The following is a 113,197-nucleotide window of genomic DNA, read 5'->3' as shown; positions in this document are numbered from 1 at the left end:
CTTCCTGGTCCGCCTCGGCGACACCGGGGACCTCGCCGCACTGGCCCCGCGCGAGACTCCGGAGGCCGGTGGGACGGCCGAGGTGGGGGGCGGCGCGGGCGCGCCGTGATCCCCGCGCAGTAGGGTGGACTCGCCGTTGCAGTACGACAGTCGACAGTCAAGGGAGCCGGGAGAGTGTCCCGTCAGGTGTTCCTCTACGACCCGCCGGAGCGCTTCGTGGCCGGTACGGTCGGGCTGCCTGGCCGCCGCACGTTCTTCCTCCAGGCGTCCGCGGCCGGCCGGGTCACCAGCGTCGCCCTGGAGAAGACCCAGGTGGCCGCACTCGCCGAGCGCATCGACGAGCTTCTCGACGAGGTCCTGCGCCGCACCGGGGGCAACGCCCCGGTCCCGGCCGTGGCCCCCGCCGACATCGCCGACACCGCCCCTCTCGACACCCCCTTCGAGGAGGAGTTCCGGGTCGGCACCATGGCCCTCGCCTGGGACGGCGAGGAACAGCGCATGATCGTCGAGGCCCAGGCCCTGGTCGAGCTGGACGTGGACTCCGAGGAGGACCTCGCCGCGGCCGAGGAGCGGCTGCTCCAGGACGAGGAGAACGGCCCGCCGATGCTCCGGGTCCGCCTCAGCGGGGCCCAGGCCCGCGCCTTCGCCAAGCGGGCGCTCGACGTGGTCAACGCCGGCCGGCCGCCGTGCCCGCTGTGCAGCCTCCCGCTGGACCCCGAGGGCCACGTCTGCCCCCGCCAGAACGGATACCGCCGCGGAGCATGAGCAGCCCCGAGTTCCCGCCGGACACCGAGCTGCTCGCCCGAGGTGAGCTGACCGTCCGGGGCCAGGTCCGCGAGGCCTCCAACGCGGTGCTCTACTGCACCGTCGCCCACGAGGGCCGCGAGGCCGCCTGCGTCTACAAGCCGGTCGCGGGGGAGCGCCCCCTGTGGGACTTCCCCGACGGCACCCTCGCCGAGCGCGAGGTCGCCGCGTACGAGCTCTCCGAGGCCACCGGGTGGGGCCTGGTCCCCCCGACGGTGCTGCGGGACGGCCCGTACGGCGAGGGCATGGTCCAGCTCTGGGTCGAGGCCGACCCGGAGGCCCGGCTCCTGGCTCTCTCCGAGGACGAGGAGGCGGGCGAGGGCTGGAAGGCGATCGGCCCCGCCGAGGTGGGGGAGGGGCGCACCGCGCTCCTCGTCCACGCCGACACCCCCGAACTGCGCCGCCTCGCCGTCCTCGACGCGGTGATGAACAACGGCGACCGCAAGGGCGGCCATCTGCTCCCCGCCCCCGGCGGCCGGCTCTACGGCATCGACCACGGCGTCTCCTTCCACGTGGACGACAAGCTGCGCACCCTCCTGTGGGGCTGGGCCGGCCAGGAGCTGCCGGCCGAGGCCACCGAGGTCCTGACCGGCCTCGGCGGCGCGCTGGCCCCCGGGGCGCCCCTCGCCACCCGGCTGGGGGAACTGCTCACGGCCGCCGAGGTGTCCGCCGTACGGGAGCGGGTGGCGGCGATGCTGACCACCGGGCGCCACCCGGAGCCGTCCGGGCAGTGGCCGGCGATCCCCTGGCCGCCGGTCTAGGAACCGTACGGTTTCGGCCACATCGGATCCACCCCCGGAGGCCGCGCCGGACCTCCGTGGGGTGTGCACATACGCCGCTCACCCGCAAGAGTGCGTGATCGGACAAGATTCCGGATCCGGTTCGTATCCGGAAGAGCTGTCCGGTTACGCTCGGGTCATGCATGCCTGGCCCGCTTCCGAGGTCCCCGCCCTTCCCGGCAAGGGCCGCGACCTCCGGATCCACGACACCGCGACCGGCGGACGAGTGACCCTCGCCCCCGGTCCCGTCGCCCGTATCTACGTCTGCGGCATCACGCCCTATGACGCGACCCACATGGGTCACGCGGCGACCTACAACGCGTTCGACCTCGTGCAGCGCGTGTGGCTCGACACCAAGCGGCAGGTGCACTACGTCCAGAACGTCACGGACGTGGACGACCCGCTCCTGGAACGCGCACTGCGGGACGACATCGACTGGACCGAACTCGCCGAGCGCGAGACCTCCCTCTTCCGCGAGGACATGACCGCCCTGCGGATGCTGCCGCCCCGGCACTACGTCGGCGCGGTCGAGTCGATACCGTCGATCATCCCGCTGGTCGAGCGGCTCCGGGACAACGGCGCGGCCTACGAACTCGACGGCGACATCTACTTCTCCGTCGAGGCCGACCCGCACTTCGGCGAGGTGTCGCACTACGACACCGAGCTGATGCGCCACCTCTCCGCAGAGCGCGGCGGCGACCCCGAGCGGCCCGGAAAGAAGAACCCGCTCGACCCGATGCTGTGGATGGCCGCCCGCGAGGGCGAGCCCAGCTGGGACGGCGGCAGCCTCGGCCCCGGCCGCCCCGGCTGGCACATCGAGTGCGTCGCCATCGCCCTCGACCACCTCGGCATGGGCTTCGACGTGCAGGGCGGCGGCTCCGACCTGATCTTCCCGCACCACGAGATGGGCGCCTCGCACGCCCAGACCCTCACCGGCGAGTTCCCCATGGCCAAGGCGTACGTCCACGCCGGCATGGTCGCCCTGCACGGCGAGAAGATGTCCAAGTCCAAGGGCAACCTGGTCTTCGTCTCCGCGCTCCGCCGCGAGGGCGTCGACCCGGCGGCCATCCGGCTCGCCCTCCTCGCCCACCACTACCGCGCCGACTGGGAGTGGACCGACCAGGTCCTCGCCGACGCCGTCGCCCGCCTCGACCGCTGGCGCGCCGCCGTCTCCCGGCCCGACGGCCCGTCCGCCGACGCCCTCGTCGAGGAGGTCCGCGAGGCGCTCTCCGACGACCTCGACACCCCGGCCGCGCTCGCCGCGGTCGACCGCTGGGCCGCCCGCCAGGAGGCGGACGGCGGCACCGACGAGTCCGCCCCCGGCCTCGCCTCCCGCACGGTCGACGCGCTTCTCGGCGTCGCGCTCTAGGCAGGAGAGGAAACGGAAGAGGGGGACGGCCCTGGCCGTCCCCCTCTTCTCATTCCTCGTCGCCGTCCGCGTCGGGCCCCTCTGTCCGATCGGTCGGATCGCTCCGATCGGTCTGATCGGACCGATCGGGCTCCTCGGACTGTTCCGGCTTCGGCGGCCGGGTCCGGCCGCTGCCCGGATCCCGCAGGTACGAGGTGTCGCCGGCCTCCGTCGCCACCCCCGGACCACCGGGCCCAGGCCCCTGGCCGGGGTCGCGCCGCCGCAGATAGCGCTCGAACTCGCGGGCGATCGCCTCGCCCGACGCCTCCGGCAGCTCCGCGGTGTCCCGCGCCTCCTCCAGCGTCTGCACGTACTCGGCGACCTCGCTGTCCTCCGCCGCCAGCTGGTCCACCCCCAGCTGCCAGGCGCGCGCGTCCTCGGGCAGCTCGCCCAGCGGGATCCGCAGCCCGATCAGGTCCTCCAGGCGGTTGAGCAGCGCCAGCGTCGCCTTCGGGTTCGGCGGCTGCGACACGTAGTGCGGCACCGCCGCCCACAGGCTCACCGCCGGCACGCCCGCGTGGGTGCACGCCTCCTGGAGGATGCCGACGATGCCCGTCGGACCCTCGTACCGGGTCTCCTCCAGGTCCATCGTCCGGGCCAGGTCCGGGTCGGAGGTGACGCCGCTGACCGGCACCGGGCGGGTGTGCGGGGTGTCGCCGAGCAGCGCGCCCAGGATCACCACCATCTCCACGCCCAGCTCGTGGGCGAAGCCCAGCAGCTCGTTGCAGAAGGAGCGCCAGCGCATCGAGGGCTCGATGCCCCGGACCAGGACCAGGTCGCGCGGCTTCTCCCCGCCGATCCGGACCACGGAGAGCCGGGTGGTCGGCCAGGTGATCTTCCGTACGCCGTTCTCCAGGAAGACCGTCGGGCGGTTGACCTGGAAGTCGTAGTAGTCCTCGGCGTCGAGCGCCGCGAAGACCTCGCCCTTCCATTCCCGGTCCAGATGAGCGACCGCGGTGGAGGCGGCGTCGCCGGCGTCGTTCCAGCCCTCGAACGCGGCCACCATGACCGGGTCGATCAGCTCGGGTACCCCCTCGAGCTCGATCACCCAGCGCCTCCTTCTTCGAAGTTCGTGTCGTACGGACCAACCTTACGGCTTCCGGGTCGTCCGGCCGCAGCCCTCGGGCACGCCCGAAAACCCGTGCGGCCTTGATCGACTACCCAGGATCGGGGCCCCGCACACGGCGCGCGTGAGGGGCGGTCCACACCCTCCCCGGAGTGGACCGCCCCTCGGCTCGTGGCGCCGGTGACTACTCGGCGCGCAGCATCGCGTCGACCTCGGCGCGGATCTCGTCGGTGGCGAGGCCGCGGATGGTCAGGGTGGTGCGGCGTCGCAGCACGTCGTCGGCCGTCTCGGCCCACTCGTGGTCGCGGGCGTAGGCGACCTGCGCCCAGATCTCCGGGGCGTCCGGGTGGATCCGGCGGGCGAGCTCGGGGTTCTCGTTCGCCATCCGGGCGATGTCGAAGGAGAGCGAACCGTAGTGCGTGGCCAGGTGCTTGGCGGTGTCGGCGGCCATCCGCGGGCCGGGGGCCGGGCCGTCGACGAGCAGCCGGTGGGCGACCGCGTTCGGGTTGGCGATGCCGGGCAGCGGCAGCCGCTTCGGGAGGGTGGAGACGGACTCGTAGTCCTCGCCCAGCGGGTGGCCGGGGAGCGCCTCCAGCTTCTTCATGATGGTGCGGCCGATGTGGCGGAAGGTGGTCCACTTGCCGCCGGCGACCGACAGCATCCCGCCGCGGCCCTCGGTGACGACCGTCTCGCGCTTGGCCTTGGAGGTGTCGCCGGGGCCGCCGGGGAGCACCCGCAGGCCGGCGAAGGCGTAGGTGATGAGGGAGCGGTCGAGCTGCTGGTCGCGGATGGAGAAGGCGGCCTCGTCCAGGATCTGGGCGGTGTCCTTCTCGGTGACCGCGACCTCGCCCGGGTCGCCCTCGTACTCCTCGTCGGTGGTGCCGAGCAGGAGCATGTCCTCCCAGGGGAGGGCGAAGGTGATCCGGTACTTGTCGATCGGGGTGGCCAGCGCGGCCTTCCACGGGGCGGTCCGCTTGAGGACCAGGTGGGCGCCCTTGGAGAGGCGGATGGAGGGGGCCGCGTTGGGGTCCTCCATCCGGCGCAGGTGGTCGACCCAGGGGCCGGTGGCGTTGAGGACGAGCCGCGCGGTGACGCCGAACTCCTCGCCGGACATCCGGTCCCTGAGCTCGGCGCCGGTGACCCGGCCCTTGGTGAAGCGCAGCCCGGTGACCTCGGCGTGGTTGAGGACGACGGCGCCGGCGTCGACGGCCGCGCGGACCGTCATGAGCGCCATGCGGGCGTCGTTCATCTGGTCGTCGCCGTAGACGGCGACCGCCTTGAGGTTGTCGGTGCGCAGCTCGGGCACGTCCTGCGCCGCCTTGGCGGGGGAGAGGAGGTGGCCGACGCCGTCGCCGAAGGCGGAGAGCGCGGAGTACGCGAAGACGCCGGCGCCCAGCTTGGCGGCGCCGTGCGGGCCGCCCTTGTAGACGGGCAGGTAGAAGGTGAGCGGGTTGGACAGGTGGGGGGCGACCTGCCGGGAGACGGCGCGCCGCTCGAAGTGGTTCTCGGCGACGAGCTTCACCGCGCCGGTCTGCAGGTAGCGCAGGCCGCCGTGGAGGAGCTTGGAGGAGGCCGAGGAGGTGGCGCCGGCGAAGTCGCCGGCGTCCACCAGGGCCACCCGCAGACCGGACTGCGCGGCGTGCCAGGCGGTGGAGATGCCCAGGATGCCGCCGCCGATCACCAGCAGGTCGTACGTCGCCTTGGCAAGCTGCTCTCTGGTCTCGGCGCGGGTCGGAAGCGAGCCGGCGGCCGGGTGCGTTCCGAGGGCGGGAACGGTCTGCGGGGTGGTCATCTCGGTCTACTCCTCGTCACTTCTCTTCTTCGAGCCAGCCCATGGAGCGCTCCACGGCCTTGAGCCAGTTCTTGTACTCGCTGTCGCGCTTGTCGGCGTCCATGCGCGGGGTCCACTCCGCGGCACGGCGCCAGTTGGCGCGCAGCGCGTCGGTGTCCGGCCAGAAGCCGACGGCGAGACCGGCGGCGTAGGCGGCACCGAGGCAGGTGGTCTCGGCGACCATCGGGCGCACCACGGGGGCGTCCAGGAAGTCCGAGAGGGTCTGCATCAGCAGGTTGTTGGAGGTCATGCCGCCGTCGACCTTGAGCGCGGTCAGCTCGACGCCGGAGTCCTTGGTCATGGCGTCGGTGATCTCGCGGGTCTGCCAGGCGGTGGCCTCCAGGACGGCACGGGCGATGTGCGCCTTGGTGACGTACCGGGTGAGGCCGGCGATCACGCCGCGGGCGTCGGAGCGCCAGTACGGGGCGAAGAGGCCGGAGAACGCGGGCACGAAGTAGGCGCCGCCGTTGTCCTCGACGGAGGAGGCCAGGGTCTCGATCTCGGCGGCGGACTTGATCAGGCCCATCTGGTCGCGCATCCACTGGACGAGCGAGCCGGTGACGGCGATGGAGCCCTCCAGGGCGTAGACCGGCGCGGCGTCGCCGATCTGGTAGCCGACCGTGGTCAGCAGGCCGCTGTAGGAGTTGATGATCTTGTCACCGGTGTTCATCAGCATGAAGGTGCCGGTGCCGTACGTGGACTTGGCCTCGCCCTCGGCGAAACAGGTCTGGCCGAAGAGCGCGGCCTGCTGGTCGCCGAGCGCGGAGGCGACCGGGACGCCGTCGAGGATGCCGCCCTTGACCGTGCCGTAGACCTCGGCGGAGGAGCGGATCTCGGGGAGGACGGCGGCCGGGATGTCGATGGACTGGAGGATGCGCTCGTCCCAGGCCATCTCGTGGAGGTTCATCAGGAGGGTGCGGGAGGCGTTGGTGACGTCGGTGACGTGGACGCCGCCCTGGGTGCCGCCGGTGAGGTTCCAGATGACCCAGGAGTCCATGGTGCCGAAGAGGATGTCGCCGCGCTCGGCGCGCTCGCGCAGGCCCTCGACGTTGTCGAGCAGCCAGCGGACCTTCGGGCCGGAGAAGTAGGAGGCGAGCGGGAGGCCGGTCTCGCGGCGGAAGCGGTCCTGGCCGACGTTGCGGCCGAGCTCCTTGCAGAGGGCGTCGGTCCGGGTGTCCTGCCAGACGAGCGCGTTGTGGACGGGCTCGCCGGTGTTCCTGTCCCACATCAGCGTGGTCTCGCGCTGGTTGGTGATGCCGATGGCCTTGACGTCGGCGGCGGTGATGCCGGCCTTGACGATGGCGCCGGCGACGACCTCCTGGACGTTGGTCCAGATCTCGGTGGCGTCGTGCTCGACCCAGCCCGGCTTCGGGAAGATCTGCTCGTGCTCCTTCTGGTCGACCGAGACGATCCGGCCGTCCTTGTCGAAGACGATGCAGCGGGACGAGGTGGTGCCCTGGTCGATGGCGGCGATGAAGGGGCCGGCGGTGTGGGCGTCGGTCACGGTGTGCTCCATGGGAAGTCTGGGAAGGACGGCTCGGGGCTCTGTGGCTGTTCTCGTACGGATCAGGCGAACGCGAGCTTGTAGATACCCGCTGCGAGGGCTCCACCGACCAGCGGGCCGACGACGGGGATCCAGGCGTACCCCCAGTCGGAGCCGCCCTTGTTCGGGAGCGGCAGCAGCGCGTGCACGATGCGGGGGCCGAGGTCGCGCGCCGGGTTGATCGCGTACCCGGTCGGGCCGCCCAGCGAGAGGCCGATCGACACCACGACGAAGGCGGTGATCAGGGCGCCGAGGACGCCGAGGCCCTTGCCGCTGTCGTTGAGGCCCTGGGTGAGCACGGCGAGGACGAGCACGACGGTGCCGATGATCTCGGTGGCGAGGTTCTGCCAGGTGTTCCGGATCTCGGGGCCGGTGGAGAAGATGCCGAGCACCGGGCCGGGGCCCTCGACCGGCTTCTCGCCGACCGTCTCGGGGTCGGTGAGGTGGGCCTGGAACTGGCCGTGGTAGGCGACCCAGACCAGGGCGGCGCCGATCATCGCGCCGAGGAACTGGCCGGCGAAGTAGACCGGCACGTTGCCCCACTCGCCGCTGTTGACGGCGATGCCGACCGTGACGGCGGGGTTCAGATGGGCGCCGGAGAGGGAAGCCGTCATGTAGACGGCGGTCATGACCGCGAAGCCCCACCCGAAGGTGATCGCCAGCCAGCCCGCGCCGCGGGCCTTGGAGCTCTTGAGCGTCACGGCGGCGCACACGCCGCCGCCGAGAAGAATGAGTACGGCGGTACCGATGGTCTCGCCGAGGAAGATGTCGGAGCTGGACACCCGCGACTCCTTTGTCCTTCGTCCAGGGGGATGGCGAACCCGGTTCGCCCCGGTGGTCCGCGCCCTCGTGTGAGGGCGTCCACGGCCCTTGGCACTGCCACACTCTAGCGCGTATTGCCGGTAGGTGTTCGACAATGCCGACCGATGAACGGAAGTTTTGCCCTGGGGTTAACAGCACGTCAAGGGTCTGGGAAGCGAAAAACCCGCCGATAACGCGATCGTTACCGACGGGTTCACTTTCCGTGCGGACCGGCTCACCGGCCCCGCGGGCGCGGCCTCAGAAGCGGCCCGCCCCCAGGTCCCGGGAGACCGCCCGGGCGCAGTCCCGTACCGCCGCCACCAGCTCCGGGCGCAGCTCCCCGTCCGGGCAGACCCGCTCCACCGCCCCGGTCACCGCCACCGCGCCCACCGGCATCCGGCGCCGGTCGTGGATCGGCGCCGCCACCGAGGCCACGCCCTCCCAGGTCTCCTCCACGTCCGCGGCCCAGCCGCGCGCCCGGGTCATGTCGAGCAGCGACTCGAAGTCCTCCAGGCCCGTGACCGTCCGCGGCGTGAACGGCTCCCGCGTCACCTCCACGGCCTCGCTGTGCGCCACCGGGTCGTACGCCGAGAGCACCTTGCCCAGGGCCGTGGAGTGCAGCGGCTGCATGGCGCCCACCTCCAGGACCTGCCGGCTGTCGTCCGGCCGGAAGACGTGGTGCACGATCAGCACGCCCTGCTGGTGCAGCACCCCCAGGTGCACGCTCTCCCCGCTGGACCGCGCCAGGTCGTCCGTCCACACCAGGGCCCGCGCCCGCAGCTCGTGCACGTCCAGATAGCTGTTGCCGAGCCGCAGCAGCTCCGCGCCCAGCTGGTAGCGGCCCGAGGGGGCGTCCTGCTCCACGAAGCCCTCCGCCTGGAGGGTGCGCAGGATGCCGTGGGCCGTGCCCTTGGCCAGTCCCAGCGAGGAAGCGATGTCGGACAGGCCGAGCCGGCGCTCGCCGCCCGCGAGCAGTCGCAGCATGGCCGCCGCCCGTTCAAGCGACTGGATGTTCTTCGCCATCGCCCGGCCCTTCTCCTCACCTGTGCCACACATGATGCTGTTCGACAATGCTGAACACTATCGGTCGATGCCGACCTTGCCTCGCACTTGACAGTGTCCTCGAAGAAGGGGCCGCACCGGGAGTCCTCGGACACAGGATGCCGTCCGTCCTGCGGGACGCCGTGTCCACCCCGGCCGATCCGCGGTTACGCTGACCCCGTGCACCCTGTGCCCAGGGTGCAAAGCCGACAGCCGTCGCAGCCCAGGGAGCCCCCTTATGGCCTCGTTGCCGACCCCTTCCGCCGACAGCCGGAGCCGCGTCACCGCGCTCCGCGAAGCACTCGCCAGCCGTGTCGTCGTCGCCGACGGCGCGATGGGGACGATGCTCCAGGCCCAGGAGCCGACCCTCGCGGACTTCGAGAACCTCGAAGGCTGCAACGAGATCCTGAGCCTCACTCGGCCGGACATCGTCGCCTCGGTGCACCGCGAGTACTTCGCGGCCGGTGTCGACTGCGTCGAGACGAACACCTTCGGTGCCAACCACGCGGCCCTGGGGGAGTACGACATCGCCCACCGCGTCCACGAGCTGTCCGTGGCCGGCGCCCGCGTCGCCCGTGAGGTCGCCGACGAGTTCACGGCCGCCGACGGCCGGCAGCGCTGGGTCCTGGGCTCCATCGGCCCCGGCACGAAGCTGCCGACCCTCGGGCACGCCCCGTACACGGTGCTGCGCGACGCCTACCAGCAGAACGCCGAGGGTCTGCTCACCGGCGGCGCCGACGCGCTGATCGTGGAGACCACCCAGGACCTCCTCCAGACCAAGGCCTCCGTCATCGGCGCCCGCCGCGCCCTCGACGCCCTCGGCCACGACGTGCCGCTCATCGTCTCCGTCACCGTCGAGACCACCGGCACCATGCTGCTCGGCTCCGAGATCGGCGCCGCTCTCACGGCCCTGGAGCCGCTCGGCATCGACATGATCGGCCTGAACTGCGCCACCGGCCCGGCCGAGATGAGCGAGCACCTGCGCTACCTCGCCCGTCACTCCCGCATCCCGCTCTCGGTGATGCCCAACGCCGGCCTGCCCGTCCTCACCTCCGACGGCGCCCACTACCCGCTCTCCCCGGCCGAGCTGGCCGACGCGCAGGAGCAGTTCGTCCGCGACTACGGCCTCTCCCTCGTCGGCGGCTGCTGCGGCACGACCCCCGAGCACCTGCGCCAGGTCGTCGAGCGCGTCCGCGACCTCACGCCCGCCCCGCGCGACCCGCGCCCCGAGCCCGGTGCCGCCTCCCTCTACCAGACCGTGCCCTTCCGGCAGGACACGTCGTACCTCGCCATCGGCGAGCGGACGAACGCCAACGGGTCGAAGAAGTTCCGCGAGGCCATGCTCGACGGCCGGTGGGACGACTGCGTGGAGATGGCGCGGGACCAGATCCGCGAGGGCGCGCACATGCTCGACCTGTGCGTGGACTACGTCGGCCGCGACGGCGTCGCCGACATGGAGGAGCTGGCCGGCCGCTTCGCGACCGCCTCCACCCTGCCGATCGTGCTCGACTCCACCGAAGTCCCGGTGATCCGGGCCGGCCTGGAGAAGATCGGCGGCCGCGCGGTCATCAACTCCGTCAACTACGAGGACGGCGACGGCCCCGAGTCCCGCTTCGCGAAGGTCACCCGCCTCGCCCAGGAGCACGGCGCCGCCCTGATCGCCCTGACCATCGACGAGGAGGGCCAGGCCCGCACGGTCGAGAACAAGGTCGCCATCGCCGAGCGGATCATCGCCGACCTCACCGGCAACTGGGGCATCCACGAGTCCGACATCCTCATCGACACGCTGACCTTCACCATCTGCACGGGTCAGGAGGAGTCCCGGGGCGACGGCATCGCGACGATCGAGGCGATCCGGGAGCTGAAGCGGCGCCACCCGGAGGTGCAGACCACCCTCGGGCTGTCGAACATCTCCTTCGGTCTGAACCCGGCCGCCCGCATCCTGCTGAACTCGGTCTTCCTCGACGAGTGCGTGAAGGCCGGCCTGGACTCGGCGATCGTGCACGCCTCCAAGATCCTGCCGATCGCCCGCTTCGACGAGGAGCAGGTCACCACCGCGCTCGACCTGATCTACGACCGGCGCGCGGAGGGCTACGACCCGCTGCAGAAGCTGATGGCGCTCTTCGAGGGCGCCACCGCCAAGTCCCTCAAGGCCGGCAAGGCCGAGGAGCTGGCCGCGCTGCCGCTGGAGGAGCGCCTCAAGCGGCGGATCATCGACGGCGAGAAGAACGGCCTGGAAGCCGACCTCGACGAGGCCCTCACCACCACCCCGGCCCTCGACATCGTCAACAACACGCTGCTCGACGGCATGAAGGTCGTCGGCGAGCTCTTCGGCTCCGGCCAGATGCAGCTGCCGTTCGTGCTCCAGTCCGCCGAGGTCATGAAGACCGCGGTGGCCCACCTGGAGCCGCACATGGAGAAGTCCGACGCGGACGGCAAGGGCACCATCGTGCTCGCCACCGTGCGCGGCGACGTCCACGACATCGGCAAGAACCTCGTCGACATCATCCTCTCCAACAACGGCTACAACGTCGTCAACATCGGCATCAAGCAGCCGGTCTCCGCGATCCTCGAAGCCGCCGAGGAGCACAAGGCGGACGTCATCGGCATGTCCGGCCTCCTGGTGAAGTCCACCGTGATCATGAAGGAGAACCTGGAGGAGCTGAACCAGCGCGAGCTGGCCGCCAAGTACCCGGTGATCCTCGGCGGCGCCGCCCTGACCCGGGCGTACGTCGAGCAGGACCTCCACGAGATCTACCAGGGCGAGGTCCGCTACGCCCGCGACGCCTTCGAGGGCCTGCGCCTCATGGACGCCCTCGTCGCCGTCAAGCGCGGTGTCCCCGGAGCCGTACTCCCCGAGCTGAAGCAGCGCCGGGTCCCCAAGGGCACGGCCGCGCTCCAGGTCGACGAGCCCGAGCCCGGCGGCCGCTCCGACGTGGCCACCGACAACCCCGTCCCCACCCCGCCGTTCTGGGGCACCCGGGTCGTCAAGGGCATCCCGCTCAAGGACTACGCCTCCTGGCTCGACGAGGGCGCCCTCTTCAAGGGCCAGTGGGGCCTCAAGCAGAACCGGGCCGGCGACGGGCCGACGTACGAGGAGCTGGTGGAGACCGAGGGCCGGCCGCGGCTGCGCGGCTGGCTGGAGCGGCTGCACACCGAGAACCTCCTGGAGGCGGCCGTCGTCCACGGCTACTTCCCGTGCGTCTCCAAGGGCGACGACCTGATCATCCTCGACGAGGCCGGCCACGAGCGGACCCGCTTCACCTTCCCCCGCCAGCGCCGCGGCCGTCGCCTGTGCCTCGCGGACTTCTTCCGTCCCGAGGAGTCCGGCGAGACCGACGTCGTCGGCCTCCAGGTCGTCACCGTCGGCTCGAAGATCGGCGAGGCGACCGCCGAGCTCTTCGCCGCCGACTCCTACCGCGACTACCTGGAGCTGCACGGCCTCTCCGTGCAGCTGGCCGAGGCCCTCGCCGAGTACTGGCACGCGCGCGTGCGCGCCGAGCTCGGCTTCGGCGGCGAGGACCCCGCGAACGTCCAGGACATGTTCGACCTCAAGTACCGCGGCGCCCGCTTCTCGCTCGGCTACGGCGCCTGCCCCGACCTGGAGGACCGGGCGAAGATCGCCGACCTGCTCCGGCCGGAGCGGATCGGCGTGCACCTCTCCGAGGAGTTCCAGCTCCACCCGGAGCAGTCCACCGACGCCATCGTCCTCCACCACCCCGAGGCGAAGTACTTCAACGCCCGGTGACCGGCCGCTGACCGCCCGTCGACGGTCGCCCGTCGACGGTCGGCCGTCGGCGGGCGCCGGGTGGTAAATCACGGCGTCCGCGGTGATCGCGACGTACACTTGTCGGTCCAGTGCAGGCCGGTCCTCCTCCCCGTACCGGGAGTGGGGGCCGGCCTTTCCGTCCCTCCATGGAGGTGTGCCGGATGACCAGTACGGTCCCCGCGTCCCTGTTCCGCGCCAACGGAAGCTCCGCCCTGCAGGCGGTCTTCCTCGACATGGACGGGACCCTCGTCGACACCGAGGGCTTCTGGTGGGACGCGGAGGTCGAGGTCTTCGCCGACCTCGGGCACCGGCTCGACGAGGCCTGGAAGGACATCGTGGTCGGCGGCCCGATGACCCGCAGCGCCGGCTATCTGATCGACTCCACCGGCGCCGACATCACGCTCGACGAGCTGAGCGTGCTGCTCAACGAGAAGTTCGAGCAGCGCATCGAGCGCGGCGTCCCGCTCATGCCCGGCGCCGAGCGGCTCCTCGCCGAGCTGGCCCGGCACTCCATCCCCACCGCGCTCGTCTCCGCCTCCCACCGGCGGATCATCGACCGCGTCCTGGAGTCCCTCGGCCGCGACCGCTTCCACCTCACCGTCGCCGGCGACGAGGTCACCCGCACCAAGCCGCACCCGGAGCCCTACCTCACCGCCGCGCGGGGCGTCGGCGCCGACCCCGCCCTGTGCGCGGTCATCGAGGACACCGCGACCGGGGTCGCCGCCGCCGAGGCGGCCGGCTGCAGGGTCGTCGCCGTGCCCTCCGTCGCGCCGATCCAGGCCCTGCCCGGCCGGGTCGTGGTCCGCTCCCTGGAAGAGGTCGACGTGCCCTTCCTGCGCACCCTCGTCTCGGGAATCTGAGCTTTATCTGAGCTTTTCCCGCGCTACCCCGGGAGCCTCCAGGGCTTTCCCCCGGGGAATTGCTTCAGGCCATCCCTTGAATTGCGACCGCGTGACCTTGGTCACCCAGCGTGCTCGCCGAGGGGTGGCCTGAGGTCGTTCCGTGCCCGGAATGCGAACGTCCGCAGCCCCCTTGTGTCCCGTTTCGCTCACTCCCGTCCGCCTCGCGCATCGCATGGTTATCGAGGTTGACGCATTCATGCTCACCCTGCGATTACCCCCCACCGGCCACCCCGTCCGGCCGCGGCACCGCCGCCCACTAATCTTTCGCGGAGTACTTCGCCGCAATCACCGCGTGCACCGGCGCATACCCAAGTCGCCGAGAACACAGGACCGATCGCAACTTCCCGGCCCGATCGCTCCCGCCCCGAACGGGCGGCCGGCGGCGGAGTGTCGTCATGACCGCTGTACCCCAGGCCGGCTGAGGAGAACGTCCCTTGATGAACCGCAAGACCTTGGTGCTGCCGGCCGTGGCCGGACTGCTCGCCCCCCTCCTCGCCGCCTGCGGCACCGGGGAGGACGACAGAGCCATCGTCGTCGGAACCACCGACCAGTTCGTCGCCACCGAGGAGGCCCCCGCGCCCCTCGACCCGGCCTACGCCTACGACACCGGCGCCTGGAACATCCTCCGCCAGACCGTCCAGACCCTGGTCCGCGTCCCCCGCGGCGGCGGCCGCCCCGTCCCCGAGGCCGCCGAGACCTGCGCCTTCACCGACACCGCCAGCGAGAGCTACCGGTGCGTCCTGCGCTCCGGCCTCACCTTCGCCGACGGCACCCCCGTCACCGCCGAGGACGTCAAGTACTCCATCGACCGGGTCCGGAAGATCAAGTCCGACAACGGTGCCGCCGCCCTCCTGTCGACCGTCGACACCATCGAGACCAAGGGCGACCGCGAGGTCGTCTTCCACCTCAACGCCCCCGACGCCACCTTCCCGTACAAGCTCTCCACCCCCGTCGCCGGCATCCTCAGCAAGGACAAGTACGCCGCCGACAAGCTCCGCGAGGGCTTCGTGGTGGACGGCTCGGGGCCGTACACCCTCAAGACCGAGCAGGACGGCGACCAGGCCACCCGCTTCGTCTTCTCCCGCAACCCCCGCTACAAGGGCGACATCACGGCCCGCAACGAGCGGGTCGAGCTCCGGGCCTTCGCCGACGCCGGCTCCATGGGCAAGGCCCTGGAGAGCAAGGACATCGACATGATGGCCCGCTCCCTCTCCCAGGAGCAGGTCCGCGACCTCACCGAGAGCCCCGCCGCCGGCATCCGCGTCTCCGAGGTCCCCGGCCTGGAGATCCGCTACCTCGGCTTCAACACCAAGGCCCCCGCCGTCGAGGAGAAGGCCGTCCGCCAGGCCATGGCCGCCGTCATCGACCGCGGCGCCCTCGTCAACCGCGTGTACGGCCCCACCGCCGAGCCGCTCTACTCGCTGATCCCCTCCAGCATCAGCGGCCACGCCACCCCCTTCTACGAGGAGTACGGCGAGGGCGACCCCGGCCGCGCCGCCGCCATCCTGCGCAAGGCCGGCGTGCAGACCCCGGTCAAGCTCACCCTCAACTACACCACCGACCACTACGGCGAGGAGACCGCCCAGGAGTTCGCGACGCTGAAGAACCAGCTCGTCGCGAGCGAGCTCTTCGACGTCACCGTCAAGGGCACCGCCTGGTCCGAGTTCCGCCCCGCCCAGCGCCGCGGCGACTACGCCGTCTACGGCCTCGGCTGGTTCCCCGACTACCCGGACCCGGACAACTACGTCGCGCCCTTCCTCGACAGCGACAACTTCCTCGGCACCCCGTACGTCAACAAGACGGTCCGCGACCAGCTCATCCCGCAGTCCCGCCGCGAGGCCGACCGCACCGCCGCGACCCCCGTCTACCACCGGATCCAGAAGATCGTCGCCCAGGACGTGCCCGTCCTGCCGCTCTGGCAGGGCAAGCAGTACGTCGCCGCCCGCGACGACATCAACGGTGTCGAGTACGCCCTCAACACCTCTTCGGACCTGCTCCTGTGGGAGCTGAGCCGCGGCACCACCGCCTGACCCCTTCGTTGTACCGGCCGCGCAGCCACGCGCGGCCGGCCTGGCAAGAGATCACGAGGCAAGTTCTGTGAAGACGCACCACAAGTGGCTGACCGCCCCGCTCGCCGCGGGCCTCTCCGCCGCCCTCCTCGGCGGCTGCGGCACCGAGCAGGGCGCGGGCTCCGGCGCGGCCGGCGGCATCCGGGTCGGCATGTCCGACGAGATCCTGGCGACCGACCCCGCGGCCGGCTACGACCCCGGCTCCTGGCTGCTGTTCAACAACGTCTTCCAGTCCCTCCTCGCCTTCCCCAAGGGCGGCTCCGTGCCCGAGCCCGAGGCCGCCGACAAGTGCGGCTTCGGCGAGGGCAGCACCGTCTACACCTGCACGCTGCGCCCCGGCCTGAAGTTCTCCAACGGCAACCCGCTCACGTCCGAGGACGTCAAGTTCTCCTTCGAGCGCGCCCTGAAGATCGCCGACCCCTCCGGACCGGCGCCGCTGCTCTCCACCATCGACACCATCGAGACCCCCGACGAGCGGACCGTCGTCTTCCGCCTCAAGGTCCCGGACGCCACCTTCCCCAGCAAGATCGCCTCCGGCGCCGGCTCCATCGTCGACCACCGCGAGTACCCCGCCGACGCGCTCCGCGGCGACGGCAAGGCCGTCGGCTCCGGCCCGTACACGCTGGACTCCTTCGGCGACACCGAGGCCGTCTTCTCCGCCAACACCGGCTACCAGGGCACCGCCGAGCGCCGCAACGACAAGATCACCCTCAAGCTGTACCAGGGCGACCGCACCGCCCTCGCCAAGGCCTTCACCGACGGCGACGTCGACATCGCCTACCGAGGCCTCTCCGCCGCCGACATCTCCGCCCTGGAGAACGCCGGCGGCGACCACGACGTCCAGGTCGTCCAGGGCGGCAGCGCCGAGGTCCAGCACCTTGTCTTCAACATGCAGGACCCCGTCGCCGGCAAGCTCGCCGTCCGCAAGGCGATAGCCCACCTCGTCGACCGCGACGCCCTCGTCGAGGACGTCTACAAGTCGACCGCCACCCCGCTCTACTCGATCGTCCCGGCCGGCATCAACGGCCACAACACCGCCTTCTTCGACACCTACGGCGCCCCGGACCAGGCCAAGGCGAAGCAGGTGCTGCGCGCCGCCGGCATCAAGGACAAGATCGCCCTGACCCTCTGGTCGACCCCCAGCCGCTACGGCCCCTCCACGGACGCCGAGCTCAAGGCCATCGCCGCCCAGCTCAACGCCAGCGGCCTCTTCACCGCCGACGTCAAGTCCGTCCCCTTCGAGCAGTACGAGAAGGACATCGCCGACGGCAAGTACGGCGTCTACGTCAAGGGCTGGGTTCCCGACTACCCCGACGCCGACAACTTCACGTCCCCCTTCTTCGGCGAGGGCAACGTCCTCGGCAACCACTACGAGAACAAGGCCATCACCGGCACCCACCTGCCGAAGACCGCCGCCACCGCCGACCGCTCCGCCACCGACGAGGAGTACGGCGCCATCCAGGACGCCGTCGCCGAGCAGCTCCCGCTCCTCCCGCTCTGGCAGGGCAAGCAGTACGCCGTCACCCGCGACGGCGTCACCGGCCTCGAATGGACCCTCGACGCCTCGACCGTCTTCCGCTTCTGGGAGCTCCGCAAGAGCTGACCCCGGTCCGGACACGACGAAGGGCCCGGCGCGCACCCCGCGCGCCGGGCCCTTCCCCGTACCGCCGTCGCACCCGGCCCTACTGGCCGTTGCCCCCCGGGCGCACCAGACCGCTCTCGTACGCGTACACCGCCGCCTGCACCCGGTCGCGCAGGCCCAGCTTGGTCAGCACATGGCCCACGTGCGTCTTCACCGTCGTCTCGCTGACGAACAGGTCCGCCGCGATCTCCGCGTTCGACAGCCCCTTGGCGACCAGCTTCAGGACCTCCACCTCGCGGTCCGTCAGCGTGCCCAGCGTGTCCGGCACCCGCTCCTCGCCCGTCGGCAGATGCGCCGAGTACTTGTCGAGGAGCCGGCGCGTGATCGACGGGGCCAGCATCGCCTCGCCCGCCGCCACCACCCGGATCGCCTGCACCAGCTCGTTCGCCGGGGCGTCCTTGAGCAGGAAGCCGCTCGCGCCCGCGCGCAGCGCCTCCACCACGTACTCGTCCAGGTCGAAGGTGGTCAGCACCAGGACCTTCGCCGGCCCGTCCCGGCCGGGCCCGGTGATCTGCCGGGTCGCCTCCACCCCGTCCATCCGCGGCATCCGGATGTCCATCAGCACCACGTCGGGCTGCAGCGCCCGCACCTGGTCCAGCGCCTGCAGACCGTCACCGGCCTCGCCCACCACCGCCAGGTCCTGCTCCGCCTCCAGAATCATCCGGAAGCCGGTGCGCAGCAGCGGCTGGTCGTCGACCAACAGGACGCGAATCGTCACAGGGGCTCCTTCACGAGGCGGGCCGGTCCCCGCCCATTCTGCCCTGCGCCGATTCGCCCGACTCCGCCGGGCGCGCGGAGACGATCTCCAGCGGGTACACCGGGGGAGTCCCCCCGAACTCCGGACACACCGCCCGGTGGTCGCACCAGCCGCACAGCTTCGTCGGCCGCGGCCGCCAGTCGCCCGTCTCCGTCGCCGTCCGGATCGCGTCCCACAGCGCGTGCAGCTTCCGCTCCACCCGCCGCAGGTCCGCCTCCACCGGGTCGTACGTCAGCACGTCCCCGCTGCCCAGGTACACCAGCTGCAGACGGCGCGGGATCACGCCCTTCAGCCGCCACACCACCAGCGCGTAGAACGTCATCTGGAACAGCGCGCCCTCGCTGTACTCCGGCCGCGGCGCCTTGCCCGTCTTGTAGTCGACGATCCGCACCTCGCCCGTCGGCGCCACGTCCACCCGGTCGATCACCCCGCGAAGCCGCAGCCCCGACTCCAGCTCCGTCTCCACGAACAGCTCGCGCTCGGCCGGCTCCAGACGCGCCGGATCCTCCAGCGTGAACCACCGCTCCACCAGCGCCTCGGCCTCCGCCAGCCACTGCCCGAGCCGCTCGCCCGCCGGATCGTCCGCGAACAGCTCGCCCAGCTCCGGCTTCGACTCCAGGAGCCGGTCCCACTGCCCCGGCACCATCGCCTTCGCCCGCGGCACCGTCCGCTCCGCCGCCGGATCGTCGAAGAGCCGCTCCAGGACCGCGTGGACCAGCGTCCCGCGCGTCGCCGCCGCGCTCGGCTTCTCCGGCAGCCGGTCGATCACCCGAAACCGGTACAACAGAGGACACTGCATGAAGTCGCTCGCCCGCGAGGGCGACAGCGACATGGGCGCCCGGGGCCCCTCCGGGAGCCGCTCGCTCGTACTCATGACACAGACCCTACGGCCCGCCACCGACAGCGAGCCGCATACCATCGACGCATGACCCGTCGCGCTGCATGATCGACCCGTGACGCGGCGGCGCGGTCACACCCGGCGACGAGAGGAACCCGTGAACCAGGACGAGCCCAAGCCGCAGCGGACCGAGGAACCCGGCGGCGGGATCCTGATGGGCCGCCCCTTCGGCGTGCCCGTCTACGTCGCGCCCAGCTGGTTCCTCGTCGCCGCCCTCATCACCTGGGTCTTCGGCGACCAGATCGAACGGGTCCTGCCCGAACTCGGCGCCGCGCGCTACCTCGTCTCCCTCTTCTTCGCCGTCGCCTTCTACGCCTCCGTCCTCGTCCACGAGCTCGCCCACACCATCGCCGCCCTCCGCTTCAAGCTCCCGGTGCGGCGCATCCAGCTCCAGTTCTTCGGCGGCGTCTCCGAGATCGAGAAGGAGTCCGAAACCCCCGGCCGCGAATTCGTCCTCGCCTTCGTCGGCCCCCTCCTCTCCCTCGTCCTCGCCGGCGTCTTCTACCTCGCCATGTACGCCGTCGACCCCGGCACCGTGCCCGGCGTCCTCCTCGCCGGCCTGATGATCTCCAACCTCATCGTGGCGATCTTCAACCTCCTGCCCGGCCTGCCCCTCGACGGCGGCCGGATGCTCCGGGCGGTCGTCTGGAAGCTCACCGGCAAGCCCATGACCGGCACCATCGCCGCCGCCTGGGTCGGCCGCGCCCTCGCCGTCACCGTCCTCATCGGCCTCCCCCTCCTCACCCGCACCGGCTGGCTCGGCAACTCCACCGCCGACATCGACGGCTTCACCACCGTCACCGACGCCCTCCTCGCCGCCATCCTGGCCGCCATCATCTGGACCGGCGCCGGCAACAGCCTCCGCATGGCCCGGCTGCGCGAACACCTCCCCGAGCTCCGTGCCCGCGCCCTCACCCGCCGGGCCATCCCCGTCGAACCCGACACCCCCCTCTCCGAGGCCCTCCGCCGCGCCAACGAGGCGGGCGCCCGCGCCCTCGTCGTCGTCGACCCCACCGGCGACCCCACCGGCATCGTCCGCGAGGCCGCCATCGCCGCCGTCCCCCAGCACCGCCGCCCCTGGGTCGCCGTCACCACCCTCGCCCAGGACCTCAACGACGGCATGCGGGTCCCCGCCGAGCTCACCGGCCAGCCCCTCCTCGACCACCTCCGCGCCACCCCCGCCACCGAGTACCTCGTCGTCGAGGAGACCGGCGAGATCTACGGCGTCCTCGCCACCACCGACGTCGAGCGGGCCTTCGTGAAGGCCATGGCACGACCGTCCTCGTAGGCCCGGTACTCTTGTTCCCATGTCCGAACCGACCGGTGCCGCCCGCCGACGCGGGCCCTTCAAGGTCGGGGACCAGGTTCAGCTGACCGACCCCAAGGGCCGCCACTACACGTTCACGCTCGAAGAGGGAAAGAACTTCCACACCCACAAGGGTTCCTTCCCGCACGACGAGCTGATCGGCGCTCCCGAGGGCAGCGTTGTCCGCACCACCGGAAACGTCGCCTACCTCGCGCTGCGCCCCCTGCTCCCCGACTACGTCCTGTCCATGCCCCGCGGCGCCGCCGTGGTCTACCCGAAGGACGCGGGACAGATCCTCGCCTTCGCCGACATCTTCCCCGGCGCGCGCGTCGTGGAGGCCGGCGTGGGTTCCGGCTCGCTCAGCAGCTTCCTGCTCCGCGCCATCGGCGACAGCGGCATGCTGCATTCCTACGAGCGCCGCGAGGACTTCGCCGAGATCGCGAAGGGCAACGTCGAGCGCTACTTCGGCGGCCCCCACCCGGCCTGGCAGCTGACCGTCGGCGACCTCCAGGACAACCTGACCGACACCGACGTCGACCGGGTCATCCTCGACATGCTCGCCCCCTGGGAGTGCCTGGAGGCCGTCTCCAAGAGCCTCGTCCCGGGCGGCATCCTCTGCTGCTACGTGGCCACCACCACCCAGCTCGCCCGCACCGTGGAGTCCATCCGCGAGATCGGCTGCTACGCCGAGCCGCAGCCCTGGGAGTCCATGATCCGCAACTGGCACGTCGAGGGCCTCGCCGTCCGCCCCGATCACCGCATGATCGGCCACACCGGCTTCCTCGTCACCGCCCGCCGCCTCGCGGACGGCGTCGAGCCCCCGATGCGCCGCCGCCGCCCCGCCAAGGGCGCCTACGGCGAGGACTACGACGGCCCCAACAAGGGCTGACACTCCGACAGGATCCCGGCGACGCCGCCGTCCGTTCACCCCGCTCCGCGGGGAACCGGGCGGCGGCGTCGCCGCGTTCGGTGCCACGCTTCCCACCCCCGGCTGTTCCGCCGCCCTGTGACGTGTGGCACGATGCCCGCAACCCCTCGGCACGACCCTCACAGGAGACGTCTCGCGTGCAGCCCTCCGCCGCCCCGGACCCCGTGGACCTCGCTCACACCCACGCCCGGCCGCTGCACTGGCTGGCCACCGCCACCGCGACCGCCGCGGTCGTCGCCCTCGCTGGCGCCCTGACCCCCCGCGCCGCCGAAGCCGGCCCGGCCGTCCAGAAGGCCCCCGCGGCCGCCGGACCGGCCGCCGCACCCGACCCCGACACGGCCGCCTACCCCCTCCGGTGCGGGGGAGCGGACCACCGCGTCGCCCGGAGCGTCACCGGCGACCTGGACGGCGACAAGAACCCCGAGACCGTTGCGGTCGTACACTGCGAAGCCGGATCCGGAACCCCTCCCGCCGGCCTCTACGTCCTCACCCCCGGCCGCGGCGACGGCGCCCCCGCACGCGTCGTGGCCACCCTCGTCGACCCGCGCGAGCAGCGCAGCGTCACCGGCCTCGCGATCCGCGACGGAGCCGTCCGCGCCACCCTGCTCGGCTACTCGTCCCCCGACGTCCCCCGCTGCTGCCCCGACGCGAAGGAGCAGGTCACCTGGGAGTGGACCGGCGGAACCTTCGTCCGCACCGCGGGCGCGGAGGCGTTCGGCGCCTGACGCGTCACTCCGCGTCGGGGCCGTACACCTCGACGCGGTCCCGGACCCGCCGCACGTGGATGCAGTCGCCCGGGCACTCCTTCGCCGAGTCCACCACGTCCTGCAGCAGCGGCAGCGGCACCGGCGTCGTCGCCCCCGCCTCCTGCAGCAGCTCGTCGTCGGCGCTCTTCACATACGCGAGCCCGTCGATGTCCAGCTCGAAGACCTCGGGAGCGTACTGCGCGCAGATCCCGTCCCCCGTGCACAGGTCCTGGTCGATCCAGACCTCCAGAGCCTCCTCGGTCCCGTCGGCCGGCGCCTCGTTCTGCACGCTCATCTCTTCTGCCGTTTCTGCTCCGCGCGGACAATTGAGGCCGCGACCCGCGGGTGTTGACCCCTCAAGACGATACAACTGCCCGCTTTCAGAGCCCGAAGGGTGGGTATTCAGCTGGCGAGAGGGGAAGCGCAAGGGTGAAGATCGGACACGCCCCGGAGTCTTTTTGATCTAGGGGTTTCAATCATCACCCACGCAGGTAGGGTCAGGATGCGTCCAGCTCCCCTTGGAGGAGGTGAGGACCGTGGCAGCCCACGACGACGACATCAACCGCGGCATCCGGCCGGGGCGGGGGTCTGAAGACCCTGCCGGCCAGGTTGCCTATCTCGAGCAGGAAATCGCCGTCCTGCGCCGCAAGCTCGCCGACTCTCCGCGACACACGAGGATTCTCGAAGAGCGGATCGTCGAGCTGCAGACGAGCCTGGCCGGCGTGTCCGCGCAGAACGAAAGGCTGGCGAACACGCTCCGTGAGGCACGAGACCAGATCGTGGCCCTCAAGGAGGAGGTCGACCGGCTCGCACAGCCGCCGGCCGGATTCGGTGTCTTCCTTCAGGCCAATGAGGACGGCACGTGCGACATCTTCACCGGGGGCCGCAAGCTCCGGGTGAACGTGAGTCCCAGCGTCGAGCTCGACGAGCTCCGGCGCGGCCAGGAAGTCATGCTCAACGAAGCGCTCAACGTGGTCGAGGCCATGGAGTTCGAGCGCGCCGGGGAGATCGTCACCCTCAAGGAGATCCTGGAGGACGGCGAGCGCGCCCTGGTGGTGGGGCACACCGACGAGGAGAGGGTGGTGCGGCTCGCCGAGCCGCTCCTGGACATCACCATCCGCTCCGGCGACGCCCTGCTCTTCGACTCCCGGTCCGGGTACGTCTACGAGGTCGTGCCCAAGAGCGAGGTCGAGGAACTCGTCCTCGAAGAGGTCCCGGACGTCGACTACGACAAGATCGGCGGCCTGGGCAACCAGATCGAACTGATCCGCGACGCGGTCGAGCTCCCGTACCTCTACCCCGACCTGTTCAAGGAGCACGAACTGCGGCCGCCCAAGGGCATCCTGCTCTACGGGCCGCCCGGCTGCGGCAAGACGCTCATCGCCAAGGCCGTCGCCAACTCCCTGGCCAAGAAGGTCGCCGAGGTCACCGGCCAGCCCGCGGGGAAGTCCTACTTCCTCAACATCAAGGGCCCCGAACTCCTCAACAAGTACGTCGGCGAGACCGAGCGGCACATCCGCCTGGTCTTCCAGCGGGCCCGCGAGAAGGCCAGCGAAGGCACCCCCGTCATCGTCTTCTTCGACGAGATGGAGTCGCTCTTCCGCACCCGCGGATCCGGCGTCAGCTCGGACGTGGAGAACACCATCGTCCCCCAGCTGCTCGCCGAGATCGACGGCGTCGAGGGCCTGGAGAACGTGATCGTGATCGGCGCCTCCAACCGCGAGGACATGATCGACCCCGCGATCCTGAGGCCCGGCCGGCTCGACGTGAAGATCAAGATCGAGCGTCCGGACGCCGAGGCCGCGAAGGACATCTTCGCGAAGTACCTCACCGCCAACCTTCCGCTCCACACGGACGACGTCTCCGAGCACAGCGGCTCCAAGGCCGCCGCCGCCCACGGAATGATCCAGTCCGTCGTCGAGCAGATGTACGCCGAATCCGAGGAGAACCGCTTCCTCGAAGTCACGTACGCCAACGGTGACAAAGAAGTCCTGTACTTCAAGGACTTCAACTCCGGCGCGATGATCCAGAACATCGTCGACCGGGCCAAGAAGATGGCCATCAAGGCATTCCTCGACCACAACCAGAAGGGCATTCGCGTCTCCCACCTCCTCCAGGCCTGCGTGGACGAGTTCAAGGAGAACGAGGACCTGCCCAACACCACCAACCCCGACGACTGGGCCCGCATCTCCGGAAAGAAGGGCGAGCGGATCGTCTTCATCCGCACCCTCGTCACCGGAAAGCAGGGCGCGGACACCGGACGCTCCATCGACACGGTGGCCAACACCGGTCAGTACCTGTAAAAGCGCACACCGGCTGCGGATGTCCGGAAACCGGGCATCCGCAGCCGTCGCATTCTCACCGGAAAAACTCCCGGCCACATCCGGGAAATACCGCAAGTGATCTCCCCACCAGCGCGGAGCCGCTCTAGGCTCTTCGGTACCGCCGAGTCGCGCACTGAGCGCCGCCGGGCAAGGAGGGCCGCATGACCGTACGGCGAGTAATGGGCATCGAGACGGAGTACGGGATCTCCGTCCCCGGACACCCGAACGCCAATGCCATGCTCACCTCGTCCCAGATCGTCAACGCCTACGCCGCGGCGATGCACCGGGCGCGCCGCGCCCGCTGGGACTTCGAGGAGGAGAACCCGCTGCGGGACGCCCGCGGCTTCGACCTCGCCCGCGAGGTCGCCGACTCCAGCCAGCTCACCGACGAGGACATCGGCCTCGCCAACGTGATCCTCACCAACGGCGCCCGGCTCTACGTGGACCACGCCCACCCCGAGTACAGCGCCCCCGAGGTCACCAACCCGCGCGACGCCGTCCTCTGGGACAAGGCCGGCGAGCGGATCATGGCCGAGGCGGCCGAGCGCGCCGCCCAGCTCCCCGGCGCCCAGCCCATCCACCTCTACAAGAACAACACCGACAACAAGGGCGCCTCCTACGGCACGCACGAGAACTACCTGATGAAGCGGGAGACCCCCTTCTCGGACATCGTGCGCCACCTGACGCCCTTCTTCGTCTCCCGCCAGGTCGTCACCGGCGCCGGCCGCGTCGGCCTCGGGCAGGACGGCCGCGAGGACGGCTTCCAGATCAGCCAGCGCGCCGACTACTTCGAGGTCGAGGTCGGCCTGGAGACCACCCTCAAGCGCCCCATCATCAACACCCGCGACGAGCCGCACGCCGACGCGGAGAAGTACCGCCGGCTGCACGTGATCATCGGGGACGCCAACCTCTCCGAGATCTCCACCTACCTCAAACTCGGCACCACGGCGCTCGTCCTCTCCATGATCGAGGACGGCTTCATCACCGTCGACCTCGCCGTCGACCAGCCCGTCCGCACCCTCCACCACGTCTCGCACGACCCCTCGCTCCAGTACCTCGTCACGCTGCGCAGCGGCCGGACACTCACCGCGGTGCAGCTCCAGATGGAGTACTTCGAGCTGGCCAGGAAGTACGTGGACGAGCGGTACGGCGCGGACGCCGACGACCAGACCAAGGACGTCCTGACGCGGTGGGAGGACACCCTCAACCGCCTGGAGAACGACCCGATGAGCCTGGCCGGCGAGCTGGACTGGATCGCCAAGCGGGAGCTCATGGAGGGCTACCGGCGCCGTGACGGCCTGGACTGGGACGCGCCCCGGCTGCACCTGGTGGACCTCCAGTACGCGGACGTGCGGCCCGACAAGGGGCTGTACAACCGCCTGGTGGCCCGCGGGCGCATGAAGCGGCTCCTGGACGAGGCCGAGGTGGAGCGGGCCGAGACGGCGCCGCCGGAGGACACCAGGGCCTACTTCCGGGGCCGCTGCCTGGAGCAGTACGCGGACGACGTGGCCGCCGCCTCCTGGGACTCGGTGATCTTCGACCTGCCGGGCCGCGACTCGCTCCAGCGCGTCCCGACCCTGGAGCCGCTGCGCGGCACCAAGGCCCACGTGGCGGCCCTCCTGGACCGCTGCCGCACGGCGGAGGAACTCGTGAGGGTCCTCTCCGGCAGCTGATTCGAGACCGGAAACAGGGCCTGAAATACCCGGGCCCTGGGAATCATGAAAGCAGTGCACGGGCGTTGCGGAAATGCGGGGGCCGATGTCGGTCCCGGCTTGTAGGGTCTGATCTTGCAGGACCCCAGCAGCACAAGTCCGAGCGATCCGATTCGAGCGGGGTGAGGATATGGCGGCCAAGGACACCGGCGGCGGACAGCAGAAGGCCACGCGTTCCACGGAGGAGGTCGAGGAGACCACCGCGGAGGCGAGCTCCGACCTCCAGGAGCGCCAGGAGAAGCTGAGCGAGGACGTGGACTCGGTCCTCGACGAGATCGACGACGTGCTCGAGGAGAATGCCGAGGAGTTCGTCCGGAGCTTCGTGCAGAAGGGCGGCGAGTAGCCGCCGACCCCCTGTCGTTCCCCGTCCCCGGAGCCCCGGAAGAAGCCGTGGGCCCGGGGACGGATGACAGGCCGTGGCACGGGTAAGGTCCGTGCACAGCAACCAAGATCGGCTCGCGCGTGTCAGGGGCGGGCCGTTCTCACCCACCCGGAAGGAATCGCGTGGAAGCCAACCCTCGTAGCATCGGGCGTCTGCCGGCGGCCTTCCTGACGCCGGGCTCGTCCTCGTTCATCGACTTCCTCGCCGACCACTCGCCGGAGCTGCTGCCGGGCAACCGGAAGCTGCCGGAGGGGATCGTCGAGGCTCCGCACGGCACGACCATCGTGGCCGCGACGTTCCCGGGGGGCGTCGTGCTCGCGGGTGACCGGCGGGCCACCATGGGCAACATGATCGCGCAGCGGGACATCGAGAAGGTGTTCCCGGCGGACGAGTACTCCGCGGTCGGCATCGCCGGCACCGCCGGTCTCGCCGTCGAGATGGTGAAGCTCTTCCAGCTGGAGCTGGAGCACTTCGAGAAGGTGGAGGGCGCCACGCTCTCCCTGGAGGGCAAGGCGAACCGCCTCTCCACCATGATCCGCAGCAACCTCGGCATGGCCATGCAGGGCCTCGCCGTCGTGCCGCTCTTCGCCGGCTGGGACGAGGGCCGGGAGAAGGGCCGGATCTTCTCGTACGACGTGACCGGCGGCCGCTCCGAGGAGCACGGCTACGCCGCCACCGGCTCGGGCTCGATCTTCGCCCGCGGGTCGATGAAGAAGCTGTACCGCGAGGACCTGACCGAGCAGCAGGCGACCACACTGGTCGTACAGGCGCTGTACGACGCGGCGGACGACGACTCGGCGACCGGTGGCCCGGACCTGGCCCGCCGGATCTTCCCGATCGTCACCGTCATCACCGACGAGGGCTTCCGCAGGCTCACCGAGGCGGAATCCTCCGAGCTGGCCCGTTCGGTCACCGAGCGGCGTCTGGAGCAGCCGGACGGACCGCGCGCCGCCCTGCTCTGATCCGTACGTCGCCCCCTCACAGCCCAGAAGAAAGGGACGAGCGCCGGTGTCGACACCGTTCTACGTCTCCCCCCAGCAGGCCATGGCTGACCGCGCGGAGTACGCCCGCAAGGGCATCGCGCGCGGCCGCAGCCTCGTGGTCCTCCAGTACGCCGACGGCATCGTCTTCGTCGGCGAGAACCCGTCCCGTGCTCTGCACAAGTTCAGCGAGATCTACGACCGGATCGGCTTCGCGGCCGCCGGCAAGTACAACGAGTACGAGAACCTCCGCATCGGCGGTGTCCGCTACGCCGACCTGCGCGGCTACACCTACGACCGGGACGACGTCACCGCGCGCGGCCTGGCCAACGTCTACGCGCAGACGCTGGGCACGATCTTCTCCAGCGCCGGCGAGAAGCCGTACGAGGTGGAGCTGGTCGTCGCCGAGGTCGGCACCGAGCCGGCCGGGGACCAGATCTACCGGCTGCCGCACGACGGCTCCATCGTGGACGAGCACGGCTCGGTCGCGGTGGGCGGGAACGCGGAGCAGATCAGCTCCTTCCTGGACCAGCGCCACCGTGACGGGATGTCGCTCGCGGAGGCCCTGAAGCTCGCGGTGCAGGCGCTCTCCCGGGACACCAACGGCACCGAGCGGGAGATCCCCGCCGAGCGCCTGGAGGTGGCGGTCCTGGACCGCACGCGTCCGCAGCAGCGGAAGTTCAAGCGGATCGTCGGCCGCCAGCTGTCGCGCCTCCTGGAGGCGGACAACGCGGCGGCGGCGAAGACGGACGAGCCCTCGGACGAGGCGCCCGAGGAGTAGACGCGTCCGCAGCGAGGGGCCCGGTCCGCCAGGACCGGGCCCCTCCGCGTTCCGGGACTCGGAGGGCCCGGAGGGCTCAGGGGGCCGGTGCGGGGCCCGTGGAGGCGCGCGGGACGAGCCGGGCGGGCAGGACGTCCGAGCGGGCCGGTTCGCCCGCCAGGACGGCGAGCAGCGCCTCCATGCCGCGGCGGCCGAACTCCTCGGCGGGCAGCCGGACCGTGGTGAGCTCCGGTTCGACCGCCGTCGCGAGCGCCATGTCGTCGAAGCCGGTGACCGAGAGGTCCTCGGGCACCCGCAGGCCGAGCCGCCGGGCGGCCTTGCAGACCCCGGCGGCGAGGATGTCGTCGTCGCAGACGACCGCCGTGGGGCGCGGTCCGGGCGCGGCGAGGGCGGCCCCCGCGGCCTCCCGCGCGGCGGCGACGGTGAGCGGGGACCGTACGGTGCGCACCTCCGCCCCGCGCAGGGCCTCGCCGAGCGCGGCGGCCCGGACGTCGAAGGTCCAGGAGGGGGCGGCGGAGGCGAGGTGCAGGAAGCGGCGGTGGCCGAGGGCGAGCAGGTGGGCGGTGACGAGCCGCATGCCCTCGGCGACGTCGAGGTTGACGTGGGCGGCGGCGCCGGGGTCGGCCGGGTCGCTGTCGAGCATGACGAGCGGCAGCTCGCTGCCGCGGAAGGCCTCCAGGGCGGCGGTGGCCATGGAGGAGGCCAGCACGCCGTCCAGGGAGGCCTGGGCGGAGGCGAAGGGGTCGCGGGCGGGGCCCACGCCGTCGGGGGAGGGGTAGAGCACGACGCCGAAGCCGTGGTCGGCGGCGACGGCCGCGGCTCCGGTGTACACGTGGGCGAAGAACTCGTTGGTGAGGGCGGGGACGACGAGCAGGGCGGTGCGGGTGCGGCCGAGGCGGAGGTTGCGGGCCGCGAGGTTGGGCCGGTAGCCGAGCTCGCGGGCGGCCTCCCGGACGGTGCCGGCGGTGCGCTCCGAGACCCGGCCGCGCCACTTCTCGCCGAGGACGAGGGAGACGGTGGCCTGTGAGACGCCCGCCACCCGGGCCACGTCCTTGCTGGTGGGGCGGGTGGCACCCAGGGGTTCGGGGGTCTGCACGGGGCCTCCGCTGCGGGCGTGTGCGATCGGTTTCGAGGGCTGCGGGGTGGACCCGCGTCACGCCGCCATGGTACGTATGACGGCGGAAGTTATACGTAAAACCTCGGCGGGAGCCGACGGAGGGGAGACCCGCATGGCCACCGAGGCCACGGCACACGGCGGCTACCGCGACATCCTGCGGGCGCCGCACGCGCTCCGCCTGCTCACCGGCACCCTGGTCGGCCGCCTGCCCAACGGCACCGGCCCCATCGCCATGACGCTCTTCGTCCGCGACCAGGGCGGCGGCTACACCCTCGCGGGCGGCCTCGTCGCCGCGTACGGCCTCGCCAACGCCGTCGGCCAGCCGCTCCTCGGCCGCGCCGTCGACCTCAAGGGCCAGCCGCGGGTCCAGCTGCCCGCCGCCGTGCTCTCCGCCCTCGGCATGGCCCTCTTCGCCCTCGCCGGCATCGGCGACCTCCCGCTCGCCTACGCGGCCGTGGTCCTCGCCGGGTTCTTCACCCCGCCCCTGGAGGGCGGCCTGCGCGCCCTCTGGCCGAGCGTCCTGGGCCGCGAGGACCGGGTGCACCGGGCGTACGCCCTCGACGCGGTCGCCCAGGAGGTCATGTTCACCGTCGGCCCGCTCCTGGTGACCCTCCTCGTCGCCGTGTGGTCGCCCGCCGCGGCCCTCCTGGTCATCAACCTCATCGGCGTGCTCGGGGCCCTGTCCGTCGTCCTCTCCGAGCCGTCCCGCGCCTGGCGCTCCGCGCCCCGCGAGGCCCACTGGCTCGGCGCCCTGCGCTCCCCGGGGCTGCTCGCCCTGCTCGGCTCCTTCTTCTTCGTCGGGCTCGCCCTCGGTTCCATCACGGTCGCGGCCGTCGCCTACGCCGACGACCGGGGCACCCCGTCCGTCTACGGCTGGCTGATGGCCGCCCTCGGCCTCGGCGCCCTCCTCGGCGGCGTCCTGTACGGCGCCCGGCGGTGGGCCGGGGCGCCCGAGAGCCGGCTGCGCGTCCTGGTCGCGCTGCTCGCGCTCTGCTACCTGCCGCTGACGCTGACCCCCGGCCCGGTCGCCATGAGCGGCCTCGCGGCCCTCTCGGGCTTCTTCCTCGCCCCCGTACTGGCCTGCGCGTTCATCGTGGTGGACCGGCACGCTCCGGCGGGCACCGTCACCGAGGCCTTCTCCTGGCTGGTCACCACCTTCGGCGTCGGCGCCGCACTGGGCTCGGCGGCCGCCGGACCCGCCGTCGAAATCGCCGGGACCGTGGCCGGGTTCGCCGTGGCCGGCGCCGGCGGCCTGGCCGCGCTGCTCGTCCTGCTCGCCACCGGGCGGGTCCTGAACGACCCCGACGCGCCCGGACGCGGCTCCCGACACGCCGTGAGCGGGGGCGCCGCCACCGCGGTGCACACCGAAAAGAACGCCCTCTGACCGGAAAACGATCGAGACGGAAACGTCCAACCCGGTTTCAGCACAGGCCGTCAGGCGTAATGTTCAGACATGGACCGCCGCATTTTCGGGCTGGAGAACGAGTACGGCGTCACGTGCACGTTCAGGGGACAGCGCCGACTGTCTCCTGACGAAGTGGCGCGGTACCTCTTCCGCCGAGTCGTGTCATGGGGCCGCAGCAGCAATGTCTTCCTGCGGAACGGCGCCCGCCTGTACCTGGACGTGGGTTCGCATCCGGAATACGCCACACCGGAATGCGACGACGTGATCGAACTCGTCACCCACGACAAGGCCGGCGAGCGCATTCTCGAAGGTCTTCTCGTGGACGCCGAACGCCGCCTGCACGAGGAGGGAATCGCGGGCGACGTCTACCTCTTCAAGAACAACACCGACTCCGCCGGAAACTCCTACGGCTGCCACGAGAACTATCTCGTCGCCCGCCACGGGGAGTTCTCCCGTCTCGCCGACATCCTCATCCCGTTCCTGGTGACGCGTCAGCTGATCTGCGGGGCGGGCAAGGTGCTCCAGACGCCGCGCGGGGCCGTGTACTGCGTCTCCCAGCGCGCCGAGCACATCTGGGAGGGCGTCAGCTCCGCCACCACCCGCTCCCGGCCCATCATCAACACCCGGGACGAGCCGCACGCCGACGCCGAGCGCTACCGCCGGCTCCACGTCATCGTCGGCGACTCCAACATGTCCGAGACGACCATGCTGCTCAAGGTCGGCGCCACCGACCTCGTGCTGCGCATGATCGAGGCGGGCACCGTGATGCGCGACCTGACCCTGGAGAACCCGATCCGGGCCATCCGCGAGGTCAGCCACGACATCACCGGCCAGCGCAAGGTGCGCCTGGCCAGCGGCCGCGAGGCCTCCGCCCTGGAGGTGCAGCGCGAGTACTACGAGAAGGCCTCCGACTTCGTCGACCGGCGCGGCATCCGGTCCGGCACGGTCGCCCAGGTCCTCGAACTGTGGGGCCGCACGCTCGACGCGATCGAGCAGGAGGAGCTGGACCGCATCCAGACCGAGATCGACTGGGTGATGAAGTACAAGCTCATCGAGCGGTACCGCGCCAAGCACAACATGACCATGTCGAACCCGCGGGTCGCCCAGATAGACCTCGCGTACCACGACATCCACCGCCGCCGCGGGCTGTACTACCTGCTCCAGAAGAACGGGCAGGCGGCGCGGATCTGCAACGACGTGAAGATCTTCGAGGGCAAGTCCGTGCCCCCGCAGACCACCCGGGCCCGGCTCCGCGGCGACTTCATCCGCCGCGCCCAGGAGCAGCGCCGGGACTTCACCGTCGACTGGGTCCACCTCAAGCTCAACGACCAGGCGCAGCGGACGGTCCTCTGCAAGGACCCGTTCCGCTCGGTCGACGACCGGGTGGAGAAGCTGATCGCCGGTATGTAGGACGATCACAAGATCGGTTCAGGGCCCCGCGCGCAGGACGCGCGGGGCCCTGGACGTCTCGGGCGGGTCCCCTAGAGTGTCCGGACAACTACTGTGCCGTCTGAGATCTGAGGAACACGTGCGCCGAATTGCCGGCCTTCTCGTCGTCCCGCTGCTGCTGCTCACAGCGGCCTGCGGCAGCGACACCAAGGGCTCCGATAACGCCTCGATGACCAACGGGCTCCCCGCCATCACCGCGGGCGAGAAGTTCGGCGAGAAGCCGACCCTCTCCAAGGGCGAGGGCGACCCGCCGAAGGAGCTCAAGGTCAACGTCATCAGCGAGGGCGACGGCCCGGCGACCAAGGACGGCGACGCCCTCCAGGTCAACTACCTCGGCCAGACCTGGGACTCGACGACCCCCTTCGACAACAGCTTCGACCGCGGCGAGCCGTTCACCCTCACCCTCGGTGCCGGCCAGGTCATCAAGGGCTGGGACCAGGGCCTGAAGGGCCAGAAGGTCGGCAGCCGCGTCGAGATCGGCATCCCGCCGGAGCTCGGCTACGGCGAGCAGGGCTCGCCGCCCAGCATCAAGGGCGGTGCCACGCTGGTCTTCGTCGTCGACATCCTGAAGGCGACCACGATCCCGAAGTCCGCCGAGGGCACCGTCGTCGCCCAGGAGAACAAGGACCTGCCCAAGGTCGGCACCAACACCGACGGCAAGGCCCCCTCGCTGACCGTCCCGAAGACGGACGCGCCGACGAAGCTCGTCTCCAACTACGTGATCGAGGGCAAGGGCGAGCCGGTCAAGGCCACCGACACCCTGACCGTCCAGTACCAGGGCGTGCTCTGGAAGGACGGCAAGAAGTTCGACAGCTCCTACGACCGGGGCGCCCCGGCGACCTTCCCGCTCGCCAACGTCATCAAGGGCTGGAGCAAGGGCCTGGAGGGCAAGAAGGTCGGCAGCCGCGTGATGCTCGTCGTCCCGCCGGCCGACGGCTACGGCGACCAGGCCCAGGGTCCGATCCCGGCCAACTCCACGCTGGTCTTCACGGTGGACATCCTGACCAAGCAGTGACGGGTTCCCGCGCGTCCCGGCCCGCCAAGCGGTAGGTTGTCGGGGTCGCGCGGGCCATCGTCCGCGCGGTTTCACCCGTATGAGGAGCACACTGCAGTGAGCATCGAGAAGCCCGAGGTCGACTTCCCGGGCGGCGAGCCGCCGGCCGACCTGGAGATCAAGGACATCTGGGAGGGCGACGGCGCGGAGGCCGCGGCCGGGGACACGGTCAAGGTCCACTACGTCGGTGTCTCCTTCAGCACCGGTGAGGAGTTCGACGCCTCCTGGAACCGCGGCGAGGCGCTGGAGTTCCCGCTCGGTGTCGGCATGGTCATCGCGGGCTGGGACCGGGGCGTCCAGGGCATGAAGGTCGGCGGCCGCCGCCAGCTGGTCATCCCCGCCCACCTCGCCTACGGCGACCGCGGCGCCGGCGCCAAGATCGCGCCCGGCGAGACGCTGATCTTCGTCTGCGACCTGGTGGGCGTGAAGAAGGCCTGACCGGCCCCACGCCCCGTACCGAGGGCCCCCGCCTCCGCGGCGGGGGCCCTCGGCTTTTGCCCGGACACCCCGGGGCGGTACGGTCGGACGTCCGAGAACGGAACCGGGGAAGAGGGTGCAAGGCGTCCATGGCGATTGCCAAGGCCGAGCGGCTGATGAATCTCGCGCTGTGCCTGCTCGGGACGCGACGCGCCCTCAGCAAGCGGGAGCTGCGCGGCTCCATCGAGGCCTATCTGGAGGCCAGCGGCGACGAGGCCTTCAACCGCATGTTCGAGCGCGACAAGGACGACCTGCGCGAGCTCGGACTGGTGATCGAGACGGTCGAGAACCTCGACGGTGAGATCGGCTACCTCGCCCGCCGCGACTCCAACCGCCTCCCGCCCATCACCCTGGACGTCGAGGAGGCCGCCGCGCTCGGCCTGGCCGCCCGGGTCTGGCAGCAGGCCCGCCTCGCCGGAGCCGCCAGCGGCGCCCTGCAGAAGCTGCGCGCCGCCGGCATGCCCGAGGCCGAGGACGCCTACGAGATCCAGCCGAGCGCCCTCGAACCCCGCATCCCGGTCCACGAGGCGGCCTTCGAGCCGCTGATGCTGGCCTGCCGCGACCGGCGCCCGGTCTCCTTCGAGTACCGCAAGGCCAACGCCGCCCGCCCCGAGCCCCGCCAGGTCGAGCCCTGGACGCTGGAGTGCTGGCGCGGCCACTGGTACCTCGCCGGCTGGGACCGCGACCGCGGCGCCGAGCGCGTCTTCCGCCTCTCCCGGATCACCGGCAAGGTCCGCTCCCGGGCCGGCGCCTTCACCGCGCCCGTGCCCGACGCCGTCACCGTCCGCGAGACCGTCGAGAGCTGGGCGGGGGAGACCGCCACCCGCTCCGCCCGGATCCGGCTGCGGAGCGGCTGCGGCTATCCGCTGCGGGCCCGCGCCACCGAGACGAGCGAGGGCACCGACGGCTGGGACGAGCTGGAGATCCCGTACGGGCACGGCCTCGACGCCTGGCTCGTCGAGTTCGGCCCCGACGTCGTCGTACTGGAACCGGCCGACCTGAAGGCCGACGTGGTGGAGCGGCTGCGCGCCGTCGCCAAGGGCTGAGGGGGAGACGAACCGCATGGCTGCCAACGCGATCGACCAGACGAGGCGGATGCTCTCCCTCGTCACCTACCTCCGCGAGCGCCCCGGCGCCCACGTCGCCGACGTGGCCCGCGCCTTCGGCATCACCGAGGACGAGCTCATCTCCGACCTGGACGTGCTGCCCATGTGCGGCACCAGCTTCCGGGGCGGCGACCTCCTCGACATCGACACCGACGGCGACCGGATCTGGTGGCGCAACCCCGGCGCGCTGAGCGCGGAGGCCTCCGAGCCGCTGCGGCTCGCCGCCGACGAGGCCACCGCGCTGCTCGTCGCCGCCCGCGCCGTCGCCACCCTGCCGGGGCTGCGCGAGGGGGACCGGGACGCGCTGGTGCGCGCCACCGCCAAGCTGGAGGCCGCCGCCGGCGAGGCCGCCGGCGCCAGCGCCCGGCTCTCGGTCACCTTCGAGTCCGAGGGCGGCGTCTTCGCCGAGGTCGACCGGGCCATCTCCGAGCGCAAGCGGCTCTGGCTCCGCTACTACTCGCCGGCCCGCGACGAGCTCACCGAGCGCGAGGTCGACCCCATCCGCCTCTTCGCGGTCGGCCACACCTACATGGAGGCGTGGTGCCGCCTCTCGGAGGACCGCCGCACCTTCCGCCTCGACCGGGTCGCCGAGATCCGGATCCTGGAGGAGGCCGCCGCGCCCCCGGAGCTGGAGCTGCGAGACCTCTCCGAGGGGCTGGTCCAGCCCTCCGCCGACGACCCGGAGGTCGTGGTCGAGGTCGGCCCGGGCGGGCGCTGGGTCGCCGAGTACTACCCGCACGACCGGGCCGACGAGCTGCCGGACGGCGGCCTGCGGATCACCCTGCGGACCCCGGACCCGGCCTCGCTGAAGCGGCTCGCGCTGCGGCTCGGCAGCGACGGGCGGATCGTCGCGCCGGCCGGGCTCGCGGAGAGTGCCCGGGAGGCGGCGACGGCGGCGCTCGCCGCGTACGAGGGCGTGTGACCTGTCTCTCGTGCCGTCGTTCCGAGGGGGAGCGACTTACCCGAGTGGCAGCGAGTCCCAGCGAGTCTTCCAGGTAGAGAGTTGAGGGAAATGTCCGTGATGTCCGGCCTGTCGGCGTCGATCGCCCCGGTCCTCTTCAAGGCCGCCTGCCCCGACTGCCGCTGCCGCTTCGAACTGGCCGCGGGCGCCCTGCGGCTGGCCATCGGAGCCAGCCGCCGCACCACCTTCTACTCCTTCACCTGCCCCGAATGCGGAAGCTCCGTCCGCAAGCCCGCCGGCGAGCGCATCGTCGAACTCCTCACCGGCGGCGGCGTCCGCACCCTCCGCCTCCACACCACCGCCTGACCGGCGCCCCACCCCGTAAACGCTAGGCTCCGCCCATGTTCTGGCCCATGCTCGCGATCGCCCTCGGCTTCCTCGGCCTCGCCGTCCTCGGCGTCCTCGCCGTCAGGGTCTTCCTGGAGGTGCGGCGTCTCGGTCGCCAAGTGGAAGACACCACACGGCGCATCCAGCGCGCCGCGGACGAGCTGGAGACCGCCGCCACCGGGCTGGCGCGAACAAGCCGTTCCCTGCCCTGAGTCAGAGGATCCGCACCGCGCCGATAGGGCCTGATCAGGGCCCCTCGGACGCAATCGCGAGTACGCACGGGCATTGCCCGACGTTTACTCCTGCGGGTTACGATCGCAGACAGCGCGGAGGCCGGACGCATGTCCGACCGGCCGGGCACGCACCCATGCCGCCTCGGTGAGAAGAGAGACCACAGTCATGTTCCGTCAGATCGGTCCCCTGGAGATCAGCCTCATCCTGCTGGTCGTCGTGCTCCTCTTCGGTGCCAAGAAGCTTCCGGAGATGGCCCGCTCCCTCGGCAAGTCCGCCCGCATCCTCAAGAGCGAGGCCAAGGCCATGAAGTCGGAGGGCCAGGAGGCCGCTCCCGCCGAGGCCCCGGCCGAGCAGGCCGCGCCCGCCGCCCAGCGCACCATCAAGGCCGCCCCCGGCGACGTCACCGGCGCCCGTCCCGTGACCGAGGCGTCGGACACCACCCAGCGCTGACCCGGCCCACGCCGGCCGCTGAACCGTTCGCCCGCAAGTTCGCCGCCCAGCGGCCTGCCCGCACGAGATGAGGACGTGGGTTGCCCAAGTCTGCCCGCATGAAGAAGGAGAAGGACCCCGAGGGGCGGATGCCGCTCGCGGACCACCTCCGTGAGCTGCGCAACCGCCTGGCCAAGGCGATGCTGGCGATCGTGCTCGCCTCCGTGGTGGCCGCGTTCTTCAGCCAGCAGCTGATGGACCTTCTGTCGTCCCCCGTACCGAAGTGTGCTCCGGACTCCTCCCTGTCCGCGAACACCGGCGGACGGTGCGTCGTGCTCGCCTACCAGACCATGCTCTCCCCCTTCACCTCCACGGTGAAGGTGGTCATGCTGGCGGGCCTCGTCGCCTCCAGCCCGGTCTGGCTCTACCAGCTCTGGGCCTTCGTCGCGCCCGGCCTGCACAAGAGCGAGAAGAAGTACACGTACTGGTTCGCCGCCATCGCCGTCCCGCTCTTCGGAGCCGGCGCCTACACGGCGTTCCTGATCATGCCCGTCAGCGTGCGCGTCCTCATCAGCATCACGCCCGAGGTCGCCTCGAACTTCCTCTCCCTCGACGACCTCCTGGACTTCACCACCAGGATGGTGCTCGTCTTCGGCGTCGCCTTCGAGCTGCCGCTGCTGCTGATCATGCTGAACCTCACGGGCGTGGTCACCGGCAAGCGCATGGCCGGCTGGTGGCGCGCCATGGTGATGGGCACCTTCGTCTTCGGAGCCGTCGCCACCCCGTCCACCGACCCGCTCGGCATGATCGCCCTCGCCGGGCCGATCATCGTCCTGTACTTCATCGCCGTCGGCTTCTCGCTCCTCAACGACAAGCGCCGGGCCCGCAACAACCCCGACGCGCAGCTCTCCGACGACGAGGCGTCCGTACTCGACCACACCCCCGAGCCCGTCGGCGCCCTGGACCCCGTCCCCGCCGCCCGCGCCCTGCCCGAGCAGGCCGGCGGCGACACCGACGGCGCCCGCGCCCACAGCGCCGGCTACGACGACATCACCTGATTCCGGTCCCGGTCGCAGCAGGGTCCCCCCGGTCGAGAACCGGGGGGACCCCGTCGTTTCCGGGAAGCTGTGAAGCCCCTCGATAAAGATCGCGTCACTGTCGGAGGGGGCGGGTAGGCTCGAAGACAAGATGACAGAGGACCTCACCCCAGCCGAGGCGTACGCGGCCGCACGGGCGCGCAACGCAGAGCAGGCCACCGCGCTGGCCCCCTTCCGAGAGATGTACGAATTCGGGCTGGACCCGTTCCAGATCGAGGCGTGCAAGGCTCTCGAAGCGGGCAAGGGCGTGCTCGTCGCCGCCCCCACGGGCTCCGGCAAGACCATCGTCGGCGAGTTCGCCGTCCACCTCGCCCTCACGCAGGGCCGCAAGTGCTTCTACACGACCCCCATCAAGGCGCTGTCGAACCAGAAGTACGCCGACCTCGTCAAGCGGTACGGCCCCGACAAGGTCGGCCTGCTCACCGGCGACAACAGCGTGAACGGCGACGCGCCGATCGTCGTCATGACCACCGAGGTCCTCCGCAACATGCTCTACGCGGGGTCCCAGGCGCTCTCCGGCCTCGGCTACGTCGTCATGGACGAGGTCCACTACCTCTCCGACCGCTTCCGCGGCGCCGTCTGGGAGGAAGTGATCATCCACCTCCCCGAGTCGGTCACCCTCGTCTCCCTCTCCGCCACCGTCTCCAACGCCGAGGAGTTCGGCGACTGGCTCGACACCGTCCGCGGCGACACCGACGTCATCGTCTCCGAAGAGCGCCCCGTCCCCCTCTGGCAGCACGTCCTCGCCGGCCGCCGGATGTACGACCTCTTCGAGGAGGAGACCGACCACGGGGGCCGCGGCGCCGCCCGCCGCGAGGTCAACCCCGACCTCCTCCGCCTCGCCCGCACCGAGAACACGCGCACGTACAACCCCCGCGACCGCCGCCGCGGCAAGATGGTCCGCGAGGCCGACCGCGAGCGCGAGCGCCGCCAGCGCTCCCGCATCTGGACCCCTGGCCGTCCCGAGGTCATCGAGCGGCTCGACAACGAGGGCCTGCTTCCGGCCATCACCTTCATCTTCAGCCGCGCCGGCTGCGAGGCCGCCGTCCAGCAGTGCCTCTACGCCGGCCTCAGGCTCAACGACGACGAGGGCCGCCGCCGCGTCCGCGAGATCGTCGAGGCCCGCACCGCCGCCATCCCCGACGAGGACCTCCACGTCCTCGGCTACTTCGAATGGCTGGAGGCGCTGGAGCGCGGCATCGCCGCCCACCACGCCGGCATGCTCCCCACCTTCAAGGAGGTCGTCGAGGAGCTCTTCGTCCGCGGCCTCGTCAAGGCCGTCTTCGCCACCGAGACGCTCGCCCTCGGCATCAACATGCCCGCGCGGTCGGTCGTCCTGGAGAAGCTGGTCAAGTGGAACGGCGAGCAGCACGCCGACATCACCCCCGGCGAGTACACCCAGCTCACCGGCCGGGCCGGCCGCCGCGGCATCGACGTCGAGGGCCACGCCGTCGTCCTCTGGCAGCGCGGACTCGACCCCGACCACCTCGCCGGGCTCGCGGGCACCCGCACCTACCCGCTGCGCTCCAGCTTCCGCCCCTCGTACAACATGGCGGTCAACCTGGTCGAGCAGTTCGGCCGGCACCGCTCCAGGGAGCTCCTGGAGACCTCCTTCGCCCAGTTCCAGGCCGACCGCTCCGTCGTCGGCATCTCCCGCCAGGTCCAGCGGAACGAGGAGGGACTGGAGGGCTACCGCGAGGGCATGACCTGCCACCTCGGCGACTTCGAGGAGTACGCGCGGCTCCGCCGCGACCTCAAGGACCGCGAGACGGACCTGGCCAAGCAGGGGGCCGCCCAGCGGCGCGCCCAGGCCGCCGCCTCCCTGGAGAAGCTGAAGCCCGGCGACGTCATCCACGTGCCCACCGGCAAGTTCGCCGGCCTCGCGCTCGTCCTCGACCCCGGCATCCCGGCCGGCCGCACCAACGGCCACCGGGGCTTCGAGCAGCACGACGGGCCGCGGCCCCTCGTCCTCACAGCGGAGCGGCAGGTCAAGCGCCTCGCCTCCATCGACTTCCCCGTCCCGGTGGAGGCCCTGGAGCGCATGCGCATCCCCAAGACCTTCAACCCGCGCTCGCCGCAGTCCCGCCGCGACCTCGCCTCCGCGCTCCGCTCCAAGGCCGGGCACATCAACCCCGAGCGGCACCGCAAGCAGCGCTCCGGCGCCGCCGACGACCGCGAGATCGCCCGGCTGCGCACGGCGATCCGGGCCCACCCCTGCCACGGCTGCGACGAGCGCGAGGACCACGCCCGCTGGGCCGAGCGCTACCACCGCCTGCAGCGCGACACCAAGCAGCTGGAGCGGCGCATCGAGGGCCGGACGAACACCATCGCCCGCACCTTCGACCGGATCGTCGCGCTCCTCACCGAGCTCGACTACCTGCGCGCCGACGAGGTCACCGACAACGGCAGGCGGCTCGCCCGCCTCTACGGCGAACTCGACCTGCTCGCCAGCGAATGCCTCCGCGAAGGCGTCTGGGAGGGCCTCGCCCCGGCCGAACTCGCCGCCTGCGTCTCCGCCCTCGTCTACGAGGCGCGGCAGGCCGACGACGCCGTGGCGCCGAAGGTGCCCGGCGGCCAGGCCAAGGCGGCGCTCGCCGAGATGGTCCACATCTGGGGCCGGCTCGACGCGCTGGAGGAGGAGTTCAAGATCAATCAGGCGGAGGGCGTCGGCCAGCGCGAGCCCGACCTCGGCTTCGCCTGGGCCGCCTACCAGTGGGCCTCCGACAAGAGCCTCGACGAGGTGCTGCGCGAGGCGGAGATGCCGGCGGGCGACTTCGTCCGCTGGTGCAAGCAGGTGATCGACGTCCTCGGACAGATCGCCGCGGCGGCCCCCAAGGAGAACAGCACGGTCGCGAAGAACGCGCGCAAGGCCGTGGACGCGCTGCTGCGCGGTGTGGTGGCGTACAGCTCGGTCGGCTGACGTCCTTTCACATCCCGCCGGAAGGGCCCGTGATGGAGCACATCACGGGCCCTTCCGCTGTTCGGGCGCGGTTGTCCACAGGTCGTCGTCCACAGGGGTGGCGCGGTGGCGGAGCCTTCCGCTTGCATGGACTCGCACACGGGCACAGCGAGTTGGGGAGGGGACGTACGTGACCACGCACGCCGGCGCGGAGGCAGGGAGCGCCATCACCATCGCCGAGGGGCCGCGCGGAGTGCCGCTGCTCGGCAATCTGCCGGCCTTCGGCAAGGACCCGCTCGCCTTCTTCGAACGGCTGCGGGAGCGGGGCGACGTCGTCCGCTGGCGGTTCGGCCCCAGCCCCGCGCTCTTCATCGCCCACCCCGACAACATCGGCGAACTCCTCACCGGAATCGAGTCCACCTTCGACCAGCCGGACCTGGGCATCGCCATCCGCACCCTGCTCGGGAACGGCGTGGTGGTCGCCAAGGGCCGCGACTGGCGGCGCAAGCGTTCGCTGGTCCAGCCGTCGGTCCGGCCCAAGCAGGTCCGCTCCTACGCGTCGACCATGACGGAGTGCGCCGTCGCCCTCGCCGACCGCTGGTCGGACGGGCAGCGGATCGACATCAAGAAGGAGATGGCGGAGCTCACCCGACTCATCGCCGTCCGCACCATCTTCGGGGCGGACACCGCCTCCGACGCGGAGGCGATCGGTCGGGCGATGGACATCGCCCAGCAGGAGATCGGCGCGGAGCTCAGCGGGATCGGCGCCCTCCTGCCCGACTGGATCCCGACCCCCGGCCGGGCCCGCGTCAAGCGCGCCACCGCCGTCATCGACGCCGAGGTCGCCCGCCTGGTCGCCCGCCACCGGGACGGCGGCGAGGACCGCCCCGACCTCCTCAGCCGGCTCCTGACCGCCCGGGACGAGACCGGGGCCCAGCTCTCCGACCGCGAGATCCGCGACGAGACGGTCACCCTCTACATCGGCGGCCACGAGACCACCAGCTCCACCCTCGTCTGGGCCTGGTACCTCCTCTCCCGCGACGAGAAGGTCCGGCGGACGCTCACCGAGGAGCTCGACCGGGTCCTCGCCGACCACGAGCCCGGCTACGACGACTACGCCTCCCTCACCTACACCCAGGCCGTCATCAAGGAGACCCTCCGCCTCTACCCGACGATCTGGCTCCTCACCGGCATCGCCAAGGAGGGCGCCACCCTCGGCGGCACCCCCGTCCCGCCCGGCACCCGCGTCTGGTCCAGCCAGTGGGCCACCCACCGCGACCCCCGCTGGTACGGCGACGCGGGCACGTTCCGCCCCGAGCGCTGGCTCGCCGACGACGCGGCCGCACCGGACGAGAAGATCCCCGAGTACGCCTGGTACCCCTTCGGCGGAGGCCCCCGCGTCTGCCTCGGCACCCGCTTCGCCCTCGTGGAAGCGGTCCTCGTCCTCGCCGTCCTCGCCCGCCGCTACGACCTGGACGTGGACCCCGAAGAGATACGCCCGGTCCCGAGCCTCACCCTCCAGCCGCACCGCGAGGTCCTGGCCGGCGTCCGGGCCCGGGGGAGCGCGGCGGGGTGAGGGGCCGGCCTTGTCCCACGCCGTCCGGAGTGGGCGTCAGGGGGTTTCGGTGGGTTCCTGTTCGCGTTCCACCTGGGCGTTCCAGTCGCGCTTGATGGCGCGCCAGGCTTCGTCCGTCTTGCCCTGGCGCCAGTAGCCGGAGATGGAGAGGCGTTCGAGGGGGACCCGGCGGTCCATGCGGAGGTGGCGGCGGAGTTCCTTGACGCAGCCGGCTTCGCCGTGGACGAAGGCGTGGACGTCGCCCTCGGGGAAGGGGAGGGTGCGGACGGCCTCGATGAGGGCTTCGCCGGCCGGGCGTCCGGCGCGGTGGAGCCAGGTCACCTCGATGCCCGCCTCCGTCGCGAACTTCTGCTCGTCGGCGGCGTCCTCGATCTCGATGAAGGCGTGCACCGTCGCGCCCGCGGGGAGTCGTTCGAGGGCCACCGCGATGGCGGGGAGCGCGCTCTCGTCGCCGGCGAGGAGGTGCCAGTCCGCGGCCGGGTCCGGGGTGTAGCCGCCGCCGGGGCCGAGGAAGCGCACCGTCTCGCCGACCTGGGCGCGGGCCGCCCAGGGGCCCGCCAGGCCCTCGTCGCCGTGGACCACGAAGTCCAGGGTCAGCTCGCGGTGCGCCGGGTCCCAGGCGCGGACCGTGTACGTGCGGGTGGTGGGCCACTGTTCGCGCGGGTACTCGGCCCGGATCCGCTCCATGTCGAAGGGCTCCGGGTAGGTGACCTCCCCGGGGGCGAAGAGCAGCTTCACGTAGTGGTCGGTGAAGTCGCCGGCCTCGAAACCGTCCAGGCCCGGGCCGCCGAGCACGACCCGCACCATGTGCGGGGTGATGCGCTCGGTGTGCACCACGCGCGCTTCGGTGGCCCTGGGGGCCTTGCGGGCCGGCTGCTCTGCCACGGTGGGCTCTCCTGACTGCCTGGGAAGACTTAGGTATGCCTAAGTTAACATCCCCCGCCTGTCGCGTCAGCGACCGGCGAGGACCGGCAGCAGCCGGCTCACGGCGCCGCCGAGGTTCCAGCGGGCCGCCAGCGCGTCCAGGGCCGCCGGGTCGCGCGGGGCGGCCGGCAGCGCCGGGTCGAAGTCGGGCAGTGGCACGTCCCGGGCGACCCGGACCACCGTCGGCGCCACGTCCAGATAGGCCGCCGCCTCGACGATCCCGCGCCGCTTGGCCGGGGTGAGCTTCGAGGTGCGGTCCTCGGCGGCCGCCCGGACGCCGGACAGGTCGCCGTACTCGGTGATCAGCTGCGCCGCCGTCTTCTCGCCGATGCCCTTCACCCCGGGCAGGCCGTCGCTGGCGTCGCCGCGGAGGGCCGCGAAGTCGGCGTACTGGTCGGGCCGGACCCCGTACTTCCCGCGGATCAGCTCGTCGTCCACCAGGTCGCAGTCGCCGACGCCCTTGCGCGGGTACAGCACCCGGACCGCCCGCTCGTCGTCGACGAGCTGGAAGAGGTCCCGGTCGCCGGTCACGATGTCCACCGGGCCCTTCGCGCCGGCCGTCAGCGTGCCGATCACGTCGTCCGCCTCGTAGCCCGCCGCGCCGATCCGGGCGATGCCGAGTGCCGCGAGGACCTCCTCGATCACCGGCACCTGCGGGGAGAGCGTGTCCGGGATCTCCTCCTCGTCCGGCCCGGTCTCCGTCTCCACGGCCACCCGGTGCGCCTTGTAGGAGGGGATCAGGTCCACCCGCCACTGCGGACGCCAGTCCTCGTCCCAGCAGGCGACCAGGTCGTCGGGCCGGTGGTCGTGGACCAGCCGGCCGATGAAGTCGAGCAGCCCCCGCACGGCGTTCACCGGCGTCCCGTCCGGGGCCCGGACCGAGTCCGGCACGCCGAAGTAGGCGCGGAAGTAGAGGCTGGCGGTGTCCAGGAGCATCAGGCGTCGCGTCACACCCCGATCATGCCGCACCCGGCCGACACCGGCCCGGACCGGAGGCCGCGCCCGGCCGACGACGATCCGACACCGGCCCGGACCCGGAGGCTGCGCCCGGCCGACGCCGGTCCGGCACCGGCCCGGACCCGGAGGTCGTACCCCGTCGACGCCGGCCTGGACCGGAGGCCGCACCCCGTCGACACCGGCCCCGACCGGAGGCCGCGCCCGGCCGATGCCGGTCCGACAGCGGCGCGGACCGGCGGGCGCGCCCCGGAGCCTCGGCTTCCGTGCTTCGCGTGACCCCCGTCACCTTCGCGTTTGCCCTCCGGGGCCCGGGGCAGGCGCGTGCCCGGAGCGGACCCGGTAAGGGGCCCCGAGCAGTGGGCCCCGTACGCGACGGGTGTCGCGGGCAGATCCCGCCCCGCTCCAACGGCCCGGTCGCGGGGGTGGCGGGCCGTTTCTCCCTGCTATCCGTGAGGTGAATGTGTCCAGGCTCCAGGCCGACCACCTGTTCAAGGTGTTCGCCAGACGCCCCGCCGACGAGACCGCGGCCGTCCGCGCGCTCGTGAACGGCGCCGACCGCGACGAACTGCGCGAGGACGGCGTCACCGCCGCCGTCGTCGACGCCTCGTTCGTGGTCGAACCGGGTCAGATCTTCGTGGTCATGGGCCTCTCGGGTTCCGGCAAGTCCACCCTGCTGCGCATGCTCAACGGCCTGCTCGAACCGACCGCGGGCCGCGTCCTCTACGACGGCGACGACCTCACCGCGCTCTCCCCCCGCGCGCTGCGCGAGGTCCGTTCCCGCCGCGTCAGCATGGTCTTCCAGCACTTCGCGCTCTTCCCGCACCGCACCGTCCTGGAGAACGCCGGCTACGGCCTGGAGGTCCAGGGCGTCCCGCGCGCCGAGCGCGAGAAGCGCGCCGCCGAGGCGCTGGAGCTGTGCGGCCTCGCCGGCTGGGAGAAGTCCTGGCCCGACGAGCTCTCCGGCGGCATGCAGCAGCGCGTGGGCCTGGCCCGGGCGCTCGCCACCGACGCCGACCTGCTGCTCATGGACGAGTCCTTCAGCGCCCTCGACCCGCTGATCCGCCGCGACATGCAGGACCAGCTCCTGGTGCTCCAGAAGCAGTTGAAGAAGACCATCGTCTTCATCACCCACGACCTCAACGAGGCCATGCGCCTCGGCGACCGCATCGCCGTGATGCGCGGCGGCCGGATCGTGCAGCTCGGCTCGGCCGAGGACATCCTGGTCCGTCCCGCCGACGACTACGTCGCCTCCTTCATCCAGGACGTCGACCGCTCCCGGGTGCTCACCGCCTCCGCCGTGATGTCCTCCCCCGAGGCCGGGGCCGAGGCCGAGCTCGACCCGGACGCCCCGGTCGCGGGCCCCGACACGCTCCTCGCCGACCTGTGCGCCCTCGCCGCCGCGGGCCCGCACCCGGTGACCGTCCGGGACGCCGGCGGGGCCACGCTCGGAGTCGTACGGAAGGAGACGCTGCTCGCCGTGATGGGCGGGCTCGCGACCGAGGAGGTGGCCGCTCATGCCTGAGATTCCCCTCGGTTCCTGGGTCGACGGCTCCGTCGACTGGCTCCAGGCACGGTTCTCCTGGCTCTTCGACGCCGTCAGCTCCGGCATCACCGGTCTGTACGACGGCATCGACGCCGTCCTCTCGGCGCCGCAGCCGCTGCTCTTCGCCGGCATCCTCGCCGTCGTCGCCTGGTGGCTGCGCGGCCTCGCCGCCGGTCTGCTCTCCTTCGCGGGGCTCGCGCTCGTCGACTCCGTCCAGCTGTGGGACGAGGCGATGGCGACGCTCTCGCTGGTCCTCGTCGCCACCCTCGTCACCCTGGTGATCGCCGTCCCCCTCGGCATCTGGGCGGCCCGGTCCAAGACGGTCAGCACCGTGCTGCGGCCCGTCCTCGACTTCATGCAGACCATGCCGGCGATGGTCTACCTCATCCCCGGCATCATCTTCTTCGGCGTCGGCGTCGTCCCCGGCATCATCGCCACCATCGTCTTCGCGCTGCCGCCAGGCGTCCGCATGACCGAGCTCGGCATCCGGCAGGTCGACGCCGAACTCGTCGAGGCCGCCGAGGCGTTCGGCACCACCCCGCGCGACACCCTGCTCCGCGTCCAGCTGCCGCTCGCCGTGCCGACGATCATGGCCGGCGTCAACCAGGTCATCATGCTCGGCCTCTCCATGGTCGTCATCGCCGGCATGGTCGGCGGCGGCGGACTCGGCGGCGCCGTCTACAAGGCCATCGGCAACGTCGACATCGGCCTCGGCTTCGAGGCCGGCGTCTCCATCGTCGTCCTCGCCATGTACCTCGACCGGATGACCGGCGCGCTCGGCCGCCAGGTCTCCCCGCTCGGCCGCCGCGCCCTCGTCAAGGCCCGCGCCGCCGTCGCCCGCCGCCGCACCGCGCGGCTGTGGGCGCACCGCCCGCAGCCCGTCACCGCGCTCGTCGGCATCGTCGTCCTCGCGCTCGTCGCGGGCGGCGCCGGCTTCCTCGGCGGCTCCGGAGCCACCTCGACCACCGCGTCCGGCGCGGGTGGCGGCCACGGCAAGAAGATCAGCATCGGCTACATCCCGTGGGACGAGGGCATCGCCTCCACCTACCTGTGGAAGGAGCTCCTGGAGCGCCGCGGGTACGAGGTCGAGACCAAGCAGCTGGAGGCCGGCGCGCTCTACACCGGCCTCGCCGGCGGGCAGCTCGACTTCCAGACCGACGCGTGGCTGCCCGTCACCCACGCCTCGTACCTGGAGAAGTACGGGAACAAGCTGGAGGACCTCGGTTCCTGGTACGGCCCGACCTCCCTGGAACTGTCCGTCCCCTCCTACGTCAAGGACGTGAAGTCCCTCGCCGACCTCAAGGGCAAGGGCGACCGCTTCAAGGGCCGCATCGTCGGCATCGAGCCCAGCGCCGGAATGATGGGCATCCTCAAGGACAAGGTCCTGAAGGAGTACGGCCTGGAGGGCGAGTACGAGGTCGTCGACGGCTCCACGCCCGGCATGCTCGCCGAGCTGAAGCGCGCGTACGACCGCAAGGAACCGGTCGTCGTGACCCTGTGGTCCCCGCACTGGGCCTACTCCGCGCACGACCTGACGAAGCTCGCCGACCCCAAGGGCGTCTGGGGCAAGGGCGACGGCGTCCACACCCTGGCCCGTAAGGGCTTCACCGAGGAGAACCCCGAGGTGGGGGCCTGGCTGAAGAACTTCGAGCTCACCGAGAAGCAGCTCACCGACCTGGAGGCGGAGATCCAGGAGGGCGGCAAGGGCAAGGAGCAGGAGGCCGTCCGCGGCTGGCTGGACGCCCAGCCGGGCCTCGCGGAGCGGCTCGCCCCGCAGTGACGGGGAATCGTCACCCGTAGGGGAGGGGTGGTCGCCGTTCGTGAACGGCGGCCACCCCTCCTCCGTGCCCGGCCCGGAGCGCGCCCGGGGCCCGTTCCCGGACTCGACCCCCGCTCGTCGCGCGCTCGGCCCCGGCTCGATCCCGGCTCGTTCCCCGCTCGTTCCCCGCTCGCTTCCCGCTCGCTTCCCGGCCCGTCCCGGGCCCCTTCGCCGGTTCCCCGCGGGCTCCTTTCCGCCACGACGCGAAACCCCGGCCCAAAGCTGCGTAAGGTGCAGGTAACCAGCAGGTACGCGACGAGGCAGCCAGCAGAGGGAGGGAGCCGCCATGGACGAGAAGGAAGCACCCCGCGTGGGCGCGGCCGTCAAGAGGCGCCGCAGGGCCCTCCAGCTCACCCTGGCCGTCGTCGCCTCCCGCAGCGGCCTCTCCGTGCCCTTCCTCAGCCAGATCGAGAACGAGCGCGCCCGCCCCAGCCGCCGCTCCCTGGAACTGGTCGCCGAGGCCCTCCAGACCTCCGCCGCCGAACTCCTCGCCGCCGCCGAGGCCGCCCGCACCATCGACGTCGTGCGCGCCGACGAGGGCGCCGCCGGCCTTCCGGACGGGGTCCGGCGCCTGGTCCGCGCCCGGCACCAGCTGCATGCCCTGGAGTTCACCGGCGAGCAGGACGCGGGCCGCGAGTTCCAGCACCGCAACGACGAGCTGCTGTACGTCGCCGACGGCGCCGCCGAGGTCGAGGCCGAGGGCCGCGCCCACCGCCTCGGCCGGGGCGACACCCTGTACCTCTCCGGCGGCGTCCGGCACCGCTGGCGCGCCACCGAGCCCGGCACCCGCCTCCTGGTCGTCGCGGTCGCCGACCACGTCGAGGTGGAGGAGGAGTGACGCAGCTCAGGGGCCGGGCCCCGCGCGTGGTCTCCCTGGTGCCCTCGCTCACCGAGGCCGTCGCCGTCACCGCCCCCGGGCTGCTCGTCGGCGCCACCGACTGGTGCGCCCACCCCGCGGGGCTCGACGTCGCCCGGATCGGCGGCACCAAGAACCCCGACGTGCCCGCGGTCCTCGCCCTCCGCCCCGACCTCGTCCTCGCCAACGAGGAGGAGAACCGCGCCCCCGACCTGGACGCCCTGCGCGCGGGCGGCGCGGAGGTCCTCGTGACGGAGGTCCGCACCCTCGACCAGGGCCTCGACGCCCTCGGAGAGGTGCTCGCCGCCTGCGGCGCGCCCCGCCGCCCGCGCTGGCTGGCGGAGGCGGAGGAGGCGTGGGCGGCGGCCGAACCCGTCGGGGACGGCGTCACCGCCGTCGTGCCGATCTGGCGGCGGCCCTGGATGGTGCTCGGCCGGGACACCTTCGCCGGCGACCTCCTCGCCCGGCTCGGCGTCCGCAACCTGTACGCCGACCACCCGGAGCGCTATCCGAAGGTCCCGCTCGCCGAGCTGACCGCGGCCGGTCCGCGGCTGGTGGTCCTGCCGGACGAGCCGTACCGCTTCACGGCGGACGACGGCCCCGAGGCGTTCCCCGGGGCCGCGCCCGCGCTCGTCGACGGGCGGATGCTCACCTGGTACGGGCCGTCGCTGGCCCGGGCACCGCGGCTGCTCCACCGGGCCCTGCGAGCAGCGCTCCGCTGAGGAGCCCGCGCACGGTGTGCGCACCGGCCACCAGCCAGGCCGCGGCCAGGAGGACGTACAGGGCGACGGCCAGCCAGCGGAAGGCGTCGAGCCCGGTGTGGCGGGCGAGCCCCTCGGCGCCGGTGACGCAGGTGCCGACGGGGAAGGTGAAGGCCCACCAGGTCATCGCGAAGCCCATGCCGGCCCGCCGGGCCCGCGCCACCATCGCGCCGGCGAGCGCCAGCCACAGCAGGGCGAAGCCCATGACGGGTACGCCGTAGAGGACGGCGAAGGCGGCGAAGCCGTGCGCGTACGGCTCGGGGAGCACGCCGGCGGCGGTGTCGGCGAAGGCGTTGGCGGCGGTGGTCGACTGGCCGAGGGGGCCGAGGACGAGGAAGAGCGTGGGGGTGAGCGCGAGCGGCAGCGGGCCGGTGAGGACCAGTCGGCCGAAGACCAGCGGCAGCATCACCAGGGTGGCGAGCAGACTGATCCCGAACATCGCGTAGCAGGCGAGGAGGAGGGTCTGCCGGGCCTGGCCCTCGGGCAGGTGGGGGAGCAGCAGCGGGCCGAGCGCGGCGGAGACCATGGGCGCGACGACGGGCAGCAGCCAGACCGGGGAGGCGTGCTCGATCCGGTGCCTGACCACCATCAGGTACGGCACGGTGACCGCCGCGGCGAGGCCCACGGCGGTGCCGGCGGTGAAGAGGACGGCGTCGACGGCGACGGCGGCGGGCAGTCCGATCCAGTCCCGGCCGAGGGTCAGCGTGCCGCCGCCGACGGCGAGCAGCGCCATCGACAGACAGCCGTAGAAGGGGGCGACCGCCGGGTCCAGGAGATGGGCGCGGGCCTGGTCGGGGTGGCGGCGCCAGTGCGCGGCCCGGGCGGTGAGCAGGGTCAGCAGCATCGCGAGCGAGAGCGCCCAGACGGCGGTGCAGACGGTACGGAGACCGGGCACGGAGACCGGGAGCGCGGCTCCCGCCGTGCCGACGACGGAGGTGCCCATCACGGAGGCGTACCAGTTGGGTCCGAGGTGGCGGACGGTACGGGACGCGCGGAGGCCGGGGGTGGTGGCTCCGAGGAGGGGGCCGGAGGGTGCGAGGCTTGCCATGGCTCCACCGTCGCCCCCGCGCGCGTCCCCCACCAGGGATCATGCGGCTATGACGTCATAAGCTGGCCTTATGAGCAGGGAGCGGGACGGGAGCGGCGCGGGCTTCGGCTCGGGTGCGGGTACGGGGGCGGGCGCGGGCATGGGGGCGGGGGCGGGTACAGGGGCGGGTACGGCGGCGGGTGCGCGTGCGGGGTCCGGTAAGGGCTCCGGTACGGGCTCCGGTACGGGCTCCGGCTCCGGGACCGCGCATCTGTCGCACCGGGTTCCCGACCTCGGCGCGCTCGAACTGCTGCTCGCGGTCGCCCGGCACGGCAGCCTCGGGGCCGCCGCGCGCGAGGTGGGGATCACCCAGCCGGCGGCGAGCAGCCGGATCCGTTCGATGGAGCGGCAGCTCGGCGTGGCGCTCGTGGACCGCTCGCCGCGCGGCTCCCGGCTGACCGACGCGGGCGCGCTGGTGACGGACTGGGCACGGCGGATCGTGGAGTCGGCGGAGGCGTTCGACGCGGGCGTGCAGGCGCTGCGCGGCCGCCGGGACTCGCGGCTGCGGGTGGTGGCGTCCATGACGATCGCCGAGTACCTGCTGCCCGGGTGGCTCATCGCGCTGCGCGCGGAGCGGCCGGACACGGCGGTGTCGCTGCAGGCGGGGAACTCGGCGGTGGTCGCGGAGCGGCTGCTCGCGGGGGAGGCGGACCTCGGGTTCGTCGAGGGCCTGGCCGTCCCGGACGGGCTCGACGGCACGATCGTCGCCCACGACCGGCTGGCCGTGGTCGTGGCCCCCGCGCACCCGTGGGCCCGTCGTCGGAGGCCGATCGACCCGGCCGAGCTGGCCGCGACCCCGCTGGTGCTGCGGGAGCACGGCTCGGGCACCCGGCAGGTCCTCGACGCGGCGCTCGCCGGGCACGGCGGGCTCGCCCGGCCGCTCCTCGAACTGGCCTCCACCACCGCGGTGAAGGCGGCGGCGGTCAGCGGCGCGGGCCCCGCGGTCCTCAGCGAACTGGCGATCGCCGAGGAGCTGTCCTCGCGCCGCCTGGTCGCCGTCCCGGTCGAGGGCGTGCGCCTCGCCCGCGACCTGCGCGCCGTCTGGCCGACGGGCCACCGCCCGACCGGCCCGGCCCGCGACCTGCTCTCGTTGACGAGGTCCTAGGTCCTGCCGGCGTCCGGCCCGGCCCGGCCCGTTTTCCTCGCGGGCAGGGCAGGGCAGGGCAGGGCAGGTCCGGGCAGGGCCGGGTGGTCACAGCCGCGGTGCGCGGTGGGTGACGTGCCCGTCGACGGCGGTGAGGAGGACCGGGACGTCGGGGAGGTCCGCGGCCGGGGTGGTGAGCGGGTCGGCGGCGAGGACCGTCAGATCGGCGCGGTGGCCGACGGCGAGGCGGCCGGAGAGCCGCTCCTCGCCGGCCGCGTAGGCCGCGCCCGTGGTCAGGCCGCGCAGCGCCTCCAGAGGGGTCAGCGCCTGCTCGGGACCGTGCGGCGGCTGCGCGAGGTCGCGCGACGGGCGGCGGTGCACGGCGCCGGCGAGCACGCCCAGCGGCGGGAAGGGGGCGATGGGCCAGTCGGAGCCGAGGACCACGGTCGCCCCCGAGTCCACCAGGTCCCGGCAGCGCCAGGCGCGCCCGGCGCGCTCCTCGCCGAGCCGGCGCGACCAGTTGTCGGTGTGGTCGGCGCGGGTGAAGTCGCAGCAGTGGGTGGGCTGCATGGAGGCGACCACGCCCAGCTCGGCGAAGCGGCGCAGGGTGTCGTCCGGGACGGTCTCGATGTGCTCGACCCGGTGGCGTACGGTCGGGTCGCCGCCGGTCGCGCGGGCCCGCTCGACCGAGTCGAGGACGTGCCGGACGGCGGCGTCGCCGATGGCGTGCGTCGCGGTCGGCACCCCGGCCCGGTGCAGGGCGCCGATGATCTCCGTGTACGCCTCCGGATCCGGCCAGAAGGCGTGGGTGGACTCGCCGTGGCAGTCGGGCCGCTCCAGCCAGGCCGTGCCGTTGTCGATCGTGCCGTCCATGAAGAGCTTCACGCCCGCGACCTGCCACCGGGCGCCGCCCCGGCCCTGGAGCGCGATCAGCTCCCGCACCCCGGAGGCGTCGGTACCGGGCTGGCACCACGGGGCCACGCGCAGCCGCAGCGGCAGCCGGCCGGCGGCGTCGAGCTCGGCGAAGAGGTCGAGGCTGTCGCCGTTGGCGTCCATGACGTGCCCGCCGGTGAGCCCGGCCGCCGCCATCGCGTCGAGCGCGGAGGCGAGCCGTTCCAGGCGTTCGGCGCGGGTCGGCTGCGGGGCGACCCGCTCGACCAGCTCGCAGGCGGCGTCCTCCTGGAGCAGCCCGGTGGGACGCCCGTCGGCGTCGCAGACGATCTCGGCGGAGGCCTGGGCGAAGGTGCGGGGGCCGTCGATCCCGGCGAGTTCGAGGGCGCGGCGGGAGGCGAGCGCGGAGTGCGCGTCGAAGAGCAGCAGGAAGGCGGGGACCCCGTCGAGGACGGCGTCGAAGGGCGCGATGCCGACCGGCTCGTCGCCGAAGACGTTCGGGTCGAGGCCCCAGGCGAAGAGCCAGTCGCCGCGCCGCAGCGCCCGCACCTCGCGCGCCAGCGCCTCCCGTACGTCCCCGAGCCCGGCGCAGCCGGACAGATCGAGACCGCCGGTCAGTTCGGCACCGGTGACGGGGTGCACGTGCCCGTCGACGAAACCGGGCGTGACGACGGCCCCCCCGAGGTCGACGACGGTCGTCCCGGCCCCGGCGAGCGCCCGCACCTCCCGGTCGTCGCCGATCGCGGCGATCCGCCCGTCCCCGTCCACGGCGAGCGCACTCGCCGCGAGGAACCCCCCTGTGGCGGGGTCGAGCAGTCGTGCGGAGTGGAGGACGAGTCGGCTGGACACGGTGGCGCTCCTGAGGGTGGTGGTACGGGAAGGGGGGGTGATCGTGGTGGAGAGGGGGCGCCGGCCGGCCCGAGCGGTCGGCCCGGCGCACGCTACGGCGCCCGCCGCCCCGGCCACGGGCCCGAGGGCCGGTGCTGTGGCTGTGGCTGTGCCTGTGGCCGGGATGGGGTCCTCGGGCCGGAAGGTCAGGGGCCGGGGTCGTGGCCGTCGGCAGGAAGATCAGGGACCGGGTCCGGGGTCGGGTCCGGGGCCGGGGTCGGAGCCGTCGGCCGGAAGGTCAGGGTTCCTCGGCGGACCCGGCCTCGCGGCGGATCAGGCCGTGAGGCCGGTCCCCGTCGGGAGGCAGGAGGCAGGAGGCAGGAGGCCGGTGGTCGCCCGGGGTGCGCCCCGACCGCCGGGTCGGCGACCGACGAGGGCGGGGTTTCGTTCGCCGTTCCGGTCCCGCCACCCGCCACCGCCGCCACCCGCCGTCAGGCGCCCGCGCCCGCCGGCGCGTCGGCGGGGTCCGCCACGGTCGCCTCGGGCGCCGCCGGCTCCGTCGCCGCTCGCGGCACCGCCGCCTCGGCCGCTGCCGTGGGGGAGTAGTCGAGGGGGAGGGTGCCGGTGGCGCCGGGGGCGTCGAGGGTGCCCGGGGGGAGGTCCAGGGCGCGTTCGGCGGTGCTGAGGGCGAGGCGGGTGACGGCCGGGGGGCGGTCGGTGCGGTCGGAGTTTGCGTGGGCGCCCAGGCCGTCGAGGACGACGAGGACCTGGATGGCCGCCGACCGCGCGTCGTCCGTGCGGAACTCGCCGCGCGCGACGCCGTCGAGGATCAGGGTCTCCAGGCGGTCGTCGGAGGCGAGCTCCATGCGGGTGACGCGCTCCCGCAGGACCGGGCGGTAGCGGCTCAGGTGCCGGGCGTTGATCCAGAGGCGGCTGATGTCGTCGTAGCCCTCGCCGGACGAGAGGGCGAAGTAGCGGGCCAGGTACTGCGCGGGGGTGCCGTCCGGGCGCTCGGCCGGCAGCAGGGTGTCGAGCTCGCCGAGGGCCGCCGCCGAGAACGCCTCGGCCACCAGGTCCTCGGCCGAGGGGAAGTAGTGGCTGATCAGGCCGGGCCTGACCGACAGCTCTTCGGCGACCCGCCGCAGGGTGACGCACTCCAGGCCCTCGGTGAGGGCGATCCGTGCGGCGGTGGTGACGATCTCCGCCCGCCGGGCCTCGGGTGATTTCCGGATTCGCTTGCGCTGGACGCTTGACGACATACCGGTGATGCTATTGAGTGTGCGACCAATAAGCAACCAGGTGGGCAATCACGCACCGGAGGGCCGCATGGCTTCCACGATCCCCGACCCGCGCCCCGGGACAGAGCGCGAGCGGGCACCCCTGCCGGCCGCCGACCGGCCCGGCCGCGTCGAGGCCCACGGCATCGACCACATCCCGGACGCCGAGCGCCACGGCCACCCCCGTGAGCTCTTCTCCGTCTGGGCCGCGGCGAACGTCAACTACCTCAGCCTCGTCATCGGCGGCGCCCTCGTCCTCATGGGCCTCGACCTCGTGCAGGCGCTCGGCGTGATCGTGGTCGGCAACCTCTTCTGGGTGCTCACCGGCGTGCTCGCCACCTCCGGCCCGGCCGCCGGCGCGCCCAGCGAGGTCGTCACCCGAGCCGTCTACGGCGTCCGCGGCAACCGCGTGAACAACGCGGTCGGCGGCTGGCTGGTCTCCGTCTGCTACTTCGCCCTCAACCTCGCCGCCGCCGCGGCCGCCGCCTTCGCGCTCGTCGAGGAGGCCGGGATCCCGGCGAACGTCCCGGTGAAGATCGCCGTCGTGGTCGTCATCGCCGCCCTCACGCTGACCATCAGCGTCTACGGCCACGCGCTGATCATCCGGCTCTACCTGCCGATCACGCTCACCCTGACCGCCGCCTTCGCCGTCGTCGCCCTCGCCGTGTTCCGGCACGCCGACTTCGGGTACGCCCCCGCCGAGCCGCTCTCCGGCCTCTCCCTGTGGGCGGTGCTCCTGGCGGGCACCACGATGATCGCCTCGGGCCCGCTCTCCTACACGACGAGCGCCGACTTCTCCCGCTACCTGCCCCGCGACAGCTCCCCCCGCGCCGTCGCCCTGTGGACCGCGCTCGGCGCGTTCGTCCCCAGCGTCGTGGTCTGTTCGCTCGGCGCGTTCGCCGCGACCGCCGTCGACATGTCCGACCCCCAGACCGCGCTGCAGGAGATCCTGCCCGGCTGGTTCGTGCCGGTCTTCCTGCTCTCCCTGGTCCTCGGCACCATCGCCATCAACGCCCTCACCGCCTACAGCGCGGGCCTCGCCCTCCAGGCCGTCGGCCTGCGGATCCGGCGGACCGTCAGCGTCCTCTTCGACGGGGCCGTCGCCGTCGCCCTCACCCTCTACGCGCTGCTGGTCTCCGACTTCCTGGACACCGTCAGCAACGCCCTCCAGGCGATCACCGTCCTCACCGGCCCGATGATGTGCGTCTACGCCACCGACATCGTGCTGCGCCGCCGCCGCTACGACTCCGCCGCCCTCGCCGACGAGACCCCCGGCAGCCCCTTCTGGTACTCCGGCGGCTTCAACCCCGCCGGTACGGCGGCCCTCCTCGGCGGTCTCGCCGCCGGCGCCCTCTGCGTCGACAGCGTCTACACCGGGCCCGTCGCCTCCGCCGTCGGCATGGACCTCTCGCTCCCCGTCGGCATGGTGGTGGCCACCGTCCTCTACGTGGTCCTCGGCCGCCGCGCGGTCGCCGCCACCACCCCCGCGGGCACCACCCCCGCCGCCTGACCGCGGCCCCCGAACCGCGGGGCGGCCGGACCGCCCACCCCGGCCGCCCCGCGCACCCCGCTCACCGGCGTACGGCCGCCTCCGCCGCCGCGCGGACCAGCCCCCGTACGACCCGGAAGTCCTCGCCCATCTCGGGGTGCCACTGCACCCCGAGGGCCCAGGCGGGGCCCGCCAGCTCCACCGCCTCCACCGTGCCGTCCTCCGCGTACGCCGAGGCCGCGAGCCCCGCGCCCAGCCGGTCCACCGCCTGGTGGTGGTACGTCGGCACCTCGGCGAGCTCCGGGACGAGGGAGGCGTACAGCGTCCCCGGCACCGGCTTCACCGGGTGGCGCCCCATCACCCCCACCGCCTCCACGTGCCCGTCCACGTGCTGCGTCAGCGTCCCGCCCAGGGCCACGTTGAGCAGCTGCATCCCCCGGCAGACGCCGAGCAGCGGGGTGCCGGAGGCGAGCGCCGCGTCGATCAGCGCCAGCTCCCACGCGTCCCGCTCCCGCGCCGGCGGGCCGGTCCGCGGATCGGGCTCGGCCCCGTACCGCACGGGCTCCACGTCCGCCCCGCCCGCCACGACCAGACCGTCGAGCCGGGCCAGTACGGCCGCCGCGGCGCCCGGCTCGTCCGGCGGCAGCATCGCCACCAGGCCGCCGCCCTCCCGCACGTACCGCGGGTACGGCGCGGGCAGCAGCGCCGCCGGCATGTCCCACACCCCCCAGCGGGCCCGGTCGAGATAGGTCGTCACACCGATGAGCGGCTTGGCCACGGCACTGCCTCCTGGACTCGCGGAACGTGCGCCGCCGACTCTAGGGCCTCGCCCGGGCCAATGGACCGCGGACATACCTTTCAGGCCAGGAAGCCGCGCAGCAGCGCCGCCGTCCCCGCGCAGTGCTCCCGCATCACCTCGCGTGCCGCGTCCGCCTCCCCGTCCAGGACCGCCTCGACCAGCGCCGTGTGCTGGTGCTGGGAGTGCTCCAGGTTGCGGACCAGGAGCGGGATGCAGTCGAGCAGGTCGTTGACGGTCGCGCGGACCGCCGCGTACTGGGCCGTCAGGCTGGGGGAGCCGGAGAGCTCGGCCAGCGTCAGGTGGAGCAGCGTGTCCTGGCGGCGGTAGTCGGCGGGCTGCGCGTCACGGGTGGCCGCGAGCGCCGCCCGCAGCCGCTCCGCGCCCGCCGCGTCCAGGCCCTGCCCGGCGCACAGCCCGGCCGCGCCCACCTCCAGGACCTCCCGGAAGCGCAGCGCGTCCTCCATGTCGACGGACGCGATCCGGCGGCGCAGCTCGGCCTCGTCGGGGCCCTGCGGGCGGGGCAGCACGAACGTTCCGCCGTAGCGGCCGCGCCGGCTCTCCACCAGACCCTGCTCCTGGAGGACCTTCAGGGCCTCGCGCAGCGTCACCCGGCTGATCCCCATCCGCTCGGCCAGCTCCCTCTCGGCGGGCAGCCGTTCGCCGTCCGGGACCAGGCCGAGCCGGACCACCTGGAGGAGCTGCTCCAGGGCCTCCTCGAAGCCGTTGCCGGCCCGCACCGGGCGCAGCACCGGCGTCAACCGGTCGGCCGGGCCCGCCGGTTCACTCGTACGGATCACTTCTCGTCACCCCTGCCCCTGACGCTTCCCAAGCAATGGTCTCGCCCCATACCTTATGACTCCCGGCAGCCGAACGAGGAGAGTCGTCCCGTGGCAGACCGCACACCCCCGCTGACCGTCGAGGAGCTGCGCTCCCTCGTGACGGCCGGCGAGATCGACACCGTCGTCCTCGCCTTCCCCGACATGCAGGGCCGGCTCCAGGGAAAGCGGTTCGCCGCCCCCTTCTTCCTCGACGAGGTCCTCGCCCACGGCACCGAGGGGTGCAACTACCTCCTCGCCGTCGACACCGAGATGAACACCGTCGACGGCTACGCGATGTCCTCCTGGGAGAACGGCTACGGCGACTTCGCCCTGCGCCCCGACCTCGCCACCCTGCGCCGGACCCCGTGGAACGAGGCCACCGCCCTGGTCACCGCCGACCTGGCCTGGGCCGACGGCTCGCCCGTCGTCGCCGCGCCGCGCCAGATCCTCCGCCGCCAGCTGGAGCGCCTCGCCGCCCACGGCCTCACCGCCCACGTCGGCACCGAGCTGGAGTTCATCGTCTTCCGGGACACCTACGAGCAGGCCTGGGACTCCGGCTACCGGGACCTCACCCCGGCCAACCAGTACAACATCGACTACTCGATCCTCGGCGGCGGCCGCGTCGAGCCCCTGCTGCGCCGCATCCGCAACGAGATGGCCGCCGCCGGACTGACCGTCGAGTCCGCCAAGGGCGAGTGCAACCCCGGCCAGCACGAGATCGCCTTCCGCTACGACGAGGCCCTCGTCACCTGCGACCAGCACGCGGTCTACAAGACCGGCGCCAAGGAGATCGCCGCCCAGGAGGGGTACTCCCTCACCTTCATGGCCAAGTACAACGAGCGCGAGGGCAACTCCTGCCACATCCACCTCTCGCTCCAGGACGCCGGCGGCCGCAACGTGATGGCGGGCGACGACCCGCACGGCATGTCCCCCGTCATGCGGCACTTCCTCGCCGGACAGCTCGCCGGCCTCCGCGACCTCTCCCTCCTCCTCGCTCCCAACGTCAACTCCTACAAGCGGTTCCAGCCCGGCTCCTTCGCCCCCACCGCCGTCGCCTGGGGCCACGACAACCGCACCTGCGCCTTCCGGGTCGTCGGCCACGGCCCCTCCACCCGCTTCGAGAACAGGGTCCCCGGCGGCGACGTCAACCCCTACCTCGCCGTCGCCGCGATGGTCGCCGCCGGCCTCCACGGCATCGAGCGGGGCCTCGAACTCCCGCCGCCCTGCCCCGGGAACGCCTACGCCGCCGACCTCGCCCACGTCCCCACCACCCTGCGCGAGGCCGCCGAGCTCTGGGAGACCAGCGAGATCGCCAAGGAGGCCTTCGGCGCCGAGGTCGTCGCCCACTACCGCAACATGGCGCGCGTCGAACTCGCCGCCTTCGACGCGGCGGTCACCGACTGGGAACTGCGCCGCTCCTTCGAACGCCTCTGAGACCGCCTCCGAGACCGCCTCCGAGACCGCCTCCGAAGACCGCCCTCCGAAGACCGCCTCCGACGAACGCCTCCGAGAGGAACGACAGCCGTTGCTCACCGAACTCCCGGTACTGAACCCCGCGACCGAGGAACTCGTCGCCACCGTCCCCGCCGCCACCCCCGCCGACGTCGACGCCGCCGTCACCCGGGCCGCCGCCGCCCAGACCGCCTGGGCCGCCGCCGCGCCCGCCGACCGCGCCCGGCTGCTGCGCCGCTTCGCCGCCGTCGTCGACGTCCACGCCGAGGAACTCGCCCGACTGGAGGTCCGCGAGGCGGGCCACACGATCGGCAACGCCCGCTGGGAGGCCGGCAACGTCCGCGACCTCCTCGACTACGCGGCCGGCGGCGTCGAGCGCCTGAACGGCCGTCAGATCCCGGTCCCCGGCGGTCTCGACGTCACCCTTCTCGAACCGTTTGGCGTCGTGGGCGTCATCGCGCCCTGGAACTTCCCGATGCCGATCGCCGCCTGGGCCACCGCACCCGCCCTCGCCGCCGGCAACGCCGTCCTCCTCAAACCGGCCGAGACCACCCCGCTCACCGCCCTGCGCCTCGCCGCCCTCGCCCTGGAGGCGGGCCTCCCGGAGCACCTCTTCCAGGTCCTGCCCGGCGAGGGGCCCGTGGCGGGCGAGGCCCTCGTCGCCCACCCCGGGATCGCCAAGATCGTCTTCACCGGCTCCACCCGCACCGGCAAGAGGATCATGGCCAAGGCCGCCGACCAGGTGAAGCGCCTCACCCTCGAACTCGGCGGCAAGAGCCCCAACATCGTCTTCGCCGACGCCGACGTCGAGGCGGCCGCCGCCGCTGCCCCCATGGCCTTCCTCGACAACAGCGGCCAGGACTGCTGCGCCCGCACCCGGATCCTCGTGCAGCGGAGCGCGTACGACCGCTTCCTGGCGCTCCTCACCCCGGCGATCGAGGAGACCGTCGTCGGCGACCCGCTCGACGAGCGCACGCAGATGGGGCCGCTGATCTCCCGCGCCCAGCTCGACCGGGTCCGCTCCTACGTCCCCGAGGGCGCGGAGGCCATCGTCGGCAAGGCGCCCGAAGGACCCGGCTTCTGGTTCCCGCCGACCGTCCTCACCGGCGTTCCGGAGGACGCCCCCTGCGCGGTCGAGGAGATCTTCGGGCCCGTCGCCGTCGTCCTCCCCTTCGAGGACGAGGCCGACGCGATCCGGCTCGCCAACGCCACCCCGTACGGCCTGTCCGGCTCGATCTGGACCCGCGACGTCGGCCGCGCCCTGCGGGCCTCCCGCGCCGTCCGGGCCGGGAACCTCTCCGTCAACTCCCACTCCAGCGTCCGCTACTGGACCCCCTTCGGCGGCTTCCGGCAGTCCGGCCTCGGCCGGGAGCTCGGCCCCGACGCCCTGACCGCCTTCACAGAGACCAAGAACGTCTTCATCAGCACGGAAGGCTGACCATGACCACCGAAGAGATCATCTGCCGCCGGCTCGTCGGCCGCACCGCCGTCATCACCGGAGCCGGCAGCGGCATCGGCCTCGCCACCGCCCGCCGGCTCGCCTCCGAGGGCGCGAACGTCGTCTGCGGCGACATCGACGAGCGGGCCGGGAAGGCGGCCGCCGAGGCCGTCGGCGGCACCTTCGTCAAGGTCGACGTCACCGACCCGGAGGAGGTCGAGGCGCTCTTCCGCATCGCCTTCGAGACCTACGGCTCCGTCGACATCGCCTTCAACAACGCCGGCATCTCGCCGCCCGACGACGACTCCATCCTGGACACCGGCCTCGAGGCCTGGAAGCGCGTCCAGGACGTCAACCTCACCTCCGTCTACCTCTGCTGCAAGGCCGCCCTGCCGTACATGCGACGCCAGGGGAAGGGCTCCATCATCAACACCGCGTCCTTCGTGGCGATCATGGGCGCGGCGACCAGCCAGATCTCGTACACCGCCTCCAAGGGCGGCGTCCTCGCCATGTCCCGCGAGCTCGGCGTCCAGTTCGCCCGCGAGGGCATCCGGGTCAACGCGCTCTGCCCCGGGCCGGTCAACACCCCGCTCCTCCAGGAGCTGTTCGCCACGGACCCGGAGCGGGCCGCCCGCCGGCTCGTGCACATCCCGGTGGGCCGGTTCGCCGAGGCCGACGAGATCGCGGCGGCCGTCGCCTTCCTCGCCAGCGACGACTCCTCGTTCGTCAACGCCTCCGACTTCCTCGTCGACGGCGGCATCTCGGGCGCGTACGTGACCCCGCTGTAGCCGTCAGAGGAAGGTCCGGCCCTCGCCCCGGTAGGTGGGGACCGTGTCCACCACACGGTCCCCCTCCACCAGGTGCAGCACGTCGAACCGCTCGCACAGCTCGCCGGCCTTCGCGTGCCGGAACCACACCTTGTCGCCGATCCGCAGATCGTCCGCCGGCGAGCCGAGCAGCGGCGTCTGCACCTCGCCGGGACCCTCCCGCGGGTCGTAGCGCAGCCCCTCCGGGAGGTACGGGACCGGCAGCCGGTCCCGGCCGGCCGCACCGGACGCCGGATAGCCGCCGCCGAGCACGGTGACGCAGCCGACGCCGGGCCGCCGCACCACGGGCAGCGCGAAGAGCGCCGCCGGGCGGCCGGTGAAGGACGAGTAGCCGTCGAAGAGCCGCGGCACGTAGAGCCCCGAACCGGCGGCGATCTCGGTGACCGCGGCCTCGGCGGCGGTGTGCTGGACGCTGCCGGTGCCGCCGCCGTTCACGAACTCCAGGTCCGGTGCCACCGCCCGTACGGCTCCGACCACCGCCGCCCGGCGCTCGGCCAGCTCCCGGCGGGCCACCGCCTGCATCGCCCGGACCGCCCGCGACCGCAGCGGCCGGCCGGCGACCGCGTCGCCGACACCCGCGACGTGGCCCTCGTACGCCATCAGACCCACGAGGCGGAACCCCGGCCGCCGCACCACCGAGCGGGCCGGCTCCGCCAGCTGCGCCGGGGTCCGCAGCGGCGAGCGCCGCGCCCCGACCCGCACCCGGCCGCCGAACAGCCGCAGCGCCGTGTCCATCTCCAGGCAGACCCGCACCTCCTCGGTGCCGCCGGCCCGCGCCGCGTCGACGAGATCGAGCTGCGCCACGTCGTCCACCATCACCGTCACGGCGGCGGCGAGCTTCGGATCCCGCGCCAGCTCCGCGAAACCGGCCCGGTCGGCCGACGGATACGCCAGCAGGACGTCCGTGAAACCGGCCCGCGCCAGCCACAGCGACTCGGCGAGCGTGAACGACATGACCCCGGCGAAACCGTCGCGCGCGAGGACCCGTTCGAGCAGCGCCCGGCAGCGCACGGACTTGCTCGCCACCCGGATCGGTTTCCCGCCCGCGCGCCGCACCAGATCGTCCGCGTTCGCGTCGAACGCCTCCAGATCGACCAGCGCCAGCGGCGCGTCCAGGGCGGCGGTGGCCCGGTCGTACCGGGCCCGGTCGGCGGCACGGGGAGTCATGGCCCGAGCTTGCCAGACCGTCAGGGGGGTCGGTACCCCTCGGTTCCCGCGCGGCGGGGAACAGCCCGTAGAGTGACGGGCATTGTCGGCAGGAGCAGGGGGCGGGATGACCAGCGAGCAGAACCCCCGCACGCCCCGCGACACGGAGACCCTCCCTCCCCCCGGCGCGGCCCCCGCGGCCCCGCCCACGAGCGCCCTCTCGGCCCTCACCACCGACCTCACGCCCCCTCCGCCCCCGGCTCCCCGCCCCGCCCCGAGGCCCGCGACGGCCCCCGCTCCGCGCCCGGCCGCTGATACGGCCCCGGCCCCTCGGCCGTCCACCGGTACGGCCCCGGCCCCGAGGCCCGCGACGAGCACCCCTCCTCGCCCGGCCGCGGCTCCGGCCTCCGCCCCGAGGCCCGCGGCGGCCCCGGCCCCGCGCCCGTCCACCGGTACGGCCCCGGCCCCGAGGCCCGGGACGGGCACCCCACCGCGTCCGGCCGCGGCCCCGGCCTCCGCCCCGAGGCCCGCGACGGCCCCGGCCCCGCGCCCGGCCGCCGGCACGGCCCCCGCCGCGAAGCCCGCGACGACCGCCGCCCCGCTCCCGGAGGCCCGTACCGCCCCGCGCCCCGCGTCCGCCTCGGATCCGCTGCCCCCGGCCGCCGTCCCGCGCCGCCCGTCCACCGCGCCGCACGCCCCGCGCGGTGCCACCGGTCAGGCCGGTCCGCCGCCGCCCCGCCCCGCGCGGCCGCCGGTGGCCACCCCGCCCGCCCGGCCCGTGGCCGCGCCGCGCCCGGCCGGGATCGGCTCCGTGCCGCTGCCGCCGCCGCGCGCGGCCGACGTCGTGCCCGCCGTGGAGACGACCACGCGGCTGCGGCCCGTACGGGTGCCGTCGTACGGCGTGGAGGAGACCGCCGTCGAGACGACGACCCGGCTGCGGCCGATACGGGAGCGGCGGCGAGGGCGCGCCCTGGCCGCCGCGGCGTGCGTCGTGCTCGGCGTCGGGCTGATCGGCGGGGCGCTCGCCGGGATGTGGCTCGCCGCGGACGGCGGCGGGAGGCCCGCCGAACCCGCCGAGTACACCGTCGCCAAGGAGCTCTGGCACAACGCGCCGGTCGACACCCTCTTCCCGCGCACCCTGACGGCCCCCCAGGCCGGACCCGGGCCCTCCGCCCGCACCTGGACGCGGGTCGTCGTCGCCCCCGACGCGCCCTGCGCCGCCGCCTCCCTCGCCCCCAGGCTGCTCACCGCGCTGCGCCCCCTCGGCTGCGAGCGCGTGCTGCGCGCCACGTACACCGACGCCACCGCCAGCAGCGTCCTCACGGTCGGTCTGGTCTTCACCCGCGCCGAGGCCGAGGCCCAGCGCGCCCTCGGCGGCCGCGGACTCGCCACCCGCCTCGGCCAGGACGTACCGCCCGCGCTGCCCGGGCCGGGCACCGTCGCCGCCGGGTTCGGCCAGGCCCAGCGGGCCGGCTGGTGGGTGTCCGCCCCCGCCGACCTGCCCGTCGTCGTGACGGCCGTCTCCGGTTTCGCCGACGGCCGCGCCGTCGACCGCGCCGTCCCCGCCGACCAGGCCATGAAGAAGGACCGGGCCGACGCCGTCGCCCAGTCCGGCCTCGGTCACGAGGCCCTCGGCATCGCCGAGGGCCTGGAGAAGCAGCTCCGCACCACCGCCCTGAACGCGGCGAAGGAAGAGGAACAGCGGTGACCCCGCCCCGCCCCCGCACCCGGCCCCGCAACGGCGTCCGCACCGCGCTCACCGCCCCGGCCGTCGCGCTCCTCGCCGCCGCGTTCTCCGTGCTCCCCGCCGCCACGCCCGCGCACGCCGACGCCATCCGCGACCGCCAGTGGGGCCTCGACACCCTCCGTACGGAGGAGGCCTGGCGCACCACCAAGGGCGAGGGCGTCACCGTCGCCGTCCTCGACACCGGTGTCGACGCCGACCACCCGGACCTCGCCGGCTCCGTCCTGCCGGGCAAGGACTTCATCGGCTTCGGCGCCGCCGAGGGCGACGCCCACTGGGCCCGGCACGGCACCGCCATGGCCGGCATCATCGCCGGCCACGGCCACGGCTGGGCCGAGGACAGCGGCGTCCTCGGCATCGCCCCCGGCGCCCGCGTGCTGCCCGTCCGGGTCATCCTGGAGGGCAAGGACAAGGCCCGCGAGAAGGCCCGCAAGACCCGCGGCACCGCCCTCGCCGAGGGCATCCGCTGGGCCGCCGACCACGGCGCCGACGTCATCAACCTCTCTCTCGGCGACGACTCGGAGTCCGCCCACCCCGACCCCGGCGAGGACGCCGCCGTCCAGTACGCCCTCGCCAAGGGCGTCTCCGTGGTCGCCTCCGCCGGCAACGGCGGCGAGAAGGGCGACCACGTCTCCTACCCGGCCGCCTACCCCGGCGTCATCGCCGTCACCGCCGTCGACCGCTTCGGCACCCGCGCCTCCTTCTCCACCCGCCGCTGGTACGCCACGGTCAGCGCGCCCGGCGTCGACATCGTCATCGCCGATCCGGACCGCAAGTACTACGAGGGCTGGGGCACCAGCGCCGCCGCCGCGTTCGTCTCCGGCGCCGTCGCCCTCGTCCGCTCCGCCCACCCCGACCTGACCCCCGCCCAGGTCAAGAAGCTCCTCGTGGACACCGCCCGCGACCGGCCCGAGGGCGGCCGCAGCGACGCGAAGGGCTACGGCACGGTCGACCCGGCCGCCGCCATCGAGGCCGGCGCCGCCCTGAAGGCCGGCGACCCGAAGAACGCCACCACCGGCTACCGGGGCCAGTACTTCGGCCAGGGCCCCGTCGCGGCCGAGGAGGAGAGCGGCGCCCCGGGCCTGCTCGCCCCGCTCGCCGGCGGCCTCGGCGCGCTCCTGCTGCTGGCCGCCGTCGTCCTCCACCGGACCGGCCGCGTCCGCTGACCGCCGGGCCGTTAGGCTCGGGGCGTGGAGCTCAAGAACATCCCCGACCCCGGTTTCTCCGACGACGACGGCACCGCCGACCCGGCGCTCGCCGCGGCCCTCGCGGCCTGGGCGGCGGACAGAACCGCCCACGGCCCCGTCCTGGAGGCGCTGCGCGGCGCCCGGCTCCTCGTCCCCGTCGTCGCCGTGCTCGGCGAGGTGGAGACCGACCCGGAGACCGGGCTGAAGCGGGAGAAGACCAGCGACATGGCGGTTCCGACGCTGACCGCCGGCGACCGGCGCGGGCTGCCCGCCTTCACCTCGATCGCCTCGCTCGCCCTGTGGGACCCGGCCGCCCGGCCCGTCGCCGTCCCGCTCCGGCAGGCGCTCGCCGCCCTCGTCCACGAGAAGGCCGACACCCTGGTCCTCGACATGGCGGGCCCGGTGCCGTACCAGGTGAGCGGCACCGCGCTGCTGGCCCTCGCCGAGGGCCGCACCAGCACCGACCCGCTGGACGACCCGGCGGTGCGGGACGCGGTGCGCGCCGCCCTCGCCGCCGAGCCGGCCGTCCTCCGCGCCCACCTCGGCCCCGGCTCCGCCGACGGCACCCTCGCCCTGGTCCTCGCCGGGGACGCGGCCCCGGCCGAGACCGCCCAGCGGGTGGCCCGGGCGCTGGCGGCCGACGAAACACTGAGGGCCCGCCTGGTGCGGGGCCTCGACCTGGCACTGCTGCCGGCCGCGGCCACCCCTCCGGGCGAGCCCTTCTACGTAAGGGACCGGTCGTAAGGACCGGCCGTGAGGGACCGGTCGTAAGGACCGGTCGTGAGGGACCGGCCGTGAGGGACCGGTCCCGGCGGACCGGTCCTAGCCGTACACGGCGCCCGTGTACTTCTCGCCCGGGCCCTGGCCCGGCTCGTCCGGGGCGATCGACGCCTCGCGGAAGGCGAGCTGGAGGGACTTCAGGCCGTCGCGCAGCGGGGCGGCGTGGAAGGACGAGATCTCCGTGGTGCTCGCGTCGAGGAGGCCCGCGAGCGCGTGGATCAGCTTGCGCGCCTCGTCGAGGTCCTTGTGCTCGTCGCCCTCCTCGGTGAGGCCGAGCTTGACCGCGGCGGCGCTCATCAGGTTGACGGCGACGGTCACGATCACCTCGACCGCCGGGACCTCGGCGATGTCACGGGCCATGGCCTCGAAGTCGGGGTTGTCGTCGGTCCGGCCGGGGGCGGTCGTGGACTCGTTCTGGGGGGTCTCGCTCATGCCCCACACGATAAGCGGGCGGACGGTTCGCGCCGACCGCCGGGTCCTGCTAACCTTGTGTAACGACCGGCCGGACACCTGTGTGCCCGGCCCACAAGTGGAGGCTCCGATCTCCCACCTGACCGCCCTCACGGGCGGCGGGTCACCGGTCAGGTGGCGCCCATCGTTCCGTACGGACGATGGAGCCGCCCGATGTGCGCCCCGCGGTTGACCGTGGTGGTGCTCCGGTTTGCCTTGGAGCCCCGCCTGTGTCCCGTCCGGGGCATTTTTTGTGCACCCGCTCGGTTGGTCTCAGTGATTTCACGTGACGTGTCCGTCCGCCAAGGCGGTCGCGTGGTGCTACCGAGGAGGATCCATCAGCGCCGAGCCCCGCATCAACGAGCGGATTCGCGTTCCCGAGGTGCGTCTTGTCGGCCCCAGCGGCGAGCAGGTGGGCATCGTCCCCCTTGCCAAGGCCCTGGAGCTCGCGCAGGAGTACGACCTCGATCTTGTCGAGGTCGCGGCGAACGCCCGTCCGCCCGTGTGCAAGCTCATGGACTACGGGAAGTTCAAGTACGAGTCGGCCATGAAGGCCCGTGAGGCGCGCAAGAACCAGGCGCACACGGTCATCAAGGAGATGAAGCTCCGGCCGAAGATCGACCCGCACGACTACGACACCAAGAAGGGTCACGTCGTCCGGTTCCTCAAGCAGGGCGACAAGGTCAAGATCACGATCATGTTCCGTGGTCGTGAGCAGTCCCGGCCCGAGCTCGGCTACCGCCTCCTGCAGCGCCTCGCCGAGGACGTCCAGGAGCTTGGCTTCATCGAGTCCAACCCGAAGCAGGACGGCCGGAACATGATCATGGTTCTGGGTCCGCACAAGAAGAAGACCGAGGCCATGGCCGAGGCGCGCGAGGCCCAGGCCGCGCGCAAGGCGGAGCGCCAGGGCATCGCGCCCGAGGCCGCCGCCCCGGCCGCCGCCGAGGAGACTTCGGTCGACACGTCGGCCGAGAACGCCGAGGCGTGATCGGAGGGGCTGCCCCCGTGGCAGCCCCCGGGTCCCGCCCGGACCACCACACGAAGGATTGACGCTCCCGGTTCTCCGGTGCCCGCACCGGGGGAGCGCCACTGACGAGGAGATAACGGCGCTATGCCGAAGAACAAGACGCACTCCGGTGCCAAGAAGCGCTTCAAGGTCACCGGCTCCGGCAAGATCCTGCGCGAGCGCGCCGGCAAGCGCCACCTGCTCGAGCACAAGTCGTCCAAGCTGACGCGTCGCCTCACCGGCAACGCCGAGATGGCCCCGGGTGACGCCGCCAAGATCAAGAAGATGCTGGGCATCTGAGCTTGATCTCCCGCCCTCGGCCCCCGAGGGCATCCGGCCAAGACCGGGACCCATCCGTTTTCCGGGTCGTGTGAACACACCACGGCCCCGCTACAAGGAGTAAGAAGTGGCACGCGTCAAGCGGGCAGTCAACGCCCACAAGAAGCGCCGGGCGATCCTCGAGCAGGCCTCCGGCTACCGCGGTCAGCGTTCGCGCCTGTACCGCAAGGCCAAGGAGCAGGTCACCCACTCGCTGGTCTACAACTACAACGACCGCAAGAAGCGCAAGGGCGACTTCCGTCAGCTGTGGATCCAGCGCATCAACGCCGCTGCCCGCCAGAACGGCATGACGTACAACCGCCTCATCCAGGGTCTGAAGGCCGCCAACATCGAGGTGGACCGCAAGATCCTCGCCGAGCTGGCCGTCAACGACACCAACGCGTTCGCCGCGCTGGTCGAGGTCGCGCAGAAGGCCCTCCCGGCCGACGTCAACGCCCCGAAGGCCGCCGCCTGATCTTCCAGGCCGCAGTACTTCCGACCGGACCCGCAGGCCTCGCGCCTGCGGGTCCGGTGCGTTGACCGTCGTTCCCGCATCCCCGACGAGACCAGACAGAGAGCCGCAGGCACATGTCCACCCCCGAGCTGATCTCCCCGCGTTCCCCGCGCGTCGTCGCCGCCCGGCGGCTCGCCAAGCGCAACTTCCGGGGCAAGGACCGCCTCTTCCTCGCCGAGGGCCCGCAGGCCGTCCGCGAGGCCGTCGCGCACCGGGGCCCGGACGGCGCCCCCACCCTCGTCGAGCTCTTCACCACCGTCGAGGCCGCCGAGCGGTACGCCGCCATCGTCGAGGCCGCCCGCGCCGCCGGCGCACGCGTCCACCACGCCTCCGACGCCGTCCTCGCCGAGGTCTCCCAGACCGTCACCCCGCAGGGCCTCGTCGGCGTCTGCCGCTTCCTCGACTCGCCCTTCGAGACGATCCTCGCCGCGAAGCCCAAGCTGGTCGCCGTCCTCGCGCACGTCCGCGACCCCGGGAACGCCGGCACCGTGCTCCGCTGCGCCGACGCCGCCGGCGCCGACGCGGTGATCCTCACGGACGCCTCGGTCGACCTGTACAACCCGAAGTCGGTCCGCGCCTCCGTCGGCTCCCTCTACCACCTTCCCGTCGCCGTCGGCGTCCCCGTCGAGCAGGCCGTCGCGGGCCTCAAGGCCGCGGGCGTCCGCATCCTCGCCGCCGACGGCGCCGGTCAGGACGACCTCGACGACGAGCTCGACGCCGGCACCATGGGCGGCCCCACCGCCTGGATCTTCGGCAACGAGGCCTGGGGGCTGCCCGAGGAGACCCGCGCCCTCGCCGACGCCGTCGTCCGCGTCCCCATCCACGGCAAGGCCGAGAGCCTCAATCTCGCCACGGCCGCGGCGGTCTGCCTGTACGCCTCCGCCCGCGCCCAGCGCCCCCGCCGCACGGCCTGAACCACCCCGCCGGCCCACCCCGCGCCGTATCCCACGGCTGTGATTCGGCCACCCCGTGTGCCCTTCCGGCTCCCGCCGGTCACCCTCGCCCAGTAGAGTGACGCACTCGGGGCCCACTGCGGTACACGGAGGGGTGGGAGACGGGGATGACGGCCGGCACGGACAGTCCCGCGCGAACCGCACGGCGAGGCGGAGACGGGACGCGCGCGCCCGCGACCGAGCCCTGGCCCGGGATCGACCCCGACGACCTGCCCGACGGGCTCGTCGTCGCCGACGAGCACGGCCGGGTGGTCTGCTTCAACGCCGCCGCCAGCCGCATCACGGCCGTCCCGGTCGCCGAGGCGCTCGGCCGGCCCCTCGACCAGGCGCTGCCCCTGGAGGACCTCAAGGGGCACCGCTGGTGGCCCCTCACCGACCCGTACGGCGGCCTCGCCACCCGGCGCGGCCAGCCCGAGCGGAACCTCCTCCTGCCCGGCGGCCGCGAGGTCCTCGTCTCCGCCCGCTACGTCCGCGAGCACCCCACCGGACCCGTCCGGCGGGTCGTCGTCTCGCTGCGCGGCACCGAGGCCCGCCGCCGCTCCGAGCGCAGCCACGCCGAACTCATCGCCACCGTCGCCCACGAACTGCGCTCCCCGCTCACCTCCGTCAAGGGCTTCACCGCCACCCTCCTCAGCAAGTGGGAGCGGTTCACCGACGAGCAGAAGCGGCTGATGCTGGAGACCGTCGACGCCGACGCCGGCCGCATCAAACGGCTCATCGCCGAGCTCCTCGACATCTCCCGGATCGACGCGGGCCGCCTGGAGGTCCGCCGCCAGCCCGTCGACATCACCGCCGCCGTCGGCCGCCACATCCAGGTGCACACCACCGGCGGTCAGGCCCCCGACCGCTTCTTCGTCCGGACCCGCCCCGGACTGCCCGCGCTCTGGGCCGACCCCGACAAGATCGACCAGATCCTCGGCAACCTCCTGGAAAACGCGGTGCGCCACGGCGCCGGAACCGTCACCATCGAGGTGGCGCCCCGCACCGCGGGCGACGACGGCACCGGCGAGGAGGGGACGGAGGTCACCGTGAGCGACGAAGGACCGGGCATCCCCGAGGAGTCCATGAACCGCGTCTTCACGCGCTTCTGGCGCGGCAGCAAGCGCGGCGGCACCGGACTCGGCCTCTACATCGTCAAGGGCCTCGTCGAGGCCCACGGCGGCACCATCACCGTCGGACGCGGCCCGCGCGGCGGGGCCGAATTCCGATTTATCCTGCCCGTCGGCGCCCCGGCCCATCTCGTCTGACGTCTCACCCACCGAGACCCGACGGGATCCAGAGCCACCGGGGCCCCCACGGGCTCATCAGCGTGTCCCCACCCCGTTAGACTCGACCTTTGGCACGTTTGCGCCCTTGTCGTCTGTCGTCGAACCGGGGTCGCCCCAGCCAAGCCCAACGGAAGCACGGGAAGAGATGTCGGCACCCAATAAGTCGTACGACCCGGTCGAGGTCGAAGCCTTGAAACCGGAAGAGATCGAGCGCATGCGGGACGAGGCGGTCGCCGCCTTCGCCGCCGCGGGCGACCTCGACGAGCTCGCGCACGCCAAGACCGCCCACACCGGCGGCACCTCGCCGCTCGCCCTCGCCAACCGCGAGATCGGCGCGCTGCCCCCGCAGGCCAAGGCCGCGGCCGGCAAGCTCGTCGGGCAGGCCCGCGGTGTCGTCTCCAAGGCGCTCGCCGCCCGCCAGACCGAGCTCGAGGCCGAGCGCGACGCCCGCGTCCTCGTCGAGGAGGCCGTCGACGTCACCCTGCCGTACGACCGGATCCCGGCCGGCGCCCGCCACCCGCTGACCACGCTGATGGAGCGCGTCGCCGACGTCTTCGTCTCCATGGGCTACGAGGTCGCCGAAGGCCCCGAGGTCGAGGCCGAGTGGTTCAACTTCGACGCCCTGAACTTCGTGCCGGACCACCCGGCGCGGCAGATGCAGGACACCTTCTTCGTCCAGGGCCCGGAGGGGACGACCGGCGACGAGTCGGGCGTCGTGCTCCGCACCCACACCTCGCCGGTCCAGGCCCGCACCCTCATCGACCGGGAGCCCCCGGTCTACGTGGTGTGCCCCGGCCGCGTCTACCGCACCGACGAGCTCGACGCCACGCACACCCCGGTCTTCCACCAGATCGAGCTGCTCGCCGTCGACGAGGGCCTCACCATGGCCGACCTCAAGGGCACCCTCGACCACATGGTCCAGGCGCTCTTCGGCGCGGACATGAAGACCCGGCTCCGCCCGAACTTCTTCCCGTTCACCGAGCCGTCCGCCGAGATGGACATGCTCTGCTACGTCTGCCGCGGCGAGTCCGTCGGCAACCCCGACCGTCCCTGCCGCACCTGCGGCAGTGAGGGCTGGATCGAGCTCGGCGGCTGCGGCATGGTCAACCCGAAGGTGCTGATCGCCTGCGGCGTGGACCCGGAGAAGTACAGCGGCTTCGCCTTCGGCTTCGGCATCGAGCGGATGCTGATGTTCCGGCACAACGTGGAAGACATGCGAGACATGGTCGAGGGTGACGTCCGGTTCACCCGGCCGTTCGGGATGGAGATCTGATGCGGGTCCCGCTTTCTTGGCTGCGGGAGTACGTCGACCTGCCGGCGACGGAGACCGGCCGCGACGTCCAGGCCAAGCTCATCACCGCCGGCCTCGAGGTCGAGACCGTCGAGCAGCTCGGCGCCGGCCTCACCGGCCCGCTGGTGGTCGGCAAGGTCCTCACGATCGAGGAGCTGACGGAGTTCAAGAAGCCCATCCGCTTCTGCACCGTCGACGTCGGCCAGGCCAACGGCACCGGCGAGCCCCAGGAGATCATCTGCGGCGCCCGGAACTTCGCCGTCGGCGACAAGGTCGTCGTGGCGCTGCCCGGCGCCGTCCTCCCCGGCGACTTCCGCATCGCCGAGCGCAAGACGTACGGCAAGGTCTCGCGCGGCATGATCTGCTCCAGCGAGGAGCTGGACATGGGCGAGGACCCGAACCACGGGATCATCATCCTGCCGCCCGAGCACGAGGTCGGCATCGACGCCACCGTCCTCCTGGAGCTGTACGACGAGGTCCTCGACATCGCCGTCACCCCGGACCGCGGCTACTGCCTGTCGATGCGCGGCGTCGCCCGCGAGGCCGCCATCGCGTACGGGCTGCCGCTGCGCGACCCGGCGCTCCTCGACGTGCCCGCGCCGAACTCGTACGGCTACCCGGTCCAGGTCGCCGACCCGATCGGCTGCGACCGCTTCACCGCCCGCACGGTCGTCGGCCTGGCCCCCGAGGCCCGGTCGCCGATCTGGCTGCAGCGCCGCCTCCAGAAGGCGGGCATGCGCCCGATCTCGCTCGCCGTCGACATCACCAACTACGTGATGCTGGAGCTCGGCCAGCCGCTGCACGCCTACGACCGCACCCGGATCGACGGCCCCATCGGGGTCCGCCGCGCCGAGGCCGGCGAGAAGATCACCACCCTCGACGGCACGGTCCGCGTCCTCGACGCCGCCGACCTGGTCATCACCGACAACCGCGGCCCCATCGGCATCGCGGGCGTCATGGGCGGCGCCGACACCGAGATCGCCGACCCGGTCATCGACGCCGAGACCGGCGCCGTCACCGGCTCCAGCGAGGTCGTCATCGAGGCCGCGCACTTCGACGCGATCTCGATCGCCCGCACGGCCCGCCGCCACAAGCTGTCCTCCGAGGCGTCCAAGCGCTTCGAGCGCGGCGTCGACCCGCAGGCCGCGGCCGCCGCGGCGCAGCGCTGCGTCGACCTGCTGGTGCTGCTCGCGGGCGGCACCGCCGAGGCCGGCGTCACCGAGATCGCCGCCCCGTCCGCGCCGCGCACCATCACCCTGCCGGCGAACCACCCCGACAAGGTCGCGGGTGTGGACTACGGCCGCGAGACCGTCGTCCGCCGCCTCCAGGAGGTCGGCTGCGACGTCTACGGCCAGGACGAGCTCGTCGTCACCGTGCCCTCGTGGCGCCCCGACCTGAACGAGCCGAACGACCTCGCCGAGGAGGTCATCCGCCTGGAGGGGTACGAGAACCTGCCCTCCACGCTGCCGAAGCCCCCGGCCGGCCGCGGCCTCACCGAGCGCCAGCGCGTCCACCGCCGGGTCGGCCGCGCGCTGGCCGGCGCCGGCTACGTCGAGGCCCTGAACTACCCCTTCATGGGGCAGCAGGTCCTCGACCAGCTCGGCTTCGACGCGGACGACGCCCGCCGCAAGGTCGTCACCCTCGTCAACCCGCTCTCCGACGAGGAGCCCGCGCTCCGCACCACGCTGCTCCCCGGCCTGCTCGGGGCGCTGCGCCGGAACGACAGCCGCGGCAGCCACGACCTGGCGCTCTTCGAGACCGGCCTGGTCTTCCGCCCCGAGGGCGAGCCGAGGGTCGCCGTCCGTCTCCCGGTGGACCGCCGTCCCACCGACGAGGAGATCGCCGGGGTCAACGCCGCGCTGCCCGCGCAGCCGCGCCGCGCCGCCGTCGTCCTCGCCGGCGCCCGCGAGCAGTCCGGCTGGTGGGGCAAGGGACGCCCGGCCGACTGGGCCGACGCGATCGAGGCCGCCCGCACCATCGCCGTCGAGGCCGGTGCGGAGCTGCTGATCGAGGCCGACCAGCACGCCCCGTTCCACCCGGGCCGCTGCGCCGCCTTCCACGTCGTGGTCGACGGGGTCAAGACCCTCGCCGGCCACGGCGGCGAGCTCCACCCGCGCGTCGTCAAGGCGCTGGGCCTGCCGGCCCGCTCCTGCGCGATGGAGCTGGACCTGGACGTCCTGGAGAAGGCGAGCGAGGGACCGGTCAAGGCCCCGCGCATCTCCGCCTTCCCGGTCGCCACCCAGGACGTCGCCCTGGTCGTCGACCAGGCCGTGCCGTCCGCCGAGGTCGAGTCCTACCTGGCCGAGGGGGCGGGCGAACTCCTGGAGTCCATCCGGCTGTTCGACGTCTACACCGGCGACCAGGTCGGCGAGGGCAAGAAGTCCCTGGCGTACGCGCTGAAGTTCCGCGCCGCGGACCGCACGCTCACCGTCGAGGAGGCCACCGCCGCCCGCGACGCCGCGGTCGCGCTGGCCGCCGAGCACACCGGTGCCGTGCTGCGCGGCGCCTGACGCCGACGGCGGTACGCCACGGAGGGCCGTCCCGGGATCCGTTCCCGGGGCGGCCCTCCGCCGTTCCCGCCCGGCCTGACAAGTCCGCGGAGGTGCGGTCCAATGGTGGTGGGAGCCGTCATGGACGTGGCCGTGGAAGTGGAGCGGGCCCGGGACGCCTTCGACCGCCAGGCGTGGTCGGACGCCTACCGCGCGCTCGCGGAGGCCGACCGGGCGGAGCCGCTCGGCCCCGACGACCTCGTCCGCCTCGCGACCGCCGCCTACCTGGTGGGCCGCGACGCCGAGAGCGGCGCCGCCACCGAGCGGGCCCACCACGCCTACCTGGGCCTCGGCGCGACCGCCCCCGCCGTGCGCTGCGCCTTCTGGGCGGCCCTCCCGCTGCTGCTGCGCGGGGAGACGGCCCGGGGCGGCGGCTGGCTCGCCCGCGCCGCGCGCCTCCTGGAGGACGACGGGCTCGACTGCGTGGAGCGGGGCTATCTGCTCTTCCCCCAGGGTCTGCGGCTCGTCCACAAGGACCCCCGGGCCGCGCACGCCCGCTTCGGCGAGGCCGCCGCGATCGGTGAGCGCTTCGGCGACCAGGACCTGGTGACGCTGGCCCGGCACGGCCAGGGCCGGGCGCTGGTCTACGCGGGCGACACCGCCGCCGGGACGGCCCTGCTCGACGAGGCCATGGTGGCGGTCAGCTCCGGCCGGCTCTCGCCGCTCGTCACCGGCCTCGTCTACTGCAGCGTCATCGAGGCCTGCGAGGAGCTCTTCGACCTGCGCCGCGCCCAGGAGTGGACGGCGGCGCTCTCCCACTGGTGCTCCGCCCAGCCGGACCTGGTGCCCTACCGGGGCCAGTGCCTGGTCCACCGCTCCCACGTCCTGCAGACGCACGGCGCCTGGCCGGACGCCCTGGACGAGGCGCGGCGGGCCCGCGAACGGCTCGCCGGGACGCCGGGACGGGCGGTCCTCGGCACGGCGCTGTACCAGGAGGCCGAGCTGCACCGGGTGCGCGGCGCCTTCGCCCGTTCCGAGGAGGCGTTCCGGCAGGCCGGCGCGTGCGGGCACCGGGCCCAGCCGGGCCTCGCCCTGATGTGGCTGGCCCAGGGCCGGGTCGACGCGGCGGCCGCGGCCATCCGCGCCGCCCTGGCCGAGACGCCGGACCGGCTGCGCCGGGCGCGGCTGCTCGCCCCGTACGCGGAGATCATGCTGGCGGCCGGGGACGCGGCGGCCGCCCGGGAGGCCGTCGACGAGCTGACGCGCACCGCGGGAGAGCTCGGCGCCCCGCTCCTCGCGGCGGTCGCCGCGCATGCCCGCGGGGCCGTGCTCCTGGCGGAGGGCGAGCCCGCCGGGGCCCTGGACGCCCTCCTGGAGGCGGGGGGGATCTGGGACGAGATCGACGCCCCGTACGACCGGGCCCGTACCCGGGTGCTCCTGGGGCTCGCCCGGCGGCGGCTCGGCGACGCGGGCACGGCGCGGCTCGAACTGGACGCGGCCCGTCAGGCCTTCCGGGAGCTCGGCGCGACCCCCGACCTGGCCCGGCTCGACGCGCTGACCCGGAGGGAGCCGGAGACCGCCACCGGGCTCAGTCCCCGGGAGGTGGAGGTCCTGCGGCTCGTCGCCACCGGCCGCACCAACCACGCCATCGCCGCCGATCTGGTGCTCAGCGAGAAGACCGTGGCCCGGCACCTGAGCAACATCTTCGGCAAGCTCGGCCTCTCCTCCCGCGCGGCGGCCACCGCGTACGCCTACGAACACGATCTGGTCGGCCGGCGGTGGGCAGAATGACCCATCGCCGCCGCCCGGGCGATTGGGGCGTTCGCCCGAAGCGCCGCCGTCCCCGGATCCCTAGGGTCGGACACAGAGAGGCAGCCGGGCTCGGACACGCACGAGGAGGCCCGCCATGAACCGCACCGGCAGGATGGAACGCATCGAGACGGTCGTCATCGGCGCAGGTCAGGCCGGTCTCTCCACCGGCTACCACCTCGCCCGGCACCGCCGGCCGTTCGTCGTCCTCGACGGCGGCGCCCGCGTCGGCGACAACTGGCGCTGCCACTGGGACTCGCTGCGGCTGTACAGCCCGGCGAAGATCGCCTCCCTGCCGGGGATGCGCTTCCCGGCGCCGCCGATGTCCTTCCCCACCAAGGACGAGATGGCCGACTTCCTGGAGACGTACGCCGAGACCTTCCACCTGCCGGTCCGCACCGGCGAGCGCGTCACCCGCCTCGCCGGGACGGACGGCGGGTACGTCGTCGAGACCGGCACCACGACCTACGTCTGCGACCACGTCGTCGTCGCCTCCGGCACCTTCGGCCGCACCCCGTACGTCCCCGGCTTCGCCGCCGGGCTCGACCCGCGCATCACCCAGCTGCACTCCAGCGCCTACCGGAACCCCGGGCAGCTGAGCCCCGGCGGCGACCTCGCGTACGAGGCCGGGAAGGGAGGCCATCCGACGGTGCTGAGCGGCACGATCCACGGCGAGGTGCCCTTCGACATCCACGGCCGGGCGGCGCACGCGGTCTTCCCGGTGCTGTGGTTCCTGGCCCGGCACCTGCTGACCCTGCGCACGCCGATCGGCCGGCGGATGCGCCCCGAGGTCAGGGAGCACGGCGGCCCGCTGATCCGCGTCAAGAAGGCCGACCTCACCGGCGCCGGGGTCGAACTCGTCCCCGAGCGGACCGTCGGCGTGCGCGACGGACTGCCCGTCCTGGACGGCGGCCGGGTCCTCGACGTCACCAACGTCGTCTGGTGCACCGGCTTCCGCCAGGACTTCTCCTGGATCGACCTGCCCGTCACGGGCGAGGACGGCTGGCCCCTGGAGCACCGCGGCGTCGTCGACACCGCGCCCGGTCTGTACTTCGTCGGCCTCGCCTTCCAGTACGCCTTCGCCTCCATGCTCATCGGCGGCGCGGGCCGGGACGCCGAGTATGTCGTGCGCCACCTGGTGGGGCACCCGCGCTCCGGGAGCGTCGCGGAGCGGCGCGAGGCGGCGCACGCCTGACGGCCCCGCGCCCCCTGCCCTGATCACCCGTGCGGACCTCCCGTGTCTGTGCGGGTGGCGTGGGCCTGGCGCGGGGCGGCGCGCCGGGGGCGCTCACTCCTTCGGGTGAGATCGCCGGGGGCTGTTCCCCTGCGGTCCGTACGGTCGGCAGAATCGACGCGGCCACAGGGGCGGACCTGTGTGCCGCAGGGCCTGCGGGCGCTGTCGGGGCTCGGGAAGGGCCGTACATGATCCGTACCAGCCGTAGCGGCCGCGGCCGTACCGGGACCGCCCTCGGCGCCCGGCTCCGCGGGACCGCCCCGCTCGCGCTCCCCGTCGGCTGGGGGGCGGTGGCGGTGGCCTGGAAGTTCGGCTGCCCGCTGGCCCGGCAGCCGGGGCTGCCGATGCGGATCGCGACCAGCATCGTCTTCCTCACCGTCGGCACGGGCCTGATCCTCGGGGTGCGGTGGCAGCTGCGGCGCGAGCTGGCGCGGGTGCGGGCCGTCGCCGAGGCGACCCAGCAGGTGCTGCTGCGCCCCCCGCCCGCCCGGCTCGACGGACTCGCCCTGGCCGCCGGGCAGTTGTCGGCGACCCGCGGCGCCTCGGTCGGCGGCGACCTGTACGAGGCGGTGGCGACCCCGTACGGCGTGCGGATCGTGATCGGAGACGTACGCGGCCACGGGCTGGCCGCCCTGGGCGCGGTCGTCGCGGTCCTGGGGAGCTTCCGGGAGGCCGCCCACGACGAGGCCGAACTCGGCGGGGTGCTGCGGAGACTGGAGCGGGCGCTGCAGCGGCACCTGCGGGAGCGGGCGCGCGACGAGCACCCGGCCGGCGGCGGAGGCGCGCCCGAGCACCCGGTGGCCGAGGAGTTCGTGACGCTGCTGCTCCTGGAGGTCCGCGCCGACGGCCGGCTCGCCGTCCTCGACTGCGGCCACCCCGCCCCGTACCGGCTCGGCGACCGGGTGGAGCGACTGCCGGTGGGGGAGCCGCTGCCGCCGCTCGGCGTGCTGCCGCTGCCGGCCGCACTCGTCCCGTACACCGGCGCCCGGCTGCTCGCCGGCGAGACGCTGGTGCTGCACACCGACGGGGCGGAGGAGGCGCGCGACGACCGGGGCCGCTTCTTCGGCCTGGAGGCCGTGCTCGCCCGGAGCGCCGGCCGGCCGCCCGAGGGCGTCGTCCGCCAGGTCCACCAGGCGCTGCTCCGGCACACCGGCGGCCGCCTCGACGACGACGTGGCCCTGCTCGTCGTCCGCAACGACCGCGTCCGCGTGCCGGCGCAGCCCGCCGAACCCGGGCTGCGCCGGCCCCGGCCCGCTCCCTCCACCCACTGCTGAGCGGAGGGTCCGGGGGTACGGGCGCCGCCCGCCCCGCCACGGAGTGTCGGGCAGATCGGCGGGGCGGGCGACGCGGACCGGGCGGCCGCACTGTACGAGGGGGAGCCGGCGGCCCGGTCGTTCCTCGCCTTCCCGGCGAGGAAGCCCAGTCAACCGGTACGGCCCCGGCGGCGGCAGCGCGCACGGACCGGAAGAACGGGTACTTCATTCACACCCCGTGCGAAATCGCACCGGGCGAATTCGGCCACCGCTAGGCTGAGTTCACCGAGCGACCGGAGGGGCCATGCAGCCCAACACCCTGCTCGACGCCCTCCTGGACGAGGCGGGCGTCTCCCACGCCGGGCTCGCCGACCGTGTGAACCGGGCCGGACGGGCCAGGGGACTTGCCCTGCGTTACGAACACACCGCCGTGGCACGGTGGTTGAAGGGACAGCGGCCGCGCGGCCAGGTGCCCGACCTGATCTGCGAGGTGCTCGCGGCCCGGCTGCGCCGGCCCGTCACCCTCGACGACATCGGGCTCGGCGTGCCCGCCGGCGGGCCGCCCGCGCCCGGCACCCCGCTGAACGGCTTCGTCGACCGGGCGACCGCGCTGTGGCGCTCGGACGAGCAGCAGCGCCCGTACCTCGCGTGCGCGCCCGCGGTGACCGGCACGCCCGCGGTGATGCCGGTGTGGGAGTGGGAGAACCCGCCGGAGGACACGGACGTCTCCCGTACCGGCCTGACCCGGGTCGAACCCGCCGACATCGCCCTGCTCAGCGCGGCCCGCGCCCACTACGAGCAGATGTACCGCAAGGCCGGCGGCATCGCGACCCGCGCCCGGATCGTCGGCTTCCTCACCACCGAGGCCGCCCCCCGGCTGCGCGGCTCGTACAGCGACGCCCTGGGCCGCTCCCTGCACCGCGCCACCGGCGGGCTGGTGGCGGTGGCCGGAATCTGCGCCTACGACGCCGACGCCCACGGGCTCGCCCAGCGCTACTTCCACCAGGCGCTGCGGCTCGCCAAGGCCAGCGGGGACCGGGCCTTCGGCGCCTACGTGGTGGCGCTGATGGTCAACCAGTCGCTGCTCCTCGGGGAGTTCCGCCAGGCGGTGGCCTTCGCGGAGGCGGCGCTGCGGGCCGCGGACGGGACCATCACCCCGGCGCTCGCCGCCGATCTGACGGCGATGCAGGCGAAGGCGTACGCCCGGCTCGGCGACGGGGCGGCGGCGCTCGGCTGCATCCTGCGGGCCGAGCGGGCGGCGGACCGGATCACGCCGGCGGCGGAACCGGCCGAGACCGGCTACGTCCAGCCGGGGCTCGTCAACGTACAGGTCGCCGAGGCCCTCCTCAGTCTGGGTGATCTCGCGGGGGCGTACGAGCACGCGGCGCGGGCGGCCGGGACGCCCTCGCACGACCGGGGCCGGGTGCACCGGCTCGCGCTGCTCTGCCAGGTCGAACTGCGGCAGGGCGAGGCGGAATCGGCGGCGCGGACGGCGGTCGAGATGACCGAGCGGGCGCGCGGGATGGAGTCGCGCCGGCTGCGGGACCGGCTCCGGCAGGCCCGGGAGCACCTCCTCGCCTGTGACACGGGGGACGCCCGGGAGGCGGCGGCGCTGATCGACGGGGCGCTGCGCGTTCCGCTCTGACCGTTCAGCTGCTGCGATATTGCCACCGAACACGCGCCTACCAGTCGGAAGGTGGCAAGAACGTGCAGTGGACGAAACTGAGTGAACGCTCCGTCTATGAAAACCGTTGGTTCCGAGTGAACCTCGCGGACGTCGAACTCCCGGACGGCCGCCACCTCGACCACTATCTGATCCGACTCCGCCCCGTCGCCGTCGCGACCGTCGTCAACGACGCCGACGAGGTCCTGATGCTCTGGCGCCACCGCTTCATCACCGACAGCTGGGGCTGGGAGCTGGCCGCCGGCGTCGTCGAGGACGGCGAGACCCCCGAGGCCGCCGCCGCCCGCGAGATGGAGGAGGAGACCGGCTGGCGGCCGGGGCCGCTGCGCCACCTCCTCACCGTCGAGCCCTCCAACGGGCTCAGCGACGCCCGGCACCACCTCTACTGGACCGAACGGGCCACCTGGACCGGTCCGCCGGCCGACGGCTTCGAGTCCTCGCGGCGCGCCTGGGTGCCGCTGAAGGAGGTCCCGGAGCTGATCGCCCGCGGCGAGGTCCCGGCGGCGAACATGGCGGCCGGGCTGCTGATGCTGCACCACCTGCGGCTCGGCTGACGTCCCGGGAGCGGGGCCGGAGGCGGAAAAGACGGAACGGCTCGTACCTGTGCGGGGGTGCGAGCCGTTCCTGCCGCGGAGAGCGACAACAGGGGGACGCCGGGGGCGTCGGGGTGGGTCAGGCGTAGACGTAGAAGCCCGAGCCCGTCTTGCGGCCGAGCCGGCCCGCGTCGACCATCCGCTGGAGCAGCGGGGGAGCGGCGTACAGCGGCTCCTTGAACTCGGAGTACATCGAGTCGGCGATCGAGACGATCGTGTCCAGGCCGATGAGGTCCGAGAGCTTCAGCGGGCCCATCGGGTGGGCGCAGCCGTACTCCATGCCGTTGTCGATGTCCTCGCGGCTCGCGATGCCGGACTCGAACATCCGGATCGCGGAGAGCAGGTACGGCACGAGCAGGGCGTTCACGACGAAGCCGGAGCGGTCCTGGGCGCGGATCGCGTGCTTGCCGAGCAGCTTCTCGGCGAAGGCCTGCGCCCGGCTGATGGTGCCCTCGGAGGTGGTGAGGGCCGGGATCAGCTCGACGAGCTTCTGCACCGGGGCCGGGTTGAAGAAGTGGATGCCGATGACGTGGTCGGGGCGGGAGGTCGCCACGGCCAGCTTCACCAGCGGGATCGAGGAGGTGTTCGAGGCCAGGATGGCGTCGGTCCGGGTCAGGACCTGGTCGAGCACCTGGAAGATCTCGGTCTTGACCTGCTCGTTCTCGACGACCGCCTCGATGACGAGGTCGCGGTCGGCGAACTCCCCGAGGTCGGTCGTGAAGGACAGGTTGGCCAGGGCCGCGTCCCGCTCCTCCTCGCTGATCTTGCCGCGTTCGGCGGCCTTGGTCAGCGAGTTCAGCAGCCGCGTGCGGCCGATCTCCAGCGCCTCGCCGGTGGTCTCGGCCACCTTCACCTGGAGACCGCTCCGGGCACACACCTCTGCGATGCCCGCGCCCATCTGGCCGCAGCCCACCACTCCGACGCGCTCAATGTCGGCCATGGAGTCCGTCACCTCGTGCCTTTCGCTCTTCTCTGGCGGCGAGCCCCCGTGTGATTCCGGTGCGCACGCCTCGACCCCATGACGTTACTCCGATTCGCGCGATGATCGATCGGTCGGAGGCGGGCATGCTGTCCCCGGGGGTGTGACGTGTCCGACAGCTGAGGGGTACAAGTGCGGCCTATCGGGAGAAGAGGGTTTGTGACGACCGCCACGGGAGCGGCATTCGCCGTCGTGGGGAGCGGCGCTCCGGGCGCCGCCGCGGAGCGTCGCGGGGTACGCGGACGGGACCCGGCCCCGGAGCCGCGAGCGGACCCGGTGACGGAGTCGGGGACGGAGCCCGGAGCGGACCGGGCCGCGGAGGCGGCGGCCGACGGCTTCCGGTTCCGGGGCGTGTGGGTGGCGACCGTCGCCAACCGCGACTGGCCGTCCCGCGCCGGCCTCTCCGCCCGGGAGCAGAAGGCCGAGCTCCTCGCCCACCTGGACAAGGCCGTGGAGCGGCGGCTCAACGCGGTCGTCCTCCAGGTGCGGCCCACCGCCGACGCCCTGTGGCCCTCGCCGCACGAGCCCTGGGCGCAGTGCCTCACCGGCACGCAGGGCCGCGACCCCGGCTGGGACCCGCTGGGCACGGCGGTCGCCGAGGCCCATGCGCGGGGCCTGGAGCTGCACGCCTGGTTCAACCCGTACCGTGTGGCGAACCACACGGATCCGGCCCGGCTCGCCGCCTCCCACCCGGCCCGGCGCCACCCCGACTGGACCGTGGCCTACGGCGGGAAGCTCTATTACGACCCCGGGCTGCCCGAGGTCCGGCGCTTCGTCCAGGACGCGATGCTCGACGCGGTCCGCCGCTACGACCTCGACGCCGTCCACTGGGACGACTACTTCTACCCGTACCCGGTGGCGGGGGAGCGCTTCGCGGACGACGGCGCCTACGCCCGCCACGGCGCGGACTTCCCCGACCGCGCGGACTGGCGGCGGCACAACACCGACCTGCTGGTCTCGGAGATGTCCGCGCGGATCAAGGAGATCAAGCCCGGCCTCGCCTTCGGCGTCAGCCCCTTCGGGGTGTGGCGGAACCGCGCCGACGACCCCGCGGGCTCCGACACCCGGGGCGGGGTGGCGACCTACGACGACCTGTACGCGGACACCCGCAAGTGGATCCGGGAGGGGTGGATCGACCACGTGGTGCCGCAGCTGTACTGGCACATCGGCCACTCCGCCACCGACTACACCACGCTCCTCGACTGGTGGAACGCGACGGTAAAGGGTACGGGCGTCGGCCTCTACGTCGGCGAGGCGCTGTACAAGGCGGGCGACCCGGACCAGCCCGAGGCGTGGCAGGACCCGCGGGAGCTGTCACGGCACCTCGCGCTGGCCGCCGGGCGGCCGGGCGTCGGCGGGCACTGCTACTTCGCGGCGACCGAGGTCGCACGGGACCGCAACGGCGCCCTCGCGGCCGCCGTGGCCGACCACTACCCGGTGCGGGCCCGCGGGCCGCGCGCCGCGAGCCCGGAGTCCGCTCCCTAGTGCTGCTCGCCGTGGTGACGGACGACGGTGTCGGGACCGGGCGACATCAGCGCCTCGTGACCGTCGTCGTCGAACCTGACCTTGTACGGGGGAGCGCCGTTCTCCCCCTTCACCTCGAGGACCTGGGCCGTACGGTCGTGCTGACCTACGGTCCGGCCGTGCACCAGCAGCTTGTCGCCCACACTCGCCTGCATCGGTGACCTCCTCGCGCGCGTAGGGCCTCTGTCTGTCATTGTGACGCAGGTCACCGCTCTCCGTCGCGTCAGCTCTTCGCGCGCTGGGTCACCGCGATGCAGACGAGCACGCCGACCGCCGCGGCCGGCGCGGCCGGCGGCAGGGACTCGCCCAGCAGGAAGACCGACCAGAACAGCGTCAGGAGCGGTTGGGCGAGCTGGAGCTGGCTGGCGCGCGGGATGCCGATCGCCGCCATGCCGCGGTACCAGACGTACAGGCCGAAGAAGGTGGAGCCGGCCGCCACCCAGACCAGGCCGATCACGCCGTGGGCGGTGAGGTGCACCGGTTCGAGGGCGAGGGCCACCGCCGAGGCCGGGACCATCAGCGGCAGGCACAGCACCAGCGCCCAGCCGATCACCTGCCAGCCCGGCATCAGCCGGGCGAGCCGGCCGCCCTCGGTGTAGCCGGCGGCGCAGACGAGGAGCGCGCCGAAGAGGTAGAGGTCACCGGTGGAGAGCGCGCCGCCGCTCTGCTGGACGGTAAACGCGATCACGACGGCGGCGCCGGCGCCGGCGGCGGCCCAGAAGGTGCGCGACGGACGGCGGCCGGTCCGCACGGCGGCGAGGGCGGCCGTGGCGAGCGGCAGCAGGCCCACGACGACGGCGGCGTGCGAGGTCGTGGAGGTCTGCAGGGCGAGCGTGGTCAGCAGCGGGAAGCCCACCACCACGCCGCCGGCGACCACCGCGAGCCCCGCCCAGTGGCGGCGCTCCGGCAGCGGGACCCGGCCGGCCAGCAGGAAGGCGCCGGCGATCAGCGCGGCGAGCGTGGAGCGCACGGCCACCAGCGACCAGGGGCCGAAGCTCTCCAGGCCCCACACCGTCGAGGGGAAGGTCAGCGAGAAGGAGACCACGCCGAGGAGCGCGAGGAGGGTGCCCTGGCTTCCGGGGGCCGCCGCGGCCACCGGAGCGCTTTCCGGCCTGGCGTCGACCGCTATCGTCATCGGGGCAGTAGCGCTATTCTGTGCTCTCATGCATGAGCGTAGCAGTGTGGCCGAACTGGCGAAAACCCTGAAAGCGGAGCTCGACCGCTACTCTCCAGGTGGAAAGCTGCCGTCGAGTCGGGCCCTCGTCGAACGCCACCACGTCTCCCCGGTGACCGTCACCCGCGCCCTCGCCCGGCTCGCCGCCGAGGGCCTGGTCGTCACCCGGCCCGGCGCCGGCGCCTTCAAGGCCGAGGCACCCGCCCCGGCCGCCACCGGCGACACCTCCTGGCAGGAGCTGGCCCTCAGCGCCGACGCCGCCACCGAACTCGTCCCCCGCGCCGTCGACGCCTCCGGCGTCCTCGTCACGCTCGCCGCGCCCCCGCCCGGCGTCGTCGAGTTCAACGGCGGCTACCTCCACCCCTCCCTCCAGCCCGAACGGGCCCTGGCCGCCGCCCTCGCCCGGGCCGGCCGCCGCCCCGGCGCCTGGGGTCGGCCGCCCTCCGACGGCCTCACCGAACTCCGCGAGTGGTTCGCCCGCGAGATCGGCGGCGGCGTCACCGGCGCCGAGGTCCTCATCACCGCCGGCGGCCAGTCCGCCCTCACCACCGCGCTCCGCGCGCTCGCCGCGCCCGGCACCCCCGTCCTCGTCGAGTCGCCCACCTACCCCGGCATGCTCGCCGTCGCCCGCGCCGCCGGACTGCGCCCGGTGCCGGTGCCCACCGACGCCGACGGCATCCGCACCGACCTCCTCGAAGCCGCCTTCCGTGCCACCGGCGCCCGCGTCCTCGTCTGCCAGCCGCTCTTCCAGAACCCCACCGGCGCCGTCCTCCCGCCCGAGCGCCGCCGCGAGGTCGTCCGCATCGCGCGCGCCGCCGGCGCCTTCGTCGTCGAGGACGACTTCGCCCGCCGGCTCGTCCACGAGGACGCCCCGCCGCTGCCCGCGCCGCTCGCCGCCGACGACCCCGACGGCGTCGTCGTCCACGTCCGCTCCCTCACCAAGATCACCTCGGCGAGCCTCCGGGTCGGCGCGCTCGCCGCCCGCGGCCCCGTCCTGGAGCGCCTCCGCGCCATCCAGGTCGTCGACAGCTTCTTCGTCCCCCGCCCCCTCCAGGAGGCCGCCCTGGAACTCGTCGGCGCCCCCGCCTGGTCCCGCCACCTGAGGACCGTCTCCCAGGAGCTGAAGGCCCGCCGCGACAACCTCACCGCCGCCGTCACCCTCCGTCTCCCCGAACTCGCCCTGCCCCACATCCCTTCCGGCGGCTACCACCTCTGGCTCCGGCTCCCCGACACCCTCCCCGAGCCCGCCCTCCTCGCCGCCGCCCTCCGCGCCGGCGTCGCCGCCGCCCCCGGCCGGCCCTACTTCTGCGCCGAACCGCCGGCCGGCCACATCCGGCTGAGTTTCGCGGGTGTCGCCGGGCCCACGGAGATCACCGAGGGCGTCCGCAGGCTCCGCACCGCCATGGACGAACTCCTTCCGTGACGCCCGCCGGGCCGGGCCGGCCGCGCGCGACCACCCCGCCGGCCCGGAAAACCCGCCTGACACGCGCCCGCGGCTTCGGCATCCTCCAGCCATGACCGAGACCACCACCGGCACCTTCCACGGGCCGTACGAGATCTCCGCCGACCCCGCCCGCATCGACGCCGCCCGCGTCCACCACTGGATCTCCACCGACACCTACTGGGGCGTCGGCCGGCCACGGGAGAAGCAGGACAGGGCCATCGCCGGCTCGCTCAACTTCGGCGCCTACCACCGGGACACCGGCGAGATCGCCGCCTACGCGCGCGTGGTCACCGACGGCGCCACCTTCGCCTGGCTCTGCGACGTCTACGTCGACCGCCCCGCCCGCGGTGCCGGCCTCGGCACCGCCCTGGTCGACGCCGCCCTCGACCACCTGGAGGAGACGTACGGACTCCGCCGGATGCTGCTCTCCACCGCGGACGCCCATGGCGTCTACGAGAAGGTCGGATTCAGGCCACTGGAGAATCCGGACAAGTGGATGGCTCTCGGGCACCAGTGAAGCGGGGCCTCCCGGTCCCCCCGCCGCGCCCCTTGACCCGTGGCCCCACCGGCCTCACGATCGCGGCCATGGGTCTTCGGGTCACGCTGGTCGCGGCGGCGCGCAGTTCCTCCCTGCTCGCCGAACGCTTCGACGACGACCGGCCGCTCGACGAGGCCGGATGGTACGAGGTGCAGCAGGCCGCGCCCGCGCTCCTCCCGCTCGGCGCCGCCGAACTCCGCTACTGCGCGCCGACACCGCGCAGCCGCGCCACCGGCACCGCCCTCGGCTACGCCCCGCTCGCCCAGCCCGCGCTGCGCGACTGCGACATGGGCCGCTGGCGCGGCCTCACCCTCGCCGAGGTCGCCGCCCTCGAACCGGCCGCCGTCGACGCCTGGCTCGCCGACGCCCGCTCCGCCCCGCACGGCGGCGAACCCCTCCTCGCCTTCATCTCCCGCATCGGCAACTGGCTCGACACCCGCCCCGCCGACGACGTCACCGTCGTCGCCGTCGCCGAACCCTCCGTCGTCCGCGCCGCCCTCGTCTACGCGCTCCGCGCCGCCCCCGCCACCTACTGGAGCGTCGACGTCCGCCCCCTGTCGACCGTCACCCTCGTCGGCCGCCCCGGCGCCTGGCACCTCCACCTGGACGCGCCCGCGCTGCGCTGACCGGCGCGACGGGCGGGCGGCCGGGGCGGAGCGGCTAGCCTGGGGGCACGATGAACCGTTTGACCACGCCATGGGGCGACGTCACCCTCACCCGCCACCCCGAGGACCCGCGCGATCCGCTGCGCGCCTGGGACGCGGCCGACGAGTACCTGCTGAACCACCTCGCCGAGACCGGCACCGGCCTCTCCGGCACCGTCGCCGTCCTCGGCGACCGCTGGGGCGCGCTCGTCACCGCGCTGACGGCCGCCGGGCCCGGGGAGCTCGTCCAGATCTCCGACTCGTACCTCGGCCGGGAGGCCACCCGCGCCAACCTCGCGCGGGCCGGCGCCGCCCCCGGCACCGTCCGGCTCCTTACCACCCAGGACCCGCCGCCCGCCCGGATCGACGTCCTGCTCGTCCACGTCCCCAAGAGCCTCGCGCTCCTGGAGGACCAGCTGCACCGGCTCGCCCCCGCCGTGCACGAGGGGACGGTGGTCGTCGGCACCGGCATGGTCAAGGAGATCCACACCTCCACCCTGACCCTCTTCCAACGGATCCTGGGCCCCACCCGCACCTCGCTCGCGGTGAAGAAGGCCCGGCTGATCCACACCACCCCGGACCCGTCCGCCGAGCCCGGGCCGAACCCGTGGCCGTACCGGTACGCGCTCCCCGCCGACACGCCCGCCCCGGCGCTCGCCGGCCGCACGGTCGTCAACCAGGCGGGCGTCTTCTGCGCCGACCGCCTCGACATCGGCACCCGCTTCCTCCTCGGCCACCTGCCGACGGACCTCGGCCACGCGCGCGTGGCGGACCTCGGCTGCGGCAACGGCGTCGTGGGCCTCGCCGTCGCCCTCGCCGAGCCCGACGCCGAACTGCTCTTCACCGACGAGTCGTACCAGGCCGTCGCCTCCGCCGAGGAGAACTTCCGCACCCACGCGGGGGAGGGCCGCACGGCGGAGTTCGCCGTCGCCGACGGGCTCGCGGACGTCCCCGAGGGCACCCTCGACCTCGTCCTCAACAACCCGCCGTTCCACAGCCACCAGGCCACCACGGACCGCACCGCCCGCCGGATGTTCTCCGACGCGCGCAGGGCGCTGGCGCCCGGCGGCGAACTGTGGGTCGTCGGCAACCGCCACCTCGGCTACCACGTCACCCTCCGCCGCATCTTCGGCAACAGCGAACTGGTCGCGAGCGACCCGAAGTTCGTGGTGCTGCGCGCGGTACGGCGCTGACGCCTCACGCCTCGGGGAAGACCAGGTCCAGGGCCCGGACCTGCTCCTCGCCGGTCGTGACGTCGACGCCGACGATCCGGTCCCGGCGGAACGCGAACGCCAGCGCCGCGACGGGCCGTCCGGCCTCGGACGCCACCACCCCGACGGCGCCGTCCACCAGCACGGGCCGGACCAGCGCGCCCGGCCGCGCCAGCGCCGCCGCCGCGACGGCCACGGCGGCGGCCCCGTGCACCGGCCCCCGCTCCCCGTGGAGGACCGCCTCCGGATCCAGGAGTACGGCGAGGGCGGCGGCGTCCCGCGCGCGTGCGGCCGCCAGGAAGGCGTCCACCAGCCGCCGCCCCGGGGGCGCCTCCGGCGGCGCTCCGCCGCCGCGCAGCCGCTCCCGCGCCCACCGGGCCCGCCGGGCGGCCTCGGCCGCGGAGCCGCCCATGACCCGGGCGGCCTCGCCGGGCGCCAGCCCGAACACGTCGTGAAGGAGATACGCGACCCGCTCGCGGGACCCGAGCCGGCCGAGCACGGCGAGGAACCCCAGCAGCACGGCGTCGTCCGCACCGTCGTACGACAGCCCGCCCCCGATCCCGCTGTCGGCCTCGATCCCGCGGTCGGTCCCGGCGCCGCGGTCGGTCCCGGCGCCGCGGTCGTGCCCGGTCCCGCTTCCGTCCACCCCGCGCGCGTGCCCGCTGCCCTCGCGGCACGCGCGGATCACCAGGGCCGTCAGCCAGAGCCCCGCGAGGCCCGGTGTGTCCGTACCGAGGCCGTCCCTGACCCGGGCGAGGACGGCCTCCGCCTCCCGTTCCGCCCCGCCGCCCAGGAACCGCAGGGCCACCCCGCGCAGCCGCTCCTCGTCGGCGTCGAACCGCGCGCCCAGCGCGGTCACCACAGCGTCGTCCTGCATGGGGCCTCGATTCTCGTCAGGTGCCGTCACCGGACTGACGGTCCGCCGGCGGCCGTTGTGACGCCGCCCCCGGCGAGCGCCCCGCCGACGCCTCGGCGAGCAGCAGACAGACGGCCGCGGCCCCCACGAGTCCCAGGACGCCGGGCCCCACATAGCCGGGCCCGTCGTCGGTCGCGTACGTCCCGCCGCCGCTCCGCACGCAGACGTACCGGGGCGGGAGGTACGAGACCCGGTGCCCGACGACGTCTCCCGCCGCCTCCGGCGCGCCGGCGACCCGGCAGGGCCGGATCGGGAACGCGTCGGTCCCGCTGTCGTCCGTGGACAGCACCGCCAGGCCGACCCCGAGCAGCCCCCAGGCGTACAGCGCCGCCGCGCCCGCCGCCGCCAGGGCGGCCCCGCACCGCAGGCGGGTGTCCCGGTCGGCCCTCCGCACCCCGACCCGGCCGAGGCGGCCGAAGCCGTGGCCGGCCAGCCCGAAGGACAGGAGGAGCACGACCACCAGCAGCCCGAGGATCACCATCCGACGACCTCATCGGCACGGACCGCGGGACGCCATGACGGAGGCCACAGTTCCGGCGGGGGGACCGCAGGCGCGTGCGTCCGGCCGCCGGGTCGCCTCGGCCGTTCAGGAGCTGCCGGGCGAGCGTCCGGCACGGAGGGCGCCGGTCTCGCGGAGGGGAGGGGGTGGTCAGCGTCCGGCGCTCGTCGCGGTCAGGGCAGCGAGTTCCCGGTCGGCGCGTTCCGTGACGAGGGCGAGGACGCGGCCGGCGGCGGCCAGGTCCTCGGCGGGGATGTCACCCCAGACGCGGGCGGAGAGGGGGGCGGTCTCGGCGGTGACGGTGGCGAGGAGCGCGCTTCCCGCCTCGGTGGGGAGCAGATGGGGGCCGTCCGCCAGGAGCAGCTCCCGTCCGCGCAGCGCGTCGAGGGCGGCGTGGGCGTCGGCGGGGACGGTCTTGAGGGTGGCGCCGATCCGGGCGACGAGTTCGTCGGGGGTCAGCGGGCCCTCGGCCGTCACCGCCGTGCGCAGGGCGACCTGCTGGGTGAAGGTGACGCCGTGCCGGGCCAGGACGTGCTCCAGGACGCCGCGGGCGGCGTAGTGCGCGAGGCCGAGGGCGCGGGCGTCGGCGGGTGCCGCGGTGGTGGTCATGGCGTTGCCCCTTGGGTGTCGGTGTCGGTGTCGGTGTCCGGGTCCGGGCCGGCGGTCGCGGGAGGGGTGGTGGCTCCGGGCCGGGGACCGGGGGGAACGAGCGGTACGTCGAGCAGGGTCGTCAGCTCCTCGGTGAAGGCGCGGGTGCGGGAGGCGTCCAGCCCGCCCAGCGGCTCCAGGAGCTGCTGGAGCAGGTCCTGCACCACGTCGACGGCCTGCCGGGCGACGGTCGCCCCCTCGTCCGTGAGGGAGAGCCGCACGGCGCGCGGGTCGCGCGGGTCGCGGGTGCGCTCGATCAGCCCGGCCGACTCCAGGGAGCGGGCCAGCTTCGAGACGTACAGCGCCTCCATGCCGGTGTGGTCGGCGAGCTGCCGCTGGCTGGGTCGTTCGCCGGTGCGCCGCATGCCGTGGAGCGAGGCGACCAGGGAGTACTGCGCGTGCGTGAGGCCCAGGGGGGCCACCGCGCGGTCGACGGCGACCCGCCACTTGTTGGCGAGCCGCCACACCAGAAAGCCGGGCGTGGGACCCGGGGAACCCTTGCTCATGACAGATACGGTACATGGCTACTATGTACATGGCTACTAGATTCCCCGCCGGGCGCGGGCGCCCCCGTCGCGCCTCCCCTCCGGCGGCACGGGGTGCGCCCCGCCGCCCCGCCCCGCACCCTGGGGAGTGAAGTCCCATGACCTTCGTTGCATAAAACTACGGCGACGCGTATAGTCATGCCATCCATGAGGAGGGTATTGATGACGGTACGAGCAGCAGTCGCGGGCGCGAGCGGATACGCGGGCGGGGAACTCCTGCGCCTTCTCCTCGCCCACCCCCACGTCGAGATCGGCACGCTGACCGGCCACTCCAACGCCGGACAGAAGCTCGGCGGCCTCCAGCCGCACCTGCTGCCGCTCGCCGACCGCGTCCTCGCGCCCACCACCGCCGAGGAGCTCGCCGGCCACGACGTCGTCTTCCTCGCCCTCCCGCACGGCCAGTCCGCCGCCGTCGCCGAGCAGCTCGGCCCGGACGTCCTCGTCGTCGACATGGGCGCCGACTTCCGGCTGAAGGACCCGGCCGACTGGGAGACCTACTACGGCTCCCCGCACGCCGGCACCTGGCCCTACGGCCTCCCCGAACTGCCGGGCGCCCGCGCCGCGCTGGAGGGGTCCAAGCGCATCGCGGTGCCCGGTTGCTACCCCACCGCCGTCTCGCTCGCCCTCTTCCCGGCGTACGCGGGCGGGCTCGCCGAGCCGGAGGCCGTGATCGTCGCCGCCTCCGGCACCTCCGGCGCGGGCAAGGCCCTCAAGCCCCACCTCCTCGGCAGCGAGGTCATGGGCAACATGACCCCGTACGGCGTCGGCGGCGGCCACCGCCACACCCCCGAGATGATCCAGAACCTCTCCGGCCCCGCCGGCGAGCGGGTCACCGTCTCCTTCACCCCCACCCTGGCCCCGATGCCCCGCGGCATCCTCGCCACCTGCACCGCCGCCGCCAAGCCCGGCACGACCGCCGAGGCCGTGCGCGCCGCCTACGAGAAGGCGTACGCGGACGAGCCGTTCGTCCACCTCCTCCCCGAGGGCCAGTGGCCCGCGACGGCGTCCGTCCACGGTTCCAACGCCGTTCACATCCAGGTCGCGTACGACGCGAACGCGCACCGGATCATCGCGATCAGCGCCATCGACAACCTCACCAAGGGCACCGCCGGCGGCGCGGTGCAGAGCATGAACATCGCCCTCGGCCTTCCCGAGGACACCGGACTCTCCACGATTGGAGTCGCTCCATGAGCGTCACCGCAGCGCAGGGATTCACGGCGGCGGGCATCGCCGCCGGGATCAAGCAGAACGGCAACCCGGACCTGGCCCTCGTGGTCAACACCGGGCCGCGCCGCGCCGCCGCGGGAGTCTTCACCTCCAACCGCGTCAAGGCCGCCCCGGTCGTCTGGTCCCAGCAGGTCCTCGCCGACGGCGAGCTGACCGCGGTCGTCCTCAACTCCGGCGGCGCCAACGCCTGCACCGGCCCCCAGGGCTTCCAGGACACCCACGCCACCGCCGAGAAGGTCGCCGAGGTCCTCAGCGGGCAGGGCACCGAGGTCGGCGCCGGCGAGGTCGCCGTCGCCTCCACCGGTCTCATCGGCGTCCTCCTCCCCATGGACAAGCTCCGCCCGGGCGTCGAGAAGGCCGCCGCCGAACTCTCCGCGCACGGCGGCGAGAAGGCCGCCATCGCCATCAAGACCACCGACACCGTCCACAAGACGGCCGTCGTCTCCAAGGACGGCTGGACGGTCGGCGGCATGGCGAAGGGCGCGGGCATGCTCGCCCCCGGCCTCGCCACCATGCTCGTCGTCCTCACCACCGACGCCGACGTCGACGCCAAGGGCCTGGACGCCGCCCTGCGCACCGCCACCCGGCTCACCTTCGACCGGGTCGACTCCGACGGCTGCATGTCCACCAACGACACCGTCCTCCTCCTCGCCTCCGGCGCCTCCGGCGCCACCCCCGCCCAGGACGACTTCGCCGAGGCCGTCCGGGAGGTCTGCGCCGACCTCGCCCGCCAGCTCATCGGCGACGCCGAGGGCGCCAGCAAGGACATCCGCATCGAGGTGGTCAACGCGGCCACCGAGGACGACGCCGTCGAGGTCGGGCGCTCCATCGCCCGGAACAACCTCCTCAAGTGCGCCATCCACGGCGAGGACCCCAACTGGGGCCGGGTCCTCTCCGCCATCGGCACCACCTCCGCCGCCTTCGAGCCCGACGAGCTGAACGTCGCCATCAACGGCGTCTGGGTCTGCCGCAACGGCTCCGTCGGCGAGGACCGCGACCTCGTCGACATGCGCTACCGCGAGGTCGTCGTCACCGCCGATCTCGCCGCCGGCTCCGAGTCCGCCGTGATCTGGGCCAACGACCTGACCGCCGACTACGTCCACGAGAACAGCGCGTACTCGTCGTGACCAACGCCACGCGGAAGCACACCGCCCTCCCGAAGGCCCAGACGTTGATCGAGGCGCTGCCCTGGCTCACCCGTCACCACGGCAAGACGGTCGTCATCAAGTTCGGCGGCAACGCCATGATCGACGAGGAGCTGAAGGCGGCCTTCGCGCAGGACGTCGTCTTCCTGCGCCACGCCGGCCTCAAGCCGGTCGTCGTGCACGGCGGCGGCCCGCAGATCAGCGCCGCCCTCGACCGGCACGGCATCGTCAGCGAGTTCAAGGCGGGCCTGCGGGTCACCACCGAGGACGCCATGGACGTCGTACGGATGGTGCTCGCCGGCCAGGTCCAGCGCGAGCTCGTCGGGCTGCTCAACCAGCACGGCCCGCTCGCCGTCGGCCTCACCGGCGAGGACGCCCACACCATCACCGCCGTCAAGCACCTGCCGGAGATCGACGGCGAACGCGTCGACATCGGCCGCGTCGGCGAGATCACCGCCATCGACACCGGCGCCATCCAGGCGCTCCTGGAGGACGGCCGCATCCCGGTCGTCTCCTCCATCGCCCGCTCCCAGGACGACGGACATGTCTACAACGTCAATGCTGATACGGCGGCTGCGGCACTCGCTGCGGCGCTGGGCGCCGAGACGCTGATGGTCCTGACCGACGTCGAGGGCCTCTACGAGGACTGGCCGAACAGCGACGAGGTCATCAGCCGGCTCACCGCCAGCCAGCTGGAGAAGCTGCTGCCCGAGCTCTCCAGCGGCATGGTCCCCAAGATGGAGGGCTGCCTGCACGCCGTACGGAACGGGGTCACCACGGCCCGCGTGATCGACGGACGCGTCCAGCACTCCATCCTGCTGGAGATCTTCACCGACGAGGGCATCGGCACGATGGTCGTGCCGGACGGACAGGGGGAATCATGAGCAACCAGCAGCTGACCGAGCGGTGGCAGGGCTCGCTCATGGACAACTACGGCACCCCGCGCCTCCCCCTGGTCCGCGGCGAGGGCGCCAAGGTCTGGGACGCCGACGGCACCGAGTACCTCGACTTCGTCGGCGGCATCGCCGTCAACGCCCTCGGCCACGCCCACCCGGCCGTCGTCGAGGCGGTCACCCGCCAGATCCGGAGCCTCGGCCACGTCTCCAACCTCTACGTCGCCGAACCGCCCGTCGCGCTCGCCGAGCGGCTGCTCCAGCTCGCCGGCCGCCCCGGGAGGGTCTTCTTCTGCAACTCGGGCGCCGAGGCCAACGAGGCCGCCTTCAAGATCGGCCGGCTCACCGGCCGCAGCCACATGGTCGCCACCGCCGGCGGCTTCCACGGCCGGACCATGGGCTCCCTCGCCCTCACCGGCCAGCCCGGCAAGCAGGGCCCGTTCCTGCCGCTGCCCGGCGACGTCACCCACGTCCCGTACGGCGACGTGGAGGCGCTGCGCGCCGCCGTCACCGAGGAGACGGCCTTCGTCATCATCGAGCCCATCCAGGGCGAGAACGGCGTCGTCGTCCCGCCGCCCGGCTACCTGAAGGCGGCCCGGGAGATCACCCGCGCCACCGGCACCCTCCTCGTCCTCGACGAGGTGCAGACCGGCATCGGCCGGTGCGGCCACTGGTTCGAGCACCAGGCCCACGAGGGCGTCGACCCGGACGTCGTCACCCTCGCCAAGGGCCTCGGCGGCGGGCTGCCGCTCGGCGCCACCGTCGCCTTCGGCGCGGCCGCCGAGCTCTTCGCCCCCGGCCACCACGGCACCACCTTCGGCGGCAACCCGGTGGCCTGCGCCGCCGGCCTCGCCGTCCTGGACACCCTCGGCGCCGACGCGGCCCTCGACCGCGTCAAGGCCGTCGGCGAGCGGCTGCGCTCCGGAATCGAGGCCCTCGGGCACCCGCTGGTCTCCCATGTCCGTGGTGCGGGCCTCCTGCTGGGTATCGTGCTCACCGAGCCCCTCGCGCCCCAGGTGCAGCAGGCGGCTCAGGACGCCGGCCTCCTGGTGAACGCGCCCGCCCCCGACGTCGTACGGATCATGCCTCCGCTGGTCCTCACCGACGCCGAGGCGGACACCTTCCTCCGGGTGCTTCCGGCCGTCCTCCAGCAGGCGTACGAGGCGTACGAGGCGAACGGGCAAGGAACGACCGGAGAATGAGGCGACGATGACCGACGCGCAGGGGAACGAGCCCGGAGGGCCGTCGGTCCCGCAGACCCGCACCGCACGCCACCGCAGGATCGTCGACATCCTCAACCGGCAGCCGGTGCGGTCGCAGAGCCAGCTCGCCAAGCTCCTCGCGGACGACGGGCTGAGCGTCACCCAGGCGACGCTCTCCCGCGACCTCGACGAGCTCGGCGCGGTGAAGATCCGCAACACCGGCGGCGAGCTGATCTACGCGGTCCCCAGCGAGGGCGGCTTCCGCACCCCGCAGGCCCCGCTCGGCGAGTCCGCCAAGGAGGAGCGGATGCGCCGCCTCTCCGGCGAACTCCTCATCTCCGCCGAGGCGTCCGCCAACCTCGTGGTGCTGCGCACCCCGCCGGGCGCCGCCCAGTTCCTCGCGTCGGCCATCGACCAGGCCGAGCTCCAGGCCATCCTCGGCACCATCGCGGGCGACGACACCCTGCTCCTCATCTCCCGCGACCCCAGCGGCGGCCAGGCCCTCGCCGACCACCTGCTGCGCCTGGCGCAGAAGGGCGGCTGAGCGCGGCCCGGGAGCCTCAGTACCGCACGATCGCCGTCGGACCCCGCCGGGTGCCGACGGCGATGTGCGGCCGCCGTTCCGGATCGGCCCAGGCGAGGACCGCCCGCATCGCGTCCGCCGGGACGGAGACGCAGCCGGCCGTCGCGCCCTTCCCGTTCACGTGCAGGAAGATCCCGGCGCCGCGCATCCGCACCGGGCGGGCGTAGTTGAAGCCGATGACGAGCGCGTGGGCGTACTGCGTCCCGTACGCGACGAGGTGCTCGGCCTCCGCGGGGCGGCAGTCCGCCGGGAGCCTCTCGACCCAGCGGTTGTACGTGCGTGAGTCGTTGTCCTGGCACCACCACGAGTCCTCGGTGGCCCGTACGTACCGGTAGCGGGTCCCGGCCGGCGCGGCCCGGATCCCGAAGGCGTACGGCAGGTCGTACAGGCCGGTCGGCGTGGTGTTCGTCCCCTGCCGCCGGGTGGCCCCCTCGGCCAGCCCGTTCGCGCCGAACCGGGCCGGCGCGGAACCCGCCCGCAGCCACCGCCCGCCCCGCCGGTCCCACCAGGTGACCGTCCCGGTGGTGGCGGAGGCGTCGGCGGCGACGGCGGTGATCAGCTGGGAGCCGCCGCCGGTGTCCGCCATCCGCGCGGGCAGCGGCGCGGTCGGGGGACCCGGGGCGGAGGCGAGCGAGAACAGCACGGCGCCGAGCGCGAGGAGGGTACGCATGGCGGCGACGCTAGGCGGCCCGGGGGCCACCGGCCACGCTACTGGCCCGAGTGGGGGAGCGGCGGCAGCGGCAGCGGAAGGGCGGGCAGTCCGTCGAGGCTGGTGGCGATGTGCTCCTTGCCCTCGCAGTAGGCGTTGAACTCCTCGTCCGTCTTCCGGTTGAAGAAGTCGGCGTGCAGCGAGCGCTCCTCCCGGTACTCCATCACCGGCACGGCGAACCCGCAGGAGTCGCTGACCCGCCGCGCGTGCACGAGGACGATGGCCCGGGCGCTGATCTGGTCCTTCACGGCCTCTTCGGGGAACCGCCCGAAGAGCTCGGCCCAGCGCGGATCGTCCCGCAGCACCACCTCCCCGTCGCCGTGCACCCGCACCACGGTGGGCGGACCGGAGAAGGACGTCCACATCAGGGTGATCCGCCCGTTGCCCGGCTCGCGGAGGTGCGCGAGGGTCTCGGCACTGCTGCCGCCGAAGTCGACGTAGGCGAGGGTCAGTTCGTCGAGGACGACGAGGGTGCCCCGGCGTCCCTTGGGCGAGAGGTTGACGTGCCCGTCCCCGGAGAGCGGGGCGGTGGCGACGAAGTAGAGGGGCTGCTCCTCGATGAAGGTCCGCAGTCGCCCGTCAATGCGTTCGTATGTTTTTCCCATGGGTCCATCTTCGGTGGTGGCGACCCGGGGTGACGCGCCCTCTCACGGAATGGGGGGCGCGTCACGACCACAGCGCCCGCCGGGCTGCGCGCACGACGGCGGGCTCGGGGTCGTCGAGCAGGGCCTTCATCCGCCGGGGCTCCACCGCGTCGAGCAGCCGCAGCCCGGCCACCGCCGAGGCCCGCACCCGGCCGTTCCGGTGCCCCGTCAACTCCCGCAGCAGCGGCACGTCCACGCTCCGCGACCCGCACTCACCGAGCCCGAGCGGCGCCCTGTCCGGCACGTCGGGGCCCGCGCAGGCGGACCGGTACGCGGCCACCGGATCGCCCCCGCCCTGCCGCAGCACCCACCGGGCGCAGGCCCGGGTCCGCCCCGAACGGTCGTAGAGATACGGCTCCGCCTCCGCGTGCCGGCCCGCCCCGCGCAGCGCGGTGACGCCGGCCGCCCGCACCCGCCCGAACCGGGCCCCCAGCAGGACGGGCACGGTGGCGTCCGGCTCGTCCGCTGCCACCGCGGCCGAGGCGGCCCGCTCCTGCACCAGGGGGTCGTGGTCCCCGGCGGCCACCAGGGCGAGGCCGAGGCCGTCGTACAGCCCGCGGTCGAGGGCGACGGAGAGCGCGGCGCGCCGGGTCGGGCCGTCGAGGCAGCCGGACAGCAGCCCGCCCACCCGCGCCGGGTCGCCGTCGCGCAGCAGACCGTCCAGGAGTTCCGCGGCCGCGCCGCCCCGGAGCCGCCGGCCGAGCCGCAGGATCACCGGCGCGGTGACCGCGAGCGTCGGCGCGGAGGCGCCGGGCAGTGCCTCCCGCAGCAGGTGCAGCGCACGCGCGCGTACCGGCGCCGCCCAGTCCGCCGCCCTGACCGCGACCAGCGGCAGCGCCTCGGGCCGCCCCGCCGTGTACGACAGTGCGGCCTGCCGGATCCGGCCGTCAGGGTCGCACAGCGCGAGCGCGAGCTGCGCCTCGGTGGGCGTCTCCCGCACCCGGTCGGCGGCCCGGTCCCGGAGCCCCCGCCCCCCGGGGACGTGGGCCCCGGTGAGCCACCCGTGGGAGGGCGTGACGGCGTCGTGGCGGACCGCCTGTCGTACGTCCTCGTCCAGGTCCGCCCAGGCCTTGGGCCGCGTCACGTCCAGCACCCGGTGCAGGGGGAACCCCTGGCCCAGGCGCCCTGCCGCGGCCTTCCGCGCTTCCGCCTCGTGTGTCATGCGGGGAGGCTAGACGCCGCCCGCCCGCCCTCGCTCGCGGTTTTCGAGGGCGCGGAGCGCGCCCTCGTGGGCCCTGGGCGGTGTCGGCGTCGAGCCGTGCCCGGTCCTCCGCGCGTCCGGCACCCACCGCCGCGAGCGTGTCCTTGCCGTGCGGGAGGCGTTCTCCCCGGCGAAGGTGGTGCGTGGGTCCCGGCGGCTGCGCGGTCGTCGTGCGGCGGACCGTGTCCCCGTGCCGTCCGTCCTCGCTCGCGGGTTCCGTCCCCCGTGGCGCCGATTGACGAATCATGCGGAGTTCTGCATACTCATGCATCAAGGGTTTCGGATCATCGAGGCGAGGAGCAACCAGAAGTGAGCAGCAACAACGGTGACGTCCGGCTCTGGGGCGGGCGTTTCGCCGACGGTCCGGCCGAGGCCCTCGCGAAGCTCTCCGCCTCCGTCCACTTCGACTGGCGCCTCGCGCCCTACGACATCGCCGGATCCCGGGCCCACGCGCGCGTGCTGCACAAGGCCGGACTGCTCACCGAGGACGAGCTGACCCGCATGCTCGCGGGCCTGGACCGGCTGGAGGCGGACGTCGCCGACGGCTCCTTCGTCGGCACCATCGCCGACGAGGACGTCCACACCGCCCTGGAGCGCGGCCTCCTGGAGCGCCTCGGCGCCGAGCTCGGCGGCAAGCTGCGCGCCGGCCGGTCCCGGAACGACCAGGTCGCCACCCTCTTCCGGATGTACCTCCGCGACCACGCCCGGACCATCGGCGGCCTGATCGCCGACCTCCAGGACGCGCTCGTCGGCCTCGCCGAGGCGCACCCGGACGTCGCCATGCCCGGCCGGACCCACCTCCAGCACGCCCAGCCGGTGCTCTTCGCCCACCACGTCCTCGCCCACGTGCAGTCCCTCTCCCGGGACGCCGAGCGGCTGCGCCAGTGGGACACCCGGACGGCGGTCTCCCCGTACGGCTCCGGCGCCCTCGCCGGCTCCTCCCTCGGTCTCGACCCGGAGGCCGTCGCGAAGGACCTCGGCTTCGAGCGGGGCAGCGCGGGCAACTCGATCGACGGCACGGCCTCCCGCGACTTCGTCGCCGAGTTCGCCTTCATCACCGCGATGATCGGGGTGAACCTCTCCCGGATCGCCGAGGAGATCATCATCTGGAACACGAAGGAGTTCTCCTTCGTCACCCTCCACGACGCCTTCTCCACCGGCTCGTCGATCATGCCGCAGAAGAAGAACCCGGACATCGCCGAACTGGCCCGGGGCAAGTCCGGCCGCCTCATCGGCAACCTCTCCGGCCTGATGGCCACCCTGAAGGCGCTGCCGCTCGCCTACAACCGCGACCTCCAGGAGGACAAGGAGCCGGTCTTCGACTCCTGCGACCAGCTGGAGGTCCTGCTCCCCGCCTTCACCGGCATGATGGCCACGCTCACCGTCAACCGCGAGCGCATGGAGGAACTGGCCCCGGCCGGCTTCTCGCTCGCGACCGACATCGCCGAGTGGCTGGTCAAGCAGGGCGTGCCGTTCCGCGTCGCGCACGAGGTCGCCGGTGAGTGCGTGAAGGTCGCCGAGTCCGAGGGCAAGGAGCTGGACGGGCTCACGGACGAGCAGTTCGCGAAGATCTCCGAGCACCTCACCCCCGAGGTCCGCACCGTGCTCAACGTCCCCGGCGCCCTCGCCTCGCGCGACGGCCGCGGCGGCACCGCCCCCTCCGCCGTCGCCGCCCAGCTCGTCGAGGTCAAGGCCGACCTGGTCATCCAGCACGCCTGGTCCACCGCCAAGCAGAAGTAGCCGAGGCGAACAGCGGAACCCCGCTCCACCGGAAGGCCCCCTCGTGGGGCCTTCCGGCGTTTCCGCGCGGGGAAACGGTGAGTCGCCCACGTCTTATGTGAGACAAGAATGTCTCACACGGTGTATGGTCGTCTCATGTCAGTCGACCGCACCCAGGTGCTCCGCGCCGCCGCCGCCCTGCTCTCCCGCAAGGCGACCGCCACCATGGACGAGGTCGCCCGGGCCGCGGGTATCGGGCGGGCCACGCTGCACCGGCACTTCGCCGGGCGGGACGCGCTGGTGCGGGCGCTGGAGCAGATGTGCATCGAGGAGGCGGAGGCCGCGCTCGACGCGGCCCGGATCGAGGAGGGGCCGGCCGACGAGGCCGTCCGCCGGCTCGTCGCCGCCTCCGAGCCCGCCGCCCCCCTGCTCGCCTTCCTCGTCACCGAGAACCAGCTGTTCGAGGGGGACGGGCAGAACGAGGGCTGGGCCCGCCTCGACGCCCGCCTCGCCGCCCTCTTCCGGCGCGGCCAGGAGGAGGGCACCTTCCGGATCGACCTCAGCCCCGCCTGGCTCTGCGAGGCCTTCTACGGGCTGATCGGCTCGGGCGCCTGGGCCGTCGCCGACGGGCGGGTAGCCGCCAACGACTTTTCTTACATGATCGCCGAGCTGCTGCTCGGCGGAGCGCGCAGGAGCGTGGAGAAGTGACCACCGAAACCGTCCGCTACGACAAGGGCAACGAGGAGAGCCATACCGAGGGCGTGCGCCGTCCCGGCCGGTGGCTCGCCCTCGCCGCGCTCGTCCTGGCCGTGCTGCTCGTGGCCGTGGACGCCACCGTGCTCGGCCTGGCGACCCCCTTCCTCTCCGAGGACCTGAAGCCGACCGGCACCCAGCTGCTCTGGATCGGCGACGTCTACTCCTTCGTCATCGCCGGTCTGCTGGTCTCCATGGGCAGCCTCGGCGACCGCATCGGCCGCAAGAAGCTCCTCCTCGTGGGCGCCGTCGCGTTCGGCGCCGTCTCGGTCCTGAACGCCTACGCGACCAGCCCCGAGATGATGATCGCCGCCCGCGCCCTCCTCGGCGTCGCCGGCGCGACCCTGATGCCGTCCACCCTGGCCCTCATCCGGAACCTCTTCCACGACCCGCGCGAGCGCAGCCTCGCCATCGGCATCTGGGGCGCGATGGCCTCGGCCGGCGCCGCCGTCGGCCCGGTCGTCGGCGGTTTCCTCCTGGAGCACTTCTGGTGGGGCTCGGTCTTCCTCATCAACCTGCCCGTGATGGCCGTCCTGGTCGTCATCGGCGCCAAGCTGATCCCCGAGTCGAAGAACCCGAACCCGGGCCCGTGGGACCTCCCCAGCGTCGCGCTCTCCCTCGTCGGCATGATCGGCGTCGTCTACGCGATCAAGGAACTGGCCTCGCACGGCCCCACCCTCGACGTGGCCGTCGCCGCGCTCGTCGGCGCCGGCGGCCTCACCGGCTTCGTCCGCCGCCAGCTCACCCTGCCGGCGCCGCTCCTGGACATGCGCCTCTTCCGCAACCGCGGCTTCTCCGGCGCCGTCCTCGGCGACCTGCTGACCATCCTCGGCCTCGCCGGCCTGGTGTTCTTCCTGTCCCAGTTCTTCCAGCTGGTCCAGGGCCGCTCCCCGCTGGAGGCCGGCCTCGCCGAACTGCCCGCCGCGATCGGCTCGGTGACCGCCGGTCTGCTCGCCGGCCGGTTCGCCCGCCGCTTCTCGGTCCGCTCGGCCGTCGCCGGCGGTCTCGCCGCCATCGGCCTCGCCCTCGCGGTCCTGACCGCCATCGGGCAGACCACCGGCTACCCGGTCCTCGGCGCGAGCCTCCTCGTCGTCGGCGTCGGCGCGGGCCTCGCCTTCACCGTCACCGCCGACGTGATCCTCTCCAGCGTCCCCAAGGAGCAGGCCGGCGCCGCGTCCGCCGTCTCCGAGACCGCGTACGAGCTCGGCGCCGCCCTCGGCATCGCCGTACTCGGCTCCATCGTGACCGGTGTCTACCGGGGCTTCACCACCCCGGCCGGCATCCCCTCGGACGTCGCCGCGGCCGCCCACGACTCGCTGGGCGGCGCCGTCGAGGCGTCCTCGGCCCTCGCCCCGGAGCGGGCCGGCGCCCTCGTCTCGGCCGCCCAGGAGGCCTTCGTCGACGGCCTGCGGATCGCCGCCGGCGTCGGCGCGGCCGTCCTCCTCGCCACCGCCGTCGCCGCCTGGTTCCTCCTCAGGGACCAGAAGCTCGCGGACGGCGCCGTCGAGCACTGACGCACCCCGCCCCACGCGCGAGGGCGCCCCCGGAACGATCCCGGGGGCGCCCTCGTCGCGTACGGCCGACCGCTACGCGGCCTCCTTCGCCTTCGTGGCGTACATGTCGACGTACTCCTGGCCCGACAGCCGCATGACCTCCGCCATCACCGAGTCCGTCACCGCGCGCAGCACGTACCGGTCGCGGTCCATGCCCTCGTAGCGGGAGAACTCCATCGGCTCGCCGAAGCGGACGGTCACCTGCACCGGACGCGGGAAGCCCGCGCCGCCCGGCTGCGCCCGGTCCGTGCCGATCATCGCGAAGGGGATCACCGGCGCGCCGGTCATCAGCGTCAGCCGCGCCACGCCCGTGCGCCCCCGGTACAGCCGGCCGTCGGGGGAGCGGGTGCCCTCCGGGTAGATCGAGAAGATCTTGCCCTCCTCGATGACCCGGCGGCCCGTCATCAGCGCCGCCACGCCGCCCCGGCCGCCGTCCCGGTCCACCGGGATCATGCCGACGCTGGTGAAGAACCAGGCCATCAGCCGGCCCTTGACGCCCTTGCCGGTCACGTACTCGTCCTTGCCGATGAAGAAGACCTGGCGGTCCAGGCAGATCGGCATGATCATCGAGTCGATGAAGGTGAGGTGGTTGCCCGCGAGGATCACCGGCCCGGTCCCGGGGACGTTCTCGGCGCCCTCGACACGGGGGCGGAACATCAGACGCAGGATCGGACCGAGGGTGGCCTTGACGATCGCGTGACGGGACAACGGTTCCTCCGGTGTCGGGCGGGCGGCTCCGGAGAGCCGACGGTGCAGCACCGGACGATACTCGCGGGTCACCGCCGTGCGCACATCGGGTTCACCGAACGGATACACGGTGTTGACGCGTGTTTCCGCCATGTTCCGCAAGGGTCTGCCGCCCGTAGGGGCGCGGTCCCTACCGTCGGGTCCACCCGACGACAGGTGCGGGACATCACACAGGAGGACCCCCATGACCCAGGGCGCACCCCGGACCCCGGCCCGCCGCTCGGTACTCGGAGCGGCCGGCGCCGCCGCGTTCGGCGTCACCGCCGGGCTCGCCGCCGGCGCGGGGACCGCGCAGGCCGCCGAGACCGGCCGCCCGCACGGCCGGGACCACGGGCACGGCCGCGGCTACCGCTCGCTCCCCGTCCCGACCGTCATCGCCCACCGGGGCGCCAGCGGCTACCGCCCCGAGCACACCCTCGGCTCCTACCGGCACGCCCTGGACCTCGGCGCCCACGTCATCGAGCAGGACCTCGTCCCCACCAAGGACGGGCACCTGGTCTGCCGCCACGAGAACGACATCACCGGCACCACCGACGTCGCCGACCACCCCGAGTTCGCCGGCCGGAAGACCACCAGGACCGTCGACGGGGTCTCCTACACGGGCTGGTTCACCGAGGACTTCACGCTCGCCGAGCTGAAGACCCTGCGCGCCAAGGAGCGCATCCCCGGCACCCGCCAGGAGAACACCCTCTACGACGGCCGGTGGACCGTCCCCACCTTCGAGGAGGTCCTGCGCTGGGCCGACGAGGAGGGCCGCCGCCGGGGCCGCGAGATCTGGCTCCACGTCGAGACCAAGCACCCCACCTACTTCCGCTCCCTCGGCCTCGGCCTGGAGGAGCGCCTGGCGAAGCTGCTCCGCCGCTACGGCCGCCACCGCGCGGACTCCGCCGTCTTCCTGCAGTCCTTCGAGCCGGGCAGCATCCAGCGCCTGTCGAAGCTGGTCGACTCCCCGCTGGTGGTGCTGCTCTCCGGCGCGGCCACCCGCCCCTGGGACTTCGTCGAGTCCGGTGACCCGCGCACCGTCGCCGACCTCGTCACCCCGGCCGGACTGCGCTGGATCGCCTCGTACGCCCAGGGCATCGGCCCCACCCTCGACCTGGTGATCCCCAAGGACGCCACGGGCCGGCTCACCACCCCCACCACCCTGGTGCGGGACGCCCACGCCGAGGGCCTGGTCCTCCACCCGTACACCCAGCGCAACGAGAACGCCTTCCTGCCGGCCGACTTCCGCGAGGGCACCGACCCGGCCGCCTACGGCGACGCCTTCGGCGCCCTGGAGCGGTACTTCGAGACCGGCATCGACGGCATCTTCTCGGACAACCCCGACACCGCCCTCCTCGCCGCCGAGGACTTCCGCACCCGCTGACCCGGGATCGCCGCCCGGTCGGCGCGTACCGCGCCGTACGCCGACCGGGTGGTTCCCGAGCCGGGGCGCAACCGCGCCCCCGCGCCGCCGCATCGTGGCGGGCATGACCTCCCCGGAATCCCTCCTCGCCACCCTCACCCCGCTCCTCGCCGCCGAGTCGCGGGCCGAGGCCGCGGCCGCCGGGATCGACCCCGCCGACCTCGAACAGGCCGTCTGGCTCCGCCTCCTGGAGCGGCTCAGCGCCGACGACGCCCCCGAGCGTCCCGCCGACTGGCTCCGCCGGGCCGTCCGCGCCGAGGCCCGCCTGGCCCGCCGCACCAGCGGACGGGAGCGCCCCTACCACGGCGACGCCCCGCCCGACGCAGCCCACGAGGCGCCGGGCCCCGAGGGCTCCGCCCTCACCGCCGAACGCCGCCGCACCCTGCGGGCCGCCGTCACCAGGACGCCCGGCCGCTGCCCCCGCCTCCTGCACGCGATGCTCGACCCCGCGGACCCCACCTACCGGGAAATCGCAGGAGCGTTGGGTATCTCACAAGGCAGTCTGGGGCCGATGCGTTCCCGTTGCCTGGGATGCCTGCGCAGAATGCTCGCGGCAGAGGTTCCCGCATCCGGTCGACGGGGAAGGGTGCGGGGTACCGATCGGTGATCAGATGAGCGGGAGGCATGCGCACATGGGCCTGAGTGTGACCATCTCGGCGGCGGCCGCGGACGACGCGGAGCAGATCCTGAAGCTCCAGTACCTCTGCTACCAGAGCGAGGCCGAGCTGTACGGCGACTGGTCCATCGAGCCGCTCACCCAGCGGCTCGACGCCATCCGCGCCGAGCTCGCGGAGGGCCACGCCCTGGTGGCCCGGCTCGGCGACGAGGTCGTCGCCTCCGTCCGCGCCCGCACCGACGAGGACGGCACCGTCCACATCGCCAAGCTCATCGTCCACCCGCGGCTGCGCCGCCACGGCATCGGCGGCCGGCTCCTCGACGCCATCGAGCGCCACTTCGCCGCGGCGGACACCGCGCCCAAGCGCTTCCAGCTCTTCACCGGCCACCGCAGCGAGGGCAACCTCCGCCTCTACCGCGCCCGGGGCTACGCCCAGGTCGGCGCCCGCGAGGTCGGCCCCCGGCTCACCCTCGTCACCCTGGAGAAGGCCGCCTGACACCGCTCAGGCGGTACGCGACCGCCTGAGCCACCAGATGCCCGTCAGCGGCAGCAGCACCGGGATGAAGACGTAGCCGTACCCGAAGTCCGACCAGACCGTCGCGTCCGGGAAGGCGGACGGCTCGACCAGCGTCCACGTCCCCACCACCAGCACGCCCGCGAGCTCGGCGGCGCAGCACACCAGCGCCGCCCTGCGGGCCGCCTCCCCGCCGCGCACCAGCGTGTACGTGATGAAGACGTACACGACCGCCGCCACCGCCGAGAGCGCGTACGCCAGCGGGGCCCGGTCGAACTCGGTCGACACCTGGTAGATCGAGCGCGAGACCGCGCCCACCGACATCACGCCGTACAGCCAGACGAGCAGCATGCCCGGGCCCGTGACGAGCCGGGTCCGCCCCGGCTTCGCGTCCTGTGCCGTCCCCACCGTCTCCGCCATGGTCAGCCCACCGTCCAGATGTCGAAGAGACGCACTTCCAGGACGGCGAGCACGACCGCGCCCGCCGCCACCGTCGCCGAACCCCAGCGGCTCCGCTCCGCCAGCGACATGAAGCCGGCGATCGGCACCGCGCACAGCGCGCCGAGCAGGTAGGAGACGAAGATGACCGTCCCCTCCTCGGCCGTCTCGCCGCGGACCAGCTGCACGATGCCGACGATCAGCTGGACCAGGACCAGGAAGGTCACCACGGCCATGCCGATGAAGTGCCAGTCCTTGGTGGGCTGGTCCCGGTAGGCGGCGAAGCCGCACCAGGCGGCGAGGGCGAGCGCGGCCACCGAGACCGCGACCGTGAGGGCGTCAAGCATGCGCCCGAGGGTATTACGGGCCGAATGGCCCGATGCGCTCGGCCCCGTCGAGCCCCGCCGGAAGCCCGCCGCGCGACCGTGGCCTTGGCCACACCGGGCGCCGCGGGCCGCCCCTCCGGGACCCGCTCCCGCGCAGGCCGCGCACGGCGCGGAGCCCCGTACGGCCGTCCACCCCACGTCTCAGTAGCGTCCGGAATGCGGACACCGGACTTCCGTTCGCACCTGCGCATGCTTTACTTGCAGCCATGACCACGACGAGCAGCCGCATCCTTGCGACCGAGGCGATCCAGACGCCCGGTGCTCTTCGCATGTGTCGAATGTGCGCCATCTGAGGGCCCCCGCCTGAGCCTCGCGCCCCGAAGCGAGACCCCGACGGCCGAGCCGATCCGACCGCCCCACCGGCGCCGGACCGTGCCCGCCCCGCGCACACCGCCTCCCCGGCCCCGCCGGTACGGCCCCCCGTGCGCCTGACTGTCCGAAATGACGAATGCCCCGTGCACGGCGGACCCACGCGTCGCGCACTCGACAGTGACGGAAACCCCTGTGATCACCACTTCGGGCCTGACCAAGGTCTACGAGTCACGCGGCCGCCAGGTCACCGCCCTGGACGGCGTCGACCTCCACGTCCGCGAGGGCGAGGTCTTCGGCGTGATCGGCCAGAGCGGCGCCGGCAAGTCCTCGCTGATCCGCTGCGTCAACCTCCTGGAGCGCCCCACCTCCGGCACGGTGACCGTCGACGGCGTCGACCTCACCGCCCTCGCCGGCAAGGGCCGCCGCGCCGGCAAGGACCTGCGCCGGGCACGCAGCAGCATCGGCATGGTCTTCCAGCACTTCAACCTGCTGTCCTCGCGCACCGTCAAGGACAACATCGAGCTCCCCCTGGAGATCCTCGGCGTCCCGGGCGCCGAGCGCTCCCGCCGGGCCCTCGAACTCCTCGACCTCGTCGGCCTCGCCGACAAGGCGAAGAACTACCCGGGCCAGCTCTCCGGCGGCCAGAAGCAGCGCGTCGGCATCGCCCGCGCCCTCGCCGGCGAGCCCAAGGTCCTCCTCTCCGACGAGGCCACCAGCGCCCTCGACCCGGAGACCACCCGCTCGATCCTCCAGCTCCTGCGCGACCTCAACCGGCAGCTCGGCCTCACCGTCCTGCTCATCACGCACGAGATGGACGTCGTCAAGACCATCTGCGACTCCGCCGCCCTCATGCAGAAGGGCCGGATCGTCGAGTCCGGCACGGTCGCCGAACTCCTCGCCACCCCCGGCTCCCAGCTGGCCGCCGAGCTCTTCCCGGTCAGCGGCCAGGCCACCGGCGCCGACCGCACCGTCGTCGACGTCACCTTCCACGGCGAGGCCGCCACCCAGCCGGTGATCTCCCAGCTCTCCCGCACGTACAACATCGACATCTCCATCCTCGGGGCCGCGATGGACACCGTCGGCGGGAAGCAGATCGGCCGGATGCGGATCGAACTGCCCGGCCGGTACGAGGAGAACGTCGTCCCGATCGGCTTCCTCCGCGAGCAGGGCCTCCAGGTCGAGCCCGTCGACGACCCGCAGGCCGAGGCCGCCCCCGCCGTCCCCGTACAGCAGCCGCACGTGCTCGCGAAGGAGAGTGCCAAGTGACCTGGGAAGAGATGCGCCCCCTGCTCGAACAGGGCACGGTCGACACCCTCTACATGGTCCTGTGGGCCACCGTCGTCACCATCGTCGGCGGCCTCCCGCTCGGCATCCTCCTCGTCCTCACCGACAAGGGCGGACTGCTCCAGAACCGGCCCGTCAACAAGGTCGTCGGTGCGATCGTGAACATCGGCCGCTCGCTGCCGTTCATCATCCTGCTGATCGCCCTGATCCCCTTCACGACCTTCGTCGTCGGCACCTTCATCGGCCCCACCGCGATGATCGTGCCGCTCGCCATCGGCGCCATCCCCTTCTTCGCGCGCCTCGTCGAGACCGCCATCCGCGAGGTCGACCACGGGCTCGTCGAAGCCGTCCAGTCCATGGGCGGCGGCATCCCGACCATCGTCCGCAAGGTGCTGCTCCCGCAGGCCCTGCCGTCGCTGGTCGCCGCCGTCACCACCACCGTCATCGTGCTCATCGGCTACTCCGCGATGGCCGGCGCGGTCGGCGGCGAGGGACTCGGCTCCAAGGCCGTCACCTACGGCTACCAGCGCTTCGACACCACCTTCATGCTCGTCACCGTCGTCGTCCTGGTCGCCATCGTCACGATCGTCCAGCTCCTCGGCGACGGGGTCGTACGGCTCCTCGCCCGCCGCGGCCGCACCGCCTGACGGCCCCCCAGACCACCCCCCTGAGCCCGGACTTGTTGTCCAGGCGTCCACCGCTCCACAAGAAAGAGGCACTCTTCGTGCGTAAGAACATCAAGCTCGCCGCCGGCTTCGCTTCCGTCACCGCCCTCGCCCTCGGCCTCACCGCCTGCGGCACCTCCTCGGACCCGTCCTCCGCCAAGGACAAGGCCGGCTCCGCCGACGAGGCGCTCGTCGTCGCCGCGTCCCCGACGCCCCACGCCGACATCCTCAAGTTCGTCCAGGACAACCTGGCGGCCAAGGAGGGCCTGAAGCTGGAGGTGAAGGAGTTCACGGACTACGTCCTGCCGAACACCGCCACCCAGAACGGCCAGGTCGACGCCAACTTCTTCCAGCACAAGCCCTACCTGGACGACTTCAACGCGAAGAACAAGACCACCATCGTCCCCGTGGTCGACGTCCACCTGGAGCCGCTCGGCGTCTACTCCAAGTCCGTGAAGTCCCTCAAGGACATCAAGGCCGGCCAGACCATCGCCGTCCCCAACGACACCACCAACGAGGGCCGCGCCCTCCACCTCCTCGCCGACAACGGCCTCATCACCCTCAAGGACGGCGTCGGCACCGACGCCAAGCTCTCCGACATCACCGACAAGAAGGGCCTGGAGTTCAAGGAGCTGGAGGCCGCCACCGTGCCCCGCGCCCTGAACGACGTCGACGCCGCCGTCATCAACGGCAACTACGCGATCGAGGCCGACCTCTCCCCGGCGAAGGACGCCCTCGTCCTGGAGAAGGGCGAGGGCAACCCCTACGCCAACCTCCTCGCCGTCAAGAAGGGCAACGAGAACGACCCCCGGGTCGAGAAGCTCGCCAAGCTCCTCAACTCGCCCGAGGTCAAGAAGTACATCGAGGACACCTACAAGGGCTCCGTCACCCCCGCCTTCGGCGCCGCCAAGTAAGGCCCCGGGTACAGTCCTTCACCCCAAGGCCCCGCACGCCCCGTCCGGCGCGCGGGGCCTTGGGCTCACCCGCGCATGCGCGTCGGCCACGCCATGCTGCATGCTGTGCCTTCACGGTCTTCACGTATGGAGCTGCGCATGACTACCACCTTCCCGGACGTCTCCATCAACACGGAGCGACTGGTGCTGCGCCCGTACGAGGAAGCCGACATCCCCGCCTTCGTCGAGATGATGAACGACGAACTCGTCACCGCCTGGACCTCGGTGCCGCATCCGTACACCCGTGCCCACGCCGAGGACTGGGTCCGCCGGATCGCCCCCGCCGAACGGACCGGCGGCCGCGGCATCGTCCTCGCCGTCACCGAGTTCCTGACGCAGCGTCTGGTCGGCACCGTCCACCTCCACTCCACCGACTGGCGCGTCCGGGCCACCGAGGTCGCGTACGTCACCGCCCCCTGGGCCCGCGGCGAGGGATACGCCACCGAGTCCGTCCTCGCCGTCGCCCAGTGGCTCTTCCGCGACCGCGGCTTCGAACGCCTCCAGCTGCGCACCGCCGCCGACAACACCGCCTCCCAGCAGGTCGCCCAGAAGATCGGCTGCATCAGCGAGGGCGTGCTGCGCAACGCCTGGATAGCGCGCAGCCTCACCGAGAGCGGCGAGTGGACCGACATCCGCACCGACCTCATCCTCTGGGGCCTCCTTCCCGAGGACCTCGACGGCGTCGCCGACCAGATGGCCGAGGCCGGATACTCCTCGTACACCGACTGGAGCTGAGCGTTCCGGACGCCGGCCCGGGGTACTCTCGACACGCCCCCGACCTGCGACGACACCACAGGAGACAGACGCGATGGCCGATCGGGTCACGGTGATCGGCTGGGACGGCTCGCCCCTCACCGCCGCGGCCGGCTCCGCGCTCTCGGCCGCCACCCTGGTGGCCGGCGCCGCCCACCACCTGGCGCTCCCCGAAGTACCCGCCGGCGCCGAGCGCGTCCGCCTCGGCAGCGTCGGCCTCGCCGCCCGCCGGATCGCGGGCCACCGCGGCACCGCCGTCGTCCTCGCCGACGGGGACCCCGGATTCTTCGGCGTCGTCCGCGCCCTGCGCGCCCCCGAGCACGGCCTGGAGGTCGAGGTCGTCCCGGCCGTCTCCTCCGTCGCGGCCGCCTTCGCCCGGGCCGGCATGCCCTGGGACGACGCCCGCGTCGTCGTCGCCCACGAGAAGACCCTGCGCCGCGCCGTCAACGTCTGCCGCGCCCACCCCAAGGTCGCCGTCCTCACCTCCCCGGGCGCCGGCCCCGCCGAACTCGCCCTCCTGCTCGACGGCGTCCACCGCACCTTCGTCGTCTGCGAACAGCTCGGCACCACCCGCGAACAGGTCTCCGTCCTCACCTCCGACAAGGCCGCCGACCACACCTGGCGCGACCCCAACGTCGTCCTCGTCATCGGCGGCGCCGGCGGTACCGGGGCCTCCGCCGCCCCCTGGCTGATGGGCAACGACCCGGCCGCCGGAGCCGTCCGCGGCTGGGCGGGCGGCCCGGAGGAGTACGGCTCCGAGGACCGGCCCGGCATCGGCCACGACCCCACCCTGCGCGCCGTCCAGCTCGCCCGGCTCGGCCCCCGCACCGGCGACCTCGTCTGGGACGTCGGCAGCGCGGGCGGCAGCTTCGCCGTCGAGGCCGCCCGCTTCGGCGCCGCCGTCATCGCCGTCGACGCCGACCCCGCCGCCCGCGCCCGCACCGAGACCGCCGCCCGCCGCCACGGCGTCCTCCTCCAGACCGTCACCGGGCGCGCCCCGCACGTCCTGGAGAGCCTCCCCGAACCCGACGTCGTACGCGTCGGGGCCGGCGGCGTCCCCGTCGTCACCGCCTGCGTCGACCGGCGTCCCGAGCGGATCGCCACCCACGCCACCACCCGCGACGAGGCCGAGGCGATCGGCACCGCCCTCGCCGCCGGCGGCTACGCCGTCGAGACCGTTCTCCTCCAGACCGTCGGCCTCGATCCGGCCGACTGGACCGAGCGCGAACGCTCCGTCGTCTTCCTGCTCTCCGGCCGCCGGACCGCCGGCGCCCCCTGACCCCGGCCGGGTGCCGGGGCAGGTAGGCTGGCCGATTGTTGTACCGCACGGGGATGTTCGGCAGGTTGTTCGTCAATGTCCCGAATCGATGACCGTCTTGACCCGTTCTCGGTGGTCACCGGCGTGCGGGACACCGGGGGGACGGCGCGACGTGGCGCAGTCCACAGCGCACCGTGGCGGATCCGCCTGCCACGATGGGCGCGGGCCGCGACAATGCTCAGGTGACGGCGCGTCTCCGTGCCGCGCGGCGCGGGCGCTCGTTCTCGTTGACGGGCGCGGCTCCGAACGAAGACAACGATGGGCGAGGGGTACGCATGACGGACACCGGCCAGGTCCCGGGCGAGGGACTGCCGGAGAACGCAGGCATGGTCGAGCAGCCGGGCATCCCCGCTCCGGGCGCGTACACCTACCTGGACCCCTCCGGCCCCACCCCCGGGCAGCTCCCCGAGGACGACGACATGCTGCTGATGCCGGGTGCCCAGGGCGCCTGGAGCGAGCAGGCCCCCGGTGTGGTGCCCGCCCCGCCCGTCGCCGTCCCCGCCCCGCCCATGGTCCCGCCGCAGGGCGGGGCCCCCGAGGCCCTCGGCCAGGACCTCGGAGTCGCCCCCCAGGCCGCCGTGCAGGCCGTCCCGATGGGCGACCCGCTCACCGACCCGCTGCCGGATCCGCTCACCGACCCCCTGACCGGGCCGCTGCCGGACCCGCTGACCGGCCCGCTCCCGGACGGCCTCGTCCTCGCCGACCAGCTCACCGCCCCGGTCACTCCGGCGCACGGCGTCCCCGTGCCCGGCGCCACCCCGCCGCAGGGCGTGCCGCTCGGCACCCCGGCGCACGGCGTCCCGGTCGCCCCGCAGGAGCCCGTCGCCACCGCCCACGGCTACGAGCCCGGCATCCTCGACACCGGCGCCCACGAGGCCGCCGGCCG

The 113,197-nt window shown here is 73.2% G+C and carries 104 protein-coding genes and 1 pseudogene (1 of these 105 running past the window's edge); 74 read left to right on the top strand and 31 right to left on the bottom strand.

Annotated features, from left to right (window positions below):
* The 4 genes from AB0E19_RS13225 to mshC form a co-directional block, all read left to right on the top strand.
* On the top strand, nucleotides 1-109 hold the final stretch of the coding sequence (locus tag AB0E19_RS13225) for a histidine phosphatase family protein (RefSeq protein WP_362177832.1). 581 nt of this gene lie to the left of the window's left edge; only the last 109 of its 690 coding nucleotides appear in the window; its start codon lies off the left edge, out of view; its stop codon occupies nucleotides 107-109.
* 65 nt (nucleotides 110-174) lie between these two features.
* Entirely contained in the window at nucleotides 175-765 is a 591-nt protein-coding gene (locus AB0E19_RS13220) for a DUF3090 domain-containing protein (RefSeq protein ID WP_362177829.1), read from the top strand.
* Nucleotides 762-1,565 (top strand): SCO1664 family protein, encoded by an 804-nt coding sequence (locus AB0E19_RS13215; protein ID WP_362177826.1) that lies wholly within the window; start codon nucleotides 762-764, stop codon nucleotides 1,563-1,565. The genes AB0E19_RS13220 and AB0E19_RS13215 overlap by 4 nt, the downstream gene beginning before the upstream one ends.
* Nucleotides 1,566-1,722: 157 nt before the next feature.
* Nucleotides 1,723-2,952, top strand: a complete 1,230-nt coding sequence (gene mshC / locus AB0E19_RS13210) for a cysteine--1-D-myo-inosityl 2-amino-2-deoxy-alpha-D-glucopyranoside ligase (RefSeq protein ID WP_362177823.1) — start codon at nucleotides 1,723-1,725, stop codon at nucleotides 2,950-2,952.
* A gap of 49 nt (nucleotides 2,953-3,001) precedes the next feature.
* On the opposite strand, the gene AB0E19_RS13205 is transcribed toward mshC, so the two are convergent.
* From AB0E19_RS13205 to AB0E19_RS13185, 5 genes are all read right to left on the bottom strand, one after another.
* A complete protein-coding gene (locus tag AB0E19_RS13205; RefSeq protein ID WP_362177820.1) occupies nucleotides 3,002-4,039 on the bottom strand; it encodes a PAC2 family protein in 1,038 nt (345 codons plus the stop codon).
* 202 nt (nucleotides 4,040-4,241) lie between these two features.
* Nucleotides 4,242-5,849, bottom strand: a complete 1,608-nt coding sequence (locus AB0E19_RS13200; RefSeq protein WP_360603742.1) for a glycerol-3-phosphate dehydrogenase/oxidase — start codon at nucleotides 5,847-5,849, stop codon at nucleotides 4,242-4,244.
* 16 nt (nucleotides 5,850-5,865) lie between these two features.
* Nucleotides 5,866-7,392: a glycerol kinase GlpK gene (gene glpK, locus AB0E19_RS13195; RefSeq protein WP_362177816.1), complete on the bottom strand. Its 1,527-nt coding sequence runs from the start codon at nucleotides 7,390-7,392 to the stop codon at nucleotides 5,866-5,868.
* 62 nt (nucleotides 7,393-7,454) lie between these two features.
* A complete protein-coding gene (locus AB0E19_RS13190; RefSeq protein WP_362177813.1) occupies nucleotides 7,455-8,213 on the bottom strand; it encodes an MIP/aquaporin family protein in 759 nt (252 codons plus the stop codon).
* Nucleotides 8,214-8,490: 277 nt separating this feature from the next.
* A complete protein-coding gene (locus AB0E19_RS13185) occupies nucleotides 8,491-9,255 on the bottom strand; it encodes an IclR family transcriptional regulator (RefSeq protein ID WP_362177810.1) in 765 nt (254 codons plus the stop codon).
* 256 nt (nucleotides 9,256-9,511) lie between these two features.
* Here AB0E19_RS13185 and metH point away from each other — a divergent pair, with 256 nt between their 5' ends.
* From metH to AB0E19_RS13165, 4 genes are all read left to right on the top strand, one after another.
* On the top strand, nucleotides 9,512-13,021 hold the full coding sequence (metH, locus tag AB0E19_RS13180; RefSeq protein WP_362177807.1) for a methionine synthase: 3,510 nt from the start codon (nucleotides 9,512-9,514) through the stop codon (nucleotides 13,019-13,021).
* A gap of 182 nt (nucleotides 13,022-13,203) precedes the next feature.
* Complete coding sequence (locus tag AB0E19_RS13175) at nucleotides 13,204-13,902, top strand: HAD family phosphatase (protein WP_362177804.1); 699 nt, start codon at nucleotides 13,204-13,206, stop codon at nucleotides 13,900-13,902.
* Between the two features lie 479 nt (nucleotides 13,903-14,381).
* Nucleotides 14,382-15,974, top strand: coding sequence for an ABC transporter substrate-binding protein (locus AB0E19_RS13170; RefSeq protein WP_362177801.1), 1,593 nt, complete (start codon nucleotides 14,382-14,384; stop codon nucleotides 15,972-15,974).
* Nucleotides 15,975-16,041: 67 nt separating this feature from the next.
* A complete protein-coding gene (locus AB0E19_RS13165) occupies nucleotides 16,042-17,616 on the top strand; it encodes an ABC transporter substrate-binding protein (RefSeq protein WP_362177798.1) in 1,575 nt (524 codons plus the stop codon).
* A 79-nt stretch (nucleotides 17,617-17,695) separates the two neighbouring features.
* Here AB0E19_RS13165 and AB0E19_RS13160 read toward each other — a convergent pair whose 3' ends face one another.
* Both AB0E19_RS13160 and AB0E19_RS13155 read right to left on the bottom strand, forming a co-directional pair.
* Nucleotides 17,696-18,373 carry a response regulator transcription factor gene (locus AB0E19_RS13160; RefSeq protein WP_169092582.1) on the bottom strand — a complete coding sequence of 226 codons (678 nt, stop codon included), beginning with the start codon at nucleotides 18,371-18,373 and terminating at the stop codon, nucleotides 17,696-17,698.
* Between the two features lie 10 nt (nucleotides 18,374-18,383).
* Complete coding sequence (locus AB0E19_RS13155) at nucleotides 18,384-19,286, bottom strand: RecB family exonuclease (protein ID WP_362177793.1); 903 nt, start codon at nucleotides 19,284-19,286, stop codon at nucleotides 18,384-18,386.
* 178 nt (nucleotides 19,287-19,464) lie between these two features.
* Between AB0E19_RS13155 and AB0E19_RS13150 the strand changes: the two genes are divergently transcribed.
* The 3 genes from AB0E19_RS13150 to AB0E19_RS13140 all read left to right on the top strand — a co-directional run bounded on the left by AB0E19_RS13150 (nucleotide 19,465) and on the right by AB0E19_RS13140 (nucleotide 22,269).
* Complete coding sequence (locus tag AB0E19_RS13150; RefSeq protein WP_360604144.1) at nucleotides 19,465-20,598, top strand: site-2 protease family protein; 1,134 nt, start codon at nucleotides 19,465-19,467, stop codon at nucleotides 20,596-20,598.
* Nucleotides 20,599-20,617: 19 nt separating this feature from the next.
* The gene (locus tag AB0E19_RS13145) at nucleotides 20,618-21,505 is read left to right on the top strand and encodes a tRNA (adenine-N1)-methyltransferase (RefSeq protein WP_031013975.1); all 888 of its coding nucleotides are present in this window, start codon (nucleotides 20,618-20,620) and stop codon (nucleotides 21,503-21,505) included.
* A 176-nt stretch (nucleotides 21,506-21,681) separates the two neighbouring features.
* Nucleotides 21,682-22,269, top strand: coding sequence for a hypothetical protein (locus AB0E19_RS13140; protein ID WP_362177790.1), 588 nt, complete (start codon nucleotides 21,682-21,684; stop codon nucleotides 22,267-22,269).
* Between the two features lie 4 nt (nucleotides 22,270-22,273).
* Here AB0E19_RS13140 and AB0E19_RS13135 read toward each other — a convergent pair whose 3' ends face one another.
* Nucleotides 22,274-22,585: a ferredoxin gene (locus AB0E19_RS13135; RefSeq protein ID WP_362177787.1), complete on the bottom strand. Its 312-nt coding sequence runs from the start codon at nucleotides 22,583-22,585 to the stop codon at nucleotides 22,274-22,276.
* 241 nt (nucleotides 22,586-22,826) lie between these two features.
* Between AB0E19_RS13135 and arc the strand changes: the two genes are divergently transcribed.
* The 5 genes from arc to prcA all read left to right on the top strand — a co-directional run bounded on the left by arc (nucleotide 22,827) and on the right by prcA (nucleotide 28,469).
* Nucleotides 22,827-24,593, top strand: a complete 1,767-nt coding sequence (arc, locus tag AB0E19_RS13130) for a proteasome ATPase (protein ID WP_360603764.1) — start codon at nucleotides 22,827-22,829, stop codon at nucleotides 24,591-24,593.
* A 182-nt stretch (nucleotides 24,594-24,775) separates the two neighbouring features.
* The gene (gene dop, locus AB0E19_RS13125) at nucleotides 24,776-26,287 is read left to right on the top strand and encodes a depupylase/deamidase Dop (protein WP_362177783.1); all 1,512 of its coding nucleotides are present in this window, start codon (nucleotides 24,776-24,778) and stop codon (nucleotides 26,285-26,287) included.
* A gap of 169 nt (nucleotides 26,288-26,456) precedes the next feature.
* Nucleotides 26,457-26,669 (top strand): ubiquitin-like protein Pup, encoded by a 213-nt coding sequence (locus AB0E19_RS13120; protein WP_362177780.1) that lies wholly within the window; start codon nucleotides 26,457-26,459, stop codon nucleotides 26,667-26,669.
* A gap of 161 nt (nucleotides 26,670-26,830) precedes the next feature.
* Complete coding sequence (gene prcB, locus AB0E19_RS13115) at nucleotides 26,831-27,670, top strand: proteasome subunit beta (protein WP_362177776.1); 840 nt, start codon at nucleotides 26,831-26,833, stop codon at nucleotides 27,668-27,670.
* A 46-nt stretch (nucleotides 27,671-27,716) separates the two neighbouring features.
* On the top strand, nucleotides 27,717-28,469 hold the full coding sequence (gene prcA, locus AB0E19_RS13110) for a proteasome subunit alpha (protein WP_189949647.1): 753 nt from the start codon (nucleotides 27,717-27,719) through the stop codon (nucleotides 28,467-28,469).
* Between the two features lie 76 nt (nucleotides 28,470-28,545).
* On the opposite strand, the gene AB0E19_RS13105 is transcribed toward prcA, so the two are convergent.
* Nucleotides 28,546-29,565, bottom strand: coding sequence for a LacI family DNA-binding transcriptional regulator (locus AB0E19_RS13105; protein ID WP_362177772.1), 1,020 nt, complete (start codon nucleotides 29,563-29,565; stop codon nucleotides 28,546-28,548).
* Between the two features lie 133 nt (nucleotides 29,566-29,698).
* On the opposite strand from AB0E19_RS13105, the gene AB0E19_RS13100 reads away from it, so the two are divergent.
* From AB0E19_RS13100 to AB0E19_RS13045, 12 genes are all read left to right on the top strand, one after another.
* Nucleotides 29,699-30,970 carry an MFS transporter gene (locus AB0E19_RS13100; RefSeq protein WP_362177769.1) on the top strand — a complete coding sequence of 424 codons (1,272 nt, stop codon included), beginning with the start codon at nucleotides 29,699-29,701 and terminating at the stop codon, nucleotides 30,968-30,970.
* 69 nt (nucleotides 30,971-31,039) lie between these two features.
* Entirely contained in the window at nucleotides 31,040-32,401 is a 1,362-nt protein-coding gene (gene pafA / locus AB0E19_RS13095) for a Pup--protein ligase (RefSeq protein ID WP_189976576.1), read from the top strand.
* A 118-nt stretch (nucleotides 32,402-32,519) separates the two neighbouring features.
* Nucleotides 32,520-33,455: an FKBP-type peptidyl-prolyl cis-trans isomerase gene (locus AB0E19_RS13090; RefSeq protein WP_362177766.1), complete on the top strand. Its 936-nt coding sequence runs from the start codon at nucleotides 32,520-32,522 to the stop codon at nucleotides 33,453-33,455.
* A gap of 96 nt (nucleotides 33,456-33,551) precedes the next feature.
* Entirely contained in the window at nucleotides 33,552-33,932 is a 381-nt protein-coding gene (locus AB0E19_RS13085; RefSeq protein WP_362177764.1) for an FKBP-type peptidyl-prolyl cis-trans isomerase, read from the top strand.
* A gap of 128 nt (nucleotides 33,933-34,060) precedes the next feature.
* On the top strand, nucleotides 34,061-35,017 hold the full coding sequence (locus tag AB0E19_RS13080) for a WYL domain-containing protein (RefSeq protein ID WP_362177761.1): 957 nt from the start codon (nucleotides 34,061-34,063) through the stop codon (nucleotides 35,015-35,017).
* 16 nt (nucleotides 35,018-35,033) lie between these two features.
* Complete coding sequence (locus AB0E19_RS13075; RefSeq protein WP_360603784.1) at nucleotides 35,034-35,999, top strand: WYL domain-containing protein; 966 nt, start codon at nucleotides 35,034-35,036, stop codon at nucleotides 35,997-35,999.
* Nucleotides 36,000-36,089: 90 nt separating this feature from the next.
* Nucleotides 36,090-36,344, top strand: coding sequence for a hypothetical protein (locus tag AB0E19_RS13070; RefSeq protein ID WP_189949632.1), 255 nt, complete (start codon nucleotides 36,090-36,092; stop codon nucleotides 36,342-36,344).
* Between the two features lie 35 nt (nucleotides 36,345-36,379).
* The gene (locus AB0E19_RS13065) at nucleotides 36,380-36,577 is read left to right on the top strand and encodes a hypothetical protein (protein ID WP_360603787.1); all 198 of its coding nucleotides are present in this window, start codon (nucleotides 36,380-36,382) and stop codon (nucleotides 36,575-36,577) included.
* Nucleotides 36,578-36,764: 187 nt separating this feature from the next.
* A complete protein-coding gene (gene tatA, locus AB0E19_RS13060; RefSeq protein ID WP_360603789.1) occupies nucleotides 36,765-37,049 on the top strand; it encodes a Sec-independent protein translocase subunit TatA in 285 nt (94 codons plus the stop codon).
* Nucleotides 37,050-37,177: 128 nt separating this feature from the next.
* Nucleotides 37,178-38,086 carry a twin-arginine translocase subunit TatC gene (gene tatC / locus AB0E19_RS13055; protein ID WP_362178078.1) on the top strand — a complete coding sequence of 303 codons (909 nt, stop codon included), beginning with the start codon at nucleotides 37,178-37,180 and terminating at the stop codon, nucleotides 38,084-38,086.
* A 130-nt stretch (nucleotides 38,087-38,216) separates the two neighbouring features.
* Nucleotides 38,217-41,045, top strand: a complete 2,829-nt coding sequence (locus AB0E19_RS13050; RefSeq protein ID WP_362177755.1) for a DEAD/DEAH box helicase — start codon at nucleotides 38,217-38,219, stop codon at nucleotides 41,043-41,045.
* Nucleotides 41,046-41,214: 169 nt separating this feature from the next.
* Nucleotides 41,215-42,600 carry a cytochrome P450 gene (locus AB0E19_RS13045; RefSeq protein ID WP_362177752.1) on the top strand — a complete coding sequence of 462 codons (1,386 nt, stop codon included), beginning with the start codon at nucleotides 41,215-41,217 and terminating at the stop codon, nucleotides 42,598-42,600.
* Nucleotides 42,601-42,636: 36 nt separating this feature from the next.
* On the opposite strand, the gene AB0E19_RS13040 is transcribed toward AB0E19_RS13045, so the two are convergent.
* The gene (locus tag AB0E19_RS13040; protein WP_362177749.1) at nucleotides 42,637-43,485 is read right to left on the bottom strand and encodes a siderophore-interacting protein; all 849 of its coding nucleotides are present in this window, start codon (nucleotides 43,483-43,485) and stop codon (nucleotides 42,637-42,639) included.
* Nucleotides 43,486-43,551: 66 nt separating this feature from the next.
* The gene (locus AB0E19_RS13035; protein WP_362178075.1) at nucleotides 43,552-44,460 is read right to left on the bottom strand and encodes a 5'-3' exonuclease; all 909 of its coding nucleotides are present in this window, start codon (nucleotides 44,458-44,460) and stop codon (nucleotides 43,552-43,554) included.
* A 481-nt stretch (nucleotides 44,461-44,941) separates the two neighbouring features.
* Here AB0E19_RS13035 and AB0E19_RS13030 point away from each other — a divergent pair, with 481 nt between their 5' ends.
* The 4 genes from AB0E19_RS13030 to AB0E19_RS13015 all read left to right on the top strand — a co-directional run bounded on the left by AB0E19_RS13030 (nucleotide 44,942) and on the right by AB0E19_RS13015 (nucleotide 49,421).
* Nucleotides 44,942-46,003, top strand: a complete 1,062-nt coding sequence (locus tag AB0E19_RS13030) for a betaine/proline/choline family ABC transporter ATP-binding protein (RefSeq protein WP_362177746.1) — start codon at nucleotides 44,942-44,944, stop codon at nucleotides 46,001-46,003.
* On the top strand, nucleotides 45,996-47,804 hold the full coding sequence (locus AB0E19_RS13025; RefSeq protein ID WP_362177743.1) for an ABC transporter permease/substrate binding protein: 1,809 nt from the start codon (nucleotides 45,996-45,998) through the stop codon (nucleotides 47,802-47,804). The genes AB0E19_RS13030 and AB0E19_RS13025 overlap by 8 nt, the downstream gene beginning before the upstream one ends.
* Nucleotides 47,805-48,129: 325 nt before the next feature.
* Nucleotides 48,130-48,681: a cupin domain-containing protein gene (locus tag AB0E19_RS13020; protein WP_362177740.1), complete on the top strand. Its 552-nt coding sequence runs from the start codon at nucleotides 48,130-48,132 to the stop codon at nucleotides 48,679-48,681.
* A complete protein-coding gene (locus tag AB0E19_RS13015; protein ID WP_360603805.1) occupies nucleotides 48,678-49,421 on the top strand; it encodes a helical backbone metal receptor in 744 nt (247 codons plus the stop codon). The genes AB0E19_RS13020 and AB0E19_RS13015 overlap by 4 nt, the downstream gene beginning before the upstream one ends.
* Here AB0E19_RS13015 and AB0E19_RS13010 read toward each other — a convergent pair.
* Complete coding sequence (locus AB0E19_RS13010) at nucleotides 49,348-50,508, bottom strand: TDT family transporter (protein WP_362177736.1); 1,161 nt, start codon at nucleotides 50,506-50,508, stop codon at nucleotides 49,348-49,350. The two genes, AB0E19_RS13015 and AB0E19_RS13010, sit on opposite strands and share 74 nt — an antisense overlap.
* 250 nt (nucleotides 50,509-50,758) lie before the next feature.
* Between AB0E19_RS13010 and AB0E19_RS13005 the strand changes: the two genes are divergently transcribed.
* Entirely contained in the window at nucleotides 50,759-51,652 is an 894-nt protein-coding gene (locus tag AB0E19_RS13005) for a LysR family transcriptional regulator (protein WP_362178072.1), read from the top strand.
* 87 nt (nucleotides 51,653-51,739) lie between these two features.
* Here AB0E19_RS13005 and AB0E19_RS13000 read toward each other — a convergent pair whose 3' ends face one another.
* Nucleotides 51,740-53,371 carry an amidohydrolase gene (locus tag AB0E19_RS13000; RefSeq protein WP_362177733.1) on the bottom strand — a complete coding sequence of 544 codons (1,632 nt, stop codon included), beginning with the start codon at nucleotides 53,369-53,371 and terminating at the stop codon, nucleotides 51,740-51,742.
* Nucleotides 53,372-53,841: 470 nt separating this feature from the next.
* Nucleotides 53,842-54,609, bottom strand: coding sequence for a TetR family transcriptional regulator (locus tag AB0E19_RS12995; protein WP_362177730.1), 768 nt, complete (start codon nucleotides 54,607-54,609; stop codon nucleotides 53,842-53,844).
* 67 nt (nucleotides 54,610-54,676) lie between these two features.
* Between AB0E19_RS12995 and AB0E19_RS12990 the strand changes: the two genes are divergently transcribed.
* A complete protein-coding gene (locus AB0E19_RS12990) occupies nucleotides 54,677-56,137 on the top strand; it encodes a cytosine permease (RefSeq protein WP_362177727.1) in 1,461 nt (486 codons plus the stop codon).
* Between the two features lie 61 nt (nucleotides 56,138-56,198).
* Here AB0E19_RS12990 and AB0E19_RS12985 read toward each other — a convergent pair whose 3' ends face one another.
* Nucleotides 56,199-56,894, bottom strand: a complete 696-nt coding sequence (locus tag AB0E19_RS12985) for a gamma-glutamyl-gamma-aminobutyrate hydrolase family protein (protein ID WP_362177724.1) — start codon at nucleotides 56,892-56,894, stop codon at nucleotides 56,199-56,201.
* An 80-nt stretch (nucleotides 56,895-56,974) separates the two neighbouring features.
* A complete protein-coding gene (locus AB0E19_RS12980) occupies nucleotides 56,975-57,709 on the bottom strand; it encodes an FCD domain-containing protein (protein WP_362178068.1) in 735 nt (244 codons plus the stop codon).
* Nucleotides 57,710-57,802: 93 nt separating this feature from the next.
* Between AB0E19_RS12980 and AB0E19_RS12975 the strand changes: the two genes are divergently transcribed.
* From AB0E19_RS12975 to AB0E19_RS12965, 3 genes are all read left to right on the top strand, one after another.
* Nucleotides 57,803-59,167 (top strand): glutamine synthetase family protein, encoded by a 1,365-nt coding sequence (locus tag AB0E19_RS12975; RefSeq protein WP_362177721.1) that lies wholly within the window; start codon nucleotides 57,803-57,805, stop codon nucleotides 59,165-59,167.
* A 91-nt stretch (nucleotides 59,168-59,258) separates the two neighbouring features.
* Nucleotides 59,259-60,623, top strand: a complete 1,365-nt coding sequence (locus AB0E19_RS12970) for an aldehyde dehydrogenase family protein (protein ID WP_362177718.1) — start codon at nucleotides 59,259-59,261, stop codon at nucleotides 60,621-60,623.
* Nucleotides 60,624-60,625: 2 nt separating this feature from the next.
* Complete coding sequence (locus tag AB0E19_RS12965) at nucleotides 60,626-61,411, top strand: 3-oxoacyl-ACP reductase (RefSeq protein ID WP_362177715.1); 786 nt, start codon at nucleotides 60,626-60,628, stop codon at nucleotides 61,409-61,411.
* 3 nt (nucleotides 61,412-61,414) lie between these two features.
* Here AB0E19_RS12965 and AB0E19_RS12960 read toward each other — a convergent pair whose 3' ends face one another.
* Nucleotides 61,415-62,617: an amino acid deaminase/aldolase gene (locus AB0E19_RS12960; RefSeq protein ID WP_362177712.1), complete on the bottom strand. Its 1,203-nt coding sequence runs from the start codon at nucleotides 62,615-62,617 to the stop codon at nucleotides 61,415-61,417.
* A 106-nt stretch (nucleotides 62,618-62,723) separates the two neighbouring features.
* Between AB0E19_RS12960 and AB0E19_RS12955 the strand changes: the two genes are divergently transcribed.
* The 3 genes from AB0E19_RS12955 to AB0E19_RS12945 all read left to right on the top strand — a co-directional run bounded on the left by AB0E19_RS12955 (nucleotide 62,724) and on the right by AB0E19_RS12945 (nucleotide 66,271).
* Nucleotides 62,724-64,304, top strand: a complete 1,581-nt coding sequence (locus AB0E19_RS12955) for a hypothetical protein (RefSeq protein WP_362177709.1) — start codon at nucleotides 62,724-62,726, stop codon at nucleotides 64,302-64,304.
* A gap of 89 nt (nucleotides 64,305-64,393) precedes the next feature.
* Nucleotides 64,394-65,506: a type VII secretion-associated serine protease mycosin gene (mycP, locus tag AB0E19_RS12950; RefSeq protein ID WP_362178065.1), complete on the top strand. Its 1,113-nt coding sequence runs from the start codon at nucleotides 64,394-64,396 to the stop codon at nucleotides 65,504-65,506.
* 24 nt (nucleotides 65,507-65,530) lie between these two features.
* Nucleotides 65,531-66,271, top strand: coding sequence for an SseB family protein (locus tag AB0E19_RS12945; RefSeq protein ID WP_362177706.1), 741 nt, complete (start codon nucleotides 65,531-65,533; stop codon nucleotides 66,269-66,271).
* A gap of 78 nt (nucleotides 66,272-66,349) precedes the next feature.
* Here AB0E19_RS12945 and AB0E19_RS12940 read toward each other — a convergent pair whose 3' ends face one another.
* Nucleotides 66,350-66,739, bottom strand: a complete 390-nt coding sequence (locus tag AB0E19_RS12940; protein ID WP_362177703.1) for a DUF1844 domain-containing protein — start codon at nucleotides 66,737-66,739, stop codon at nucleotides 66,350-66,352.
* A 304-nt stretch (nucleotides 66,740-67,043) separates the two neighbouring features.
* Here AB0E19_RS12940 and infC point away from each other — a divergent pair, with 304 nt between their 5' ends.
* From infC to AB0E19_RS12880, 12 genes are all read left to right on the top strand, one after another.
* Nucleotides 67,044-67,745, top strand: coding sequence for a translation initiation factor IF-3 (infC, locus tag AB0E19_RS12935; RefSeq protein ID WP_362177700.1), 702 nt, complete (start codon nucleotides 67,044-67,046; stop codon nucleotides 67,743-67,745).
* A gap of 123 nt (nucleotides 67,746-67,868) precedes the next feature.
* Nucleotides 67,869-68,063 (top strand): 50S ribosomal protein L35, encoded by a 195-nt coding sequence (gene rpmI, locus AB0E19_RS12930; protein ID WP_015032399.1) that lies wholly within the window; start codon nucleotides 67,869-67,871, stop codon nucleotides 68,061-68,063.
* A 106-nt stretch (nucleotides 68,064-68,169) separates the two neighbouring features.
* Complete coding sequence (rplT, locus tag AB0E19_RS12925; protein WP_356895645.1) at nucleotides 68,170-68,556, top strand: 50S ribosomal protein L20; 387 nt, start codon at nucleotides 68,170-68,172, stop codon at nucleotides 68,554-68,556.
* A gap of 113 nt (nucleotides 68,557-68,669) precedes the next feature.
* The gene (locus AB0E19_RS12920; RefSeq protein WP_360603833.1) at nucleotides 68,670-69,509 is read left to right on the top strand and encodes an RNA methyltransferase; all 840 of its coding nucleotides are present in this window, start codon (nucleotides 68,670-68,672) and stop codon (nucleotides 69,507-69,509) included.
* Nucleotides 69,510-69,655: 146 nt separating this feature from the next.
* Complete coding sequence (locus tag AB0E19_RS12915; RefSeq protein ID WP_362177694.1) at nucleotides 69,656-70,795, top strand: ATP-binding protein; 1,140 nt, start codon at nucleotides 69,656-69,658, stop codon at nucleotides 70,793-70,795.
* A gap of 166 nt (nucleotides 70,796-70,961) precedes the next feature.
* On the top strand, nucleotides 70,962-72,089 hold the full coding sequence (gene pheS / locus AB0E19_RS12910) for a phenylalanine--tRNA ligase subunit alpha (protein WP_360603837.1): 1,128 nt from the start codon (nucleotides 70,962-70,964) through the stop codon (nucleotides 72,087-72,089).
* On the top strand, nucleotides 72,089-74,617 hold the full coding sequence (gene pheT / locus AB0E19_RS12905) for a phenylalanine--tRNA ligase subunit beta (protein ID WP_362177690.1): 2,529 nt from the start codon (nucleotides 72,089-72,091) through the stop codon (nucleotides 74,615-74,617). Before pheS ends, pheT begins: the two co-directional genes overlap by 1 nt.
* Nucleotides 74,618-74,719: 102 nt before the next feature.
* Nucleotides 74,720-76,387 (top strand): LuxR C-terminal-related transcriptional regulator, encoded by a 1,668-nt coding sequence (locus AB0E19_RS12900; protein WP_362177687.1) that lies wholly within the window; start codon nucleotides 74,720-74,722, stop codon nucleotides 76,385-76,387.
* 115 nt (nucleotides 76,388-76,502) lie between these two features.
* Entirely contained in the window at nucleotides 76,503-77,600 is a 1,098-nt protein-coding gene (locus AB0E19_RS12895) for an NAD(P)-binding domain-containing protein (RefSeq protein ID WP_362177684.1), read from the top strand.
* A gap of 227 nt (nucleotides 77,601-77,827) precedes the next feature.
* Nucleotides 77,828-78,913 carry a PP2C family protein-serine/threonine phosphatase gene (locus AB0E19_RS12890; RefSeq protein ID WP_362177681.1) on the top strand — a complete coding sequence of 362 codons (1,086 nt, stop codon included), beginning with the start codon at nucleotides 77,828-77,830 and terminating at the stop codon, nucleotides 78,911-78,913.
* Nucleotides 78,914-79,196: 283 nt separating this feature from the next.
* On the top strand, nucleotides 79,197-80,537 hold the full coding sequence (locus tag AB0E19_RS12885; RefSeq protein ID WP_362177678.1) for a transcriptional regulator: 1,341 nt from the start codon (nucleotides 79,197-79,199) through the stop codon (nucleotides 80,535-80,537).
* Nucleotides 80,538-80,599: 62 nt separating this feature from the next.
* Nucleotides 80,600-81,130: an NUDIX domain-containing protein gene (locus AB0E19_RS12880; protein ID WP_189949579.1), complete on the top strand. Its 531-nt coding sequence runs from the start codon at nucleotides 80,600-80,602 to the stop codon at nucleotides 81,128-81,130.
* A gap of 118 nt (nucleotides 81,131-81,248) precedes the next feature.
* On the opposite strand, the gene AB0E19_RS12875 is transcribed toward AB0E19_RS12880, so the two are convergent.
* Nucleotides 81,249-82,109, bottom strand: coding sequence for a 3-hydroxybutyryl-CoA dehydrogenase (locus AB0E19_RS12875; RefSeq protein ID WP_362177674.1), 861 nt, complete (start codon nucleotides 82,107-82,109; stop codon nucleotides 81,249-81,251).
* 198 nt (nucleotides 82,110-82,307) lie between these two features.
* Here AB0E19_RS12875 and AB0E19_RS12870 point away from each other — a divergent pair, with 198 nt between their 5' ends.
* Nucleotides 82,308-83,633, top strand: coding sequence for a family 10 glycosylhydrolase (locus AB0E19_RS12870; RefSeq protein ID WP_362177671.1), 1,326 nt, complete (start codon nucleotides 82,308-82,310; stop codon nucleotides 83,631-83,633).
* On the opposite strand, the gene AB0E19_RS12865 is transcribed toward AB0E19_RS12870, so the two are convergent.
* Complete coding sequence (locus AB0E19_RS12865) at nucleotides 83,630-83,827, bottom strand: DUF1918 domain-containing protein (protein ID WP_362177668.1); 198 nt, start codon at nucleotides 83,825-83,827, stop codon at nucleotides 83,630-83,632. The genes AB0E19_RS12870 and AB0E19_RS12865 overlap by 4 nt on opposite strands.
* Nucleotides 83,828-83,895: 68 nt before the next feature.
* Complete coding sequence (locus tag AB0E19_RS12860; protein WP_362177665.1) at nucleotides 83,896-84,837, bottom strand: DMT family transporter; 942 nt, start codon at nucleotides 84,835-84,837, stop codon at nucleotides 83,896-83,898.
* Between AB0E19_RS12860 and AB0E19_RS12855 the strand changes: the two genes are divergently transcribed.
* The 4 genes from AB0E19_RS12855 (at nucleotide 84,836) to AB0E19_RS12840 (ending at nucleotide 88,665) form a co-directional block, all read left to right on the top strand.
* Nucleotides 84,836-86,269, top strand: a complete 1,434-nt coding sequence (locus tag AB0E19_RS12855; protein WP_362177662.1) for a PLP-dependent aminotransferase family protein — start codon at nucleotides 84,836-84,838, stop codon at nucleotides 86,267-86,269. The genes AB0E19_RS12860 and AB0E19_RS12855 overlap by 2 nt on opposite strands.
* A 91-nt stretch (nucleotides 86,270-86,360) precedes the next feature.
* Nucleotides 86,361-86,807 carry a GNAT family N-acetyltransferase gene (locus AB0E19_RS12850; RefSeq protein ID WP_362177659.1) on the top strand — a complete coding sequence of 149 codons (447 nt, stop codon included), beginning with the start codon at nucleotides 86,361-86,363 and terminating at the stop codon, nucleotides 86,805-86,807.
* A 68-nt stretch (nucleotides 86,808-86,875) separates the two neighbouring features.
* Nucleotides 86,876-87,454, top strand: coding sequence for a histidine phosphatase family protein (locus tag AB0E19_RS12845; RefSeq protein WP_360603861.1), 579 nt, complete (start codon nucleotides 86,876-86,878; stop codon nucleotides 87,452-87,454).
* Between the two features lie 50 nt (nucleotides 87,455-87,504).
* Nucleotides 87,505-88,665, top strand: coding sequence for a methyltransferase (locus tag AB0E19_RS12840; RefSeq protein WP_362177655.1), 1,161 nt, complete (start codon nucleotides 87,505-87,507; stop codon nucleotides 88,663-88,665).
* Between the two features lie 4 nt (nucleotides 88,666-88,669).
* On the opposite strand, the gene AB0E19_RS12835 is transcribed toward AB0E19_RS12840, so the two are convergent.
* From AB0E19_RS12835 to AB0E19_RS12820, 4 genes are all read right to left on the bottom strand, one after another.
* Entirely contained in the window at nucleotides 88,670-89,560 is an 891-nt protein-coding gene (locus tag AB0E19_RS12835) for an RNA polymerase subunit sigma-70 (protein WP_362177652.1), read from the bottom strand.
* Nucleotides 89,561-89,576: 16 nt separating this feature from the next.
* Nucleotides 89,577-90,080, bottom strand: coding sequence for a hypothetical protein (locus tag AB0E19_RS12830; protein ID WP_362177649.1), 504 nt, complete (start codon nucleotides 90,078-90,080; stop codon nucleotides 89,577-89,579).
* Nucleotides 90,081-90,248: 168 nt separating this feature from the next.
* Entirely contained in the window at nucleotides 90,249-90,707 is a 459-nt protein-coding gene (locus AB0E19_RS12825) for a MarR family transcriptional regulator (protein WP_362177647.1), read from the bottom strand.
* A complete protein-coding gene (locus AB0E19_RS12820) occupies nucleotides 90,704-91,252 on the bottom strand; it encodes a MarR family transcriptional regulator (protein WP_362177644.1) in 549 nt (182 codons plus the stop codon). Before AB0E19_RS12820 ends, AB0E19_RS12825 begins: the two co-directional genes overlap by 4 nt.
* A 201-nt stretch (nucleotides 91,253-91,453) precedes the next feature.
* Here AB0E19_RS12820 and argC point away from each other — a divergent pair, with 201 nt between their 5' ends.
* The 5 genes from argC to AB0E19_RS12795 are packed head-to-tail and all read left to right on the top strand — an operon-like array spanning nucleotide 91,454 to nucleotide 96,302.
* Nucleotides 91,454-92,482, top strand: coding sequence for an N-acetyl-gamma-glutamyl-phosphate reductase (gene argC / locus AB0E19_RS12815; protein ID WP_189949556.1), 1,029 nt, complete (start codon nucleotides 91,454-91,456; stop codon nucleotides 92,480-92,482).
* Nucleotides 92,479-93,645 (top strand): bifunctional glutamate N-acetyltransferase/amino-acid acetyltransferase ArgJ, encoded by a 1,167-nt coding sequence (argJ, locus tag AB0E19_RS12810; RefSeq protein WP_362177640.1) that lies wholly within the window; start codon nucleotides 92,479-92,481, stop codon nucleotides 93,643-93,645. The genes argC and argJ overlap by 4 nt, the downstream gene beginning before the upstream one ends.
* Nucleotides 93,642-94,547 carry an acetylglutamate kinase gene (argB, locus tag AB0E19_RS12805; RefSeq protein WP_362177637.1) on the top strand — a complete coding sequence of 302 codons (906 nt, stop codon included), beginning with the start codon at nucleotides 93,642-93,644 and terminating at the stop codon, nucleotides 94,545-94,547. Before argJ ends, argB begins: the two co-directional genes overlap by 4 nt.
* Nucleotides 94,544-95,758, top strand: a complete 1,215-nt coding sequence (locus AB0E19_RS12800; protein ID WP_362177634.1) for an acetylornithine transaminase — start codon at nucleotides 94,544-94,546, stop codon at nucleotides 95,756-95,758. The genes argB and AB0E19_RS12800 overlap by 4 nt, the downstream gene beginning before the upstream one ends.
* A gap of 7 nt (nucleotides 95,759-95,765) precedes the next feature.
* A complete protein-coding gene (locus AB0E19_RS12795) occupies nucleotides 95,766-96,302 on the top strand; it encodes an arginine repressor (RefSeq protein WP_362177631.1) in 537 nt (178 codons plus the stop codon).
* 16 nt (nucleotides 96,303-96,318) lie between these two features.
* Here the strand turns inward: AB0E19_RS12795 and AB0E19_RS12790 are convergent, their stop codons facing one another.
* The 3 genes from AB0E19_RS12790 to AB0E19_RS12780 form a co-directional block, all read right to left on the bottom strand.
* Nucleotides 96,319-97,011, bottom strand: a complete 693-nt coding sequence (locus AB0E19_RS12790) for a L,D-transpeptidase family protein (protein WP_362177628.1) — start codon at nucleotides 97,009-97,011, stop codon at nucleotides 96,319-96,321.
* A gap of 38 nt (nucleotides 97,012-97,049) precedes the next feature.
* A complete protein-coding gene (locus AB0E19_RS12785) occupies nucleotides 97,050-97,655 on the bottom strand; it encodes a pyridoxamine 5'-phosphate oxidase family protein (protein WP_362177625.1) in 606 nt (201 codons plus the stop codon).
* Between the two features lie 61 nt (nucleotides 97,656-97,716).
* Nucleotides 97,717-98,856, bottom strand: a complete 1,140-nt coding sequence (locus AB0E19_RS12780; RefSeq protein ID WP_362177622.1) for a hypothetical protein — start codon at nucleotides 98,854-98,856, stop codon at nucleotides 97,717-97,719.
* A gap of 348 nt (nucleotides 98,857-99,204) precedes the next feature.
* Here AB0E19_RS12780 and argH point away from each other — a divergent pair, with 348 nt between their 5' ends.
* The 3 genes from argH (at nucleotide 99,205) to AB0E19_RS12765 (ending at nucleotide 102,881) form a co-directional block, all read left to right on the top strand.
* Nucleotides 99,205-100,635 (top strand): argininosuccinate lyase, encoded by a 1,431-nt coding sequence (gene argH / locus AB0E19_RS12775; RefSeq protein ID WP_362177619.1) that lies wholly within the window; start codon nucleotides 99,205-99,207, stop codon nucleotides 100,633-100,635.
* A 135-nt stretch (nucleotides 100,636-100,770) separates the two neighbouring features.
* Nucleotides 100,771-101,322, top strand: coding sequence for a helix-turn-helix domain-containing protein (locus AB0E19_RS12770; protein ID WP_362177615.1), 552 nt, complete (start codon nucleotides 100,771-100,773; stop codon nucleotides 101,320-101,322).
* Nucleotides 101,319-102,881, top strand: a complete 1,563-nt coding sequence (locus AB0E19_RS12765; protein WP_362177612.1) for an MFS transporter — start codon at nucleotides 101,319-101,321, stop codon at nucleotides 102,879-102,881. Before AB0E19_RS12770 ends, AB0E19_RS12765 begins: the two co-directional genes overlap by 4 nt.
* 72 nt (nucleotides 102,882-102,953) lie before the next feature.
* Here the strand turns inward: AB0E19_RS12765 and AB0E19_RS12760 are convergent, their stop codons facing one another.
* Nucleotides 102,954-103,628, bottom strand: a complete 675-nt coding sequence (locus AB0E19_RS12760; RefSeq protein WP_362177609.1) for a lysophospholipid acyltransferase family protein — start codon at nucleotides 103,626-103,628, stop codon at nucleotides 102,954-102,956.
* 223 nt (nucleotides 103,629-103,851) lie between these two features.
* Between AB0E19_RS12760 and AB0E19_RS12755 the strand changes: the two genes are divergently transcribed.
* The 3 genes from AB0E19_RS12755 to AB0E19_RS12745 all read left to right on the top strand — a co-directional run bounded on the left by AB0E19_RS12755 (nucleotide 103,852) and on the right by AB0E19_RS12745 (nucleotide 106,184).
* The gene (locus AB0E19_RS12755) at nucleotides 103,852-105,033 is read left to right on the top strand and encodes a glycerophosphodiester phosphodiesterase (protein ID WP_362177606.1); all 1,182 of its coding nucleotides are present in this window, start codon (nucleotides 103,852-103,854) and stop codon (nucleotides 105,031-105,033) included.
* Nucleotides 105,034-105,136: 103 nt separating this feature from the next.
* The gene (locus AB0E19_RS12750; RefSeq protein ID WP_362177603.1) at nucleotides 105,137-105,679 is read left to right on the top strand and encodes a sigma-70 family RNA polymerase sigma factor; all 543 of its coding nucleotides are present in this window, start codon (nucleotides 105,137-105,139) and stop codon (nucleotides 105,677-105,679) included.
* Between the two features lie 25 nt (nucleotides 105,680-105,704).
* Nucleotides 105,705-106,184: a GNAT family N-acetyltransferase gene (locus tag AB0E19_RS12745; RefSeq protein ID WP_362177600.1), complete on the top strand. Its 480-nt coding sequence runs from the start codon at nucleotides 105,705-105,707 to the stop codon at nucleotides 106,182-106,184.
* A 6-nt stretch (nucleotides 106,185-106,190) separates the two neighbouring features.
* Here AB0E19_RS12745 and AB0E19_RS12740 read toward each other — a convergent pair whose 3' ends face one another.
* Both AB0E19_RS12740 and AB0E19_RS12735 read right to left on the bottom strand, forming a co-directional pair.
* Nucleotides 106,191-106,622 carry a hypothetical protein gene (locus AB0E19_RS12740; RefSeq protein ID WP_362177597.1) on the bottom strand — a complete coding sequence of 144 codons (432 nt, stop codon included), beginning with the start codon at nucleotides 106,620-106,622 and terminating at the stop codon, nucleotides 106,191-106,193.
* A gap of 2 nt (nucleotides 106,623-106,624) precedes the next feature.
* Nucleotides 106,625-106,987, bottom strand: coding sequence for a hypothetical protein (locus AB0E19_RS12735; RefSeq protein WP_169092653.1), 363 nt, complete (start codon nucleotides 106,985-106,987; stop codon nucleotides 106,625-106,627).
* A gap of 543 nt (nucleotides 106,988-107,530) precedes the next feature.
* Between AB0E19_RS12735 and AB0E19_RS12730 the strand changes: the two genes are divergently transcribed.
* The 6 genes and pseudogenes from AB0E19_RS12730 to AB0E19_RS12705 form a co-directional block, all read left to right on the top strand.
* Nucleotides 107,531-108,604 carry an ATP-binding cassette domain-containing protein gene (locus AB0E19_RS12730; protein ID WP_362177593.1) on the top strand — a complete coding sequence of 358 codons (1,074 nt, stop codon included), beginning with the start codon at nucleotides 107,531-107,533 and terminating at the stop codon, nucleotides 108,602-108,604.
* Nucleotides 108,601-109,269 (top strand): methionine ABC transporter permease, encoded by a 669-nt coding sequence (locus AB0E19_RS12725; RefSeq protein ID WP_031011893.1) that lies wholly within the window; start codon nucleotides 108,601-108,603, stop codon nucleotides 109,267-109,269. Before AB0E19_RS12730 ends, AB0E19_RS12725 begins: the two co-directional genes overlap by 4 nt.
* A 77-nt stretch (nucleotides 109,270-109,346) precedes the next feature.
* A complete protein-coding gene (locus AB0E19_RS12720) occupies nucleotides 109,347-110,201 on the top strand; it encodes a MetQ/NlpA family ABC transporter substrate-binding protein (protein WP_362177588.1) in 855 nt (284 codons plus the stop codon).
* A 138-nt stretch (nucleotides 110,202-110,339) separates the two neighbouring features.
* The gene (locus tag AB0E19_RS12715; protein WP_362177585.1) at nucleotides 110,340-110,975 is read left to right on the top strand and encodes a GNAT family N-acetyltransferase; all 636 of its coding nucleotides are present in this window, start codon (nucleotides 110,340-110,342) and stop codon (nucleotides 110,973-110,975) included.
* A gap of 73 nt (nucleotides 110,976-111,048) precedes the next feature.
* Nucleotides 111,049-112,272, top strand: coding sequence for a precorrin-6y C5,15-methyltransferase (decarboxylating) subunit CbiE (cbiE, locus tag AB0E19_RS12710; protein ID WP_362177582.1), 1,224 nt, complete (start codon nucleotides 111,049-111,051; stop codon nucleotides 112,270-112,272).
* Nucleotides 112,273-112,586: 314 nt separating this feature from the next.
* A pseudogene (locus AB0E19_RS12705) lies at nucleotides 112,587-113,197 on the top strand (5,6-dimethylbenzimidazole synthase); the annotation flags it as partial.

The organism is Streptomyces sp. NPDC047974 (genome assembly GCF_040653375.1).
Lineage (GTDB): Bacteria > Actinomycetota > Actinomycetes > Streptomycetales > Streptomycetaceae > Streptomyces.
The sequence above is the reverse complement of the archived record's forward strand: the minus strand, read 5'-3'. Positions and strand labels throughout refer to the sequence as shown.

Bases quoted from the DNA above. Each gene is read 5' to 3' on its own strand.
- AB0E19_RS12965 (WP_362177715.1), top strand. From the start codon at position 60,626: ATGACCACCGAAGAGATCATCTGCCGCCGGCTCGTCGGCCGCACCGCC.
- pheS (WP_360603837.1), top strand. From the start codon at position 70,962: ATGTCGGCACCCAATAAGTCGTACGACCCGGTCGAGGTCGAAGCCTTG.
- AB0E19_RS13200 (WP_360603742.1), bottom strand. From the start codon at position 5,849: ATGACCACCCCGCAGACCGTTCCCGCCCTCGGAACGCACCCGGCCGCC.
- AB0E19_RS12955 (WP_362177709.1), top strand. From the start codon at position 62,724: ATGACCAGCGAGCAGAACCCCCGCACGCCCCGCGACACGGAGACCCTC.
- AB0E19_RS12790 (WP_362177628.1), bottom strand. From the start codon at position 97,011: ATGCGTACCCTCCTCGCGCTCGGCGCCGTGCTGTTCTCGCTCGCCTCC.
- AB0E19_RS12745 (WP_362177600.1), top strand. From the start codon at position 105,705: ATGGGCCTGAGTGTGACCATCTCGGCGGCGGCCGCGGACGACGCGGAG.
- tatA (WP_360603789.1), top strand. From the start codon at position 36,765: ATGTTCCGTCAGATCGGTCCCCTGGAGATCAGCCTCATCCTGCTGGTC.
- AB0E19_RS12850 (WP_362177659.1), top strand. From the start codon at position 86,361: ATGACCGAGACCACCACCGGCACCTTCCACGGGCCGTACGAGATCTCC.
- AB0E19_RS12915 (WP_362177694.1), top strand. From the start codon at position 69,656: ATGACGGCCGGCACGGACAGTCCCGCGCGAACCGCACGGCGAGGCGGA.
- AB0E19_RS12840 (WP_362177655.1), top strand. From the start codon at position 87,505: ATGAACCGTTTGACCACGCCATGGGGCGACGTCACCCTCACCCGCCAC.
- AB0E19_RS12750 (WP_362177603.1), top strand. From the start codon at position 105,137: ATGACCTCCCCGGAATCCCTCCTCGCCACCCTCACCCCGCTCCTCGCC.
- AB0E19_RS12885 (WP_362177678.1), top strand. From the start codon at position 79,197: ATGCAGCCCAACACCCTGCTCGACGCCCTCCTGGACGAGGCGGGCGTC.
- AB0E19_RS12875 (WP_362177674.1), bottom strand. From the start codon at position 82,109: ATGGCCGACATTGAGCGCGTCGGAGTGGTGGGCTGCGGCCAGATGGGC.
- AB0E19_RS12890 (WP_362177681.1), top strand. From the start codon at position 77,828: ATGATCCGTACCAGCCGTAGCGGCCGCGGCCGTACCGGGACCGCCCTC.
- cbiE (WP_362177582.1), top strand. From the start codon at position 111,049: ATGGCCGATCGGGTCACGGTGATCGGCTGGGACGGCTCGCCCCTCACC.
- AB0E19_RS13135 (WP_362177787.1), bottom strand. From the start codon at position 22,585: ATGAGCGTGCAGAACGAGGCGCCGGCCGACGGGACCGAGGAGGCTCTG.
- AB0E19_RS13075 (WP_360603784.1), top strand. From the start codon at position 35,034: ATGGCTGCCAACGCGATCGACCAGACGAGGCGGATGCTCTCCCTCGTC.
- AB0E19_RS12835 (WP_362177652.1), bottom strand. From the start codon at position 89,560: ATGCAGGACGACGCTGTGGTGACCGCGCTGGGCGCGCGGTTCGACGCC.
- AB0E19_RS13215 (WP_362177826.1), top strand. From the start codon at position 762: ATGAGCAGCCCCGAGTTCCCGCCGGACACCGAGCTGCTCGCCCGAGGT.
- AB0E19_RS13025 (WP_362177743.1), top strand. From the start codon at position 45,996: ATGCCTGAGATTCCCCTCGGTTCCTGGGTCGACGGCTCCGTCGACTGG.
- AB0E19_RS13020 (WP_362177740.1), top strand. From the start codon at position 48,130: ATGGACGAGAAGGAAGCACCCCGCGTGGGCGCGGCCGTCAAGAGGCGC.
- AB0E19_RS12740 (WP_362177597.1), bottom strand. From the start codon at position 106,622: ATGGCGGAGACGGTGGGGACGGCACAGGACGCGAAGCCGGGGCGGACC.
- AB0E19_RS12770 (WP_362177615.1), top strand. From the start codon at position 100,771: ATGTCAGTCGACCGCACCCAGGTGCTCCGCGCCGCCGCCGCCCTGCTC.
- AB0E19_RS12990 (WP_362177727.1), top strand. From the start codon at position 54,677: ATGGCTTCCACGATCCCCGACCCGCGCCCCGGGACAGAGCGCGAGCGG.
- AB0E19_RS12865 (WP_362177668.1), bottom strand. From the start codon at position 83,827: ATGCAGGCGAGTGTGGGCGACAAGCTGCTGGTGCACGGCCGGACCGTA.
- AB0E19_RS12795 (WP_362177631.1), top strand. From the start codon at position 95,766: ATGACCGACGCGCAGGGGAACGAGCCCGGAGGGCCGTCGGTCCCGCAG.
- tatC (WP_362178078.1), top strand. From the start codon at position 37,178: ATGCCGCTCGCGGACCACCTCCGTGAGCTGCGCAACCGCCTGGCCAAG.
- AB0E19_RS13065 (WP_360603787.1), top strand. From the start codon at position 36,380: ATGTTCTGGCCCATGCTCGCGATCGCCCTCGGCTTCCTCGGCCTCGCC.
- AB0E19_RS12845 (WP_360603861.1), top strand. From the start codon at position 86,876: ATGGGTCTTCGGGTCACGCTGGTCGCGGCGGCGCGCAGTTCCTCCCTG.
- AB0E19_RS13070 (WP_189949632.1), top strand. From the start codon at position 36,090: ATGTCCGTGATGTCCGGCCTGTCGGCGTCGATCGCCCCGGTCCTCTTC.
- AB0E19_RS13185 (WP_362177810.1), bottom strand. From the start codon at position 9,255: ATGGCGAAGAACATCCAGTCGCTTGAACGGGCGGCGGCCATGCTGCGA.
- AB0E19_RS12995 (WP_362177730.1), bottom strand. From the start codon at position 54,609: ATGTCGTCAAGCGTCCAGCGCAAGCGAATCCGGAAATCACCCGAGGCC.
- argJ (WP_362177640.1), top strand. From the start codon at position 92,479: ATGAGCGTCACCGCAGCGCAGGGATTCACGGCGGCGGGCATCGCCGCC.
- AB0E19_RS13145 (WP_031013975.1), top strand. From the start codon at position 20,618: ATGTCCGAACCGACCGGTGCCGCCCGCCGACGCGGGCCCTTCAAGGTC.
- argC (WP_189949556.1), top strand. From the start codon at position 91,454: ATGACGGTACGAGCAGCAGTCGCGGGCGCGAGCGGATACGCGGGCGGG.
- AB0E19_RS12855 (WP_362177662.1), top strand. From the start codon at position 84,836: ATGCATGAGCGTAGCAGTGTGGCCGAACTGGCGAAAACCCTGAAAGCG.
- AB0E19_RS13080 (WP_362177761.1), top strand. From the start codon at position 34,061: ATGGCGATTGCCAAGGCCGAGCGGCTGATGAATCTCGCGCTGTGCCTG.
- AB0E19_RS13170 (WP_362177801.1), top strand. From the start codon at position 14,382: ATGAACCGCAAGACCTTGGTGCTGCCGGCCGTGGCCGGACTGCTCGCC.
- AB0E19_RS12735 (WP_169092653.1), bottom strand. From the start codon at position 106,987: ATGCTTGACGCCCTCACGGTCGCGGTCTCGGTGGCCGCGCTCGCCCTC.
- AB0E19_RS13100 (WP_362177769.1), top strand. From the start codon at position 29,699: ATGGCCACCGAGGCCACGGCACACGGCGGCTACCGCGACATCCTGCGG.
- AB0E19_RS13150 (WP_360604144.1), top strand. From the start codon at position 19,465: ATGGGCCGCCCCTTCGGCGTGCCCGTCTACGTCGCGCCCAGCTGGTTC.
- mshC (WP_362177823.1), top strand. From the start codon at position 1,723: ATGCATGCCTGGCCCGCTTCCGAGGTCCCCGCCCTTCCCGGCAAGGGC.
- AB0E19_RS13010 (WP_362177736.1), bottom strand. From the start codon at position 50,508: ATGGCAAGCCTCGCACCCTCCGGCCCCCTCCTCGGAGCCACCACCCCC.
- AB0E19_RS13155 (WP_362177793.1), bottom strand. From the start codon at position 19,286: ATGAGTACGAGCGAGCGGCTCCCGGAGGGGCCCCGGGCGCCCATGTCG.
- AB0E19_RS13120 (WP_362177780.1), top strand. From the start codon at position 26,457: ATGGCGGCCAAGGACACCGGCGGCGGACAGCAGAAGGCCACGCGTTCC.
- AB0E19_RS12830 (WP_362177649.1), bottom strand. From the start codon at position 90,080: ATGGTGATCCTCGGGCTGCTGGTGGTCGTGCTCCTCCTGTCCTTCGGG.
- AB0E19_RS12800 (WP_362177634.1), top strand. From the start codon at position 94,544: ATGAGCAACCAGCAGCTGACCGAGCGGTGGCAGGGCTCGCTCATGGAC.
- AB0E19_RS12895 (WP_362177684.1), top strand. From the start codon at position 76,503: ATGAACCGCACCGGCAGGATGGAACGCATCGAGACGGTCGTCATCGGC.
- dop (WP_362177783.1), top strand. From the start codon at position 24,776: ATGACCGTACGGCGAGTAATGGGCATCGAGACGGAGTACGGGATCTCC.
- pafA (WP_189976576.1), top strand. From the start codon at position 31,040: ATGGACCGCCGCATTTTCGGGCTGGAGAACGAGTACGGCGTCACGTGC.
- rpmI (WP_015032399.1), top strand. From the start codon at position 67,869: ATGCCGAAGAACAAGACGCACTCCGGTGCCAAGAAGCGCTTCAAGGTC.
- AB0E19_RS13175 (WP_362177804.1), top strand. From the start codon at position 13,204: ATGACCAGTACGGTCCCCGCGTCCCTGTTCCGCGCCAACGGAAGCTCC.
- AB0E19_RS13035 (WP_362178075.1), bottom strand. From the start codon at position 44,460: ATGCTCCTGGACACCGCCAGCCTCTACTTCCGCGCCTACTTCGGCGTG.
- AB0E19_RS12940 (WP_362177703.1), bottom strand. From the start codon at position 66,739: ATGAGCGAGACCCCCCAGAACGAGTCCACGACCGCCCCCGGCCGGACC.
- metH (WP_362177807.1), top strand. From the start codon at position 9,512: ATGGCCTCGTTGCCGACCCCTTCCGCCGACAGCCGGAGCCGCGTCACC.
- AB0E19_RS12825 (WP_362177647.1), bottom strand. From the start codon at position 90,707: ATGACCACCACCGCGGCACCCGCCGACGCCCGCGCCCTCGGCCTCGCG.
- AB0E19_RS12820 (WP_362177644.1), bottom strand. From the start codon at position 91,252: ATGAGCAAGGGTTCCCCGGGTCCCACGCCCGGCTTTCTGGTGTGGCGG.
- AB0E19_RS12900 (WP_362177687.1), top strand. From the start codon at position 74,720: ATGGTGGTGGGAGCCGTCATGGACGTGGCCGTGGAAGTGGAGCGGGCC.
- AB0E19_RS12785 (WP_362177625.1), bottom strand. From the start codon at position 97,655: ATGGGAAAAACATACGAACGCATTGACGGGCGACTGCGGACCTTCATC.
- AB0E19_RS12755 (WP_362177606.1), top strand. From the start codon at position 103,852: ATGACCCAGGGCGCACCCCGGACCCCGGCCCGCCGCTCGGTACTCGGA.
- AB0E19_RS12780 (WP_362177622.1), bottom strand. From the start codon at position 98,856: ATGACACACGAGGCGGAAGCGCGGAAGGCCGCGGCAGGGCGCCTGGGC.
- AB0E19_RS12715 (WP_362177585.1), top strand. From the start codon at position 110,340: ATGACTACCACCTTCCCGGACGTCTCCATCAACACGGAGCGACTGGTG.
- AB0E19_RS12960 (WP_362177712.1), bottom strand. From the start codon at position 62,617: ATGACTCCCCGTGCCGCCGACCGGGCCCGGTACGACCGGGCCACCGCC.
- AB0E19_RS13050 (WP_362177755.1), top strand. From the start codon at position 38,217: ATGACAGAGGACCTCACCCCAGCCGAGGCGTACGCGGCCGCACGGGCG.
- AB0E19_RS12920 (WP_360603833.1), top strand. From the start codon at position 68,670: ATGTCCACCCCCGAGCTGATCTCCCCGCGTTCCCCGCGCGTCGTCGCC.
- pheT (WP_362177690.1), top strand. From the start codon at position 72,089: ATGCGGGTCCCGCTTTCTTGGCTGCGGGAGTACGTCGACCTGCCGGCG.
- AB0E19_RS12860 (WP_362177665.1), bottom strand. From the start codon at position 84,837: ATGAGAGCACAGAATAGCGCTACTGCCCCGATGACGATAGCGGTCGAC.